At 68.5% G+C, this 105,725-nt stretch carries 89 protein-coding genes, 2 tRNA genes and 1 pseudogene; 52 read left to right on the top strand and 40 right to left on the bottom strand.

The window, feature by feature from the left end:
- From CFB18_RS09870 to CFB18_RS09835, 8 genes and pseudogenes are all read right to left on the bottom strand, one after another.
- Positions 1-377 (bottom strand): annotated as a pseudogene (locus CFB18_RS09870) (hypothetical protein); the annotation flags it as partial.
- Between the two features lie 23 nt (positions 378-400).
- Positions 401-1,408 (bottom strand): formimidoylglutamase, encoded by a 1,008-nt coding sequence (hutG, locus tag CFB18_RS09865; protein WP_159461687.1) that lies wholly within the window; start codon positions 1,406-1,408, stop codon positions 401-403.
- On the bottom strand, positions 1,405-1,821 hold the full coding sequence (acpS, locus tag CFB18_RS09860) for a holo-ACP synthase (protein WP_088571648.1): 417 nt from the start codon (positions 1,819-1,821) through the stop codon (positions 1,405-1,407). Before acpS ends, hutG begins: the two co-directional genes overlap by 4 nt.
- Positions 1,822-1,848: 27 nt before the next feature.
- The gene (locus CFB18_RS09855) at positions 1,849-2,634 is read right to left on the bottom strand and encodes an alpha/beta fold hydrolase (RefSeq protein WP_159461686.1); all 786 of its coding nucleotides are present in this window, start codon (positions 2,632-2,634) and stop codon (positions 1,849-1,851) included.
- 19 nt (positions 2,635-2,653) lie between these two features.
- Positions 2,654-4,894 carry a parallel beta-helix domain-containing protein gene (locus tag CFB18_RS15325; RefSeq protein ID WP_159461685.1) on the bottom strand — a complete coding sequence of 747 codons (2,241 nt, stop codon included), beginning with the start codon at positions 4,892-4,894 and terminating at the stop codon, positions 2,654-2,656.
- Positions 4,895-4,994: 100 nt separating this feature from the next.
- The gene (locus CFB18_RS09845) at positions 4,995-5,198 is read right to left on the bottom strand and encodes a DUF951 domain-containing protein (RefSeq protein WP_088571641.1); all 204 of its coding nucleotides are present in this window, start codon (positions 5,196-5,198) and stop codon (positions 4,995-4,997) included.
- Between the two features lie 41 nt (positions 5,199-5,239).
- On the bottom strand, positions 5,240-5,848 hold the full coding sequence (locus CFB18_RS09840) for an HAD family hydrolase (RefSeq protein ID WP_088571640.1): 609 nt from the start codon (positions 5,846-5,848) through the stop codon (positions 5,240-5,242).
- 108 nt (positions 5,849-5,956) lie between these two features.
- A complete protein-coding gene (locus CFB18_RS09835) occupies positions 5,957-6,373 on the bottom strand; it encodes a VOC family protein (protein WP_088571639.1) in 417 nt (138 codons plus the stop codon).
- Positions 6,374-6,509: 136 nt separating this feature from the next.
- Between CFB18_RS09835 and CFB18_RS09830 the strand changes: the two genes are divergently transcribed.
- From CFB18_RS09830 to CFB18_RS09820, 3 genes are all read left to right on the top strand, one after another.
- Complete coding sequence (locus CFB18_RS09830) at positions 6,510-7,976, top strand: menaquinone biosynthesis decarboxylase (RefSeq protein WP_088571638.1); 1,467 nt, start codon at positions 6,510-6,512, stop codon at positions 7,974-7,976.
- A gap of 98 nt (positions 7,977-8,074) precedes the next feature.
- Positions 8,075-8,332, top strand: coding sequence for a DUF4258 domain-containing protein (locus tag CFB18_RS09825; RefSeq protein WP_088571637.1), 258 nt, complete (start codon positions 8,075-8,077; stop codon positions 8,330-8,332).
- On the top strand, positions 8,316-8,522 hold the full coding sequence (locus CFB18_RS09820) for a DUF2283 domain-containing protein (RefSeq protein ID WP_088571636.1): 207 nt from the start codon (positions 8,316-8,318) through the stop codon (positions 8,520-8,522). Before CFB18_RS09825 ends, CFB18_RS09820 begins: the two co-directional genes overlap by 17 nt.
- A 290-nt stretch (positions 8,523-8,812) precedes the next feature.
- Here the strand turns inward: CFB18_RS09820 and CFB18_RS09815 are convergent, their stop codons facing one another.
- From CFB18_RS09815 to CFB18_RS09805, 3 genes are all read right to left on the bottom strand, one after another.
- A complete protein-coding gene (locus tag CFB18_RS09815) occupies positions 8,813-11,281 on the bottom strand; it encodes an ATP-dependent Clp protease ATP-binding subunit (RefSeq protein ID WP_088571635.1) in 2,469 nt (822 codons plus the stop codon).
- 310 nt (positions 11,282-11,591) lie between these two features.
- Positions 11,592-12,797, bottom strand: coding sequence for a 30S ribosomal protein S1 (locus CFB18_RS09810; RefSeq protein ID WP_088571634.1), 1,206 nt, complete (start codon positions 12,795-12,797; stop codon positions 11,592-11,594).
- Between the two features lie 127 nt (positions 12,798-12,924).
- Positions 12,925-13,725 (bottom strand): biotin--[acetyl-CoA-carboxylase] ligase, encoded by an 801-nt coding sequence (locus CFB18_RS09805; protein WP_159461684.1) that lies wholly within the window; start codon positions 13,723-13,725, stop codon positions 12,925-12,927.
- Between the two features lie 155 nt (positions 13,726-13,880).
- Between CFB18_RS09805 and CFB18_RS09800 the strand changes: the two genes are divergently transcribed.
- The 3 genes from CFB18_RS09800 (at position 13,881) to CFB18_RS09790 (ending at position 14,338) form a co-directional block, all read left to right on the top strand.
- Positions 13,881-13,953: transfer RNA gene (locus tag CFB18_RS09800), tRNA-His, on the top strand.
- A gap of 7 nt (positions 13,954-13,960) precedes the next feature.
- Positions 13,961-14,037, top strand: a tRNA-Arg gene (locus tag CFB18_RS09795).
- A gap of 73 nt (positions 14,038-14,110) precedes the next feature.
- Positions 14,111-14,338 carry a hypothetical protein gene (locus tag CFB18_RS09790; RefSeq protein WP_088571632.1) on the top strand — a complete coding sequence of 76 codons (228 nt, stop codon included), beginning with the start codon at positions 14,111-14,113 and terminating at the stop codon, positions 14,336-14,338.
- A gap of 40 nt (positions 14,339-14,378) precedes the next feature.
- Here the strand turns inward: CFB18_RS09790 and CFB18_RS09785 are convergent, their stop codons facing one another.
- The 5 genes from CFB18_RS09785 to CFB18_RS09765 form a co-directional block, all read right to left on the bottom strand.
- A complete protein-coding gene (locus tag CFB18_RS09785; RefSeq protein WP_088571631.1) occupies positions 14,379-15,227 on the bottom strand; it encodes an ABC transporter permease in 849 nt (282 codons plus the stop codon).
- Positions 15,228-16,046, bottom strand: a complete 819-nt coding sequence (locus tag CFB18_RS09780; protein WP_088571630.1) for an ABC transporter permease — start codon at positions 16,044-16,046, stop codon at positions 15,228-15,230.
- On the bottom strand, positions 16,043-17,056 hold the full coding sequence (locus CFB18_RS09775) for an ABC transporter ATP-binding protein (RefSeq protein WP_088571629.1): 1,014 nt from the start codon (positions 17,054-17,056) through the stop codon (positions 16,043-16,045). The genes CFB18_RS09780 and CFB18_RS09775 overlap by 4 nt, the downstream gene beginning before the upstream one ends.
- Positions 17,057-17,537: 481 nt before the next feature.
- The gene (gene lipA / locus CFB18_RS09770; RefSeq protein ID WP_088571628.1) at positions 17,538-18,467 is read right to left on the bottom strand and encodes a lipoyl synthase; all 930 of its coding nucleotides are present in this window, start codon (positions 18,465-18,467) and stop codon (positions 17,538-17,540) included.
- Between the two features lie 119 nt (positions 18,468-18,586).
- Positions 18,587-19,540, bottom strand: coding sequence for an MBL fold metallo-hydrolase (locus CFB18_RS09765; RefSeq protein ID WP_088571627.1), 954 nt, complete (start codon positions 19,538-19,540; stop codon positions 18,587-18,589).
- Between the two features lie 391 nt (positions 19,541-19,931).
- On the opposite strand from CFB18_RS09765, the gene CFB18_RS09760 reads away from it, so the two are divergent.
- The 13 genes from CFB18_RS09760 to CFB18_RS09695 all read left to right on the top strand — a co-directional run bounded on the left by CFB18_RS09760 (position 19,932) and on the right by CFB18_RS09695 (position 37,504).
- On the top strand, positions 19,932-20,627 hold the full coding sequence (locus CFB18_RS09760; protein ID WP_200808158.1) for a zinc metallopeptidase: 696 nt from the start codon (positions 19,932-19,934) through the stop codon (positions 20,625-20,627).
- Between the two features lie 3 nt (positions 20,628-20,630).
- Complete coding sequence (locus CFB18_RS09755) at positions 20,631-23,321, top strand: calcium-translocating P-type ATPase, SERCA-type (RefSeq protein WP_088571626.1); 2,691 nt, start codon at positions 20,631-20,633, stop codon at positions 23,319-23,321.
- Positions 23,322-23,342: 21 nt separating this feature from the next.
- Positions 23,343-23,993 carry a DedA family protein gene (locus tag CFB18_RS09750; protein WP_088571625.1) on the top strand — a complete coding sequence of 217 codons (651 nt, stop codon included), beginning with the start codon at positions 23,343-23,345 and terminating at the stop codon, positions 23,991-23,993.
- A gap of 303 nt (positions 23,994-24,296) precedes the next feature.
- Complete coding sequence (locus CFB18_RS16280) at positions 24,297-24,617, top strand: DUF4258 domain-containing protein (protein WP_088571623.1); 321 nt, start codon at positions 24,297-24,299, stop codon at positions 24,615-24,617.
- Complete coding sequence (locus CFB18_RS09735) at positions 24,618-24,851, top strand: DUF2283 domain-containing protein (protein ID WP_088571622.1); 234 nt, start codon at positions 24,618-24,620, stop codon at positions 24,849-24,851.
- A gap of 57 nt (positions 24,852-24,908) precedes the next feature.
- Positions 24,909-25,850 (top strand): TerC family protein, encoded by a 942-nt coding sequence (locus tag CFB18_RS09730; RefSeq protein ID WP_088571621.1) that lies wholly within the window; start codon positions 24,909-24,911, stop codon positions 25,848-25,850.
- Between the two features lie 5 nt (positions 25,851-25,855).
- A complete protein-coding gene (locus CFB18_RS09725) occupies positions 25,856-26,764 on the top strand; it encodes a tyrosine-type recombinase/integrase (protein WP_088571620.1) in 909 nt (302 codons plus the stop codon).
- Between the two features lie 5 nt (positions 26,765-26,769).
- A complete protein-coding gene (locus CFB18_RS09720; RefSeq protein ID WP_159461683.1) occupies positions 26,770-30,957 on the top strand; it encodes a S8 family serine peptidase in 4,188 nt (1,395 codons plus the stop codon).
- Positions 30,958-31,087: 130 nt separating this feature from the next.
- On the top strand, positions 31,088-31,927 hold the full coding sequence (gene rsmI, locus CFB18_RS09715) for a 16S rRNA (cytidine(1402)-2'-O)-methyltransferase (protein ID WP_088571618.1): 840 nt from the start codon (positions 31,088-31,090) through the stop codon (positions 31,925-31,927).
- The gene (locus CFB18_RS09710; RefSeq protein ID WP_159461682.1) at positions 31,927-33,120 is read left to right on the top strand and encodes an MFS transporter; all 1,194 of its coding nucleotides are present in this window, start codon (positions 31,927-31,929) and stop codon (positions 33,118-33,120) included. The genes rsmI and CFB18_RS09710 overlap by 1 nt, the downstream gene beginning before the upstream one ends.
- A gap of 119 nt (positions 33,121-33,239) precedes the next feature.
- Positions 33,240-34,712 (top strand): TldD/PmbA family protein, encoded by a 1,473-nt coding sequence (locus tag CFB18_RS09705; RefSeq protein ID WP_088571616.1) that lies wholly within the window; start codon positions 33,240-33,242, stop codon positions 34,710-34,712.
- Between the two features lie 43 nt (positions 34,713-34,755).
- Positions 34,756-36,105 carry a TldD/PmbA family protein gene (locus CFB18_RS09700; protein ID WP_088571615.1) on the top strand — a complete coding sequence of 450 codons (1,350 nt, stop codon included), beginning with the start codon at positions 34,756-34,758 and terminating at the stop codon, positions 36,103-36,105.
- Positions 36,106-36,124: 19 nt separating this feature from the next.
- Complete coding sequence (locus CFB18_RS09695) at positions 36,125-37,504, top strand: DUF3536 domain-containing protein (RefSeq protein WP_088571614.1); 1,380 nt, start codon at positions 36,125-36,127, stop codon at positions 37,502-37,504.
- Between the two features lie 67 nt (positions 37,505-37,571).
- On the opposite strand, the gene CFB18_RS09690 is transcribed toward CFB18_RS09695, so the two are convergent.
- Complete coding sequence (locus tag CFB18_RS09690) at positions 37,572-38,090, bottom strand: DoxX family protein (protein WP_088571613.1); 519 nt, start codon at positions 38,088-38,090, stop codon at positions 37,572-37,574.
- 405 nt (positions 38,091-38,495) lie between these two features.
- Here CFB18_RS09690 and CFB18_RS09685 point away from each other — a divergent pair, with 405 nt between their 5' ends.
- From CFB18_RS09685 to ptsP, 13 genes are all read left to right on the top strand, one after another.
- A complete protein-coding gene (locus CFB18_RS09685; RefSeq protein WP_088571612.1) occupies positions 38,496-39,203 on the top strand; it encodes an MIP/aquaporin family protein in 708 nt (235 codons plus the stop codon).
- A gap of 81 nt (positions 39,204-39,284) precedes the next feature.
- Positions 39,285-40,286: a dihydroxyacetone kinase subunit DhaK gene (gene dhaK, locus CFB18_RS09680; RefSeq protein ID WP_088571611.1), complete on the top strand. Its 1,002-nt coding sequence runs from the start codon at positions 39,285-39,287 to the stop codon at positions 40,284-40,286.
- A gap of 83 nt (positions 40,287-40,369) precedes the next feature.
- Positions 40,370-41,008 (top strand): dihydroxyacetone kinase subunit DhaL, encoded by a 639-nt coding sequence (gene dhaL / locus CFB18_RS09675; RefSeq protein WP_088571610.1) that lies wholly within the window; start codon positions 40,370-40,372, stop codon positions 41,006-41,008.
- A 36-nt stretch (positions 41,009-41,044) separates the two neighbouring features.
- On the top strand, positions 41,045-42,559 hold the full coding sequence (gene glpK, locus CFB18_RS09670; protein WP_088571609.1) for a glycerol kinase GlpK: 1,515 nt from the start codon (positions 41,045-41,047) through the stop codon (positions 42,557-42,559).
- Positions 42,560-42,644: 85 nt separating this feature from the next.
- Complete coding sequence (locus CFB18_RS09665; RefSeq protein WP_088571608.1) at positions 42,645-43,811, top strand: FAD-dependent oxidoreductase; 1,167 nt, start codon at positions 42,645-42,647, stop codon at positions 43,809-43,811.
- Between the two features lie 20 nt (positions 43,812-43,831).
- Complete coding sequence (locus CFB18_RS09660) at positions 43,832-44,551, top strand: succinate dehydrogenase/fumarate reductase iron-sulfur subunit (RefSeq protein WP_088571607.1); 720 nt, start codon at positions 43,832-43,834, stop codon at positions 44,549-44,551.
- Positions 44,548-44,937, top strand: coding sequence for a succinate dehydrogenase, cytochrome b556 subunit (gene sdhC, locus CFB18_RS09655; RefSeq protein WP_088571606.1), 390 nt, complete (start codon positions 44,548-44,550; stop codon positions 44,935-44,937). Before CFB18_RS09660 ends, sdhC begins: the two co-directional genes overlap by 4 nt.
- Positions 44,938-44,963: 26 nt before the next feature.
- A complete protein-coding gene (locus tag CFB18_RS09650) occupies positions 44,964-45,293 on the top strand; it encodes a succinate dehydrogenase/fumarate reductase transmembrane subunit (protein ID WP_088571605.1) in 330 nt (109 codons plus the stop codon).
- Positions 45,266-45,898 carry a class I SAM-dependent methyltransferase gene (locus CFB18_RS09645; RefSeq protein ID WP_088571604.1) on the top strand — a complete coding sequence of 211 codons (633 nt, stop codon included), beginning with the start codon at positions 45,266-45,268 and terminating at the stop codon, positions 45,896-45,898. The genes CFB18_RS09650 and CFB18_RS09645 overlap by 28 nt, the downstream gene beginning before the upstream one ends.
- 49 nt (positions 45,899-45,947) lie before the next feature.
- Positions 45,948-46,493: a type 1 glutamine amidotransferase domain-containing protein gene (locus CFB18_RS09640; protein WP_088571603.1), complete on the top strand. Its 546-nt coding sequence runs from the start codon at positions 45,948-45,950 to the stop codon at positions 46,491-46,493.
- Between the two features lie 10 nt (positions 46,494-46,503).
- Positions 46,504-46,905, top strand: a complete 402-nt coding sequence (gene dhaM, locus CFB18_RS09635) for a dihydroxyacetone kinase phosphoryl donor subunit DhaM (protein ID WP_088571602.1) — start codon at positions 46,504-46,506, stop codon at positions 46,903-46,905.
- Positions 46,906-46,932: 27 nt separating this feature from the next.
- A complete protein-coding gene (locus tag CFB18_RS09630) occupies positions 46,933-47,214 on the top strand; it encodes an HPr family phosphocarrier protein (protein ID WP_088571601.1) in 282 nt (93 codons plus the stop codon).
- Positions 47,211-48,920 (top strand): phosphoenolpyruvate--protein phosphotransferase, encoded by a 1,710-nt coding sequence (gene ptsP, locus CFB18_RS09625; RefSeq protein ID WP_088571600.1) that lies wholly within the window; start codon positions 47,211-47,213, stop codon positions 48,918-48,920. Before CFB18_RS09630 ends, ptsP begins: the two co-directional genes overlap by 4 nt.
- A 28-nt stretch (positions 48,921-48,948) precedes the next feature.
- Here the strand turns inward: ptsP and CFB18_RS09620 are convergent, their stop codons facing one another.
- From CFB18_RS09620 to proS, 3 genes are all read right to left on the bottom strand, one after another.
- Positions 48,949-49,869 (bottom strand): carboxypeptidase-like regulatory domain-containing protein, encoded by a 921-nt coding sequence (locus CFB18_RS09620; protein ID WP_088571599.1) that lies wholly within the window; start codon positions 49,867-49,869, stop codon positions 48,949-48,951.
- Between the two features lie 68 nt (positions 49,870-49,937).
- Positions 49,938-51,041, bottom strand: a complete 1,104-nt coding sequence (locus CFB18_RS09615) for a class II aldolase/adducin family protein (protein WP_088571598.1) — start codon at positions 51,039-51,041, stop codon at positions 49,938-49,940.
- 28 nt (positions 51,042-51,069) lie between these two features.
- Entirely contained in the window at positions 51,070-52,500 is a 1,431-nt protein-coding gene (gene proS, locus CFB18_RS09610) for a proline--tRNA ligase (RefSeq protein WP_088571597.1), read from the bottom strand.
- A gap of 144 nt (positions 52,501-52,644) precedes the next feature.
- Here proS and CFB18_RS09605 point away from each other — a divergent pair, with 144 nt between their 5' ends.
- The 7 genes from CFB18_RS09605 to CFB18_RS09575 all read left to right on the top strand — a co-directional run bounded on the left by CFB18_RS09605 (position 52,645) and on the right by CFB18_RS09575 (position 62,530).
- Positions 52,645-54,912: a tetratricopeptide repeat protein gene (locus CFB18_RS09605; protein WP_159461681.1), complete on the top strand. Its 2,268-nt coding sequence runs from the start codon at positions 52,645-52,647 to the stop codon at positions 54,910-54,912.
- Positions 54,913-54,993: 81 nt separating this feature from the next.
- Complete coding sequence (gene cdaA / locus CFB18_RS09600) at positions 54,994-55,872, top strand: diadenylate cyclase CdaA (RefSeq protein ID WP_088571595.1); 879 nt, start codon at positions 54,994-54,996, stop codon at positions 55,870-55,872.
- On the top strand, positions 55,869-57,101 hold the full coding sequence (locus CFB18_RS09595; RefSeq protein WP_088571594.1) for a CdaR family protein: 1,233 nt from the start codon (positions 55,869-55,871) through the stop codon (positions 57,099-57,101). The genes cdaA and CFB18_RS09595 overlap by 4 nt, the downstream gene beginning before the upstream one ends.
- 51 nt (positions 57,102-57,152) lie before the next feature.
- A complete protein-coding gene (gene gltX / locus CFB18_RS09590; protein WP_088571593.1) occupies positions 57,153-58,640 on the top strand; it encodes a glutamate--tRNA ligase in 1,488 nt (495 codons plus the stop codon).
- 28 nt (positions 58,641-58,668) lie between these two features.
- Complete coding sequence (locus CFB18_RS09585; RefSeq protein WP_088571592.1) at positions 58,669-59,709, top strand: site-2 protease family protein; 1,041 nt, start codon at positions 58,669-58,671, stop codon at positions 59,707-59,709.
- Positions 59,710-59,883: 174 nt separating this feature from the next.
- Complete coding sequence (locus CFB18_RS09580; RefSeq protein WP_088571591.1) at positions 59,884-61,620, top strand: alkaline phosphatase family protein; 1,737 nt, start codon at positions 59,884-59,886, stop codon at positions 61,618-61,620.
- 10 nt (positions 61,621-61,630) lie between these two features.
- Positions 61,631-62,530: a peptidylprolyl isomerase gene (locus CFB18_RS09575; RefSeq protein WP_088571590.1), complete on the top strand. Its 900-nt coding sequence runs from the start codon at positions 61,631-61,633 to the stop codon at positions 62,528-62,530.
- Between the two features lie 10 nt (positions 62,531-62,540).
- On the opposite strand, the gene CFB18_RS09570 is transcribed toward CFB18_RS09575, so the two are convergent.
- Positions 62,541-63,641, bottom strand: a complete 1,101-nt coding sequence (locus CFB18_RS09570) for a M24 family metallopeptidase (RefSeq protein WP_159461680.1) — start codon at positions 63,639-63,641, stop codon at positions 62,541-62,543.
- A 331-nt stretch (positions 63,642-63,972) separates the two neighbouring features.
- Here CFB18_RS09570 and CFB18_RS09565 point away from each other — a divergent pair, with 331 nt between their 5' ends.
- From CFB18_RS09565 to CFB18_RS09540, 6 genes are all read left to right on the top strand, one after another.
- Entirely contained in the window at positions 63,973-65,037 is a 1,065-nt protein-coding gene (locus CFB18_RS09565) for an amidohydrolase family protein (protein WP_088571588.1), read from the top strand.
- A gap of 192 nt (positions 65,038-65,229) precedes the next feature.
- Entirely contained in the window at positions 65,230-66,147 is a 918-nt protein-coding gene (pyrB, locus tag CFB18_RS09560) for an aspartate carbamoyltransferase (RefSeq protein WP_088571646.1), read from the top strand.
- A 14-nt stretch (positions 66,148-66,161) separates the two neighbouring features.
- Positions 66,162-67,562, top strand: coding sequence for an orotidine-5'-phosphate decarboxylase (pyrF, locus tag CFB18_RS09555; RefSeq protein WP_088571587.1), 1,401 nt, complete (start codon positions 66,162-66,164; stop codon positions 67,560-67,562).
- Positions 67,563-67,596: 34 nt separating this feature from the next.
- Positions 67,597-68,553 (top strand): dihydroorotate dehydrogenase, encoded by a 957-nt coding sequence (locus CFB18_RS09550; RefSeq protein WP_088571586.1) that lies wholly within the window; start codon positions 67,597-67,599, stop codon positions 68,551-68,553.
- An 80-nt stretch (positions 68,554-68,633) separates the two neighbouring features.
- The gene (locus CFB18_RS09545; RefSeq protein ID WP_088571585.1) at positions 68,634-69,290 is read left to right on the top strand and encodes an MBL fold metallo-hydrolase; all 657 of its coding nucleotides are present in this window, start codon (positions 68,634-68,636) and stop codon (positions 69,288-69,290) included.
- Positions 69,287-70,045: a tetratricopeptide repeat protein gene (locus tag CFB18_RS09540; protein ID WP_088571584.1), complete on the top strand. Its 759-nt coding sequence runs from the start codon at positions 69,287-69,289 to the stop codon at positions 70,043-70,045. Before CFB18_RS09545 ends, CFB18_RS09540 begins: the two co-directional genes overlap by 4 nt.
- Positions 70,046-70,055: 10 nt before the next feature.
- Here the strand turns inward: CFB18_RS09540 and hemH are convergent, their stop codons facing one another.
- Genes hemH through hemA form a run of 10 tightly spaced genes read right to left on the bottom strand, consistent with a single transcriptional unit; the run spans position 70,056 to position 80,517 of the window.
- Positions 70,056-70,979 carry a ferrochelatase gene (hemH, locus tag CFB18_RS09535; protein ID WP_088571583.1) on the bottom strand — a complete coding sequence of 308 codons (924 nt, stop codon included), beginning with the start codon at positions 70,977-70,979 and terminating at the stop codon, positions 70,056-70,058.
- Positions 70,980-71,000: 21 nt separating this feature from the next.
- A complete protein-coding gene (gene hemG, locus CFB18_RS09530; protein WP_159461679.1) occupies positions 71,001-72,407 on the bottom strand; it encodes a protoporphyrinogen oxidase in 1,407 nt (468 codons plus the stop codon).
- Positions 72,407-73,453: a uroporphyrinogen decarboxylase gene (hemE, locus tag CFB18_RS09525; protein WP_200808156.1), complete on the bottom strand. Its 1,047-nt coding sequence runs from the start codon at positions 73,451-73,453 to the stop codon at positions 72,407-72,409. Before hemE ends, hemG begins: the two co-directional genes overlap by 1 nt.
- Positions 73,440-74,735: a glutamate-1-semialdehyde 2,1-aminomutase gene (gene hemL / locus CFB18_RS09520; protein WP_088571580.1), complete on the bottom strand. Its 1,296-nt coding sequence runs from the start codon at positions 74,733-74,735 to the stop codon at positions 73,440-73,442. The genes hemE and hemL overlap by 14 nt, the downstream gene beginning before the upstream one ends.
- A gap of 10 nt (positions 74,736-74,745) precedes the next feature.
- Positions 74,746-75,774, bottom strand: a complete 1,029-nt coding sequence (locus tag CFB18_RS09515) for a radical SAM protein (protein WP_088571579.1) — start codon at positions 75,772-75,774, stop codon at positions 74,746-74,748.
- 10 nt (positions 75,775-75,784) lie between these two features.
- Complete coding sequence (locus CFB18_RS09510; protein WP_088571578.1) at positions 75,785-76,465, bottom strand: chlorite dismutase family protein; 681 nt, start codon at positions 76,463-76,465, stop codon at positions 75,785-75,787.
- A 34-nt stretch (positions 76,466-76,499) separates the two neighbouring features.
- Positions 76,500-77,498 (bottom strand): porphobilinogen synthase, encoded by a 999-nt coding sequence (hemB, locus tag CFB18_RS09505; protein ID WP_088571577.1) that lies wholly within the window; start codon positions 77,496-77,498, stop codon positions 76,500-76,502.
- Between the two features lie 48 nt (positions 77,499-77,546).
- Positions 77,547-78,341 (bottom strand): uroporphyrinogen-III synthase, encoded by a 795-nt coding sequence (locus CFB18_RS09500; RefSeq protein ID WP_088571576.1) that lies wholly within the window; start codon positions 78,339-78,341, stop codon positions 77,547-77,549.
- Complete coding sequence (gene hemC / locus CFB18_RS09495) at positions 78,338-79,243, bottom strand: hydroxymethylbilane synthase (protein ID WP_088571575.1); 906 nt, start codon at positions 79,241-79,243, stop codon at positions 78,338-78,340. Before hemC ends, CFB18_RS09500 begins: the two co-directional genes overlap by 4 nt.
- Complete coding sequence (hemA, locus tag CFB18_RS09490) at positions 79,240-80,517, bottom strand: glutamyl-tRNA reductase (RefSeq protein WP_088571574.1); 1,278 nt, start codon at positions 80,515-80,517, stop codon at positions 79,240-79,242. Before hemA ends, hemC begins: the two co-directional genes overlap by 4 nt.
- Before the next feature lie 306 nt (positions 80,518-80,823).
- On the opposite strand from hemA, the gene ade reads away from it, so the two are divergent.
- Complete coding sequence (gene ade, locus CFB18_RS09485; RefSeq protein ID WP_200808155.1) at positions 80,824-82,539, top strand: adenine deaminase; 1,716 nt, start codon at positions 80,824-80,826, stop codon at positions 82,537-82,539.
- Between the two features lie 87 nt (positions 82,540-82,626).
- On the opposite strand, the gene ppc is transcribed toward ade, so the two are convergent.
- A complete protein-coding gene (gene ppc / locus CFB18_RS09480) occupies positions 82,627-85,356 on the bottom strand; it encodes a phosphoenolpyruvate carboxylase (RefSeq protein WP_159461678.1) in 2,730 nt (909 codons plus the stop codon).
- 318 nt (positions 85,357-85,674) lie between these two features.
- On the opposite strand from ppc, the gene CFB18_RS09475 reads away from it, so the two are divergent.
- The 4 genes from CFB18_RS09475 to CFB18_RS09460 all read left to right on the top strand — a co-directional run bounded on the left by CFB18_RS09475 (position 85,675) and on the right by CFB18_RS09460 (position 93,898).
- Entirely contained in the window at positions 85,675-87,480 is a 1,806-nt protein-coding gene (locus tag CFB18_RS09475) for a GAF domain-containing sensor histidine kinase (protein ID WP_088571572.1), read from the top strand.
- Complete coding sequence (locus CFB18_RS09470) at positions 87,480-88,175, top strand: hypothetical protein (RefSeq protein ID WP_088571571.1); 696 nt, start codon at positions 87,480-87,482, stop codon at positions 88,173-88,175. The genes CFB18_RS09475 and CFB18_RS09470 overlap by 1 nt, the downstream gene beginning before the upstream one ends.
- 816 nt (positions 88,176-88,991) lie before the next feature.
- Complete coding sequence (locus tag CFB18_RS09465) at positions 88,992-93,014, top strand: S8 family serine peptidase (RefSeq protein ID WP_159461677.1); 4,023 nt, start codon at positions 88,992-88,994, stop codon at positions 93,012-93,014.
- A 404-nt stretch (positions 93,015-93,418) separates the two neighbouring features.
- On the top strand, positions 93,419-93,898 hold the full coding sequence (locus CFB18_RS09460; protein WP_159461676.1) for a Uma2 family endonuclease: 480 nt from the start codon (positions 93,419-93,421) through the stop codon (positions 93,896-93,898).
- Between the two features lie 22 nt (positions 93,899-93,920).
- Here CFB18_RS09460 and CFB18_RS09455 read toward each other — a convergent pair whose 3' ends face one another.
- The 7 genes from CFB18_RS09455 to CFB18_RS09425 are packed head-to-tail and all read right to left on the bottom strand — an operon-like array spanning position 93,921 to position 102,782.
- On the bottom strand, positions 93,921-97,373 hold the full coding sequence (locus CFB18_RS09455; RefSeq protein WP_088571568.1) for an ATP-binding protein: 3,453 nt from the start codon (positions 97,371-97,373) through the stop codon (positions 93,921-93,923).
- Positions 97,374-97,385: 12 nt separating this feature from the next.
- Positions 97,386-98,183, bottom strand: a complete 798-nt coding sequence (locus CFB18_RS09450) for a carotenoid biosynthesis protein (RefSeq protein WP_159461675.1) — start codon at positions 98,181-98,183, stop codon at positions 97,386-97,388.
- Positions 98,165-98,791: an RdgB/HAM1 family non-canonical purine NTP pyrophosphatase gene (gene rdgB / locus CFB18_RS09445; protein ID WP_088571566.1), complete on the bottom strand. Its 627-nt coding sequence runs from the start codon at positions 98,789-98,791 to the stop codon at positions 98,165-98,167. Before rdgB ends, CFB18_RS09450 begins: the two co-directional genes overlap by 19 nt.
- Positions 98,757-99,260, bottom strand: a complete 504-nt coding sequence (locus CFB18_RS09440; protein ID WP_088571565.1) for an ATP synthase subunit B family protein — start codon at positions 99,258-99,260, stop codon at positions 98,757-98,759. The genes rdgB and CFB18_RS09440 overlap by 35 nt, the downstream gene beginning before the upstream one ends.
- A gap of 36 nt (positions 99,261-99,296) precedes the next feature.
- Positions 99,297-99,815 carry a pantetheine-phosphate adenylyltransferase gene (gene coaD / locus CFB18_RS09435; RefSeq protein ID WP_088571564.1) on the bottom strand — a complete coding sequence of 173 codons (519 nt, stop codon included), beginning with the start codon at positions 99,813-99,815 and terminating at the stop codon, positions 99,297-99,299.
- A gap of 23 nt (positions 99,816-99,838) precedes the next feature.
- On the bottom strand, positions 99,839-102,376 hold the full coding sequence (gene recG, locus CFB18_RS09430; RefSeq protein ID WP_088571563.1) for an ATP-dependent DNA helicase RecG: 2,538 nt from the start codon (positions 102,374-102,376) through the stop codon (positions 99,839-99,841).
- Between the two features lie 22 nt (positions 102,377-102,398).
- Entirely contained in the window at positions 102,399-102,782 is a 384-nt protein-coding gene (locus CFB18_RS09425) for a nitroreductase/quinone reductase family protein (RefSeq protein WP_088571562.1), read from the bottom strand.
- An 89-nt stretch (positions 102,783-102,871) separates the two neighbouring features.
- Between CFB18_RS09425 and CFB18_RS09420 the strand changes: the two genes are divergently transcribed.
- A complete protein-coding gene (locus CFB18_RS09420) occupies positions 102,872-104,086 on the top strand; it encodes an alanyl-tRNA editing protein (protein WP_088571561.1) in 1,215 nt (404 codons plus the stop codon).
- Between the two features lie 48 nt (positions 104,087-104,134).
- Positions 104,135-105,364: a glycoside hydrolase 5 family protein gene (locus CFB18_RS09415; RefSeq protein WP_088571560.1), complete on the top strand. Its 1,230-nt coding sequence runs from the start codon at positions 104,135-104,137 to the stop codon at positions 105,362-105,364.
- Between the two features lie 74 nt (positions 105,365-105,438).
- Here the strand turns inward: CFB18_RS09415 and rplL are convergent.
- Positions 105,439-105,725: 50S ribosomal protein L7/L12 (gene rplL, locus CFB18_RS09410; RefSeq protein WP_143597571.1), on the bottom strand; the 287-nt coding region annotated here is incomplete at its 5' end.

Genomic DNA, 105,725 nt, shown 5'->3' with positions numbered 1-105,725 from the left:
AGTTCGGCGAAGCGGCGGTCGGTTTCCTCTCGATAGGCCAGGAACTCCTGGCGGTGGGCGATGAAGAGCTCGCTCAGGCGGCGAACGGTCTCGGTCAGCTCGGTGAGACGAGCGTCCGTGTGGGCCTGTTGAGCCAGGAACTCCTGGCGGTGGGCGATGAAGAGCTCGCTCAGGCGGCGAACGGCTTCCGCCAGCTCCGTGAAGCGGCGTTCGGTCTCCGCCCGGAGCTCGACCAGCTCCTCCCGGAGATCCGCTAGCTCAGTGGGCATGCGGAGGACCTCCTCCGAGGCCAGCAGGGCCCAGAGGACCTTCCGCCACTCGGGGTGAGCCTGCAAGAGGGCCACCAGATCCCGCAGATCTTCCGCCGTCAGCGCCATCGTATGCCTCCCGTCTGGGATGATTATGGCACGGCGGGCGGACCTGCGTCAATTCCGGATTCGGATTTCATCCCGACCATCCCCCGCCCGATCAGAAAGGCCCACGCGACCGCCGCCGCAAGCGCCACGGTCCGTCCGTCGGGGTCCAGAGGTGGAGCGGTTTCCATCAGATCCATCCCCCAGCATGCCGGATGGGCGGCCAACCTCCGCACCAGCGCCAGCGCCGACGCGGGCAGCAATCCCCCCGGGCTGGGCGCGGACACCCCGGGCGCGCAGGCGGCCTCGAACACATCCATGTCAAAGCTGATGAAAAACCCAAGGGTGCCTGCAGTGACCACCTTCAAGACCTGGGCAGTCAGGACTTCTGGATCCTCCCGATGGACGTGGGTCGCCGGGATCATACGGATGCCATGCCAGCGGGCGACTTCATAATAGGCCCGGCTGTTGCGTCCCCCCAGCAGCCCGATTTGCACCAGATGCCGCCCCTCGATCAGCCCTTCCTCCAGCAGGCGGCGGAAAGGGGTTCCGCTGGTGATCTCCCCCTCCAGGGGCTCCCGCAGGTCATGATGGGCGTCAAACTGGATCACCCCCAGAGGCTTCCCCAGCCCTTCGATCACCCCCCGCAGGATGGCATACGAGAGGCTGTGATCTCCGCCCAATACCAGGGAGCGCAGGCCCTGACGGGTCACCTCCCGCAGCACCGCCGTCACCCGCCGGTGGGTCTCGTGGATGTCCGTGTGCACCACGGCCACATCCCCCAGGTCCACCAGCCGGAGGCCCTCCGCCAGATCGACCCCGCTCTCCAGATCGAAGGCCGCCATCCGATAGAGGGCGCGGCGGATGGCCGCAGGGGCCTCCCGGGCACCCCGCCGGCCGATCACCGCGGTGTCAAAGGGGATGCCGATCACCGCCACATGGGCCCCAGCCGGATCCGTTTGCAGCAGATCCGCGATCCGCACGTCCCGGGGATCCGGGGGGACCGGGGAGCGCTCGGGCGGGCGCAGCCAGGGGAGCGGGGGGAAGCTCGTCATGAGCGGTGCTCCGGGGGAAGATCGAGGGAGGAAAGTCCCCCGATGGAGGCTACCACTGCGATGGCGAACCCGCCGTCGTGGGTCATGCTCACCGCCCATTGTTTCAGGCCCAGCACCCGGGCGCGCTCCGCGGCCCATCCCCGCAAGTGCACGTGAGGCTGCCCCCGGTGGTCCGGGAGGATCTCCACGTCGTGAAAGCCGATGCCCTCGCGGGCCATGATCCGAAGGCCCACCCCCAGGGCCTTGGCGACAGCCTCCTTGGCCGCAAAGCGGGCCGCATACTCAGCCACCCGCCCGCGGCACGCCTGCCGTTCGGCCGGCGTGAAAACCCGCCGGAGCAGGCGATCTCCGAAGCGGGCGATGGCCTGCTCCATCCGTCGGATCTCCAGGATGTCCACCCCGATAGCGATCATCCGCGCGCTGTGGCTCCGAGAAGGGATTCAGGCATCCGGACCTGTGCGGGAGGCAATCTCCGTCAGGAAGGACCGGATCGCTTCGGCGACGGCTTCGGGCTGCTCCAGCATCACCATGTGGCCTGCCCCCTCGATCCGCACCAGCCGCGCGCCCGGGATATGAGCCGCCAGGTATTCTGCGTATTTAATGGGCGTCATCCGGTCCGCTGTGCCGCCGATCACCAGGGTGGGGGTCCGGATCTCCCCCAGGCGGCTCATCACGTCGAAGGCGTCGCACGCCCGGTAATCCCCCTCCATCACCCGGGGATCCGCGGAGAGGAGCATGCGGCGTCCTTCCTCCACCAGCCGAACGGGTGGATCCACCCCCCAGCTCCACTCGGTGATGAGCTCGACCGTGCGGTGAAAATCGGACCGCAGGCCTTCAAGGATCTGAGGGCTGACCCGGAGGCGGGCCCCGGTGGCGATCAGGATCAGCCCCGCCACGCGCTCCGGATGGTGGAGGGCCGCCCACTGGGCGATGGCTCCGCCCATCGAGTGACCCACCCAGATGGCTGGCGGCAACCCCAGGGCGGCCATCCACTCCACCACCACCCGGGTGTAGTCCGCGATGGAGGAGCGCCCGCGCCCCCCGGACCGGCCGTGGCCGGGCAGATCCAGCGCGTAGACGGTCGCCCCAGGGAGGTTCCGCAGCGCCCCGGGCCACACCAGATGGGACTCCCCAGCACCGTGGATCAGGAGCAGGGTGTGACGCGCGTGGACATCGGTGTGAACAGCGTAAAAAATACTGTCCTCGCCGACCGGTTGTTCCGGCATCGCGACCTCCGGGATCCGGCTATCCCAAAAGCCGCACCAGCAGCTGGAGCAACCGCCAGTAGGCCCGCCGGACCGGCCATGGCCAGTCCGGCCCGGGCAGGAAAGGTGGGAAGGCTCGAGCCCCCGCTTCCCGCCACAGGTTATCCCATCCGCTGGCGTCCCACAGCAGGTCCGCCCCTGGCAGCCCCGCCGCCCGCACCTTCGGATCCGGGTTGAATCCATTGTGGACCAAAACGTTGTCATGGATCCAGTTGCGCTCCGGGATGGCCCCCACGTCGAACACCGTCCCCCGGGGGAAGACCTGCTGCAAGCCCACCACGGCGATGCCTACCGAGGCGTTGTCCCGGATCTCATTGCCGGTCACCTCGGTCTCATCCGCCGCCATGATCAGGATCCCGGTCCCCGAGGGGACGTTGCCCACAATGGCCCCCGGTTTGGCGAAATTGGGCCCGTTGTTGCGGATGATGCGGTTGCCGATGATCCGGTTGCGGGAGCCTACCTTCGACTCCAGATTGGGCAGGACGAAGACCAGCAACCCGGCCGCGTTGTCATGCGCGTAGTTGTTCACCACCGTGATGTTCACGGAGTTCTCCACCTCGATCCCGCTGACGTTGCCGTAGGCCTCGCTGTCGCGGATCACCCCGTTGCGGGATTGACCGATGTAGATCCCGGTGTCCCAGGCCCCGGTGGCCACCACCCGTTCGATCAGGATGTCCTCGCTGCCCACCGGATACACGCCGTACGCTCCGGTGTCCTCGGTGACCACGTCCCGGATCACGATCCCCCGAGCGCCGGGCACCACGATGCCGTTGTTGGTGTAATGGCGCACAATGAAGTTCTCCACCGTGAACCCGTCCCGGGTGGCGATGATGCCGTCCCCGCGTATGCCTTCCCCGTCCAGGATCGGCCGCTGGCCGTCCCGGACGATCCCCCTCAGGGTGAGGTTTTCCACCTCTACCACCAGAGATTCCCGGTAGATTCCCGGCTCCACCAGGATGGTGTCCCCAGGGCCGGCCTGATCCAGAGCAGCCTGGATGGACTCGCCTGGGCGGACCACCCGGGTCTGCGGAGCGCGGGGAGGTTCCGGCGCAGCGGCGGCCCCCACGTTGTAACGGGCGGCCACCGCGCGAGCGGGGTTCTCCAGGCGGGGCACCACCGGCAGGCCGGAGGGGACGGATTCGGGCACCGGGGGCATGGCCGATTCATCCGTCAGGGCATACAGGAAGGCCACCAGGTCCTCGCGTTCCTCCGGGCTCAGGCGGAAGGGTTGGATCTTGCTGTCTAAGTTCGGCAGATCCATGCCCCGGCCCCGTCCTCCGCCATCTTTGTAGAAGTCCACCACCTCCTCCAGGGTGGCGAAGATCCCGTTGTGCATATACGGCGCGGTGAGGGCCACGTTGCGCAGGGTGGGCACCTTGAAGGCCCGCTCGTCCCGAGGGGAACCGGTGACCTCTGCGCGGCCCCGATCCGCCGGCCCTCCCGGGAGATCCGGCACCCCAATCACCCGGAAGTCCGAGGAGCCGAACAGGGGGAGCGTGTGACACTCGAAGCATCGGGTGCGGCCGGAGCGGAAGAGGTTGAGGCCGCGTCGCTGGGCGGGGGTGAGGGCTGCGGCGTCGCCGGCGGCGAAGCGATCGAAGGGGGAGTTCCGGCTGACCAGGGTGCGCTCGAAAGCGGCGATGGCCTTGGCGATGTTCTCGAACGTCACCGCCGAGCCGTCCCGGCCCCCGAAAGCCCGGTCGAACCGCTCCCGGTATTCCGGGATCGCCTTCAGGGCCTGGACCAGGCGCTCCGGGTCCGCGGCCATCTCCCGAGGATCCGTGAGGGACATACGGGCGGCCTCCTCCAGGGAGGTGGCGCGCCCGTCCCAGAACAGGCGGCGCAGGTAGCCCACGTTCCAGAGGGTAGGGGCGCCCCGTCGCATGGGCCGTCCGTCCGCCCCGATGGATTGCCCCCTTCCATCCGTGAAGCCGAGATCTGGATGATGGCAGGTCGCACATGAACGCGTCCGATCGCCCGAGAGGATCGGGTCGTAAAACAGGAGCCGGCCCAGCTCCGCCTTCTCAGGGGTCTGGGGGTTGTCCGGAGGGATGGGCATCGGGGGGAAGGGGCGGCGGAGGGCCCCGGTTGCGCCGGGCATCCCATCGGACAGACCGCCCGGGGGAAGATCCGGAGGAACCGGCCAGAAGGCCGCGATCAGGAAAAGCGTGATGAGGAGCAGCGCCAGCCCGCCACCGATTCGAATTCCCCAGCGTTTCATGATGGCCCCTCCGAAGATAGGGTGTGCAGTGAGAGGCGATCGGCCCATGCCCTGCCCTCGGAGCCTGCTGGAAAGGAGGGTGGGAGGACAGGCCGGATCGTCAGAGCCGCGTCGGCCGGGAGCAACGGACGATTCGTCGGACCCGGCGCTCGAACTCCTGACGGGGCATCAGGACCCGGCGTCCACAGGTGAGGCAACGGATCCCGATGTCCGCCCCTACGCGGATCACCTGCCACTCCGTGCCGCCACACGGATGTGGCTTTCGTAGCTGCACGACATCGTCCAGATGGATCTCCAGGGGCATGGCCTCCCTCCGCCTGAGAGCCAACGGGGCCCTTGGAAGGCTCAGCGTGTCCCGTTGAGCCATTCCTGGAGCTGCCTGAGGGCCTCCTCTGGATCTCGGAACAGGATCCCATGCATGCCCAGGGCGCGGGCCGCCTGCACGTTTTCAGGGAGGTCATCGAGGAAAGCCGTCGCCTCCGGGGGAAGGCCCAGGCCCTCCAGGGCGCGCCGGTAGATCCGGGGATCCGGCTTCAACAGCCCCACCTCGGCGGAGATCACCACCACGTCGAAGAGCGCCAGCAGACCCAGCCGGCGCAGCACCTCCCGCAATCCGGACCAGGCGTTGCTGATCAGGCCGAGGGGGATGCGGCCTTTCCACCGCCGCAAGGCCTCCACCAGGGGCTCGTTCAGGCGGTCCCCGGCGAAGAAACGCTCCCGCAGCCGATGGAGCGCCTGCGGGTCGGTGATCCCCAGGCGCTCCCCGACGGCCTGCCAGAAGGCCGGCTCCGGGAGCTCTCCCCGCTGGGCGCGCAGGGAGAGATCGCTGGCGAAGAGCAGCGCCTCCAGCGCTTCCCGGCTCATCCCCAGCTCCCGGGCCAGCTGCTCCCGGGGGGAGAGGTCCTCCGTCCGCACCAGCACGCCCCCGAAGTCCACGATCACAGCCCGTCGCATTCCGGAGCTCCCTCCGCCGAGCGTGATTTTAGTCTATCCGATCAACAGGGGCCGGGGAATGGAGAAACCCCCGGCCCCATGTGCCCCACCGAGATGGGATTTCTGGGCTTAGGGCTGGGGTTCAGGAGGCATGACCTCGCCGCCCTCAGAGGCCCGACGGCGTCGCGGGGCCTTCGGGCGCAGCGATTGCACCAGATGATGGGGGTTCCCGTCGGGATCATAGAACGTTCCGATGATCATCATCCCGGGAACCTCCACCAGATCTCCCACCTGAACCCCCAGGCGCTTTAGGCGCCGGAGGGCGCGCTGGGCGTTCCGCACCGGGAACATCGCCCCGCCTCCGGAGCCCGCCGCCCCCTGATAGAGCAGGATCCCCGGGCCCCGGGGAGGGCCAAACTCCACCCATCGCCCTTCTGGATCCTCCTCCCGGAGGGGGAGTCCCAGGGTCTCCCCATAAAAGGCCTTCGCCCGCGCCAGATCCCGCACCGGGCACAGCACCCCCTGCACTTTGCGCACCATCGGCATCGCGACCTCCCGGCATGAAGTTTGCCTCCATTATAGTCCCGCCCTCATCATTGGTCCGCTCTAAATCGGTCAGAGGGCCGGGGAGGGGGAATTTCGATACACTATGGGGGAACGACGCTCCGGGAGGAGGTGGAGGATGGCCTATCGGGACCTGCGGGATTTCCTGCGGCGTCTGGAGGAGGCTGGAGAGCTGATCCGCATCCGCACCCCGGTCTCTTCAGAGCTGGAGATCACAGAGATCGCCGATCGGGTGATGAAGGGCCCGGCGGCGCGTAACAAGGCGCTGTGGTTTGAGAACGTGGATGGGAAGGGGATCCCTGTGGTCATCAATCTCTTCGGTACCCCGCGCCGGATGGCCTGGGCGCTGGGGGTGGAGGATCTGGAGGACCTCCGGCGGCGGCTGGAGGCGTTGCTACGCCCGGAGCTTCCGCAGGGGGTGGGGGAGGCCCTGGAGCGGCTGGGCCAGGTGCTGGGAACGTTGCGGAGCATCGGCCTGGGCCCCCGGCGGGTCTCCCGCGCGCCCTGTCAGGAGGTGGTGGAGACCGAGCAGCCCTCCCTGGATCGGTTGCCGATCCTGAAATGCTGGCCGAAAGATGGGGGGCGTTACATCACCCTGGGCCAGGTGATCACGCGGGATCCTCGCACCGGCAAGCGCAACGTCGGGCTGTATCGCCTGCAGGTTCACGACGAACGCACCCTGGGCGTGCATTGGCAGATCCATAAAGGGGGAGCGGAGCACGAGCGGGCCGCCCGGGAGGTGGGGGCGGAGCGCATCCCCATCGCCGTGGCCTTGGGCGGGGATCCGGCCTGTATCTGGGCGGCCAGCGCGCCTTTGCCGCCGGATATCGACGAATACATGCTGGCCGGCTGGCTTCGGGGCCGGCCCGTCGAGATGGTCCGCTGCGTCACGCAGCCCCTCGAGGTCCCGGCTTCGGCCGAGATCGTCATCGAAGGCTACATCGATCCTCGGGAGCAGCGGCTGGAGGGTCCCTTCGGCGACCACACCGGTTACTACACGCCTCCTGAGCCCTTCCCGGTGATGCACATCACCGCCATCACCCATCGGCGGGATCCCATTTATCCCACCACCATCGTAGGGCGCCCGCCCATGGAGGATTACTGGATGGGCAAGGCCACTGAGCGGCTTTTCCTCCCTCTGGTCCGTCTCTTCCTGCCGGAGGTAGTGGATTACAACATGCCTGCGGAGGGAGTCTTCCACAACCTGGTGATCGTGAGCATCCGCAAGCGGTTCCCGGGTCACGCCCGCAAGGTGATCTTCGGCCTGTGGGGTCTGGGGTTGCTCAGCCTGGCCAAGTGCATCGTGGTGGTGGATGAGTGGGTGGACGTCCATAACCTCTCCGAGGTGGCCTGGCAGGTTCTGGGGAACGTGGACTGGAAGCGGGACGTGGTGATCGTGGAAGGGCCGGTGGATCACTTGGATCATGCCGCGCCCCTGCGGGCCTACGGGGGCAAGATCGGCATCGACGCCACGGCTAAGGGTCCGGAGGAAGGGCATCCCCGAGGCTGGCCGGAGCGCATCGAGATGAGCCCGGAGATCCGGGCCCTGGTGGATCGGCGATGGGAGGAATACGGACTTGCATGAATATGAAAGGGCATAAGCATCTTCGCCCTCTGCGGGATCAGTAGAAGCTCGCCCGGAGTTATAATCCTCGGAGGAAGGCTTAATCCTGGGGGAGAGCAATGGCAATTCGCTATACTATTCACGCCCGCTATAAATTCGATCTCCTTGCTCAGCACGGATTCCCGATTCGCGAAGAACAGGTTGTGGATGTCTTGCTGAGCCCAGATACTGTTATCCCCCAGGGAGATCGGTTTATCGCTCAAAAGCGCATCAGCGAGCGACACGTTTTGCGTGTTGTCTACAGAAAGGAGGAAGAGGACCTCATCGTGATCACCTTTTATCCCGGAAGGAGGGAACGCTATGAAGGTGCGCTATGATCGGGAGGCGGACATCCTGGTGATCGAATGGCTCCCCGGGGGCGTGATCGACCATGCGGAGCATACGGGCTCTCTGATCGCCCATTTCACGGCCGATGGGCGGCTGGTGCTCCTGGAGATCCTCGATGCCCGCCGCTTCCTGGCCCAGGTTCTCCAGGCAGCGCTGCAAGGGGAGGGGGTGTTGACCTAGGGTCCGTCCACGAATGGAGGGGCGAATCCACGAATGGGGCATGCGTGGGAGATCGCGAAGGCCGCATTCGGATATTCGCGCCCGGATGGGGGCCGGCCCCCTGAGCGAGGCTGAACTCGATTCAGGCTGGCATAAAGGGGGGTGAAAGGCTATTCGCGAATGAGAGCGCGTCTGGAGAGGCCGGAGACCGAATTGGTGGATTCGCGTTCGATTCGGGAACGGCTCCCTATCGCGGGGGCGATCCCACGTAAAAACCCGGGGGCGCGTCCTGCGCCCCCGGGTGCCATCCCTTAGCCTTCTACGACCAGGGCGGGCGGCGGGGTCAGCTCCTCGATCCCCTTCGCCCGGAAAGTCAGCTGGTCCCCTTCCACATCGATCACCACCGTGTCGCCGGGGCCGAAGCGGCCGGCCAGCATCCCTTCCGAGAGGGCGTCCTCCACCAGGTTCTGGATCACCCGGCGCAACGGCCGCGCCCCATATTCGGGGTCGTAGCCCTTGTCGGCCAGGAAGGCCTTGGCGGCCGGCGTGGCCTCGATGCTCAGGCGATGCTCCTTCAGGCGGGCCGCCATCTTGCCCAGCTCCAGGTCCACGATCTTCAAGATGTCCTCCCGGCTCAGCGGCCGGAAGACCACTACCTGGTCCACCCGGTTGAGGAACTCCGGCCGGAAGACCTTGCGCAGCTCATTGAGGAGCTTCTCCCGCATCTCGCGGTAGCGCCGCTCCAGATCGACCTCCTCCTGCTTCTGGGTGGGGAAACCCAGGTGGGCCTTGCGGATGGTCTCGGCGCCGATGTTGGAGGTCATAATGATGATCGTGTTGCGGAAGTCCACCTTGCGGCCCCGGGCATCCGTCAGCCGGCCCTCCTCCATGATCTGGAGGAGCATGTTGAACACGTCCGGATGGGCCTTCTCGATCTCGTCGAAAACCACGATGCAGTAAGGCCGGCGGCGGACGTATTCCGTGAGCTGGCCGGCGTCCTCGTAGCCCACGTAGCCGGGAGGCGCGCCCACCAGGCGGGAGACGTTGTGCCGCTCCATGAACTCGGACATGTCCAACTGGAGCAGGGCGTCCTCGGAGCCGAAGAGGAACTCGGCCAGGGCCTTCGTGAGCTCCGTCTTGCCCACCCCGGTCGGCCCGAGGAAGATGAAGGAGCCGATGGGCCGGCGGGGATCCTTGAGGCCGGCGCGGGCCCGTCGCACCGCCCGGGAGATCACGCTGATGGCCTCATCCTGCCCCACGATGCGCTTCTTCAGCTCCTCTTCCATCTGGAGCAGGCGTTGGGATTCGTCCCCGGCGATACGGCTGACCGGGATGCCGGTCCACATCGAGACCACTTCGGCGATGTCCTCGGCGGTCACCTTCGGCCCTTCATCGGTCTCGCTGCGCATGCGCAGCTGCTGCAGCTGGGCCTGAAGCTCCTCCTCCCGGGCTTTCAGGTCGGCCACGTCCTCGTAGCGGCGCTCGGCCAGGGCCTCCTCCCGCTCCCGCTGCACCGTCCGCAGCTCGTTGTAGACCTTCTGGAGGCTGGGCCAGCGGGCGGCTTTATACATCCGCACCCGGGCAGCAGCCTCGTCGATCAGATCGATGGCTTTATCCGGGAGATAACGCTCGGGGATGTAGCGCGCGGAGAGGCGCGCGGCGGCCTCGATGGCCTCGTCGGTGATGGTCAGTTTGTGGTGCTCCTCGTAACGGTGGCGGATGCCCCGCAGGATCTCGATGGTCTCCTCGATGGTGGGCTCCTCCACCACCACCGGCTGGAACCGGCGTTCCAGGGCCGCGTCGCTCTCGATGTATTTGCGATACTCGTCGAAGGTGGTGGCCCCGATGCACTGGATCTCACCCCGGGCCAGGGCCGGCTTGAGGATGTTGGCGGCGTCCACCGCGCTGCCGGCCGCCCCGGCGCCCACCAGCATATGCATCTCGTCGATGAACAGGATGCAGTCAGCGCTCTTGAGTTCCTCCAGCACCCGCTTCAGCCGCTCCTCGAACTGGCCCCGATACATCGTCCCCGCCACCAGGGAGGCCACGTCCAGCTGGAGGACCCGCTTGCTGAGGAGAGGTTCGGGGACCTCGCCGGCCACGATGCGCTGGGCCAGCCCCTCGACGATGGCGGTCTTGCCCACCCCGGGCTCCCCGATCAGAGCAGGGTTGTTCTTGGTCCGACGGGAGAGGATCTGGATCACCCGCTCGATCTCCTGCTCCCGCCCGATCACCGGATCCAGCTTCCCCTCCTCCGCCAGGGCGGTCAGATCGATGGCCAGCTGGTCCAGCAGCGGGGTCTTCGGGCGCTCCCGCCGGGGTCGGGCGGCCGCGGTCGTCTCCTGGATCATCCGGTTGGTCTCCCGGCGGATCTGCTCCAGGGAGAGCCCGAGGCTCTTCAGGATGTCCACCGCCATCCCATCCCCCAGGCGGACCAGCCCGAGGAGGAGGTGCTCGGTGCCGATGTAGTGATGCCCCATCCGCCGGGCTTCGTCGACGGCCAGCTCGATCACCCGGCGGATCCGGGGGGTTAAATCGGGTTTGCTGTGAGGGGTGCGGCGGCCGGGCCCCGACATGCGAAGGACCATCTCCTCCACCTTCTGGGGGGTCACCCCCAGACGTCGGAGCACCTGGCCGGCGATGCCGTTCTCTTCCTTCACCAGGCCCAGGAGCAGATGCTCGGTGCCGATGTAGGTGTGGTTCAGGCGTTCGGCCTCTTCCTGGGCCAGCGCCAGCACCCGCCTGGCCCGCTGGGTGAACCGATCCAGCTTGCTCGACACTGCGTCCTCCTTCCGGCTGACCGCTGAATGTGCCCGGCGAACCTGCAACCGGTTTCACTCTTAGTATAACACGCCATCCCTTTCGCCGGTTAGTTTCAGAAAACGGATCGCCGCTACTCTAAGCGGTTTCGATCCCCGCGTTGCCATACAACACAATCGCAGGAAGTTGTCTTCGTTAATCCGTCCGCAACGCCTTAGCCGATCCGATGGGTGTGGAAGGGTGATGCCAAACCCTGCTGCGATGGGCGAAGCGAGGGAGATGGGGCGCCGGCGGTTCAGGTCGTGTTCTTCCTCCGGCCGGGTAGGGCCTTCAGGAACCTTCCTCCGGTCCCGTCTGCTCGCTGGCCCGGAGGCGCGCCTGAGCCATCTCCCAGTCCAGCATGGCGTATTCGGGGGAAGCGACCCGACGCAGGCTGAGCGCCAGCCGCCGGTTCTCCGCGTCGATCCGGATCAACCGCACCACCAGCTCCTCACCTTCTCGCACCACTTCCTTGGGATGGTTCACCCGATGCTCGGCCAGCTCCGAGATATGGATCAGGCCTTCCACCTCCGGGAACTCTTTCAGGGCGGCGAAGGCGCCGAAGTTCATCAGGCGGGTGATCACCACCTCGACCAGCTGCCCCTCTCGCAGGTGGGAGATCGCCTCCTGCCAGGGATCGGGCTCCACCCGTTTGCGGCTCAGGGCGACGCGCTTACGCTCTCGATCCACCCCGATGACTTCCACCTCGACTTCCTGGCCTACCGAGAGCACATCCCGGGGATGTCGCACTCGACGCCAGGAGAGCTCGCTGATGTGGATCAGGCCGTCCACCCCGCCCAGGTCCACGAAGGCGCCGAAGTCGGTCAGGCTGATGACCCGGCCCTTCACCCGCATCCCAGGCTCCAGGCGCGCCAGGAGCTCCTCCTTTTGCCGCTTCTGGAGCTCCTTCTGAGCCTCCCGCTCCGAGAGAATCAGCCGGTTGGCCTCCGGGTTTACCTCGATGATGCGAGCCCAGATCTTCTGGCCCACCCGGCGTTTGAGGCGCTGCTCCACCGGCAGCTTCTCCTCGCCGGGCTCCTGAGGGAGGACCTGGGAAGCCGGGATGAACCCTCGCAGCCGTCCGACCTTCACCACCAGCCCCCCCTTGTTGAAACCACTGACCGTGAGCTCCAGGATCTCCCCAGCCTCCATCAGCTGCCGGGCACGCTGCCAGTCCTCCTCCATCAGCGCCCGCTGGAGGGAGAGGAGGATGTTCCCGCTGCGATCCTCCGGGTTCACCACCTGGACCTGGATCACATCCCCCTCACGGAGCACCTCGCGGATCTCTTTCGGCATCCGCTCCAGCTCGCGGCCGGTGATCAACCCCTCGGCCTTCATGCCGATGTCCACCAGGATCTCCGTCGGGGTGATCCGGACGATGGTGCCGCGCACGATGTCGCCGCGTCGGAGCGAGGGGGGAGACAGCTCCAGCCACTCGCCCATCTCGGCCATGGCGTTGGCGTTTTCGGGGCGATCCTGCCGGATCTCTTCGCTCATCCCACATAACTCCTGACGCAGGGTCAGATCCCATAAGGCCCGGGAAAGGCTTGCCCCAATTATAGCGAGGAGGGTGGGAATCGGCAAAGGTTCTTTCAGAAGGCAAGGCCTTGCCGCTGCCGGCCGGTCATCCGCGCAGGGAGACCTCGCCGGCGTGGAAGCGCTGCTCGCGCCCATCCGGGAGGCGCACCCGCAGCCCGCCCCCCTCATCTACGCCTTCGGCGATCCCTTCGCAGGCTCCCTCCGGGGTCAGGACCCGCACCGGGCGCCCCAGCATGATCAGCGCTGCGGCCCAGCGCTCCACGAGCCGAGCCCCGGCGTTCCATTCCAGATACAGGGAGGCGAAGGCACGCAGCAGGCCTTTGAGGACGGCGAGCCGGGGGATCGGAAGGCCGAGGGTCTGGGACAGGCTTCCCAGGATCTCCCGCAGGTCCGGAGGGATCTCCTCCGGCCAGATGTTGACGTTGATCCCGATCCCGATCACCGCGAAGGCCGGGGGGAACGATTCGACCAAGATGCCGCCGGCCTTCCGCCAGGCCGCTAAGGAAGGAACCTCGCCGATGACGGGGGGGATCATCAGGTCGTTGGGCCATTTGAGGCCGGCCGGGCAGCCGATCCCCCGCACGGCCTCCACCGCCGCCAGCCCGGCGACCATCCCCAGCTGGGGCCAGTCCGCCACGGGCCGGCGCGGGCGAACCAGGAGCGAGAGGGCGATGGCGTGCCCCGGAGGGGTCCACCAGGACCGGCCGGCCCGTCCCCGGCCTCGGGTCTGGGCGTCTGCCAGGACGGCCACCCCTTCCGGCGCGCCCATATCCCCCAGGTCTCGGGCCACATCGTTGGTGGACCCGACCTCGGGATACAGGTAGATCTCCCGGATCCAGGGGATCTCCTCGGTGAGCCGTCGCACTTCCTCCGGATCCCAGTCCAAGGCTCCTCCTGCCGGCGGACTTTCCGAATGCGCCAGGAGATCCCTCGCCGCTTCGGATTCTCCTCTCTTCCGGAGGCGAAGGCAAAGCCGGAGCGGGGGATGGGAGATCGGGGATTGCCATGCGGGGTGAAGCACGGTAGAATATAAAAGGCGTGGAGGGCGTAGCTCAGCGGTTAGAGCGCCTGACTGTGGATCAGGAGGTCGCGGGTTCGATCCCCGTCGCCCTCCCTGGAGGGCCCCCGTAGCTCAACTGGATAGAGCGCTGGACTTCGGATCCAGTGGTTGCGCGTTCGAGTCGCGCCGGGGGCGCCATCCGGTCGGTGTGGGGGCTTCCCTCCCCACGCCGTTTTTGTTTTCGCTTCGCTGTGAAGCGGGATTCATCCCGATGGCACGCGCGCCGGAACCGGTTTCGGATTCCTTTCGCAGGCGCTGGGCTCGACCGGTCCTGGTCCTCAGCGGGGCCGTGCTGGGCCTGGTGGTGGCATGGTTGTTCTCCTTGGTATCCGGTATTCCCCTGCCCCTGTGGGAGGCTCTGGCCGCCCTCCTTCTGGGAGCCCTCCTGGGTTTCTCCGCCAGTCTCCCCACGCCGCCCCGCCCATACGCGCGGCCGTGATCCGGGAGGAGCCCGCCGGCCCTGACCGGGCTCTGCTTCCTTAGTAGCCGGTCTCCCGATCGATGGCCCCGTGCTGCCGGGCCCGGCCCTCCGCGAAGCGGTAGAAGCCGAAGCCGAGGATCAGCGACAGGAGGGCCATCCCGCTCAGCGCGCCCAGCAGCTGGGCGTCCGACCATCCGGCGAAAGTGGGAAAACGGAAGGCGGAGGGGCCCAGCAGCGCCCGGCGGACGCTCTCCAGCCAGTAGGTGAGGGGAAGGCCGTAGCCCAGCGGCCGCAGGAACGGCGGGAGGACCTCCAGGGGGAACACCGCGCCGCAGAAGAGATACAGCGCTCCGGCCACCGCCTCGCCGATCACCCAGACGTGACGGGCGGCCAGCAGGGTCGCCCCGGCCAGACCCACCCCCATCCCGATCATCGCCAGCATCCCCAGGGCCATCGCGAGGAGGAAAACCCCCGCGCCCGCGGCCGAGGGCCGGAGGGGAAGCCCAAAGGCTAAAACCCCGAACAGCAGGGTGATGGCCACGGCGATGGTCCCGGTGGCCATCCGCGCCATCCCCCGACCCACCAGATACACCTCCGGCGGGATCGGGGCGATGTAGAAGTATTTGAGAACCCCATATTCCTCCCGATCGATGATCAGGACCTGGCTGATCCCCGTGAGGACCGCTCCCACATAGATGTAAAAGGCGTTCCCGAGATAGAGATAAGCGAACATCGGGTGCCCGAAATCCGCCCGGGCCACCACCTTATACATCAGGATCAGGATGAGGACGCTGGCGATGGGCTTGGCGATGGAGTAAACCGTGAACAGAAAGGGATCCGTCCAGTTGGACTCGATCTGCCAGCCCAGCCACGCCGCTGTACGGAGGGTTCGCCAGATGGTCTGCATTCAGCGCCTCCGTTCGGTGAGCCGGCCCTCGCGGCGGGCCAGCTGTTCCATGGTGTTCAGGGCCTGGTGAGCGGCGAGGAGGAAGATCCCACTGAGGGCCACCAGGCCAGCGATCTCGACGCCGACGGGGAACAGGCCGCTGGCAGCCTGCGGGAAGAGCAGCTGGCGCATGGCATCCAGGCCCAGGGTGAGGGGGATGAGGGAGGCCAGAGCGCCCACCCAGAATCCCAGGGCCCGGATGGGAAAGTAGAACCCAGAGAGCAGGTAGATGGGCTCCTGAAGCAGGTTGGAGAGATGCCAGGCCTCTCGACCCCACATCAGGAAGAGAGATGCCAGCAGCATCCCCAGCCCATAGAGCGCCAGGAGGGTGAGCAGGAAGGTCCCGATCAGCGCCAGGGGGTCCGCCGGCGCGTAGCGCACGCCAAAGAGGAGGGAGCCTGCCAGCACGATCACCAAAGCCCGGAGGGTGGTGGCGAGCATCCCCCCCAGGGCCATGCCCGCCAGGATCCCCATCATCGGGCCCGGCGCGATGATGAAGAGGGGGAGGTTCCCGGATTCTTTCTCCCAGTAGAGCTGGCTGGACATGGACCATAGCACGTTGAGCCAGAAGGCGGTCATGGCCCCGCCCAGGATCACGAACCCGATATAGGCCTCAGGGGCCTGAAGAGCCCGGTAGATGAACACATAGGCGGAGGTGCCCAGGAGCGGCAACCCCACGTCGATGAGCACCCAGCTGGGCTCCCGGTTCTGGCCGACGATGCGCGGATACGCCCGCGCGATCATCGTCCGCAGGAAGAGGATGGCGGCCTCCCGGCTCATTCGGGCTCCTCCTCGGCCTCGGAGAGCCCGCGGCCCACTAGGCTGACGAACACATCCTCCAGGGTGGGTTCACGCTTGCGCAGAGACAGGATGTGGGCGCCGTGGGCGGTCAACGCGGAGATGACCGGCCCGATCACCCCTTCCTCCTCCAGGATGAGATCCACCTCCGCCCGCCCGTCCCGAGGCCGGTAATATGCCTGTCGCACGCCCGGGATCCCGCGAAGAGAAGGGATGGGCCCCACGAGGCTATCAATCTCCAGGGAGAAGACCGCGTCGCGCTGGAGCCGACGCTTCAGGTTCCCGGGGGAGTCACATGCTAAGATGCGCCCCCGGTCGATGATGGCCACCCGGTCACAGAGCTCATCAGCCTCCAGCATATAGTGAGTGGTCAGCAGGATCGTCCGCCCCGGCCGCTCCCGGATCCACTCCCGGATGAAGGATCGGATCTGTCGGGCCGCGTTGACGTCCAGCCCCAGGGTCGGTTCGTCCAGGAACAGGATCTCCGGGTCGGTCAGGAACCCCCGGATGATGTTGACCTTCTGCCGCAGCCCGGTGGAGAGATCCGACATCTTGGAGTCCCCCCGATCCCGCAGGCCGAACCGCTCCAGGAGCTCCTCGATGCGCCGGCGGGCGGTCCGGTTGTCCAGGCCGTAGAACTGGGAGAACATCCACAGGTTCTCCCGCACGGTGAGCAGCCCGTAGCCGCAGGACTCCCCGCCGGCCACCATGTTGATGCGGCGGCGGATCGCCTCGGGCTGGGTCACGACGTCGTAGCCGGCGACCCACGCCCGCCCGGAGGTGGGCAGGAGCAGCGTGGTGAGGATCTTGATCAGCGTGGTCTTCCCGGCCCCGTTGGGACCCAGCAGCCCGAACAGTTCCCCGGGATGGATCTCCAGGTCGACCTCATGCAGCGCCACCCGCTCCTGGGGAGGCTGCCCCCGCTTGCGGGCGACCCGGTAAACCCGGGTCAGGCGCTCGGTGCGCACCGCTGGAACGGACCGATTTTCCATCCGCATCTCCTCGGTTCAAACTACCGGCTCTCAGAGGCGGTCCCCTTTCACCCCCCGGTTCAGTTTATCTCGAACCTCTGAGCGGATCCTCTTCCGGTGGGGTATCCCGGCGGAGGCCCTTCCCCGCTGGGTGCTTCGTCCATTAGGCCTCCTTGCTTTTGATGCAACGGGGAGGGCGCCTTCTTGCGCCAGTGCGAGAGCTCTTACCCTTTTTGCGGATGTTTGGACTCATTTCTGAGAGCCCATAGAGGTCCGGGTGAAGAGTGGGAAACGAGAGTAGACCCCTGGAGCCCTCCCGTAGCGGGGAGGGGCTCTGTCCGGCGTTGGGTAAGCGTCAGGCAAACGTTGGGTAAGCGTCCAGATTGAGGGCCGGGAACTTGATATGCTGTAAGTGAGCAGCGGGCGGAACCTCTTCTCCTCCTTTTAGCCGAGCGCCGGGGATGGCGGCCCCCGGCGCTTCGCTTTTATTCCGCCATGCTTCTCAGGGTCGGGGGACCCGGGAAAGGGCCCGGGCCTGGGCCTCCGCCCGATAGCTGCTGCGGACCAGAGGGCCGCTCTCCACCCAGCGGAACCCCAGCTCATATCCGATCCGTTTGAGGGCCTCGAACTCCTCCGGCCGGTAGAACCGCTCCACCGGGAGGTGGTTCCGGGAGGGCTGGAGATACTGGCCGATGGTGAGGATGTCCACCCCCACCGCCCGCAGGTCCTTCATCACCTCGATGATCTCCTCCCAGGTCTCGCCCAGCCCGACCATGATGCCGGACTTGGTGACGCACTCCGGCCACAGCTTCTTGGCGTTCGAGAGGGTCGCCATGGCCCACTCATAGCGATCCTGGGGCTGCACCTTCTTGAAGAGACGCGGCACGGTCTCCACGTTGTGGTTGAAGATGTCCGGCCGCGCCTCGATGACGATGCGCAGGGCCTCGATGGACCCTTTGAAGTCCGGGGTGAGGACCTCCACGGTGCAGCCGGGGACCCGCTCCCGGATGCGGCGGATGGTCATGGCGAAGAGGGTGGCCCCGCCGTCGGGCAGCTCGTCCCGGTTCACCGAAGTGATCACCACATGGGAGAGGCCCATCGCCCGCACGGCCTCGGCCACACGGTTAGGCTCGTCCCAGTCGATGGAGAGGGGGCGGCCGGTCCGGACGGCGCAGAAGCGGCAGGAGCGGGTGCACACATCTCCGAGGATCATGAAGGTGGCGGTGCCATGTCCCCAGCACTCCCCGATATTGGGGCAACGGGCTTCCTCGCAGACCGTGTGAAGTCGCTTGCTCCGCATCAACCGAAGCACGAACTCATAGGTCTCGCCTTGAGGGGCCCGGACTTTCAACCATTCGGGGCGCCGCGCCGGGCGGACGGGCGTGTCCGGCATCGCCTCCACGGGGAGGGATTCACGGGTCGGAGAGGCCATCCGCTCACCTCGTGATGAGGTTGCTGTTCCCGTTCATCCTAACACATCGAAGGGGGGACCCGCAACAACGCGCGCCCTTTCGCCCGGGATAGGCGGGCGCGCGGGGAGCCCGCCGGATTTTACCGGGGGGCGCCGCCTTTTTTGCGAGATTTGGCCGCCCCCGTCTTCTCCTTGGGCTTCTCTTTCGGGGCTTTCTTGCCGGCAGCGTAAAGCTCCAGCAGCCGCTCCAGGGCGGAGCGGATCCGGCGCTGGACCCGCTCCCGCTCGTATTCGGGGACCGGGAAGTAGGCCATGAACTCGGCGATCAGAGCGCCGAGCTCGGGTTTGCGCGAGGAGGCCGCCAGGGCTCGGACCCGTCGCATCAACGCCTTCAGGTAATCCAGAAGGGGGGAGATGTCCGAGGGCGAAGCGAGGGGGCCCCGCCCGGGCACGATGTGACGGGCCACCCGGCCGGCGCGCAGCTGCTCCAGCTGCTCCAGCCACCGCTCCAGGTCTGCCTCCCCCAGGTTGGGATGGGTGCTCAGCGTCACGGTGTCTCCCACAAACACCACGTTATGTTCGGGGATGCGCACCCAGATTTGCCCGGGGGACGCCCCGTCCACGTGCTCTAGGATCACCGCCGGCGCGCCGAACTTCAGGACCAGACGGTCGGAGAAGGTCAGATTGGGCAGCATAAGGGGGGCATGGGCCAATCGCTCCGCCGACTCGGTCTGGCCGAGGCTGATGAGGAGGTCGATCAGCTGCTGGCGTCCCATCTCCCCATGGCCTCGGAGCCGATCGAACACGTGATGATGGGCGATGATCAGGGCGGGCTTCCCCTCCAGAAGGAAGGGGGTGCCCATGACCCGATCCCGGGTGGCATCCGTGTAGATGACGGCGAGGATGGGCATGGGGGCGATGGACTGCAGGGCCTGCCGCCACCAGGCGGCGTGCAGCGGGTCCGCCGGGGTGTCGATGCAGATCCATCCCTGCTCCGTCCGCACCGCCCCCACCGTGGCGAAGTGGAGGCGGTCCTCCACGAAGATGCGGGAATCCAGCGAAAAGGGACGCGTCTCTTCCATCCGATAGTCCATCCCTCCGCCAGGTTGGGGGATCCCGGCAACAGATCGATCCACGTGTGCCGGTGACCCATCATAGCGCAAAGGGGGCATGGCTTCAAGGCCGGCGCGCCGGCCTTCCGAATTTGACAGCGGCATCCCTTCCGGATAAACATAGGCATGGCCGGAAGGGGAGTAGCCCCCGGGTCCACCGGGCCCGGTGATGGGATCGTCAGCACGGGATGCTCCAGATCCCGATCCCCGGTCCCATCGCCCGCTCCGGGTGCGGCGAGACCTTCGGCCGATGCCGGAAAGCGTCCTTGCCGGATGCGTTCGGGCGTCGGTCGAAGGTCTTTTTCTTTAGCAGAATGAGGGGGCGCGGAACGTCCGCCCGACCTATTTCAGGGAACCGAAAGGAGGTGCAGCGATGCTGTTCTGGTGGGATCCTCTTTACTTCCTGTTCGCCATGCCGGCGCTGTTGTTGGGCCTGTATGCTCAGGCGAAGGTCCAGGCGGCCTATAACCGGTGGCTGCGGGCGCCGGCTCGACTGACCGGGCTGGAGGCGGCCCAGCGCCTGCTGCAGGCGGCCGGTCTATATGCGGTGCGCATCGAGGGAACCCCCGGGCACCTGACGGACCATTACGATCCTTCGAGCAAGGTGCTCCGGCTCTCCCCCAGCGTGGCGGGCGTGCCCTCGGTGGCCTCCCTGGCGGTAGCGGCCCATGAGATCGGGCACGCGCTCCAGGACGCGGAGGGTTACTGGGGGCTGCGGGCCCGGGCGGCCCTGGTGCCCGCGGTGAACTTCGGCTCCTGGCTCGGCCCGATCCTCTTCCTGATCGGCTTCCTGATGCAGAGCCCGACGCTGGTCTGGGCGGGGGTGCTGTTCTTCTCCGCTGCCGCTCTCTTCGCCCTGGTCACGCTGCCCGTGGAGCTGGACGCCAGCCGCCGGGCCCTGGCCCTGCTGGAGTCGAGCGGGCTGCTGTGGACCCCCGAGGAGCGGGCGGGGGCCCGGGAGGTACTGCGGGCGGCCGCGCTGACCTACGTGGCAGCCCTGGCCCAGGCCCTCTCCACCTTGGCCTACTACGCCTTCCTGGCCATGGGCATGCGGCGCTCGGAGGAATAGTCGATGGAGCAGCCCTCCGAGCCCCGGATCCCCTGGCATACCCTATCGGTCGAGGAGTGTTTCCAGCGGCTGCGCGCGGGGCCGGCGGGGTTGAGCCGGGAGGAGGCAGCCCGCCGGCTCCGGGAATGGGGCCCCAACGAGCTGGAGCCCCCCCGGCGTATCTCGCCCCTGGCTATCCTCTTGGCCCAGTTCCAGAACATCCTGGTGCTGATCCTCCTGGCCGCCACTGCCCTCTCCATCGTCCTGGGCCATGGGACGGAGGCAGTGGTCATCATGATCATCGTCTTTTTGTCCGTCCTGCTCGGCTTCGTCCAGGAATACCGCGCGGAGCGGGCCCTGGAGGCGCTGCGCCGGATGGCCGCGCCGATGGCCACCGTCCTCCGGGAGGGGGTGGAGGAGCGGATCCCCGCGCGGGAGCTGGTGCCGGGGGACGTGGTGGTCCTCCACGCCGGGGATCGGGTGCCGGCGGACCTGCGGCTGATCGAGGCGGTCAACCTCCAGATCGATGAGGCCGTCCTGACCGGCGAGTCGGTGCCGGTGGAGAAACACACGGCGGCGATCCCGGATCCTGCGCTCCCGATCGGGGATCGGCGGAACATGGCCTATGCGGGGACGGTGGTGACGTATGGGCGGGGCCAGGGGCTCGTGGTCGCCACCGGGATGCGGACGGAGTTCGGGGCCATCGCCCGGATGTTGCAGACGATCCAGGAGGAGCGGACGCCGCTGCAGGAGAACCTGGATCGAGTGGGAAAGGCGCTGGCCCGGGCCGCCCTGGGGGTGGTGGCCCTCATCGTGGCCCTGGGTCTGCTGCGGGGCCAGCCGTGGCTGGAGATGCTGATCTTCGGCCTGGCCCTGGCCGTGGCCGTGGTCCCGGAGGCCCTGCCGGCGGTGGTGACCATCTCCCTGGCCCTGGGGGTGCAGCGGATGGTCCGGCGCAACGCCCTGATCCGGCGGCTGCCGGCGGTGGAGACCCTGGGGAGCACCGATGTTATCTGCACGGACAAAACCGGCACCCTCACCCGGAACGAGATGACGGTGCGGCGCCTCTTCGTCTGCGGGCGGTTCTGGGAGGTCACCGGAAGCGGATACGAGCCGGCGGGGGAGTTTCGGGTGGACGGGCAACCCGTGGCGCCTTCCGAGGCGGTGCGCCGGCTTCTTCGGGCGGCGGCGCTGGCCTCCGATGCCCGCCTCCGTCGGGGCGCGGATGGCACCTGGCAGGGACAGGGGGATCCCACGGAGCGGGCTCTCTTGGTCGCGGCGATGAAGGCCGGGCTGGACCCGGAGGAGCTGAACCGCCGTTATCCTCGTGTCCACGAGATCCCCTTCACCTCGGAGCGCAAGCGGATGACCACCCTGAACCGGGGCTCGGAGGATCTGTTCGCAGCTTCCAAGGGAGCCCCCGAGGTGATCCTGGAGAGCTGCCGCTTTCTGCTCACGGAGAAAGGCGAACGGCCCCTCACCCCTTCGGATCGGGAGCAAATCCTGGAGGCCGCCCGGGCGATGGCCGGGGAGGCGCTCCGGGTGCTGGGGGTGGCGGACAAGCCCCAGGCCCTTCCGGAGGACGCTGAGGAGGGGATGGTCTTCCTGGGCCTGGTGGGGATGATCGACCCGCCGCGTCCCGAGGCGAAGCAGGCCATCCAGGTGTGCCGGGAGGCCGGCATCCGGGTGGTGATGATCACCGGGGATCACCCGCTGACGGCCCAGGCCATCGCGCGAGAGCTCGGCCTCCTCCGGGACGGCCGGGTCGTCACCGGGGCGGAGCTGGATCGCATGAGCGATGAGGAGTTCGAGAGGCAGTTAGAGGGGATCGACGTCTACGCCCGGGTGTCGCCGGCCCATAAGTTCCGGGTGGTCACCGCCCTCCAGAAGAAAGGCCACATCGTGGCAATGACTGGGGATGGGGTCAACGATGCCCCTGCTCTGAAGAGAGCCGACATCGGCATCGCCATGGGGATCACCGGCACGGATGTCTCCAAAGAGGCCGCGGCGATGGTGCTGCTGGATGACAACTTCGCTTCCATCGTGGCGGCCGTGGAGGAGGGCCGGGCGATCTTCTCCAACATCAAGAAATACCTGATGTATCTGCTCTCCTCGAACGTGGGGGAGATCCTCCTGATGGCTCTGGCCTCCCTGGCCGGGCTCCCCCCACCCCTCAGCGCGGCCCAGATCCTGTATGTGAACCTGGCCACCGACGGCCTGCCCGCGCTGGCCCTCTCGGTGGACCCGCCGGAGCCGGATTTGATGCGTCGGCCGCCCCGCAACCCCCGCAGCGGCCTCTTCACCCGGCCCGTGGTGCTGTTGATGCTGGCCGGAGGCCTCTGGTCCGCCCTGGTCAACCTCTCCCTGTTCGCCTGGGCCCTCTCCTCCGGCCGGAGCCTGCAGGAGGCCATGACCATGGCCTTCGTCTCCCTGGTCCTGATCCAGTTCTTCAAGGCCTACAACTTCCGTTCGGACCGACACTCGATCCTGCGACAGCCCTTCGCGAACCGCTGGCTGAACCGGGCGATCCTCTGGGAGACGACGATGCTGTTGATGTTGATCTACGTGCCCTTCCTGCGGGATCTGTTCGGGATCTACAGCCTCCCGCCGATCGATTGGGCCATCGTCCTGATGGCGGCAGCCACGGTGGTGCCGGTGCTGGAGCTGGTGAAGTGGGTCGAGCGCCGGGGGCTGCTGGGATCCCTGGACGGCTGATCCAGAACGGAGGCGGACCGGATGCTGGGAGAGGGGACAAGTCGGGTTCGGGCGCTGATCGAATTGGTGATGGCGGAGCTGGGGTATGGAGGGATCTTCCTGGCTGCGGTGGTGGAGGTGGTCTTCCCGCCCCTGCCTTCGGATCTTCTGGTGCCGGCGGCGGGGGTGGCGGCCGCCGGCGGCGTCCTGAGACCGGAAGGGGTCATCCTCGCCGCCACCGCCGGCACCGTGGTCGGCGCCCTGATCCTCTACGCCTTCGGGCGACGGGGCGAGCCTGTGGTCCGCCGCGCGGTTCGCCGCTATGGGCGCTGGCTGGGGATCCGGGAGGCGGAGGTCGACCGCGCTCTTCTGCTGTTCCGGCGCTACGGGGCTCCTATCCTGCTCGCCGCCCATCTGATCCCCGGGTTGCGCAGCGGGATCGCCATCCCCGCCGGGATGAGCGGGATGCCCGTCCTCCCCTTCAGCGGGTTGACCGCGCTGGGCGCGGCCATGCGGGCCATGTTGCAGACCACAGCGGGCATGCTCCTTGCCTCACACCCGCTCCTTTTCTTTTCGACCCTTTTCCTCATCGGGGCGATAATCCTTATGGGGTGGGCCGTAAGGGCGCTGGCCCGCTTAATTTTCGACAAAGGAAGGAGCCGGAAGCGGACATTCTGGATAGCCCGTCGGTGAAGACAACGGAAAAAGAGGGCCTCGAGGTTGTGATGCCGGCAAGCAGGTGAAAGGACGAAAGGGGCCTTTGCGGGTCAACCCCCTGGGCCTGGTCCTGGCCGTGGAGGTGCATATGGCGGATATCCCGGATCGGGAGGGAGCCCGATCGGTTCTGGAGAAGGCCCAGGAGGGACAACCCCGATGGCGCCGGATATGGGCCGATGGGGGCGACGCGGGCGGGTGGGGTAGGCTCAGCCGCAGAGATATAGAGTTATCACTCCTTGGGGGCGATCGGCTCGCCCCCTCAAAGGAGGCGACTCTGCTGTGAGCGGGGGCGAGGCGCAAGGTGAACGGAGGCTCCGAATTACCGAGGCGCACCTTCATCCCCACTTGCGGACGCGCATGCATCAACGGGGCCTCACCCTGGAGGAGATCGAGCGTGTTATGAATGAAGGATGGGAGGCTCCCGATGCGAAACCAGGGACATGGGGAAGGGTGCTGGTGTTCCCTTACGGGAGGGAATGGGAAGGCCAATACTTTGAGGAAAAGGAGGTCAGGGTATACTACAAGTTAACCCCGGAGGGCATTGTGCTTCTGACGGCGATCGCCAGATATGGAAAGGGCTTCCTGAGGAGGGAGGAATAAATGAAGATTGAATACGATCCGGCTCGAGATTTGCTTTACATCTGGTTTGGCGATCCTGGGGAGAAGGCAGCCCGGACAGAGATCGTGGTTCCGGGTGTGTATGCTGATTTCAGCCGCGATGGAAAATTGATAGGGATCGAGGTATTGGATGCTTCGGAGATGTTGGGAGATAAGGTCCAATTTGAGGTGGTCCTAACAACACCATCTGTTGAAGCAACTACCGAACCCTCTTGATCGGTGAAGCGGTGACGTGATACGTAACATCTGAACCTGAATGGATGAGGCGAGCCGATGGAGTTCCCGCTCTGGGCGTGGATCTTCTTTCACTTGATCGTAGCGGTCATGCTGGCTCTGGACCTCGGGGTGTTTCACCGGAACGCCCACGAGGTGAGGTTAAAAGAAGCGATGATCTGGAGCGTGGTCTGGATCGCTGTGGCCCTGGCCTTCAACGCCCTGATCCTGCTGGCCTGGGGCCACGAACCCGCTCTCCACTTCCTCACCGCCTACCTGGTGGAGAAATCCCTCAGCGCCGACAACCTCTTCGTCTTCGCCGTGATCTTCGCCTACTTTGGCGTCCCGCCGGCCTATCAGCACCGCGTGCTCTTCTGGGGGATCCTGGGCGCTGTTCTGATGCGGGCCGCTTTCATCTTCGCCGGCGTTCAGCTGCTCAAGGCCTTCCATCCGGCCGTCTATCTCTTCGGCGCCTTTCTGATCTACACGGGGATCCGGCTGGCCCTGCGCAGTGAAGAGGAAGAAGTGCGCCCGGAGCGCAACCCCGTCCTCCGCTTCGCCCGTCGCTTCCTGCCCATCACCCCGACCTTCCATGGACAGCGTTTCTTTATCCGGGAGGGGCGCCGGTGGATGGCTACGCCGTTGCTGCTGACCCTGCTGGTGGTGGAGAGCACCGACCTGATGTTCGCCGTGGACTCCGTGCCGGCGGTGCTGGCCATCACTCCCGAGCTGTTCATCGCCTACACCTCGAATATCTTCGCCATCCTGGGGCTGCGGGCCCTTTACTTTGTCCTGTCCGGCCTGATCCAGCGCCTGCGTTATCTCCACTACGGCCTCTCTGTGATCCTGACCTATATCGGGCTCAAGATGCTGCTTTCGGATTACGTCCACATCCCGCCTGCCCTCTCGCTGGCCATCGTGCTTCTGACCCTCTTGGTCAGCGGGCTGGCCTCGTGGGTCGTGGAGCGGCGGGAGAAGGTTCATTCCCTCAGCCACCGGTGAGGCCAATGGCGCATCAGCCCAGCTTGTTTGAGTTCAGAGCCCGTTCCGAGCTGACGCCGGAGACCCCCCTCGCCCGGGCCCGACAGGCCTTCGCGGATCACCTGAAGGGCGGGGATTACTCCCGGCACACGGTGTATTTCTTCACCCACGATCTCCGCCTGCTGGGGCAATGCCTGGGCGAAGACCGCCCCGTGGGGACCATCGGGCTGCGGGATCTGCAGGATTTCGTGGACTGGCTTCGCCATCGGCGCGGGGTCCCGTGCACGCCCAAGTCCCTGCGGCGGCGCATCACCGCGGTGAAGGCCTTCTTCCGCTGGCTCCATGAGGATCTCGGCGTCCTGCCAGCCAACCCCGCCGAGGCCCTGGTTTACCCCGAGGCTGTCGAATCCCTCCCGGAAGTGCTGACCCCGGAGCAGGTCCGGGCCGTCCAGGAGGCGGCGGAGGGATTCCGTCGGGAAGGGGATGCTCGTCCCCTCACGCTGCTCACCCTGCTCCTCCACACCGGCCTGAAGAAAAGCGAGGTGGTTGCCCTGCGCCTGGAGCATTTCGATCTCCGCGAGCCGGCGGTCTGGATCCGTTACGCCCATCCTCGCTATCGCCATAAGGAGCGCCGGCTCCCGCTCCCGCCGGAGTGGCCGGAGCTGTTCCGGGAGTATCTCCGGCAATATCGCATCGAAGGTCGGGTTTTCCCGTGGACGCCCCGGAACTTAGAATACGTGCTGGACGATGTGGCCCGTCGGGCCGGGATGGCGCACCTCTCCTTTGAGACCCTGCGGTGGACATGCGCGTTGCAGGATTTCATCCGGGGGATGGATCCGGAAGACCTGCGCCGGAAGCTGGGTCTCTCCGAGATCCAGTGGCGGGACACGCTCCGGCGCCTGCAGGCGCTGGCCGGTCGCTTCGCAGGCTTCTGAGCGCGTTGGGGATCCTCTCCCTCGCGCTGGCGCTGCTCCCCTCCCCACATCCCCTCGCCGCCCATCGTCCTCCGCCTTCGTCCCTCATCCCGGGAATCCCGACCTTGCATCCCGCTCTGGCGAGGCGGCTGCTCCGGGCCCGTCCCGAAGAGAAGATCCCTGTCCTGATCCAGCTGGAGGGGGCCTCGCCCGGCGAGGCGGCGGCCGCGGAGGCCAGTGCAGATCGGCCGGCTGTGGAGCGACGCGCACGCCTGGTCGCCCGCCTGCGCGCCCGGGCGGAAGCGGCCGGAGCCCCGCTTCTCCGGCGCCTCCGAGAGGCTGAGGGGGCCGGCGAGGTGGAGGGGGTCCGCCTGCTCTGGCTCCCGAATCAGATCGCCGCCCGGATCTCTCCCCGCATGCTGCTCGCCCTTGCCCGGGAGCCCGGCGTCCGGCAGATCCGCGAGGATCGCTTCCGGCGCTGGATTGTCACCGCTCCCCTCCGGGAGACCCCCGATCCGCTTTCAACGCCGTGGAATCTGGACATGGTGCGCGCGCCGGAGGCGTGGGCGGCCTTCGCCATCACCGGCACCGGCGTGGTGGTGGCGAACATCGACACCGGGGTGGACTGGCTGCATCCGGCCCTGCATCGGGCGTATCGGGGTTACGACGCCCGGGGCCTCCATCGTCATGCGGGGAACTGGTTCGACGCCACCGGAGCCGGCGCGCTCTATCCGGTGGACGCCAACGGCCACGGCACGCACACCATGGGCCTGATGGTGGGCGAGGGGACCGGCGTCGCCCCCGGCGCCCGCTGGATCGCCGCGCGGGCTTTCGACGCCCAGGGTTACGCCTACGACTCGTGGATCCACGCCGCCTTCCAGTGGATCCTGGCGCCGGAGGGGGATCCGGCTCTGGCTCCCGACATCGTGAACAACTCGTGGGGGAACCCCGACGGCTGGGATACCACCTTCATGGAGGATCTGGCGGCCCTGCAGGCGGCCGGGATCTTTGCGGTCTTCAGCGCCGGCAATCAGGGCCCCGGGCTCGGCTCCATCGCCTCCCCCGCCAGCCTCCCGGGGGCCTTCGCGGTGGGCGCGGTGGACGCCGAGGGCCAGGTCGCCCTGTTCTCCAGCCGGGGCCCCTCCCCCTGGGGGGAGGTCCGTCCCCACGTCGTAGCCCCCGGGGTCCGGGTTCGCTCCGCCCTCCCCGGCGGGACCTATGGGGAGCTCAGCGGGACCTCGATGGCCGCGCCCCACGCTGCCGGCGTGGCCGCCTTGCTCAAGGCCGCCCGGCCGGAGCTCTCCCCTCTGCAGATCGCGGAGATCCTGACCCGCACCGCGACGCCCCTCACCACCACCGTCCCGAATTTCGATAGCGGGTGGGGATTGGTGAACGCGATGGAGGCCCTCAGTGTGGTGGTGGAGAGCGGCCTTCTGGAGGGCACCGTTCAGGATCCCGAGGGCCGCCCGATCGCCGGGGCTGCGGTGACCGCCCGCGCCCGGGACGGGCGGTTCCAGGTCTCCCGGGAGAGCGATTCGGCGGGGCGTTACCGGCTCTTCCTCCGGGCCTCCACCTACGATGTCACCGCCTCCGCCTTCGGCTACGCCCCGGCCCAGGTCTTCGGGATCCAGATCCTTCAGGGGATCACCCGCTCCCTGGATTTCCGGCTGGATCCTCTCCCCCGGGGCTCCCTGATCGTCCACGCCGTCGATGAGCACGGCGTCCCGGTTCGGGACCCTTCTCTCTCCCTGGTAGGGACTCCCGTTTCCCTTACCCAGTCTGCTTCCCCGTTCACCCTCTCCATGCCCATCGGCGCTTATCTCCTGCGCCTGCGGGCGCTGGGCCATCGGGTGGTGACGGACACGGTGGAGATCGCGGCCGGGATCACCACCACCCGCATCCTCACCATGCCGCGCATGCCCCGCGTCCTGCTGGTGGACTCCGGGGCCTGGTATAACGAGTCCGTCCTCTTCTTTTACCGGCAGGCCCTCGATGCCCAGGCGTGGTCCTACGATGAATATCGGGTGACCTACCCACCGATCCCGCCGCCCACCGCCACCCTCACGGCTTACGAGGTGGTGGTCTGGTCCTCGCCTTTCGACTCCCCCGGTTACATCGGCGCGGACCGCGCGCTGACTTTCTTCCTGGGCCAGGGCGGCCGCCTGCTGGTGAGCGGCCAGGACGTGGCCTTCTGGGACGATGGGGGGAACGGGTTCTTCTACGCGCCGTATCTGCGAAGGATGCTGGGGACCCGATATGTGCGGGACTCCAGCGGGATCTTCACGGTGACCGGAGCGCTGGGAGGGCCGTTCGACGGGCTGGTGGTGGACATTCGCGGGGAAGGCGGCGCCCAAAACCAGCGCTTCCCGGATGAGATCGCCCCCACTGACCCGCTGACCGATCAGCCGATGCGCTACCTGGACGACGGGGGGGCCGTGACCGCCGTGGGCCTGTGCCGCCCCCATCGCGGGCTGGTCTTCGCCTTCGGCCTGGAGGGGATCCCGGATCCGGGAATGCGGGGGGAGATCCTGGAGCGCTCGCTCCGGGCTCTCACCGCCCCACCGTCTCCCGCCGGCCTGCGGTGGGATCCGGCCTATACCGAGCGCGTGGTACCCACCGCCACCCAGGTCCTCTTCACCGCCACCCTCCAGAACCTGAGCGAGGTGGCCACCGATACCATACGGTTGGAGGTAGAAGGGACCGGCTGGCCGGTGACGCTCACGCCCGAGACGATGACCCTGGCCCCCTGCGCCGCAGGGGTTCTCACGCTGACCGTGGACGTCCCCGCCGGGCTCCCCCGGGATGCAGAGGCCCGGATCACGGTCACCGCCCATTCCACGCTCTCCCCCACCCTCTCCGCCTCCGGCGTGTGGCAACTCAAAACGCCTGCCCGGCTGCTGCTGGTGGAGGACGATCGTTGGTATGAGGTGGGGGAGGCTTATCGCCGGGCCCTGACGGCGGCCGGCATCTCCTTTGATCGCTGGCGGGTCACCGGCTTCTTCGGACAGGGATCCCCATCGGAGGGGGATCTGGCGCGCTACGAGGGGGTGATCTGGTTCACCGGCTACGACTGGTATGATCCTCTCTCGCCGACGGAGGAAGCGCGGCTGCTAACGTATGTGCAAAGGGGCGGGCGCTTAGCCTTCTTCTCGCAGGACTACCTGTATTCGCTGCTCGACGGCGGGCGATCCTGGGCGTTCGCCCGTGCCCTGGGGGTGAGGGCTCATGACGAGGGGCTCACCACAACGGTGGCCCTCCCCAGCCCCCTCTCTCCCATCGGCCAGGGGCTCCCCCGCTGGGAGATCGCGCTCCCCTACCCCAACTGGACCGACGCCCTGGAGCCGGCCCCCGATGCCCGACCGCTCTGGCGTGGCGCGCACGGCCGGCCGATCGCCCTGACCCGCTCAGAGGGGGCGGGGCATCTGGTTTTCTCCACCCTCGGCCTGGAGGGAGCGCCCGAGCCGTTGCAGGCAGCCGTGATGCGCCATGTGCTCTCCGGGCTGGGGCCCATGGGGGAGACGAGGCTGGAGGTCGTCCCTCGGATCGCGCCCGCTGAGGCCCGGCGGCAGATCGCCGTCTTCGTGACCCATACCGAAGGGCTTTCGATCGCCCTCCGCCTGCAGGTGCCTCCACCATGGACTATCCGGGATCCAGAGCAATCGCCCGGGTGGACCTTAGACCCAGCGCTTCCCGGATGGCAGGGCCGGGTCCTTCCTCCAGCGGTGCTCACCGCCTCGATGATCCTAGAGGGGCCCTCCGGGTGGGCGCCTTTGACGCTGGAGGGCACCGACGGGCACTGGCCCCTGCGGCAGATCCTCCCGGTTGGCGTAGGGGCCTCGGATCTCTCTATCGCTTTTGCAGGAGGTCCCATTGCTCCTTCGGGACAGGCCTACGCCGGATCCTGGACGCTCCAGCCATCCGGAGATCTCTCCCTGGCGCTCACGCTCACCCTGCCCATAGGCTGGAAGGATCCGCGCTTCTGGACGGATGGAAGCGATCTGCCTCAGCCTTCCCCGGGCAGCGGCGTGTGGTCCGGGACGCTGGGCACCGGGGAGCTGCTGCGGGTTATCGCCCTCGGGGCGCCTCTGACGCTGGAGCCGGATCCCCGGCGTCTCGTCCTGCGGGCCGAGGATGCGTGGGGAGGCGTGTGGGAGCGCGAGGTGGTCATCACGGCGGTCCCCTGGCGGGTGTTTCTTCCGACCATCGCCCGTTAAATCCCATCCTGAGGGTTCCCCCGTCGCCGCACCCCATGTGTGGTTCTCCGGGGCGGATGCCTGCCCGATGTAACATGAAGCGGGCATCGATCCATCGGGTTTCGGATAAGGATCCTGGCATGGAGATGCGATGGGCACGTTGTATGTGGTGGGCACTCCCATCGGGAACCTGGAGGACATCACCCTGCGGGCGTTGCGGGTGTTGCGGGAGTGCGCCCTGATCGCCGCCGAAGACACCCGCAAGACCCGTATCCTCCTGAGCCGCTACGGCATCGAGAAGCCGATGATCAGTTACTTCGAGCACAACGAGGCGGCCCGCATCCCCCAGATCCTGGAGGCCCTGGCCCAGGGGGATGTGGCCTTGGTCTCCGAGGCGGGGATGCCCGGCCTCTCGGACCCCGGCTACGTCCTGATCCGGGCCGCTCTGGAGCGCGGGTTCCCGGTGGTGCCGATCCCCGGGCCCTCCGCCCCGGTGACCGCCCTGGTGGTCTCCGGGCTGCCGGCGGATCGTTTCCTCTTCTTGGGCTTTTTGCCCCGCAAGCCCGGCGAACGTCGCCGGCTGCTGGCCCAGGTGGCTGCCCTCCCGTGGACCCTGGTGGCCTTTGAGACGCCCCATCGCCTCCGCGAGGCCCTCCGGGACATCCTGGAGATCTTGGGCGACCGCCCGATGGCCGTTGCCCGGGAGCTCACCAAGATCCACGAGGAGGTCCGCCGTGGGACGGCGCGGGAGCTCCTGGCGCATTTCACCGAAGTGGAGCCTCGGGGGGAGTTCACCCTGGTCATCGCCGGGGCACCGGAGGAGGTTTCCCAATGGGAGGAGGAAGAGGTGCGCGCCCGGCTGGAGGCGCTGTTGCGCAGCGGCCGCACCCCCGCCCAGGCGGCCCGGGAGGTGGCCCGGGCCTCCGGATGGCCCCGGGACGCGGTCTACCGGATGGCCCTGCGGATCCGATCAGAGAGCGAGCCGCGCTGATGACGATGCCATCCATCGAAGAGGTCGCCTTCCATCCCCGCTCGATGATCCGCCTGATGTTGCTTTCGGAGATCCTCTGGGCGGTGGGGGAGGGGTTGTTCTTCTATCTGCTCCCAGTCTACGTGCAGGAGCTGGGGGCCACTCCCGCTCAGGTCGGGCTGGCCTTCGGCGTCGGGGAGCTGGCCCTGACCCTTACCTATTTGCCGGTGGGATGGCTGGCGGATCGAACCCGGCGCAAGCCGCTGATGTTGGGCGGGTGGTTCGCCGGGCTGATCGGGATCCTCCTGATGGCCGGGGCGACCACCTGGTGGGCCCTGTTTCCCGGCCTGACCCTCTATCTGATGTCCGGCTATTGCCTGCCGGTGATCCATGCGTATGTGGCGCGCATGGCCGGCCCGATCCCGCTGGAGCGGGCCTTCCCCCTCCTGAGCGCCGGTTATGCCGTAGGAGGGTTGCTGACGCCCGCCCTGGGCGGATGGCTGGCCCAGCGAGTCGGGATGCGCCCGGTTTTGCTCCTCAGCGCCGGCCTCTTTGCCCTCTCCACCGTCGCAGCGCTGCTCCTCCCCATGGACCCCCCACCGGATCCTCATGGGCAGGGCCGCCGCTTGGGATCCTGGCGGCGGATCCCCTGGCGTTTCGGGCTGGCGCTGCTCGCGTTGTTCACCGTGGGGCAGGTGGGCCTGATCCTGCTGCCGAACTTCTTGCAACAGGCGGGGGGATGGTCCAAGTCCCATTTGGGGCTGTTCGCTTCCCTGCAGGCCCTGGGGACCATCCTGCTGGGCCCGGCGTTGGGGCGGTGGGATCAGGGCCGGGCGCGGCCACTGGGACTGGCAGCCGCATGGGGGCTGGCTGGGATCGGAATGGGGCTGCTCCTCGTGGGATTCCATGCCTTCCCCCTCGTGGGTGCGGCAATGATCTTGGTGGGGGGTGCATATGCCGCTTACTCCCTGGCCGCCGCGCGGATCCTGCGTCTGACCCCTTCGGAGACCCAGGCGACCGCCGCGGCCCTTCTTCACACCGCTCGTAGCCTGGCGCTGGCGCTGGCTGCCCCCCTCGCCGGGCTCCTGTTCTCCTTTCATCCGGCTCGCCCCCTGCAGGTCGCCGGTCTGCTCCTCCCCCTGGCCCTGTTCGGCGTCCTCCGAGCGGGGAGGCTGATCCAAATCCCGGCCGAGGAGGTTCCCCAGTCTCCATAGAACCGCGCCGTGCGCCCCCCTGCCGGGTATAATGGGAGCGCAATTCTGTTCCAGAGGGCGCGACAAGGGTGGGCCGTCGCGCACTTCCCAGCCGGGCAAGATCCATTCAGGAGGCAGCCGTGAAGGAGATCCTGGAGCGTGCGTTGAACGTGGCCCAGCTGCGCGGCGCGACCTATGCGGACGTCCGCCTGGTCCACCGCATCGAGCAATCCCTCCTGGTCCGCAACGGCGTCGTGCAGGGCATCAGCCAGATCGAGGATATGGGCTTCGGGGTGCGGGTGATCGCCGACGGCGCGTGGGGCTTCGCCTCCAGCGCCCGTCTCACCCTGGAGGAGGCGGAGCGCGTGGCCGACCGGGCCGTTCAGATCGCCCGGGCCAGCGCCCTCTTCAAGAAAGAGGACGTGGACATCGGCCCGCCGGTGGTCCAGCGCGGGACCTATCGGACCCCGGTGCAGATCGATCCCTTCACCGTCCCCCTGGAGAAGAAGCTGGAGATCCTGCTCGCCGCTGACGCAGCCATGCGGGCCGTCCGAGGGATCGCCGCCACCGAAGCGGAGATGGTGTTCATCCGCGAGCGCAAGACCTTTGCCAGCACCGAAGGCTCCTGGATCGAACAGGAGATCATTGAGTCGGGCTGCGGCATCGAGGCGACCGCCGTGGGTCCCGATGAAGTGCAGCGCCGCTCCTACCCCAACTCGGTGGGGCGCCACCAGATGACCCGGGGCTGGGAGTTCATCGAAGAGTGTAACCTGCCCGGGAACGCCCCGCGCATCGCGGAGGAGGCGGTGGCCCTCCTCACCGCCGACCCGTGTCCGGAGACGGTGACCACGGTGATCCTGGGCGGCTCCCAGGTGGCCCTTCAGATCCACGAATCGTGTGGCCATCCCATCGAGCTGGACCGGGTGTTCGGGACCGAGGCCGCCTATGCGGGCACTTCCTTCCTCACTCCGGAGAAGCTGGGGACGTTCCGCTACGGCTCCGAGGTGGTGAACATCACCGCCGACGCCACCCTCCCCGGGGGCCTGGGCACTTTCGGGTGGGACGATGAGGGGGTGCCCGCGCAGCGGGTGGATATCGTGAAGGAGGGCCTTTTCATCGGCTACATGACCTCCCGGGAGACGGCCCGTCAGCTGCTCAAGCTCCTGGGCCCCTCCCCTTACGTCACCGGCCTCTCCAATGGCACCATGCGGGCCTCGGGCTGGAACCGCATCCCCCTGATCCGGATGACCAACGTGAACCTGCTCCCGGGAGCTTGGCGGCTGGAGGATCTGATCGCCGACACCGATGAAGGGATCTTCATGGACACCAACCGCTCCTGGAGCATCGACGACAAGCGGCTCAACTTCCAGTTCGGCTGCGAGATCGCCTGGGAGATCAAAGGAGGGAAGCTCACCCGCATGCTCAAGAACCCGATCTACACTGGGATCACGCCGGAGTTCTGGCGCTCCTGTGATGCGGTGTGCAACGCGGACCACTGGGTGATCTGGGGGACGCCGAACTGTGGCAAGGGGCAACCCTCCCAGCTGGCCCACACCGGCCACGGGGCCGCCCCCGCCCGCTTCCGGAACGTGCGGGTGTTCAGTCGGAAATGAACGGCTGCGCAGTCTCCCATTTTCCCCTTTGAGGAGCCGAACGATGCTGGGCGAATCGGTCATCCGGGAGATCCTGGGGAAGGCGTTGCGAGCCTCCCCGGCCGACGAGACGGAGATCGTGCTGGAGGCCCACGACAGCGCCCTCACCCGTTTCGCCAACAACGTCATCCACCAGAACGTGGCCGAGGTCAACACGGAGATCGCCGTGCGGGTAGTCCTCGGGAAGCGGGTGGGCGCCGCGGTCACCAACCGCCTGACGGAGGAGGCCCTGGGGCAGGCCATCGAAGAGGCCGTGGCCCTCGCCCGGCTGCAACCGGAGAACCCGGAGTTCCCGGGCCTGCCGGAGCCCCAGCCCATCGAGCCGGTGGCCGCCTTCGACGAGGCGGTGGCGGAGGCCACGCCCGAGTGGCGGGCGCGGGCCGTTGGCGTCGTCTGCCGGCTGGCGGAATCCATGGGCGTGAACGCGGCGGGGGCCCTCTCCACCGGGGTGTATGAGCTGGCGGTGGCCAACTCCAAAGGGGTGTTCGCCTATCACGCCGGCACCGAGACCCACTTCAGCACGGTAGTGATGAGCGAGGATGGATCCGGCTACGCCCACCGCGCCGCCTGGCGCCTCGCCGATCTCGATGTGGAAGCGCTGGGCCGTTCGGCCATTGAGCGGGCCCTGCGGAGCCGGAACCCTCGACCCATCGAACCCGGGGTGTATCCCGTGGTCCTGGAGCCCTACGCTGTGGAGGACATCCTCTCCTGGCTGGGCTACGCGGGCGCCGGCGCCCTGGCCGTCCAGGAGGGCCGCTCGTGGATGAACGATCGCATCGGCCGCCCGGTGATGTCTCCCCAGATCACCATCTGGGATGACGGCCGGGATCCGACGGGGCTGCCCCTGCCTTTCGACTTCGAAGGGGTGCCCCGGCAGCGGGTGATCATCGTCGAGCGCGGGGTCCCTCAGGGGCCGGTGTATGACACGGTCACCGCCGCTCGAGAAGGCCGACGGTCCACCGGCCACGCCCTGCCCCGCGCCCGTCTGCAGACCGCCAGCCTGGGCCCCATCCCGCTCCACTTGTTCATGGCCCCCGGCGAGGCCACCCTCGAGGAGATGGTCCGGCAGGTGGATCGAGGCCTTTACATCACCCGGTTCTGGTATACCCGGCTGGTGCACCCGCGGGACTGCGTGCTGACCGGCATGACGCGGGACGGCGTGTTCTGGATCGAGAAGGGGGAGATCGCCTATCCGGTCCGCAACCTGCGGTTCACCCAGGGGTATGTGCCTGCCCTGGCCGGGGTGCGCGCGGTGGGGAAGGAGCGCTGGTTGCTCTCGGAGGGCTTCGGCTTCACCTGTGTGCCCGCCTTGCTGCTGGAGGCCTTCACCTTCACCGGCGTGACCGAGTTCTGAACGCCCGAGGAGGTGACCGTTGGGGGAATCCCGTCCCGCGCTGGCCGTGCACGGGCATTTCTATCAGCCCCCCCGGGAGGATCCGTGGACCGGGGAGGTGCCGCCCGAGCCCGGCGCCGCGCCGTATCACGATTTCAACGAGAAGATCACGGCGGAATGCTATCGCCCCCTGGCGGAGCGCTGCCTGTTCGAGCGGATCAGCTTCAACGTCGGGCCGACCCTCATCGGCTGGCTGGCCCGCCATGCCCCGGAGACTTACCGTCGGATCCTGGAGGCGGACCGCGTGAACGTGGCCCGGGGGGTGGGCAACGCCATCGCCCAGTCCGCGCATCACACCATTCTCCCCCTGGCCCGGCGCCGCGATAAGGTCACCCAGGTCTACTGGGGGATCCAATCCTTCCAGCACCGTTTCGGCCGGCATCCCCGGGGGATGTGGCTGCCCGAGATGGCCGTGGACCTGGCCACCCTGGAGGTGCTGGCGGAGGCCGGGTTGACCTTCACCATACTCTCCTCCGAGCAGGTGCGCGGACCCCTCCCACGCGGGGCGGGACCCTATCGGATCCGCCTGGAGGCGAACGCCTATTTCACCGTGTTCGTCCGCGATCGGGATCTCTCCAACCAGGTCTCCTTCGCCATGCCCTCCCTGGGGCCGGCGGAGCGCTGGGCGGCGGAGGCCCTGCGGGGGCGGACGGCGCTCACGTTGCTGGCCACCGATGGGGAGACCTTTGGCCATCATCACCGAGAGGGTATCGATTTCTTGGACCGCCTGCTCCGGCCGCCGGCGGGGGCTTACGAGGTGGTGACCCTTACCGAATACCTGCGGGCCCATCCGCCGATGGAGGAGATAGAGATCCTGCAGAACACGGCATGGAGCTGCGCCCACGGGCTGGCGCGCTGGAGCACAGGGTGCGCCTGCACCCCGGGGGATTCCCGCTGGAAGGCGATTCTGCGGGCGGCCATGGATCTTTTGGCGGAGGAGATCGACGCGGCCTATCTGGATCTGGCCCACGGCTGGATCCGCGATCCGTGGCGGCTGCGGGACGAATACATCCACGTGGTGCTGGGGGCGATGGAGGCGCCGGCCCTGTTACGGGAGTTCGCCGATCGCCCCCTCCCTTCAGACGTGGAGCGGCGGCTGCTCCTGGCCCTTCAGGCCCAGGTCCACCGCCAGCGGATGTTCGCCAGCTGTGGATGGTTCTTCGAGGACCTGGATGGGCTGGAGCCCCGTCTGGTGATCCGACAGGCGGCCCGGGCCATCGAGTTGATCGAGCAGGCCACCGGGGTGGATCTGGCCGCAGGGTATCGGCGGGCGCTGGCTCTGGCGCGCAGCGGCCGCACGGGCAAGACCGGGGCACAGATCTTCGACGAGATCTGGGCCGCTCGCCCTCGCCTGGGATGATCGCCCGAGAACAACAACGGGCGGCCGCGTCCTGCGGCCGCCCGGAAGGTGAAAGCCGCAAGGCCCTTCAGGCCGCCTGCCGGAAGAGTCGCGGCGCCCAGCCCGGAGCGGTCAGGGCGATGAGCGCGATGAGGACCGCGAGGATCAGAGTCACCCCGAAGGCCAGGGGCTGTGGCCAGGTCAGGCCCAGCGCCGCGTCCAGGCTATAGCGGCCCGGCCCATAGAGCCCGAAGAAGCCGCTCAGGGCCACCAGGACCAGGTTATACTCAAACCCGCCGCGATCGATCCACAGCCCCTTCGGCGCATGCACACGGACGATGGCCACCAGCTGGGAGGCGATCAGCGGCAGGACCGCCCACGGCGTCGCCAGGCCCAAAGCCAGCAGCAGCCCGCCGATGAACTCCCCCAATCCCAGCAGCCACGCCCACAGACGGCCCGGCCGGATGTTCCAGCTCTCCAGCCAGCCTGCCGTCCCGCTGAGGCCGTGGCCACCGAACCACCCGAACAGCTTCTGGGCCCCGTGGCCCGCGAAGAGCAAACCGATCAGGACGCGCAAGATCGCCCACCCGAGATCCGGCCGCAACATAGACCCTCACCTCCTTCCTGCACCCGGATTCCCAGGGTCAGCGTCCACGCATAAATATATCTCTCCTCCCTGAGAATTCCGTAAGCGCCCCGCGGGCCGTCACCCCACCCTTGCCTCCGATCCCGACCGTCTGTTTCATTTTGAGACATTTTTGATAGTAGATTGTTTCAGTTTGAAACAAATCGGCTCCAGCGCTTGCCCATGTGCGGGGAGTCTGGGAAGATAGAAATCGCACAAATGGGTCTGAATTCCGATGCGAGGAGGTGCGCCGGGGAGCGGGGTGAGGGGAGTGCGTGAGGAGACGCGGTGGGTTTTCGCGGACGGCCCGTCCGTCCTGCCGGATCGGTGCGTTTCCGCTCAGCGGCAGCGTCCGCATGCCCCTGACATAACGAAAGGAGTGCGACCATGGCACCCTGGGTGGCAGAGATCATCGGCACCATGATCCTCATCCTGCTGGGCGACGGCGTGGTGGCCAACGTCGTCCTGGGCCGGACCAAGGGCCAGGCCTCGGGGTGGATCGTGATCACCACGGGGTGGGCCTTGGCGGTGGCCATGGCCGTGTATGCCGTGGGCCGCATCAGCGGCGCCCACATCAACCCGGCCGTGACCATCGCCCTTGCCGCGGTCGGAAAGTTCCCCTGGTCGGACGTCCCGCTCTACATCGTTGGGCAGTTCATCGGCGCCTTCATCGGCGCGGTGCTGGTGTGGCTGGCTTACTACCCCCACTGGGCGGAGACGCCCGATCCTGACCTCAAGCGCGCAGTGTTCAGCACCGCCCCGAACATCCGCAATTACCCCCTGAACTTCATCACCGAGGTCATCGGGACTTTCATGCTGGTCTTCGGGGTCTTGGCCATTGTGGCGAACGACCTCCCTGCGGGCTGGACGCCCCTCCTCGTGGGCTTCCTGGTGTGGGCCATCGGCCTCTCCCTGGGCGGGCCCACGGGCTACGCCATCAACCCGGCCCGTGATCTCGGGCCGCGGATCGCCCACGCGGTGTTGCCCATTCCGGGCAAGGGCGACTCCGACTGGGGCTACGCCTGGGTGCCGGTGGTCGGCCCCATCGTGGGTGGCCTGATCGGTGCTTTCCTCTTTGTCGCCTTGGGGATGTGAGCCGGCATCGCCGGGTGGGGGAGGGGATTGAAACCCTCCTCCACCCCGATCTCTCGTTCCCCTATACGTCAGGAGGTTGCCATGAAGAAGCTGATCAATGATCCGATGAATGTGGTCCCGGAGGCGCTGGAGGGGATGGCCAAGGCCCATCCCGACCTGATCAAGGTGCACTTCAACCCCAACTACGTCTATCGCGCCGACGCGCCCCGGCCGGGGAAGGTGGCGGTGATCTCCGGCGGCGGCAGCGGCCACGAGCCGATGCACGTGGGGTTCGTCGGCTATGGGATGCTGGACGCCGCCTGCCCCGGCGCGGTGTTCACCTCCCCCACCCCTGACCAGATGTATGAGGCGGCCAAGACCGTCCACGGGGGCGCCGGGATCCTGATGATCGTCAAGAACTACGCCGGGGACGTGATGAACTTCGACATGGCGGCGGATCTGCTGCGGGGCGAGGGCTACCAGGTGGAGAGCGTGCTGATCGCCGACGACGTGGCGGTGGAGAGCAGCCTCTACTCCCAGGGCCGGCGGGGCACCGGCACCACCGTGCTGGCGGAGAAGATCCTGGGGGCCGCCGCCGAGCGCGGCTACGACCTCCAGCGCCTGGCTGCCCTGGGCCGCCGGGTGGCGGAGAACGGTCGCTCGATGGGGATGGCCCTGACCTCGTGCACGGTGCCCCATGTGGGCAAGCCGACCTTTGAGCTGGGCGAGGATGAGATGGAGATCGGCATCGGCATCCACGGGGAGCCCGGCCGTTATCGTGAGCCCCTGAAGAAGGCCGATGAGATCGTGGAGCGGTTGATGGAGCCCATCCTCAACGATCTCCCCTTCAAGGCCGGCGACCGGGTGATCTGCATGGTGAACTCCATGGGCGGCACCCCCCTGAGCGAGCTCTACATCGTCTACCGCAAGGTCGCGGAGATCTGCGAGAAGTCCGGCATCCAGATCGTCCGCAACCTGGTGGGGGCCTACATCACCTCCCTGGAGATGGCCGGGACCTCCATCACCCTGCTCCGGGCCGACGACGAGATGCTGGAGCTGTGGGATCATCCGGTCAAGACCCCGGCGCTGCGCTGGGGGATGTAAAATGCAAAGAATCCGGGGGGTGGGCGGAGCGGTTCCGCGCTCCCCCATCCCTCACTCGATCTTGAAACGGAGGGTCGTCGAAAATGCCGGTGATGCGGGACGATGTGGTGGCTTGGCTGGAGCGTTGTGCGGCGGTGCTGGAGGAGAACCGGGATTACCTCACACAGCTGGACGCAGCGATCGGGGACGCCGACCACGGCGCCAACATGGACCGCGGGTTCAAGGCTTTCATGGCCAAGCTTCCCTCGGTCGCCGATAAGGATATCGGGACGATCCTCAAGACCCTGGGGATGACCCTGGTGGCCACGGTGGGCGGGGCCGGCGGGCCGCTTTACGGCACGTTCTTCCTGCAGATGGGCGTGAAGACCGCCAACAAGCTCATGCTCACTCCGGAGGATTGGGCCGAGGCGCTGGAGGCGGGCATCAATGGGGTGATTGCCCGCGGCCAGGCCCGGCCGGGCGACAAAACGATGGTCGACGCCCTGCTGCCGGCCCTGGAGGCCTTCAAGGAGGCCATCCGTAACAGCGACTCCTTTGGAAAGGCCCTGCAGCGGATGGCCGAGGCCGCCGAGCAGGGGATGAAGGCTACCATCCCCATGGTGGCCCGTAAAGGGCGGGCCAGCTACCTCGGGGAGCGCTCTGCTGGCCACCAGGACCCCGGCGCCACCTCCTCTTACCTGATCCTGAAGGCGGCCGCGGACACCTGGGGCCACGTCACGTAGGGCACATCCCATCCATCTGCCACAAGGAGGTTTGCCATGGCGAAATATGTGATGGCCATCGACCAGGGGACGACCAGCACGCGGGCCATGATCTTCGACCACGAGAGCAACGTGGTGGCATGGGACCAGAAGGAGCATGAGCAGATCTACCCCCAGCCCGGCTGGGTCGAGCACAACCCGATGGAGATCTGGGAGCGCACCCAGGAGGTGGTCCAGAACGCCCTGGCCAAGGCCGGGATCAGCGGGGCGGACATCGCCGCCATCGGGGTGACCAACCAGCGGGAGACCACCATCGTCTGGAACAAGCGCACCGGGAAGCCGTATTACAACGCCATCGTCTGGCAGGACACCCGCACGGCCCCCATCTGCGCCCAGCTCCAGCGCGAGGGCTACGAGGCCATGTATCGGGAGAAGACCGGCCTCCCCATCGCCACCTACTTCTCCGGCCCCAAGCTCCAGTGGATCCTGGACAACGTCCCCGGGGTGCGGGAGGACGCGGAGAAGGGGGAGGCCCTCTTCGGCAACATCGATACCTGGCTGATCTGGTGGCTGACCGGCGGGCCGGACGGGGGCGCCCACGTCACCGATGTCTCCAACGCCAGCCGGACGATGTTGATGAACCTGCGCACCCTGGACTGGGACGATGACCTCCTGAAGATCCATCGGATCCCGCGCCAGATGCTCCCCCAGATCCGCCCGTCCTCGGACCCCCGCCTCTACGGGAAGACGCCGAAGAGCGGGCTGTTCGGGGCGGAGGTGCCGGTGTGCGGGGACCTGGGGGATCAGCAGGCGGCTCTGGTCGGCCAGGCCGGCCTGGATGTCGGGATGGCCAAGAACACTTACGGCACCGGCTGTTTCCTCCTTCTCAACACCGGCACGAACATCGTCCCTTCCAAGAGCGGCCTGCTGACCACCGTGGCCTATCAATTCGGGGACGGCCCCTGCATCTACGCCCTGGAAGGCTCCATCGCCATCACCGGCGCTCTGGTCCAGTGGCTGCGGGACAACCTGGGCCTGATCAAGACCTCCGCGGAGGTGGAGGACCTGGCCCGCACGGTGGAGGACAACGGGGGCATCTACTTCGTGCCCTTCTTCTCCGGCGCCTTCGCCCCCTACTGGCGGTTGGACGCCCGGGGCGTGATCGTGGGGCTCACCCGCTACATCAACAAGGGCCACCTGGCCCGCGCCGTCCTGGAGGCCACGGCTTACCAGACCCGGGACGTGTTCGACGCCATGTATGCGGACTCCGGGATCCATCTGGCCGAGCTGCGCGTGGACGGGGGGATGGTGCGCAACGAGCTGCTGATGCAGTTCCAGGCTGACATCCTGGGGGTGCCGGTGGTGCGGCCGGTGATCCAGGAAACCACCTCCCTGGGCGCGGCCTACGCCGCCGGGATGGCCGTGGGCTTCTGGAGCGGCCCGGAGCAGATCCGTCAATACTGGAAGGAGGATAAGCGCTGGTTGCCGAAGATGGATCCGGAGACCCGGGAGAAGCTCTACGCTGGATGGAAGAAGGCGGTGGAGCGCTCCTTCGGATGGGTGGAGTTCTAAGGAGCCCGGACTCCGGTGAACCCAGGGGGCCGGGCGAGGCCGGGGATGCCTGCCCGGCCCCTTTTCGCCAAGGGAGGAACACCGGATGGCTTATCACGTGGTGGTGATCGGCGCCGGATCCACCGGGGCGGCCACCGCCCACGACCTGGCCCTCCGGGGCTTCCGGGTGACGGTGGTGGAGCGCGGGGAAGTGGCCTCCGGGACCTCGGGGCGGAATCACTGTCTGCTCCACTCCGGGGGGCGTTACGCCATGAAAGACCCCGAGTCCGCCCGGGAGTGCATCGCGGAGAACATGATCCTGCGCCGGATCATGCCGGACGCCCTGGAGCTCAACGATGGACTCTTTGTCGCCCTGGACGAAGGGGACCTCTCCTTCAAGGAGCGGTTCCTCGCCGCCTGTGAGGAGTGCGGCATCCCGGCCCGGGAGATCCCGGTGCGGCAGGCCCTGGCCCTGGAGCCCCATCTCAACCCCGGCATCCGCGCCGCCATCCAGGTCCCCGATGGGGTGTTCGAGCCGTTGCGCTTCTGCCTCTCCTTCCTGGCCACCGCTCGGCGCAACGGGGCGACCGTCCTCACCTATACCGAGGTGGTGGACATGGTCTTCCAGGGTCGGACGGTGGCCGGCGTGAAGGTGCGGGATCGCCGGACCGGCCAGCAGCGAACCATCGGCGCGGACGTGGTGATCAACGCCGCTGGGCCGTGGGCCGGGAGGATCGCGGCGATGGCCGGGGTGGACGTGCCCGTGGTCCCCACCGCGGGGGTGATGATCTCCGTCGGCCGGCGCTGGAACCGTATGGTGATCAACCGCTTGAACCTCCCGGGGGACGGGGACATCATCGTCCCCCAGCGGCGCACGGCCATCATCGGAACCACCTCCTGGAAGGTGGAAGACCCTGATTTCATCCCGATCCCGGAGGACCACGTCCGCCTGCTCCTGGCAAGCGCCGAACGGTTCATCCCCGGCTACACCCAAGGAGGGATCCGGGGGGTCTTCGCGGTGGCCCGGCCCTTGGTGGGGCGGCGGGGGGTGGCCGCCGACGGCCGCGAGCTCTCCCGAACCTTCGAGTGCTTCGACCACGCGGCCGACGGCGTGGAGGGCTTTGTGACCATCACCGGGGGGAAGATGACCACCGCCCGGGCGATGGCTGAGAAGGTCGTCGACGTCGTGTGCGCCAAGCTGGGTCTCTCCATCCCATGCCGGACCCATGAGGTGCCGCTGCTCCCCTATCGGGCCTTCTATGAGTTGACCTGATCGCACCGGAGGATACCGGCATGCCCACATGGCAGCTGCGCCTGCTGCGGGGCCGCCCGGGAAACCCGCCCCGCCTGCAAACGTATCAGGTGGAGCTCCCGGCCGAGGCCTACCTCATCGACGCGGTGGAGAAGATCTGGGCGGAGCAGGACCGCGACCTGCTCTTCCGCCATGCCTGTCACCACGCCTCGTGCGGGGCGTGCGGGGTCCGGGTGAACGGACGGGAGCGGCTGATGTGCATCACACCGCTCCGGGAGTTCGCTCCCGATCGCCCGATTGTCGTGGAGCCGTTGCGGCATTTCCCCTGGCTCGGCGACCTGCTGGTGGACGTGTCACCGATGATGCGCCGGATGTCGGCCGTGGGCTTCGCTGTCATCCGGCGGGACGAGCTCACGGCCGACCGCCCGCTGCCGGAAGGGGTGGAAAAGGCCACGCGGTTTGAGGATTGCATCGAGTGCGGCCTGTGTCTTTCGGCGTGCCCGGTGATGGCCGCCGACGAGGCCTATCTGGGGCCGGCGACCCTAGCCGCCATCGAGCGCATGCTGGCCGAGCCCCGAGGGGCGGACCGTGGACGGCTCCTCGCTCTGGCGGATGATCCCCACGGGGTTTGGCGCTGCCACTCCGCGATGGAGTGCACGGCCGTCTGCCCCTCGAACGTAGATCCGGCTGCGGCCATCGGACGGCTGCGTCGCTACCTGTTGGCGGAGAAGTTGCGGCGCTGGCTGGGAGGTGGACGATGACGACGGAACCGCGCTGGAAGCGAGCCCGGGGATGGGCGGATCTCCGGGGGAGGCGGGAAGGAGGGCTCGCCTTCTTGCTGATGCGGCTGACCGGCATCGGCCTGGTGATCTACCTGTTCCTCCACCTGTACGTCCTTCGCCTGCTGGCCCAGGGGCCGGAGGCCTGGGACGCCTTCATCGCCACCGCCAAATCCCCCCTGTTCCTGACGCTGGACGGGATCCTGATCCTGGGCCTGCTCTATCACGCCCTCAACGGCGTCCGGGTGACGTTGCTGGGGCTGGGGATCGGGGTGCCCCTCCAGGCCCGTTTGTTCTGGGGGGTGATGGCGTTGACCCTGCTGCTCACCGGGGTGGCGGTCTACGCCATCTTCGCGCTGACAGGATGATTTAAGATTGCGGAAAGAGGCGCGCCATGTGGATCTGGCAGGCGTTCACCGGATTGCTTCTTCTGGTCCTGCTGGCCCTGCATATGATCTTCAATCACTTCGTGGTGGAGGGCGGTCTGCGCACTTACCGCGATGTGGTGGCCTACCTCTCTCATCCCCTGGTTTTCGCCTGGGAGATCGCGCTGCTGATTGTGGTCACCGCCCACGCGCTGATGGGGGTGCGGGCCATCCTCCTGGATCTGGGCATCCGCCCGGCGACGGACCGCTGGCTGAAGCGGGGCCTGACGTTGCTGGCGCTGGGGATCATTGGCTATGGGATGTGGCTCTCATGGCTGATCCGCTCCCGAGGCTTATAGCGCTGGACTGGGAAACTCTGTGGGCGCCCTATGAGGAGGAGGCCTACCGCAGGATCCTGGAGCGCCTCCGGCCCGGGGAGTGCATCTTAGAAATCGGCGCCGGGGATCTGCGGCTGGCCCTGCGGATGGTCGAGGCGGGGGCCCGGGTGATCGCGGTGGAGCGCCAGTGGGCGGTGCTGGCCCGAGGGCTGCAGGCCCTGGGCCTCTCCCCGGGCATCTTGCGCTGGGAGCGGCCGATCCCGCTCCGGGAGGGGCGCCTGCTCGTGGTCTGGGCCGACGCGCGGACCTGGCCCTTTCCCCCGGTGGACACCGCGGTGCTGTTGATGCGACACTGCGCCTCGTTCCCGCTCTACATCCGCAAGCTCCGGGCTGTGGGTTGCCGTCGGCTGTTCACCAATGCCCGCTGGCGCATAGGCGTGGAGGAGATCGATCTGGGACCCGCCCGATCTTTTGAGGAGATCCCCCCGGGTTGGTATGCTTGCCGGTGCGGCGCCGTCGGCTTCCGGGAGGGACCCCCCGAGGCCATCGACGCGGCGGCCCTGGAGCGGGTATGGGAGGTGGAAACGTGCCCGGCCTGTCAGCCGCTCACTGTTGAAGGGGCCTGATCGGGGCACCCATGACGGCGGGAAGATCATGGGGTGGAGGTGAAAGGCGATGCGCTTAAGCGGCAAGAAGGTGGCCATCCTGGTGGAGGAAGGTTTCGAGGACCTGGAGTTCTGGGTCCCGCTGATGCGCCTGCAGGAAGAAGGGGCCTCGGTGACCGTGGTCGGCCTGGAGGCCGGGAAAGTGGTCCGCAGCAAGAGCGGTGGGTTGACGGCGAAGGCGGATGTGGCCGCCGATCAGGTCTCCGCAACGGACTTCGACGCCGTGGTGGTTCCCGGCGGCTGGGCCCCCGACAAGCTCCGCCGTTACGAGGCGGTCCTCCGCCTGGTCCGCGACGCCTACCGCCAGGGCAAGATCGTGGCCATGATCTGCCACGGCGGCCAGGTGGGGATCTCCGCCGGGATCGTGCGGGGTCATCGGGCCACCGGCAGTTTGGGGATCAAAGATGACCTGATCAACGCCGGGGCGATCTGGGTCGACGAGCCGGCCTTCCGGGACGGCAATCTGGTCTGGGGTCGGGTGGTTCCGGATATCCCGGCCTTCTGCCGGGAGCTGGTGGCCGCCCTGGTGGGCGAGCCTGTCTCTCAGCCTCGATAAGGGAGCCTCCATGGTTGCCCTGGTGATCGTGGCCCACAGCGCCAAGCTGGCGGAGGGGGTGAAGGAATTGGCGGACCAGATGGCCCAGGGCCGTGTCCCCATTTTCGCCGCGGGCGGCCTGGACGCTCAGACCCTGGGCACCAACGTCGAGCGGATCCGCGAGGCCCTGGAGGCTGCCCTCTCCCAGGCGGATGAGGTGCTGGTCCTGATGGATCTGGGGAGCGCGGTGATAGGAACGCAGATGGCCATGGAGATGCTTCCCCCCGAGGTCCGCCCGCGTATCCTCCTCAGCCAGGCGCCCCTGGTCGAGGGGGCCATCGTCGCCGCCGTGGAGGCCGCCATTGGGAAGGGGGCGACGGAGGTGGAAGCCTCGGCGGTGGAGGCTTGTCGGATGCCTAAGGTGATCCGTTGAGGAGATCCCACGGAGGTCCGGAGGCGGATGCGGCAGGTGAGGCTCACGCTCACCAACGCGGTCGGGTTACACGCGCGGCCGGCAGCGGTGTTCGTCCAGACGGCCGCGCGCTTTCGTTCGAACATCACGGTGCGGAACCTCACCCGGGGAACCCCACCGGTGAACGCCAAGGCGATCCTGGCGGTGCTCACCCTGGGGGCGGAGCACGGCCACGAGATCGAGATCGTCGCCGAAGGGCCGGATGAGGAGGAGGCCATCGCCACCCTCCAGGCCCTGGTGGAGTCGCGGTTCGGGGAGGATGGGGGATGAGCCGCCGCCTGCAGGGTCTCCCGGCTTCCCCGGGGATCGCCCTCGGCCCGGCCTGGTGGTTCCGGCGGGCCGAGCGGGGCCCGCTGCGGGCACGAGGGGAGGATCCCGCGGTGGAGCGGGCGCGGCTGGAGGCTGCCCGGCAGCAAGCCGCCGCCGAGCTGGCGGCGCTGCAGGAAGCGAACCGCGATCACCTGCCCCCGGAGGAGCTGGCCATCTTCGAGGCCCAGACCCTGATGCTCCAGGATCCGGAGCTCTTGGCTCAGGTGGAGGCGGCGCTGGCCGAAGGGGCTTCCGCTGAGGCCGCATGGAGCCAGGCGGTGGAAGCTTTTGTCGCCCAGCTGGCGGCGTTGCCGGACCCCTATTTCCAGGCCCGGGCAGCGGATGTGCGGGATGTGGGGAACCGGGTGCTCCGTCATTTGATGGGCGCTCCGGAGGAGCCGGCCATGCCGGCCCATCCGGTGATCGTTGTCGCCGACGACCTGCTGCCTTCCGAAACGGTTCGTCTGGATCCCCAGCGGGTGCTGGCGTTCGTGACTGAGGGGGGCGGGCCGACGGCCCACGCCGCCATCCTCGCCCGCCGGCTCGGAGTGCCCGCCGTGGTGGCGGTGGGATCGGCGCTCCGAGCTGTCCCCGACGGCGCGACGCTCCTGGTGGATGGCGAGGCGGGCTGGGTGGAGATCGAGCCCGCCCCGGAAGTGATCCGCCAGGCCCGGGCGCGACAGGCCCGCTGGCAGGCGGAGCGGGCGCAGGCGGAGGCCGTCGCCCACGAGCCGGCGCTCACCCGCGACGGAGTCCGGATTGAGGTGGCGGCCAACGTCGGGAGCCTGGAGGACGCCCAGGAGGCTTTCCGAAGGGGAGCGGATGCCATCGGCCTGCTGCGCACGGAGTTCCTCTATCTCGAGCGGACGGCCGCTCCTACCGAGGAGGAAGAGGTCGCCGCCTACCGGGCGCTCCTGGAAGCCATGGGGGGGAAGCCGGTGGTGGTGCGCACCCTGGACGTCGGGGGGGACAAGCCGCTGCCTTACCTCCCGATGCCCTCCGAGCCCAATCCCTTCCTGGGAGTGCGAGGCGTGCGGCTTTCGCGCCAGCATCCGGATTTGCTTCGCCAGCAGCTCCGGGCGCTGCTGCGGGCCGGCGCGGGCTTTCCCCTTCGCATCATGTTCCCGATGGTTAGCACCGTGGAGGAGATCCGCTGGCTCCGGGCGCTTCTGGACGAGGTGCGTGCCGCTCTGGCGCGGGAGGGAGTCCCTTTGCCGGAGGACCTGCAGGTGGGGATGATGGTGGAGGTGCCCGCGGCGGCGTTGCTGGCGGAGCACTTCCGACCCTGGGTGGATTTCTTCAGCATCGGGACCAACGATCTCACCCAGTATGTGCTGGCGGCGGATCGGACCAACCCGGCGGTGGCCGGGATGGCGGACGGCCTGCATCCGGCGGTGCTGCGCTTGATCCGTCAGGTGACGGCCGCCGTGGAGGGGACCGGGAAGTGGGTAGGGGTGTGCGGGGAGCTGGCGGGGGACCTCCAGGCGGTGCCCGTGCTGATCGGCCTGGGGGTCCGGGAGCTCAGCGTGAACCCTGTGCGCGTGCCGGAGGTCAAAGCCGCTGTCCGCCGCTGGTCCTTGCAGGAGGCTCAGGCCCTGGCCGAGGCCGCCCTGGCACAGGAGGACGCCCCTGCGGTCCGCCGTCTGGTCCAGGAGGCCTCCGCCTAAGAAGCCTGCTGAGTGAGAGGGGCCGTCCTCACGGCCAGACTCGAAAGGCCGCGAAGGTCTCCGCCTGACGGACGCCATCCGAGGCGACCGCCCGGACCTCCACCAGTGTCCCGCTGGGGAAGGCTCCGACTCCGAAGGCCCCCTCCGCCTTCCCCTGCTCATCCGTGATCCGCTCCTGTGGATCCATCCCGGGCACTTCCAGGCGCACCCGGGCCTGAGGCACCGGCCGGCCGGTCTCGTCGGTGACCAGCACGGTGACCCGCTGGATTTCCCCGGCGGCCACGATGGGGCGGTGCAGGAGGAGCTGAACCCGGAGGGCGAGCATGGGCCCGGCGATGCGGGCGGGGACCCGGGGACTCATCCCGCGGGCCTGGGCGTAAAGCTCCCCCAGGGGCAGCGGCCGCACCTGCTGATCCACCGGATCCCATCCCACCTTCATCCGCTGGAACACCTGGACGATACGGCCGTTCTCCAGGAAAGGCTCTGTGATGGGATTCCCCAGGACCTTCGCGCCGCCGTGGCGGAGCCAGAAGGCCAGAAACATCGCGCTTACCGTGTGCCCGGTCTCCGGGATATATCGGCGGAACGGGCGACCCAGGGGGATGCGTTCGGGCGGCAGCGGCGGCGCACCCAGCCCCATGGCCTCAGCGATGGGGAGGAGCTGGACGGCCTCCTCCGGCGGCGCCAGGGGTTCCCAGCGCAGGCAGGCATACTGGAAGCACTGGATCTGATCCGGGGGCTCCGGGACCGCCGGGGTGATCGGATAGCCCAGGAAGTCCACCCCACCGTGCGTCTCGAAGAAGCGCAGGAAGGGCTCCCGAACGGTGTGGCCGGTCTCCGGGAAGAACCGCTCCCCGGGCCCCTGGGCCCGCGGGCTCAGCAGAAGCCCCAGCGCCAGCAACAGCCCGGCGGCCGGGATAGACAGCCGGAATCGGAAAGGCTCCCCCATCGCATCCGCCTATCCGCCTAGTGGGAGGGGCGCAGCGCCGCTGCGATGGGCGTAGCAGCGCTGGGCCTCTACTCCATGGGCACCTGGGGGATGACGCGTCCGCGCAGGCGCTCCATGATATCCTCCAGGCTGCGGCCGGTGACGGTGATCCCATGGTTGCGCAGCCCGATCACCGCTCGGGCGGGATCGGGGGCCTGGCGCACCAGCTCGGCCACCTCCGCCGCCAGCTCCCACGTCCCGCATGGATAGTTCACCGTGGTCACCGGGATCCCCTCCATCCAGGCGTGGACGTGGATGATCGCCCCCACCTCAGGATGCTCTCGGTAGATCATCCAGTGCTCGATGGCATCCACGGAGACGCGTCGGGGTTCGATATGGGGCGGGACGCTGAGGAGGATCACGTTGCGCGCTGCATCGTAGCCCTTCACCAGCAGGATGTCCCGCCCGATCACCTGCAGGTTGCCTTTGTCCACGCCGCTGGCGCTCATCCAGAAGCGCTGGGCGTCCTCCCGCACGCTCAGGTTGCCGTAGCTCAGACCGCCCAGCCCGTAAAGCCGCTTGACGTGCTGGAAATCCCGGGGCGGAAGGATCTCCTCCAGGGGGAAGGGGGCAGGCAGCAGGTTCAGGGAGGCCAGGAACCGCCCTGCTTCCTTCAACTTCTCCGTCCGCTCGTTGCCGTTCCAGAGCTCGGGAGGGAGATCCGGGTGGAACTCGTTGTTGATGACCAGCCGGGCCTGGGCCAGGGGGGCAAGGCGCCGGTAGATCCGCTCGAAGAAGTCCGCCTCATCCTCCCCGCAGGCCTCCACGTAATGGCCCAGCTCCAGGGTGATGAAGTGCGCTTCCCAGCGCGTCCCGTTGACAGAGGAGGACCGGCCGCCTGGGACCAGGGCGATGAGGAGGTTGGAGAGGGCGCGGACCAGGATGGGATAGCAGGTCTTCAGGAAGTCCGCAGGGGCCTCGGGCAGCTCGACGATGGAGGTCACGAAGGTGCCCTGGGATTTGCGTCGGAAGGGGCGCGGGCGCTCCGAGCGGGTGAAGTTCAGCACCAGGCGGACAGTGGGCGTGGGTTCCTCCAGGAACGTGTGCCCGTGGGCCCGCAGGGCCTGCCATAATCCCTGGCGGAACCATCGCAGCCCCGGCGTCTCCGCCGCTCCGACGATCACGAAATCCATCGGCTCCCTCCTCCGTTCGCAGGTTCGATCAGTAGGCGCGGGCGAAGACGGCCATCTCCCGGGCCGGCGCGCCGCAGACGATGCACCGTCCCTGGCCGCCGGGCTGCTCCAGCGGGATGCACCGGTTGGTGGCCGTGGTATCGGCCTTGATCCGGCCCTCGCACTCCGCGCTCCCGCACCACCAGGCCCAGGCGAAGCCGTCCGCGACGGCCTCCCGCAGCTGCTCGTAGGTCTCCGGATAATGCGTGTGCGCTTTCTGGAAGGCCAGGGCCCGCTGGTAGAGGTCGGCCTGGATGGCGCTCAGGGTCTCCTGGACCGCCTCCCGCAGGCCGTCCATCGGGACCGTCCGCTTGCCCTGGGGGCCGGGCTGGTCCCGCCGGGCCAGCACGGCCTGACGCTCGGTCACATCCCGGGGGCCGATCTCGATGCGCAGCGGCACCCCGCGCAGCTCCCACTCGTTGAACTTCCACCCCGGCGTGTATTCCTCCCGGGCGTCCACCTCCACCCGGATCTCGGGCTGCAGCATACGGCGTGCCTGCTCGCAGGCCTCCAGCACCCGGGAGCGCTCCTCCTCTCCCTTCCAGATGGGCACGATGATGACCTGGATGGGGGCCAGGCGCGGCGGCAGGATCAGCCCGCGGTCGTCCCCGTGCACCATGATCACAGCTCCCACCACCCGCGTGGAAAGGCCGTGGGAGGTGGTCCAGGCGTATTGCATCTGGTTCTGGGCGTCCAGGTAGCGGATCTCGAAGGCGCGGGAGAAGTTCTGGCCCAGGTTGTGGGAGGTGGCGGATTGCAAGGCGCGGCCGTCCCCCATCATGGCCTCGATGGTGTAGCTGCGCAGCGCGCCGGCGAACTTCTCCGACTCGCTCTTGCGGCCCTGGATCACCGGGATGGCGGCGTCTTCCACGGCGAAATCGGTGTAGAGATCCAGCACCCGCAGCGCTTCCTCCTCCGCCTCCTCATACGTGGCGAAGACCGAGTGGGCCTCCTGCCAGAGGAACTCCAGCGTCCGCAGGAACGGACGGGTGCGCTTCTCCCAGCGCACCACGTTGCACCACTGGTTGATCCGCAGCGGCAGATCCCGATAGGATTGGATCCACTGGGCATACATGTAGCCGATGATGGTCTCAGAGGTGGGGCGCACCACCAGCGGCTCCTCCAGCGTCTCCCCGCCTCCGATGGTCACCACCGCCAGCTCCGGCGAGAAGCCGCTCACGTGTTCCTTTTCTTTCTGGATGAATGAATAAGGGATGAACAGAGGGAAATAGGCGTTTCGGTAGCCATGGGCCTTGAACCGTCGGTCCACGGCCGCCTGGATGTTCTCCCAGATCGCGTAGCCGTAAGGCCGGAAGACGATGCATCCACGGACCGGGGCGTAATCAGCCAGCTGCGCCTCCCGGATGACATCCAGATACCACTGGCTGTAATCTTCATGGCGAGGGGTGATCCGACCCATCGTCCGGCCTCCTTACGCCGCGAAAGATCTCCTGCCTTCCCCAGGATCTAAGGCCTATTGTAGCGGCCCCGAAGGGCCCTTTCAAGCCACCTTCTCCGCTGGTATACTTGGACTTTGATGGATCCAACAGGCGGGGGACCCGCGGTGGGGGAAGAGCGCCTGCGGTATGAACAGGCGTTGCAGCGCGGCCATGCCGCGCTCTGGCAGAAACAGTGGGCGGCCGCCATCGCGGCTTATCGGGAGGCCCTGACGGTGGCCCCGGAGGAGCCGGAGGCCCTGACCGGGCTGGGCCTGGCCTGTATGGAGGCCGGGCGCTATGAAGAGGCTCTGGAGGCCTTCCGGCAGCTGGAGCGCCTCCGCCCTGAGGATCCCGCGCCGGTGTGGCGCCTCGCCGAAGTGCATCAGCGCGCCGGCCGGGCGGCGGAGGCGGCAGCCCATTACCACCGGGCCGGCCGGATGTTCGCCGATCGCGGCGATCTTCGACGCGCCATCCAGGCATGGGCCCAGGCCATCCGCCTGGATCCCGGCCGGATCGAGACGCTGGAGGCCCTGGCCCAGGCGTATCGCCAGCTGGATCAGCGGGAGGCGGCGATTCGGGTGGATCTGGCCCTCGCCCGCGCCTGGATCCAGCAAGGGGACCTGCAGCGGGCCCTCGAGGCCATCGACGCCGCCCTCGCCCTGGATCCGGATCATCCGCAGGCCTTGCAGGCCCGGGACTGGCTGCGCGTCCAGCTGGCCCGGCGGACCGGCACCGGTCCGTTGCCCCGGCCGACGTCCAGGGCCGAAGGCGCCGAGGCGGAGCAGGCCCGGGCTGAGGCCCTCTGGATGCTGGCCCCGGAGGAGGCCGAAGCCCCTGCGGATCCGATCCGCCGCGCCCTCTCCCAGGCGCTCCGGGAGCTGGCGGATCTCGTGTTCTCGGAGGAGCCGGGTTCGTTCTCTGAATCAGAGTGGTTCCGGATCCATGCCCTCCTGGGCCGGGCGGTGGACGCCCACGCTCAGGGCCAGCTGCGGGAGGCGCTGGCCTTCTACGAGCAGGTGCGCGCCGCCGGGCTGGAGCACCCGGCCCTGCCCTTCGCCATCGGCGCCGCGCTGGCTGAGCTCCGGCGTTGCGAGGAAGCCGCCTCGTATCTCCGGCGCGCCACAGATGTCCCCACCTACGCCTTCGCCGGTCTTCTCCTGCTGGCCCGCTGTGAGGAACGGCAGGGCGCGGCGGCGTCCGCCGCCCTGCGCTACCTGGAGGCCCTGGAATCCCTGGATCAGGAGCTGGCCCGGGAGGAAAGCCGGGAGGTCCTCCGGGAGCGTTATCGCTTCCTACGCTCCTGGCTCCCCCGGCATCCGGAGCGTCAGGCGGCTCTCCTGGAGGGGGCCCGTCAGATCCTGGAGAGTCCGACCTGGGAGGATCGGATCCTCTGGATCCGCCAGGCGCTGGATCAATGGACCGCCGGCACGCCGTTCCGGCTCACCCTGGCCGACGTCCTGCTCTCTCCCCAGGGGGAGCGGGTGCTCCTGGATCTGGGGCAAACCTATACGTGGGCCCAGCTAGGCCTGTTCTACAGCGCGCTGGAGGAGGCGTTGCGGATCCTGGCCGGCGCCCCCTTCGCCCCGCTGCCCCATCTCATCCTCGGGCAGCTGCTGGCCTGGGGCCGTCACATCCCGGCGGCGGCGAACAAATTCCGGGCCTTGGGGACCTATTTTCTGTATCTGGAGGATCCCTCTATGGCCCTCGCTGCCTTCGAGCAGGTCACCCGGCTGGCTCCCATGGATCTGCCGGCTCTGGAGCGGCTGCTGCAGCTCGCCCAGACCCTGGGCGATGCGCCGCGGGCGCTGCAGGCCTTCTGCGGCTTGGTGGACGCGCATATGCAGATGGCGGATCTGGAACAGGCGGAGCGGATCGGCCGGGAGGGGCTGGCGTGGGCTTCCCGCCATGGGCTCCCCGGCTCGGCGCTGTCGCCCCTCCTCCGCCGGCTGGTGGAGATCGCCGTCCAGCGCCTGGACTGGAGCGGGGCGATCGAACACCTGGAGCGGTTGCGCGCCCTCGCCCCGGAGGACCTGGAGGCCCGCTGGGGCCTGGTGGAGGCCTATCTGCGGGCGAACCGCAAGGATGCGGCGGTGCAGGAGCTGCAACAGCTGGTGGAGCGGGCGCGGGCCGCTGGGCGGCTGGCGGAGGCGGCCCGGAACCTGGAGGAGCTCATCCTGCTCTTCCCCGAGGAGCTCGCCCTGCGCCAGCAAGCGGCTCAGCTGTATCTGGAGCTGGAACAGCCCGAGGCAGCGGTGGCCCATCTGGAACGGATGGGGGAGCAATACCTGCAGGCCGGTCGTCTCTCCGAGGCCCAGGCGGTGTATCGCTCCTTGATGCGCCTGAACCCTGCCCAGGCCGAGCGCTACCGGGCCCTACTGAGCTCCGGCGGATGAGGGCGGGAGGAACGCCGCAGCCCGGCGCGATCCGAAAAGAAGAGATGGCGGATCCACGTTCGATTGAACAGGTGATGGCGCGTGCGGGATCTGCTCTACCTGCTGGACCAGCTGAGCTGGATCAGTTTGATCGATATCGGGCTGGTGGCCCTTCTCTTTTTCGGGATCCTGTATTCCCTGAAAGGGACGCCGGCGGTCACCCTCGTTCGGGGCCTGTTCATCCTCATCCTGCTCGTGCTCATCCTGAGCGGCCCCCTCCGCTCCCTGCGGGCGATGCGCTGGCTTCTGGAGCGGGCGCTCCCGGCGTTGCTCATCGCCATCCCGATCATCTTCCAGCCGGAGCTCCGGCGGGCTCTGGAGCGGCTGGGGCGGGTGGGGCTCTGGCTTCAGCGGGATCCAAGGGGGGCGCCTGTCGATGAGGTGATCGAGGCGCTGGTCCAGGCATGCCCCCGGCTGGCGGAGCGTCGCCACGGCGCCCTCATCGTGCTGGAGCGCACCACCGGCCTCCAGACCTACATCGACACCGGGATCCGCCTGGACGCCCGGGTGACCCCCGAGCTGCTGATGACCATCTTCGCGCCCAACACGGTCCTGCACGACGGGGCGGTGATCATTCGGGACGGGCGGGTGGTGGCGGCGGGCTGCATCCTTCCCCTCACCACCGGATGGCTGGGGGATCCCCAGCTGGGCCTGCGCCATCGGGCGGCCATCGGGATCACGGAGGTGAGCGACGCCCTGGCCATCGTGATCTCTGAGGAACGCGGGACGATCTCCGTGGCCCTGAACGGCCGGATGGTGCGCCGGCTGGACGCGCGGCGCCTGGAGCTGGTGCTGCGGAACTTCTACAGCCCGCCGCCGGAGGTCGCGCAAACCTACCGCTGGCTGCAAGAGCTGCGGGAGCTGGGCCGGCGGGCATGGGTGATCCTCTTCACCATCCGGGGAGCTGGGGGTAAGCAATGAGGTGGGCCCGAGAGAACATGGGGCTGGCGCTGCTGGCCTTCGGGCTGGCCTTCGCCCTCTGGGCCGCCGCCGTCTGGGAGGAGAACCCGCCCGTGGAGCGGTCCTTGACCGATGTCCCGCTGGCCTTTCAAGGCCTGGCGTCCGATCACGTGGTCTTCGAACGCTCCGCCGAGCGGGTCCGCCTCCGCCTGCGGGTGCCCCGGGCGATGGAGGGCACCATCGTCCCTCAGGATGTGGAGGCCTTTGTGAACGTGTCCGGCCTGGGCGAGGGGGCCTATGAGCGGCCGGTGCAGATCCGCGTCCACCGGCGGAGCATCCAGATCCTCGAAGTGGATCCCCCGGCGGTGCGCTTCCGTCTGGAGCGCGTGGAGAGCCGGGAAGTCCCGGTCTCCATTCAGATTCTGGGTCAACCGGCCATCGGCTACCAGGCCGGGACACCGCTTCCCGCCCTCCCCCAGGTCCGGGTGACCGGCCCCCGCTCCCGGATCGCCGTTGCGGCCATGGCCGTGGGGCGGATCCGCGTCGAGGGGGCGCGTCAAAGCGTGGAGACAGAGGTCGCCCTGGAAGCGGTGGACTCCGAGGGGAGGGTGCTGACAGAGGTGCAGGTGGAGCCGGCCCGGATCACGGTCACGGTCCCCATCGAACAGCGCCTCGGCTTCCGCGAGCTGCCGGTGCGGGTCAACCTGCGCGGGCGCCCGGCGCGGGGCTATCAGCTGACGGAGATCGCCGTGGATCCCCCTACGGTCACCCTGACCGGGGATCCCCGGCGGCTGGAGGAGGTCGGCAGCTATCTCTCCACCGAGCCCATCGATCTCTCCGAGGCCCGGGGCGAGCTGATCGCGGAGGTCCCTCTGGTGTTGCCGCCCGGGGTCGCCCTGGTCGGTGCCCCCAACCAGGTGGAGGTCCGCCTCCGGGTGGAGCCCATCCTCAGCACCCAGGTCTTCCAGCAGGTCCCGGTGGTGGTGGAGGGATTGCGCCCGGGGATGATCGCCCGCCTCTCGCCGGAGACGGTGGACGTGATCGTGCGGGGCCCCCTTCTTTACGTGGAGAGCCTCCAGCCGGATCAGCTGCGGGTGTGGGTGGAGGTGAGGGATCTGGAGCGGGGGACCTATACCTTGACGCCCACGGTGATCCTCAGCGCCACGGTGACCAACCTCTCCTGGACGCTGATCCCCCCCAGCCTCCAGGTGACGCTGATGCCGGCCCCCACGCCGACCCGGACGCGCTGAGCCGCTTGAGTTACAATACCCGGTGATCACGGGATTGGGAGGGGATCCCGGATGAGTGTTCGCGTTCGGTTTGCGCCCAGCCCGACCGGGTTCCTGCATGTCGGGGGGGCCCGCACGGCCCTCTTCAACTGGCTCTTCGCCCGCCATCACGGGGGCCAGTTCGTCCTGCGCATTGAGGACACCGACCGCAAGCGCCTGATCCCTGGCGCCCTGGAGGATATCCTGGACTCCCTCCGATGGCTGGGCCTGGATTGGGACGAAGGCCCGGACGTCGGAGGACCCTACGGGCCTTACATCCAGTCCCAGCGGCTGGAGATCTACCGGGAGCACGCCCACCGCCTGGTCGACCTGGGTCATGCCTATTATTGCTTCTGCTCGGAGGAGCGGCTGGAGCGCCTGCGTCGGGAGCAGGAGGCCCGCAAGCAGCCCACCGGTTACGACCGCTACTGCCGCTACAACGTCTCGCTTGAGGAGGCCCGGCGTCGCATCGCCGCCGGGGAGCCCTACGTGATCCGCCTCAAGGTTCCCCTGGAGGGAGCCACGTCCTTTCACGACTTGGTGCACGGGGAGATCTCCGTGCAGAACCGGACCCAGGATGATTTCGTGCTGTTGAAATCCGACGGCTACCCTACGTATCACCTGGCCAACGTGGTGGACGATCATTTGATGCGCATCACCCACGTGATGCGGGCGGATGAATGGATCCCCAGCACGCCCCGGCACATCCTGCTCTACCAGGCCTTTGGGTGGGAGCCGCCTCAGTTCGCCCATCTGCCCATCATCTTGAGCCCGACGGGCAAGGGGAAGATGAGCAAGCGGGTGCTGCAGGAGCAAGGGCGATGGGAGACGGCTGTCTTCGTGCGGGATTTCCGGGAGGAAGGATACCTGCCGGAGGCCCTGATCAACTTCCTGGCGCTGACCGGATGGGCTTATGACGATAAGACCGAGCTCTTCACGGTGGAGGAGCTGATCGAGAAGTTTGACATCTCCGGCATCAACCCCAAGCCGGCGGCCTTCAACTACGACAAGCTGGAGTGGATGAACGGCGTCTACATCCGGCGCCTGAGCCCGGAGGCCCTGGCGGAGCGGCTGCGGCCTTATGTGGAGGCCCTCGGCCTGCGGCCGGATCCAGAGACCCTGCGCCGGGCGATCCCCCTGATCCAGGAGCGGATCAAGACGCTGCGGGAAGGGGCGGAGATGCTGGAATTCCTGTGGAGGGAGGAGGTGTCGCCGGCATTGGAGGATCTGGTGCCCTCGGGCGCCTCCCCCGAGGCGGTGCGGACCTGGCTGACGGAAGCCCAGCGCGCTCTGGAGGCGCTCCCCGCGTTCACCCACGAAGCCATTGAGGCGGCGCTGCGGGGCCTCGCGGATCGCCTGGGTGTGAAGGCGGGGACGTTGTTCATGGCCGTCCGCGTGGCGGTCACCGGCCGGCGGGTCACCCCCCCTCTGTTTGAGTCCCTCGCCCTCCTGGGCCGGGAGCGGACGTTGCGACGCCTGGAGGCGGCCGTCCGGCTTCTGGAGGGCGTCCCCGCCCGTTGAGAGCTCCTGCGAGGTGGAGAGGTGCACGATGTCCCGCTTCCGCCTCCCCGCCATCCGGCTGTTCACCCTCGCCGGGGTTCCGGTGCAGGTGCACGGGAGCCTGGTGGCGTTGCTGATGGCGGCCGTGCTGGGAGCCGGCCTGCTGGCCGGATGGCGGGAAGCCCTGCGGCAGGGCCTCTGGTGGCTTCTGTTGTTCGGGGCGGTTCTGTTGCACGAGCTGGGGCATCTTGCCGCCGCGCGCCTGCTGCGTGTCCCGGTGACCGCGGTGGTTCTCTGGCCCTTGGGCGGCTTCACCGCGGTCCGGCTGTCCCCCGGCCGCTTCCGAGCGGAGCTGGGGATCGCCCTGGCTGGGCCCAGCGTCAACCTCCTCCTCGCCCTCCTCATCGCCGGGCTGGGCGGCTGGGAAGGCCCGGGAGCGCGATGGCGCCCGGAGGTGGTGTTCGGATGGTTGAACCTCCTGCTGGGCCTCTTCAACCTGCTCCCCGTGTTCCCGATGGATGGTGGGCGGATCCTGCGCAGCGCTCTGGCCATGGCCCTCGGGGAGGGCTGGGGGACCTGGCTGGCGTTGCGGGTGGGGCAGGCAGGGGCCCTGGGGATCGGCGGGCTGGCGATCTGGCAGTTCCGGCATCAGGACGCCGGCGGGCTGGTTACAATGCTGATCGCCATGTGGCTGCTCGGCCAGACCCTCCAGGAAACCCAGCAGCTGCGCCGCCGGGAGCGGTTGCAGCAGATCCCCCTCGTCCCGCATCTCCAGCCCCTTCCCCTGGCGGTGAACGATCGGATCCCGGAGCCCGCTGCCCGGCGCTTGCTTCAGCACAGCGGACAACCGATCCTGCCGGTGGAGGAGGCCGGGCGGTGGCCGGGAGGCCTGGTGCGCATGAGGGACGGCCTGCGGCGCCTGGATCTCCCCAGCCTAGATGCGACGGCTTCCCTGGGCGCCGCATGGTTATGCCTGGCCCAGGGCGAAAGCCCCGGGGTCCTGGTCCTGCGGGCTGGCCGGCCGGCCGGCTGGATCCCCCGGGAGCGGGTGGAAGCTCTGGCGCGAGAGCTCCCCGCCGGATGGCCGTGAACGGATGGAGCGGTCGGGGAAGGGCGCTGGAACAGGCCGCCACGATGTAAGGCGGAATTCCGTTGGGCTTACGCGGAAGTCCGGACAGGCGGTTGCAGGCGGACGGCTGTTCCGGCTTTCGAAGGGGCGAAGGATATCTCCGTGCAGCGCCCCCGCTCTCCTGTGAGGTGGAGGATGGTCTCGGTCCTCCGGGAGTTTTATCGGGCGAAGTTCCGAATCCTGGGCCGACGGATGAGGCGGCCAGAGGCTCCGCCGACGCCGGAGCGGGGGCTGGTGCTGATCCAGATCGATGGCCTCTCCTTCCCGCATCTGCAGCGAGCCCTGGAGGCGGGCCGCATGCCCTATCTGGCCCGCCAGATCCAGAAAGGGCGGTTCCGGCTGGCGCCCTGGTTCGCCGGCTTCCCCACCACCACCCCGGTGGTGACCGCCGCGCTGCTCTACGGGCGGCGGGATGCCATCCCGGGGTTCCGGTGGTATGAGAAGGCCCGCCGCGAGCCCATCGGGATGAAGCGACCGCGCCATGTGCGGGAGGTCGTCGCGCGGCTGCAGGCGGAGGGCGCCGGAGGGCTGTTGCGCGGCGGCGCCTGTTACGCCAGCCTGTTCGACGGGGGGGCCGAGCGGGCCGTCTTCACCCTCAGCGCCATGGGCCCGCCCGGGCTCCTCGATGGGGTCCGGGGCGTGGGGCTCCTTCTGATCGTCCTCCTCAACCCGGGGCGCATCTGGCGGATCCTCCGCATGGTGGTGCGCGACATCCTGGACGAGCTGTGGTATGGGATCCGCTCCTGGGGGGCCGGGTGGCGCTTCCTGCGGGATCCGGCGGGGTTGCTCCGCACCGCCCTTCTGGCGCTGGGCAACGCGCTGCTCCACGAGCTGGTGACCTTCAGCCTCAGCATGGATCTCCATCGGGGGATCTCCCCTCTGTATGGGATCTACGTGCTGTATGATGAGGCGGCCCATCGCTACGGGCCGGAGCATCCGGTCGCCCTGCGGGCCCTCCGCCGGCTGGACGCTTACCTGCGGGAGATCGATCGGATGGCCCGCTTCGCCCGGCGGCCGTATGATCTCTACATCTTTTCGGATCACGGGATGACCCCGGCGGTCCCTTTCGCCCGGCGTTTCCGTGAAAGCCTGGGGGATTTCGTCCGGCGCTGCATGGCCCGGTCGGTGACCCTGGACGAGGCGGTGGAGCCGGATGACCGCCGCTGGCGTTCGTGGCAATACCTGATGGCGGAGATGCGCGAGCTGGAACGGACCCTCTCCCCGCGTGGAGCCCGGGTGGTGCGGGCGGCCCGAGCCTATGTGCAGCGGCGCGCATCCCTCCTGCGAGGGGAACCCTCCGCCCCCGCCGTGCCGTCCGCCGATGTGATCATCCGGGCCTCCGGTCCGCTGGCCCATCTTTACATCGCCGCCGTGCCGGAGCCCCTCCCCCTTAGCGAGATCGTCATCCGCTGGCCCCAGCTCCTGGACGCCCTGATCGAGCACCCGGGGATCGGGCTGGTGATCGGCCGGGAAGGGGAGGTCGTCTTCCTGATGGGACAGGGAGGCGCGCGCGTCGTCCGCGCCGACGGCCGTTCCTCGATCTACGGCCAGGACCCCTTGGCCGATCCGGAGCGCATGGCGCCGGAGGGGCGGTGGCTGGATCCCGAGCGGACGGCTCAGGAGCTAGCCCGCCTGGCCCGGCTGCCCGGGAGTGGCGATCTCATCCTGCTGGGCGCCTGGGACGGTCGAACGGTAGTGAGTTTTGAGGATCAACGGGGGACCCACGGGGGGCTGGGCGGGCCTCAGGAGATCGCCTTCCTGATCTTCCCGGCGGAGCGCTCATTGCGCCCCCAGGCCTGGCAGGACGCCCGGGATTTCCACGCCTTCCTGAGCCGGGCTTACGCGCGCGTGCCGGAAGCTCACCCCCTTTGAGGAGGCACCGATGTGGAAGCGAGGGCTGATCGTCCTGATGCTCGGCGTGGCCGCATGCCAATCGTCCCCCGCGCCGACGCCGGCCGCGCCCACCGCCCCGCCCTCCCCGACGCCCATGGCCCTCGCGGCTCGGGTGAACGGGGAGCCGATCCCCCTCGCGGAGTTCGAGAGACGGCTGGCCGCTTATGAGCAGGAGTGGCGCCGCAACGGCCTGGACCCCCAGTCCGCGGAGGGGCGTCAGCGCCTGGCTGCGCTCCCTCGTCAGATCCTGGAGGGGATGATCGAGGAGGTCCTGATCGAGCAGCAGGCCGCGAGGATGGGGATCACGGTGTCTCCGGAGGAGGTGGAGGTCGCCCTGACCCAGCTGATCCAGGAGAGCGGCGGGATAGAGGCCTTCCGCCAGCGCCTCGCCACCCTGGGGATGACGGAGGAGGAGTTCCGGCGCAACCAGCGCGCGGCCATGCTGGCCCAGAAGGTGTTCCAGCAGCTGACAGCGGACCTGCCGGAGGTTGCCGAGCAGGTCCACGCGCGGCATATCCAGGTGTCCGGGGAGGATTTGGCACAGCAGCTGCTGGCCCGCTTGCAGCGGGGGGAGGATTTCATCGAGCTGGCCCGCCAGTATTCGGAGGACGCCGCCACCCGGGAGCTGGGGGGCGACCTGGGATGGTTCGCCCGAGGCACCCTGGCCGTGCCGGAGCTGGAGGAAGCAGCCTTCGCCACCCCGCCAGGTCAGGTGGTGCTGGTGATGACCTCGCGGGGCTATCACCTGCTGTGGGTGGTGGAGAAGGATCCTGCCCGTCCCCTTTCCGAGGACCAGCGGGAGCTGCTCCGGCAGCGGCGGATCCAGGCCCAGTTGCAGGCCTGGCGGGCGGAGGCCCAGGTGGAGATCCTGATCCCCCTGGGGCCATAGGGGCGCCTCTTCAGAGGGAGCGGAGCTCCCGGGGGAAGGTCGTGAGGGACTCCCCGCCGGTTTCAGTGACGACCACCACATCCTCGATGCGGACGCCGCCCCGACCGGGCAGGTAGATCCCGGGCTCCACCGTGAAGACCATGCCAGGCGTGAGGAGGGTGCGGTCTCCCTGCACCAGATAGGGCGGCTCGTGGATCTCCAAGCCCAGGCCATGGCCGGTCCGGTGGGGGAAATAGGGGCCGTAGCCGGCGGCCTCGATGACCGCGCGGGCCGCCCGATCGACCGCCTCCGCGGGGATCCCCGGGCGCACGGCGGCGCGCCCCGCCGCGTTCGCCTCCCGGACCACCTCATAGATCCGGGCTGTCTCGGGATCCGGCTCCCCAAGGACGAAGGTGCGGGTGAGATCCGAGACGTATCCGTCCATGATCACCCCGAAGTCGACGATCATCATCTCCCCCGGCCCCATGGGGCGCTCCGAAGGGGTGGCGTGGGGGAGGGCGGCGTTGGGTCCGGCCACCACGATGGGTTCGAAGGCCAGCGCATCCGCTCCGGCCGCAAAACAGGCCTGGATCAGCCGCCGGGTGGCCTCCCGCTCCGTCATCCCCGGCCGGACCTCGGGGAGCCACTGTTGTAGCGCGGCTTCGGCGGCGGCGATGGCCCGGCGGATGGCGGCGATCTCCTCCGGCCCCTTCACCATCCGCAGCCGGGCCAGCAGGGGCTCCGCCGGGAGGGGGGTGGGGCTTTCGAAGGCCTCCGCGAGCAGGGACCACTCCAGCACGCGCATCCCTAAGGTCTCCACGGCAATGGTGTGCCCGCGCCCGCCCAGTGCTGCGGCAGCGGCGTGGAAGGCGGAGGCGGGCCCCTCGGCATCGGTATAGGGAAACAGGCGCCAGGGGATGGGCGCCCGCTGGGCCTTCTCGACCTCAAAGGCGGGGAGGATGAGGGCGGGTTCCCCTTCCCGAGGCAGCAGGGCGACGATCGGTCGCTCCATGCGGTGGAAGTGGAGGCCGGTCAGATAGAACAGGTTCGCGCCGGGGACCAGGGCCAGGAGCTCCACCCCTTCCCGGGCCATCTCCTCCCGAAGACGATCCCATCGCACCGCACGTTCCATAGGATCCATCCTCCCGGGGATCCCTGAGGCTTCTGTCTTTTGAATTCTCCTCCTGCCGGGAGGGCCTGACAACGGTCCGGCCTCCACCATCCGAGGGGGGCGATGGATTCTTTACGCCAGGGTCCAGGCTGTTCCGTTTGACAGGTGGCCGCGGCTGTGGCAACATAGAATCCCGGCATGGGCCGGGAACGATTGGGATCCCCTCCTCATATCCGAACGCGAGCGCCCCGGCGGGGAAGCGCACCCCGCAGGGGCCTTCTGGATGTTTTTCAGGCACCGGGCTGGCGCTTCCGCCCCCGGTGCCTGATTTTTTCCGCGTCGGAGGAGGAAGATGGCGACCCTGCGCCTGCCGGGAGCGGCGGATATCCACGTGCACCTGCGGGATCTGGGCGAAACCCATAAGGAGGACTTCGCCAGCGGGACGGCGGCAGCCCTGGCCGGCGGGGTGGTCACCGTGCTGGCCATGCCCAACACCCGCCCGCCCCTCATCGACGCGGCCGCGTTCCGGGAGGCGGTCCGTCGGGCCCGGGCCCTGGCCCGCTGCGAGGTGGGCCTCTTCCTCGGCGGCACCGCGGACAACGCGGCGGAGGCCGCCGCCCTGGCCCGCCAAGCCCCCGGCCTCAAGCTCTACCTGGATGCGACCTACGGCCCTCTCCGCCTGGAGGGCTTGGCGGCCCTCCTGCGCCACTTCGAGGCCTGGCCGAGCCACCGCCCCATCGCCGTCCACGCCGAGGGACGGACGGTGGCGATGGTCATCGGGCTCGTCGCTTTGTTCCGCCAGCCGGTGCATTTCTGCCATATCAGCCGGCGGGAGGAGATCCTCCTCATCCGCCGGGCGAAGGAGCGGGGCCTCCCGATCACCTGCGAGGTCACGCCGCATCATCTCTTCCTGACCGAAGAGGACCTCCCCCGCCTGGGCCCTTTCGGGCAGATGCGCCCGCCCCTGGCCTCGCGGGCGGATCAGGAGGCGTTGTGGGCGAACCTCGCCATCGTCGACGCCGTGGCCACCGACCACGCGCCGCACACGATCGCGGAGAAGCAGGGGGAGAACCCACCCCCAGGCGTGCCGGGCCTGGAGACCATGCTGCCGTTGCTGCTCACCGCCGTCGCCGAAGGACGGCTGGAGCTGGCCGATGTGGTCCGCCTGACCGCCACCGGGCCCCGGCGGATCTACGGCTTGCTGGAGCCCCCGGAGACGTGGGTGGAGATCGAATGGGGTGGGCCCTGGGTGATCTCCCGGGAGGGCCTTTTCACGAAATGCGGGTGGACCCCTTTCGAGGGGATGACGGTGCGGGCCCGGGTGCGGCGCACCGTCCTGGAGGGACGGGTGGCCTTTGAAGACGGAGAGGTCCGCGCGCCCCCGGGCTCCGGGCGGGTGCTCTTCGCGGATCTGTGAACGGAAGCGAGCGCACCGGCATGAAACGGCTCTGTTCGCTGCCGCGCGGAACGATGTCGCATCCGCAGGTATCCAAACGCATTCCCGGGAAATCCATTTGAAAGGAGGTGGATGATGGTGACCCGACCTCGCCTGTTCCAGTTCGACGGCGCGGTTTCGCGCGAGCCGGTGAACCCGAACAACGGCTTCTACATGCAGGACATCCTCTCGGTCTCCCAATTCAATCGGGAGAACCTGGCCTATCTCTTCGATGTAGCGGAGGAGATGCGGGAGCTGGTCCGCCGCGTGGGCGCCTGCGATCTCCTCAAGGGCTACGTGATGGCCTGCGTCTTCTACGAGCCCAGCACCCGCACCAGCTCCTCCTTCATCGCTGCCATGGAGCGCCTGGGCGGGGCCGTCATCCCCATCACCCAGGGCGTCCAGTTCTCCTCAGTGGCCAAGGGCGAGTCCCTGCCTGACACCATCAAGACCCTGGAGCAATATTCCGACGTCATCGTCCTGCGCCACCCCGAGGTGGGCGCGGCGAAGATCGCCGCCGATGTGGCGGAGGTCCCAGTGATCAACGCCGGCGATGGCATCGGGGAACATCCCACCCAGGCCTTGCTGGATCTCTTCACCATCCAGGAGGAGCTGGGCCGCATCGACGGCCTCCACATCGCCATGGTGGGGGACCTCCGCTTCGGGCGCACGGTCCATTCCCTGACCAAGCTGCTCACGATGTATGACGTGCGCCTGTCCTTCGTCTCGCCGGAGATCCTGCGCCTGCCTCTGGACCTGATGAACGAGGTGCGGGCGAAGGGAATCCCGGTCTATGAGACCTACGACGTGGCCGACGTGATCGAGGATGTGGATGTGCTCTATGTGACCCGGGTGCAGAAGGAGCGCTTCACGGATCTCAACGCCTACGAGCAGGTGAAGAACTATTACGTGATCACTCCGGAGCTGATGAAGCGGGCTAAGGAGCGGATGATCGTCATGCATCCGCTGCCCCGGGTGGGGGAGATCGACCCGGCGGTGGACCGGGATCCGCGGGCGGCCTATTTCCGCCAGGTGGCCAACGGCCTCTACATCCGGATGGCCCTGCTGGCCGCTGTGCTGGGCAAGGCTTAAGAGGGGGCGTCGCTATGGCATTCTTCGACCGGTTGCGGGAGCGAACCGGCCCCTCGGGGCTGGGCCTGTGCATCGGGCTGGATCCGGTGCCGGAGCGCCTCCCCGCATGGGCGCGCCGGCATCCGGATCCGATCGTGGCCTTCGTGCGCTGGGTGGTGGAGGCCACCGCGGAGTTCGCCGCCGCCTACAAGCCCAACCTGGCCTTCTACCTCGCCCTGGGGACCTCCGGGTTGGAGACCCTGCGGGCGATCCGGGCGGTGATCCCACCAGAGATCCCGGTGATCCTGGATGGGAAGTTCGGCGACATCGGGTGGACTGCGGAGGCCTACGCGCGGTTCGCCTTCGAGGTCCTGCGGGCGGACGCCGTGACGCTGAGCCCGTTCCTGGGCCCCGACTCCTTACAGCCCTTCCTGGATCGGGTGGACCGTGGGGTTTTCCTCCTGATTCGAACCTCGAATCCGGGCGCCGAGGCCGTGCAGGAGCTACCGGTCCGGGGCGAGCCTCTCTATCAGGTCCTGGCCCGTCAGGCGGAGGGATGGGCCGGGCGCGAGCGGATCGGCTTCGTGGTGGGGGCGACGGTCCCCGCGGCGCTGGCCGCCCTGCGCCGCCTGGCTCCCGATCGCTGGCTCCTGATCCCCGGGATCGGCCCCCAGGGGGGCGACATTGAGACCGTGAAGACCCTGGCCGGTCCCCCCGCCCTGATCGCCGCCTCCCGGGAGATCCTGGAGGCGTCGGATCCGGGGGCGGCTGCCCGGGCGCTGGGGGAGGCGCTGCGGGGCCGTGACGCCGTCCTGGGTGCGGGGGCCATCCGCGCCCTGGCCCGCGGGCTATATGAGGCCGGATGCATCCGCTTCGGGGACTTCGTCCTCAAATCCGGCCAGCGCTCCCCCATCTACCTGGATCTGCGGCGGCTGGTGGCCTTCCCGGCATTGCTGGAGATAGTAGCAGGGTTATATGCTGCGGTGCTGGAGCGGCTGACCTTCGATCGCCTGGCCGCCATCCCCTACGCCGCGCTGCCCATCGGGACAGCGGTGGCCCTGCGGATGCGGCGTCCGCTGCTGTATCCGCGGCGGGAGGCCAAGGCCTACGGCACTGGCCAGCGGATTGAGGGAGAGTTTCACCCCGGAGAGGCCGTAGCGGTGCTGGATGATGTATTGACGACCGGTGCCAGCAAATGGGAGGCGATTCAGGTGTTAGAGGAGGCCGGGTTGCGGGTGACCGACATCGTGGTCCTGGTGGATCGGGAGCAGGGCGGTCGGCAGGAGCTGGAGGCCGCTGGCTATCGGGTCCATGCCGTCACCACCCTCACCGCCCTGCTGGACGCCCTGGTCGCGGAGGGGAAGCTCCTCCCGAGCGAGCGGGATCGGATCCGGGAGGCGCTGCGGCGCAGCCCGGCTGCCGCATCCTCTGGATGAACTCGGAGATCAAAGGCCGAGACGGAGGCTCTGCATGAGGAGGCATTCCGACGAAACCCCGTCGGCGCCGGACCTCTCCTGTGAGATCGCAGGGGTGCGTCTGTCGAACCCGCTGGTGCTCGCCTCAGGGATCCTGGGGACCAGCGCGGCGTTGATGGTCCGGATGGCCCGTCTGGGGGCCGGGGCCATCACCGCCAAGTCGGCCACCCGGCTCCCCCGGGCGGGGCATCCCAGCCCCATCCTCTTCGATTGGGGCCACGGGCTGATCAACGCCGTGGGCCTGACCAACCCGGGTGCCGAGGGGATGGCCGCTATCCTCCACGAGGCCCGCAAAGAGCTGGCCCCCATGGGCGTCCCCCTCATCGCCAGCGTCTTCGCCGCCCGCGTGGAAGAGTTCGTGGAGGTGGCCCGCATCCTGGCGGCGGCGGGGCCGGACCTGATCGAGCTCAACCTCTCGTGCCCCAACGTGGCGGCGGAATACGGGGAGATGTTCGCCGCCAGCCCCCAGGCCACGGCCGAGGCCGTGGCGGCGGTGAAGGCAGCGGTGCCCTGCCCGGTTATCGCCAAGCTGTCCCCCAACGTGCCGGACATCGCCCGCATCGCCCGGGCGGCGGAGGAGGCCGGTGCGGACGCCATCACCGCCGTCAACACGATGCCGGGGATGGTGATCGACATCGAGGCGGGGCGGCCGATCCTCACCAACCGCGAAGGCGGCCTCTCCGGGCCCGCCCTCAAGCCCATCGCCATCCGGTGCGTTTACGAGATCGCCCGGGTCGTGCGCATCCCGATCATCGGCACCGGTGGGGTCCTCACCGGGGAGGACGCCATCGAGATGCTCATGGCCGGGGCGACCGCGGTGGGGGTCGGCTCGGCAGTGGCCTACCGGGGCCTGGGGGCCTTCCGGGCGATCCGTCAGGAGATGGAGGCGTGGATGCGCGCCCACGGCGTCCGGTGCCTGGCGGAGATCCGCGGCCGGGCCCACCGGGTGTAGGACAACCCCCTATCGCGTGGTAGAATTCCCCGGCGGCAGGGATCGAGATCCCTGATCCTGGACAACGAGGCGTTCCGGCGATGGAGATCACCTGGTTTGGGTTGAGCTGCTTTCGGATTCGCAGTCGGACAGCGACGATCGTGACGGATCCGTATGATAAGAGCGTGGGGCTGAATCTGCCCCGCCTGAAGGCGGACATCGTCACCATCAGCCACGATGCGCCGGGCCACAATGCGATCCGCGCCATCAAGGGCGAGCCCCATGTCCTGAGCGGACCCGGGGAGTATGAGATCAGCGGGGTGTTTATCACCGGCCTGGATATCCGCCTCGAGAACCGGCGCAAGCGGGATCGGGAGCGACGCAACACGGTCTTCCTCTTCGAGCTGGAGGATCTGCGGGTGTGTCACTTGGGCGACCTTCAGCATGTCCCCTCTCAGGCCGAGGTCGAGGAGGCCCTGGGGGAGGTGGATGTGTTGCTGGTCCCCGTCGGCGGGGGCGGGGCCCTGAACGCCGCCCAGGCGGCCGAGGTCGTCAGCCTCCTGGAGCCCCGGGTGGTGATCCCCATGCACTATCGGGTGCCCGGGCTGACCCTCAAGCTGGACCCCGTCCAGAAGTTCCTCAAGGAGATGGGCAGCGAGAAGGCCCCGACGCTGGACTCTCTGAAGATCTCCCGGAGCGAGCTGCCGGAGGAGACCCAGGTCATCGTGCTCAACCTCCAGGCCCAGGAGGAGGGATGAAACGGGCGCTGGCCCTCCTGGCCCTGCTGAGCGTGGGCCTGGCCTGCCGCGCGGCTCCGCCTCCCTCCCCGACTCCCACGCGGGATCCCCGCCTCGCCTCCGCGCGGGAGGCCCTCCGGCAGGGGGATCCCCTGAAGGCCCTTTCCTTTCTGGAAGATTTCCTCCGGGAGCACCCGGAGGCGGTGGAGGCCCGCGTTCTGCTGGGGGAGGCCTACGCCCAGGCCGGCCGCCTGGGTGAAGCGGAGGCCGCCTACCGGGAGGCATTGCGGCGGGCACCCGCGGATCGATCCGCCCGCCTGGGGTTGAGCATGGCGCTTTACCGGAGCGGCCGGCTGAGCGAGGCCGCGGCCGAGCTCCAGACGCTCCTGGCTCAGGATCCCCGGGAGGCCCGCGGACATTATCTGCTGGGCGCGGTGCGGCTCCAGCAGGGTCGCCTGGAGGAGGCAGAGCGGGCCTTCGAGGCGGCTCTCCGGTTGCGGGAGAATTTCGCGGAGGCTTACGTGGGGCGAGGGGCCGTCCGTTTCCTCCACGGGGATCTCGCGGGCGCGGAGGCGGATCTGCGGCAAGCTCTGGCCATCGCCCCGGATATGCCGGAGGCCCACTACTGGCTCGGGCGGCTGCTGGCCCAGATCGGGCAGGTGGAGGAGGCCCAGCGGCACCTGCGCGCCTTCCTGGAGCGCCCCGCGCCCTCCCCGTTCCGCGAGGAGACGGAGGCCTTGCTTCAGATGCTCCAGGGGGCCTCCCCCGCCCGCTGAGGAGAGCGCCCTATCCCCGGGCGACGGCCTCGCAGACCAGCGCGGCCAGGGCCTCGATCAGGAGCGGATCGTCGTTGAGGGAGCGGGTGCGCCGGAAATCCAGCCCCCACCGCGCCGCCGCCTCCCGGGCTTCCACGTCCAGGTCATAGAGGATCTCCAAGTGGTCCGCCACGAAGCCGATGGGGCAGACCACCACGTGCTGGGCCTCCCTTTTGCGGGCGATGTCCTCCAGGACCTCCAGGAGATCCGGCCCCAGCCACGGCTCGCCGGTGGCGCTGGCGCTCTGGTAGGCGAAGCGCCATCGTGTCCACCCCACCATCCGGGCCACCCGCCGCGCCGAGTCCAGCAGCTCGACCTCATAGGGGTCCCCTTCCGCGCGTAGCCGGGCCGGGAGGCTGTGGGCGGTGAAGATCACCTCGGTCGCGTCAGGGGGCAGATCCGCCAGGGCCTCCCGCAGGCCCTCCGCCATGGCCATGAGGAACAGCGGATGGTCGCCCCAGCCCCCGATCTCCACTACGGGGAGGGCAGCGGCATGGGCCGCGAGGGCCCGGCGCATCGCGGCGTGGTAGGCGCCCACGCTCATGCGGGAGAAATGCGGCGCCAGCGCCAGGGCGATCAGGCGATCGATGCCTTCCCTCACCAACTCGGAGACGGCTTCTTCGATAAAAGGAGGCGCATGGCGCATGCCGACCCGAACGTGGAAGGAGTGGCCGAGGGCGATCCGGGCCAGCCGGGCCGCCAGGGCCTCGGCCTGCCGGAGCGTGATCTCCAGGAGCGGGGAACGCCCGCCGATGCGCCGGTAGCGCGCTTGCAGGTCCTCCACCTGCTCCGGCGACGGCGGACGTCCTCCCCGGATGTGGGTGTAGTAAGCCTCCACCTCCTCCAGCGAGGAGGGCGTCCCATAGGCCATCAACAACACGCCGATGCGGGCCATCTCCGCCTCCGAACGTGAGGTTCAGCGCGGGGGTCCCGAAGGGTCCGTTTCCTCCCCCAGGAGAAGCCGGGCTGCCTCTCGGGCCTGCCGGATGAGATCGGGGATGCCCACCCCACGATACGAAGCGCCGATGAGGCACAGGCGGGGGAAGGGACGCAACGCCACCTCGATGGCGGCCAGGCGCTCCAGGTGCCCCACGGTATACTGGGGCATCCCCTCCGGCCAGCGGTGCACCCAAGCGCGGAGCGGACTCCCCTGCAGGCCCAGGAGCGGGCGCAGGGCCTCCACCGCCATCCGGATCAGCTCAGGGTCCTCCCGCGCGAGGGCATCGGCATCCCCCGCCCGACCGACGAAGGCGCGCAGCAGGACGCGGCCTTCCGACGCCCGCCCCGGCCACTTGGAAGAAGTCCACGTGCATCCGGTCAGCGGGAAGGCCTCCGCCCGGGGCACCAGGAAGCCGCTTCCATTCAGGGGATGGGCCACCTGCTCCCGCCGGAAGGCCAGGGTGATCACCGCGGTGGAGACGAAGGGGATCTCCCGCAGCCGCGCGGCGGCCTCGGGGGCGAAGGGGGCCAGCCACCGCGCCGCCTCGAAGGCCGGGACGGCCAGCATCACCCCGTCGGCCTCCAGCGTCTCTCCGTCCGCCATCGCCACCAGATAGCGGAAAGCGCGGCCTTCGCGGCGCGGGGCCAGGCCGATGACCGCGCGCCCGGCGAGGATGCGGGTTCGCCGAAGAGAAGCGGACAGCCGGTCCACCAGCGCCTCCATGCCCGCGCGCAGGGAGACAAACGCCGGGCCGGAGGGTGCAGCGGGGCGAGCGGCCCGCAGCCCCCGGGCCAGGCTGCCGAAGCGCCGCTCCAGGGCGAGGAGATGGGGATAAAGCGCCTGCGCGCTCAGGCGCTCGGGATCCCCCGCATGGACCCCTGCTGTCAGCGGCTCCGCGATGGCCTCGGCGAAGGCGCGGCCGAAACGGCGGCGCAGGAAGGCCGCCAGGGGCTCGTCGCCGTCCTCCCGGCGCGGCGGCACCCACGGCTCCAGCAGCGCCCGAAGCCGCCCTCGCCACGAAAGGCCCCCCGCTCGCAGCACCGCCTGGGGATCCGGGCGCAGGGCCAGCAACGCCTCGGGGATCGGGTGGAGCCGGCCCCGGCGCAGCACATACACGGCGCGTGCCCGGGGGGCCACCGCCTCGCTTTCCAGCCCCAGCGCGCGCAGCAACGCCATCCCCTCGGGCTTCGCCCGGAGGAACGAATCCGGCCCTCCCTCGACGATGAATCCTTCCTCCCGCAGCGTGAGGATCTTCCCGCCCAGGCGCGAAGCCCGTTCGACCAGGAAGATCTCGACCGGCCCGCCTCCCGGGGCCATCGCGCGCTCCAGGAAATACGCCGCGCTCAGCCCGGCGATCCCCCCGCCGACGATCACCACGCGCATCATGGCCCTCCTTGGAGATCCCCTCGATAGGCATGCACCCAATCCACCAGGCGGGCCACGGTGTCCGGCGGGGTCTCCGGCAGCAGCCCGTGGCCGGTGTTGAAGATATGGCCGGGCCGGCCACCGGCCTGCCGCAGGATCCGCTCCGCATGGGCGGCCACCACCTCGAAGGGCGCCAGCAGCACCGCCGGATCCAGGTTTCCTTGGAGAGCCACCCGATCCCCCAGGCGCGCCCAGGCCGCGTCCAGCGGCACCCGCCAGTCGAGCCCGATCACGGACGCCCCGGCCTCCGCCAGATCCTCCAACAGGGCCGCCGTCCCAGTCCCGAAGAGGATCAGGGGGATCCCGGACGGCTGCAGGGCTTCCATCAGGCGGCACAGGTAAGGCCGGACGAAGGCCCGGTAGTCCAGAGGGTGGAGGAGGCCGATCCAGCTCTCGAAGATCTGGAGGGCGTGGACGCCGGCGGCGATCTGGGAGCGGGCGTAGCGGATCAGGCTTTCCGTCAGGCGCTCCATTAGAGCATGCCAGGTGGCCGGCGCGGCGAACATCAGGGCCCGCGCCCGGGCGAAATCCCGCGCCGCCCGACCCTCCACCAGGTAGCAGGCCAGGGTGAAGGGCCCTCCCAGGAATCCGATGAGCGGCACGGGGAGCTCCGCCCGCAGCATGCGGATGGCCTCCAGGACAAAGGGGACGTCGGCCTCGGGCTCCAGGGTCCGCAGGCGGACCACATCCGCATCCCGACGGAGGGGGGATTCGATCACCGGGCCGGAGCCCTCCTCCAGGGCGAGGGGGATACCCATGCCCAGGAGGGGGATGGTCAGGTCGGAGAACAGGATAGCCGCGTCGACGGCAAAGCGCCGCAGGGGCATGCAAGTGATCTCCACGGCCAGCTCCGGCTGGCGACAGAGGTCCAGGAAGGCATATCGCGCCCGCAGGGCGCGGTATTCCGGGAGATAGCGGCCGGCCTGCCGCATGAACCAGACCGGGGTAACGTCTACCGGCTCCCGGCGGCAGGCCCGCAGGAAGCGGTCGTTAAACGCCGCCACGGGCCACCTCCCGGAACGCCTCCCGCGCCGCCCGCAGGGTGCGCGCGATGTGGTCATCGGTGTGGGCGGCGGAGACGAACCACGCCTCCAGGGGGGAGGGAGGCAGGTAGACCCCGCGAGTCAGCATCGCGTGGAAGAAGCGGGCGTAGCGGGCGCGGTCGGTGGCGGAGGCCGTTGCGAAATCCACCACCTCGGCCTCCGTGAAGAAGACGCTGAGCATGGAGCCCACCCGGTGGATGCGGACCGGCACGCCCGCCTCCTCGGCGGCGGCCCGCAGGCCCTCCGCCAGCTGCGCGGCGCGCTCCTCCAGCTGCTGGTAAAGGACCGGGGTGAGCTGCTCCAGGGTGGCCCGCCCGGCGGCCATCGAGAGGGGATTGCCCGAGAGGGTGCCGGCCTGATACACCGGGCCCACCGGCGCCACCAGGTCCATCAGGTCCGCCCGTCCCCCGTAGGCCCCGATGGGCAGCCCCCCGCCGATGATCTTCCCCAGGCAGGTGAGGTCCGGCTTTATCTCGTAAAGCCCCTGGGCACCGCCCGGGCCGACCCGGAAGCCGGTGATCACCTCATCGAAAACGAGCAGCGCCCCGTGGCGGCGGGTGAGGTCCCGCAGTCCCTCCAGGAAGCCGGGCTTCGGCGGGACCACCCCCATGTTCCCCGCCACCGGCTCCACGATCACCGCGGCGATCTGGTCGGGGAACCGCTCAAAGAGGGCGGCCACAGCCTCCAGATCGTTGTAGGGCGCCACCAGGGTGTCCTGGACCCAGGCGGAGGGGACGCCGGCGCTGGCGGGGAGCCCGAAGGTGGCCAGCCCCGAGCCCGCCCGGGCCAACAGGAAATCCGCATGCCCGTGGTAGGCCCCCTCGAACTGGAGGATCTTCGAGCGGCCGGTCGCCGCTCGGGCCACCCGCAGCGCGCTCATCGTCGCCTCGGTCCCCGAGTTCACAAATCGAATTTTTTCGATGGAAGGGAAGGCCTCCCGGATGCGGAGGGCCAGCGCCAGCTCGGCCTCGGTGGGGGCGCCGAAGCTGGTTCCGCGTCGGATCGCCTCCCGCAGGGCGCGGACCACCGCCGGATGCGCATGGCCCAGGATCAGCGCACCCCACGAGCCCACGTAGTCGATGTAGCGGTTGCCGTCCACATCGTAGAGGTAAGCCCCCTTCCCGCGGGCGATGAAGCGGGGCGTGCCCCCCACCGCCCGGAAAGCCCGCACCGGGCTCGAGACCCCTCCGGGCATCACGGTTTGGGCCAGCGCGAAAAGCTGCTCCGAACGCTCGGCCTGCATCGCCGCCTCCTTATGCCGGGAGATACGGGCACAGGGGATCGCTCTCCAGGGGATCCCCGGTGACGGCATAAGCCCGGGCCCGGGATCCGCCGCAGATGGCCCGGAAAGGACAGCGCCCGCATTTCCCCTTCAGCGCGTCCGGATCCCGCAGGGCGACGAAGAGGGGATGCTCCCGATAGATGGCCACCGGGTCCTCCCGGCGCACGTTCCCCAGCGGGATGGGCAGGAAGCCCGAGGGATAGATCTCCCCGATGTGGGAGATGAACATGATGCCGTTGCCATCCCGAACCCCAAACCCGCGGCGCGCGGCGGGAGGCAGATGACCGTTCGCCCGCTGCACCAGGACCCGACGGTAGTGATGGGCCTCGGTGGTCTTGATCTCGAAGGGCACCTGGGGGGCCAGGTCGATGAGCCAGTGCATCAGGCGTTCGCTCTCCTCTGGCGAGATCTCGCGGAGGAGCCGGCCGCGGCCGGTGGGGATCAGGAAGAAGAGGCTCCAGCGGCGGGCCCCCAGCTCCCTCACCCGCTCCACTATGGCCGGGAGATCCTCCAGGGTCTCGGCGCATACCAGGGTGTTGATCTGGAAGGGCAACCCGGCCGCCGCTGCCCAGCGGGCTGCCCGCACGGTCTGGGCGAAGCTCCCCGGCACCCCCCGCAGGGCGTCGTGCCGCGCCGCCGTGGACCCATCCAGGCTCAGGGCCAGCATCCAGATCCCTGCGGCCTTCAGCCGGTCGATCGCCGCCTCCGTGAGGGCGTAGGTGCCGCTGGGGGTCAGCGCCACCAGAAAGCCCAGGCGTCGGGCCTCCGCGATCAGATCGAAGAGATCCGGGCGCTTCAGAGGATCCCCTCCTGTTAACACGAGGTGGGGCCGGGGATCTCCGAAGGCCGTCAGGCGCTCCAGCAGGGCGAAGCCTTCCTCCGTGGAGAGCTCCCGCGGATCCCGCTGGGGGATGGCCTCCGCCCGGCAATGCCGGCAGGCCAGATCGCACGCGCGGGTCAGCTCCCAGTAGATGAGCAACGGGCGCTCCGCGTAGCGCATGGGGCCCTCCTCATCCGAGCAAATCCAGGGCTGCCTCCAGCGGCCGGTAGAGCGCGGTGAAGATGGGGGTGTCCCGCAGGGTGTAGCGGCGAGCCTCCGTGCCCCGCAGGGCCTGAACCAGGTCGGAGAACAGGACCAGGTCCTCGGCCTCATAGACCACCACGAACTCTTGGTCCTGGAGGCCAAAGGCGTAAAGCAACCACTGACGGATCGCCGGGTATTGTTTCCCCACCCGGATGTGCTCGTTCATCATCCCCTGGCGGGCGTCCTTGCTCATGAGATACCAGTCCGTCGTCTTGACGAAGGGATACACGATCAGGTAAGGACGGCGGTCCTCCTCGAAGGGGTCGATCTCCTGGGGGGAGCGCCCGGCGGCGTAGATGGAGGGGCGGGTGAAGCCCCACAGGGTGAGGACAGGCTGGACGAGCGTGCGGCAGCCGTGAACGGCCCGGGCGAACCGCTCGAAGAACCGAGCCGGGGTCTCCGACGCCTCCACGGGCTCCGCGCTCCAGACCAGGAGATCGGCCTCGACGCGAGTGGGGAAGACCTGATACAGGTAGGCCCGGACCGCGGCCCGGGAGATCCCCTCCCACCAGGCGGCGGCCTGCGCCCGCCGCTGGGCAGGGGGCAGCGCCCAGAAGGCCTCGGTCAGACGGAAGAAGGCGAAGTGCCCGAGCACGGTTTTCTCCATCGCAGGCTCTCCTCCGAGGGGGTATGGGGTTCCCTCAACGGCGCAGCCAGCGGGCGGCCTCCTTGGCGAAATAGGTGATGATCCGGTCGGCCCCCGCCCGTTTGATGGCGATGAGGATCTCCATCACCGCCCGCTCCTCGTCCAGCCAGCCCATCTGCGCCGCCGCCTTCACCATGCTGTATTCCCCGCTCACGTTGTAAGCCGCGAGGGGGTGATCAAAGCGCTCCCGGGCCCGACGGATCACATCCAGATACGCCAGGGCCGGCTTGACCATGATGATGTCTGCCCCCTGGGCGATATCCCGCTCGATCTCCCGCAGGGCCTCCCGGGCGTTCGGCGGGTCCATCTGGTAGCTCCGCCGGTCGCCGAAACGCGGCGCCGAGTCCGCTGCTTCGCGGAACGGCCCGTAGAAGGCGGAGGCGAACTTCGCGGAGTAGGCCATGATCCCCACGTCGACGAAGCTGGCTTCGTCGAGGGCCTCCCGGATCGCCCGGACCTGGCCGTCCATCATGGCGCTGGGGGCCACCAGGTCCGCCCCCGCCGCCGCATGGGCCAGGGCCATCCGGGCCAGCAGGGCCAGCGTGGCGTCGTTATCCACCTGGCCGTCCCGCACGATGCCGCAGTGCCCGTGGTCGGTGTAAGCGCACACGCAGACGTCGGTGATCACCACCAGCTCCGGGGCGATGGCCTTGATGCGCCGGACCGCCTGGGGCACCAGGCCGTTCTCCTCCCAGGCCTCCCGGGCCTCCGGATCCTTTCGCTCCGCCAGCCCGAAGAGCAGCACAGCGCGGATGCCCAGGCGGACGATCTCCTCGACCTCCGCCTCCAGGCGGTCGACGGTGAGGCGGAACTGGCCCGGCATCGAGGAGATGGGCTCCCGGACGTTTCGCCCGGGTCGGACGAAGAGGGGATAGATGAAGTCCTCCGGCGTCAGCGAGATCTCCCGGGCCAGCGCCCGCAGCCCCTCCGTCCGGCGCAGCCGTCGCAAGCGATCAATGGGCTCCACCCGGATGGAAGAAAGCACCTGCGCCATCTCTCACCTCCTATGGGGTTCAAGCGATCGCCGGAGGGCCGGCCCTCTTCAGCCCTCCGGGCTCGAAGATGGGTTCCGACTCCAGCTCTCGATCAGGGCCCGGATCAGGCCCTCCTGGGTGTGCTCCCGGGCCACCGCCGCAATCGGGAAGCCCAGGGCCACGGCCTCGGCGGCGGTCACCGGCCCGATGCACACGGCGGGCAGGTCGGCCGGGCGGATCTCCTCCCGTTGCTCCAGCAGCCCGGCCAGGGCCCGCACGGTCGAGGGGCTGGTGAAGGTCACCCGGTGAGGCCGCGGATCGAGCGCCGTGCGCAGCGCCTCCGCATCCCCGGCGGCGGCCACCCGGTAGGCGGCCACCTCCACCACCTCCGCCCCGCGGGCCCGCAGGCGCTCCGCCAGCTCCCGGCGGGCGATGTCGGCGCGGGGCAGCAACACGCGGCGGCCGGCGACTTCCCCCAGCCCCTCCGCCATGGCCTCCGAGAGATAGACCGTCGGCTGGTAAGCCGCCTGCAGTCCGTAGCGTTGAAGGGCGCGGGCCGTCGCCGGGCCGATGGCCCCCAGGCGGACCCGGGCCAGCTCCGCCGGCGATCGGCCGGCGGCGATCCAGCGCTCGAGGAAAGCGTGGACCCCGTTGGCGCTGGTGAAGAGGATCCAGTCGAAGGTGAGGGCCTGCCGCACTGCCTCCTCCAGGGGGCGGGGATCCTCCGGCGGCCGGATCTCGATGGCGGGAAGCAACACCGGGATGGCGCCCAGGGCCGTCAGCCGCGCCGCCAGCTCCTCCGCCGCCGGACGGGGTCGGGTGATCAGCACCCGGCATCCCTGCAACGGCGGCGTCCGGCTCATCCCGCCTCCTCCAGGATCCGAATCGCCCCTTGGCTCCGGAGCCGTTCGGCCAGGGCGCGGCCCAGCTCCTCCGCGGCCTCCGCGGGTCCTTCGATCTGATCCCGGATCGCCTGCCTCCCATCCGGGGAGATCACCAAGCCGTCCAGCCATAGGCGATCGCCGCGCACCTCGCCATAGGCGGCGATGGGGACCCGACAGCCTCCGCCCAGGGCGCGCAGGAAGGCGCGCTCAGCGGTCACCGCCCACCACGTGGGCGGATGGTTGAGGCGCTCCGCGAGGACCTGGGCCCGCGCATCGTCCGCCCGGATTTCCACGGCGATGGCTCCTTGCCCCGGGGCCGGGAGCACCTGATCCAGGGGGAAGATCTCCGTGATGGCCTCGCTGCGCCCCAGGCGGATCAGCCCGGCCACGGCCAGCACGATGGCCTCGTAGCGCCCCTCCTCCAGGCGCCGCAAGCGCGTGTCCACGTTCCCGATGAGCGGGAGATAGGCCAGATCCGGCCGGAGCGCCCGCAGCTGGGCGGCCCGGCGGGGGCTGCCGGTCCCCACCCGGGCGCCAGCGGGCAGCGTCGCCCAGGTCCATCCGTCGCAGGCGATCAAGGCCTCCCGGGGATCTTCCCGTTCCAGCACGGCCGCCAGCCGCAGCCCGGGCACCGAATCCGTGGGCAGATCCTTCAAGCTGTGCACCGCCAGGTCGATCCGTCCCTCCAGAAGGGCGTGCTGGAGCTCCTTGACGAAGGCACCCCGCACCTCCCGCTGCCCGCGGTCGCCACTGGTGTGGACGATCACGGTCTCCACCGGGATCTCCGGATGCATGGCGCGGAGCCGGCGGATCACCTGCTCGGTTTGTGCCCGGGCCAAAGCGCTGCCCCGGGTGCCCACTCGCAACGGGCGGTCGCTCACGGCGAGGCCCCTCCGTCCGAAGAGAAGGAATCGTCCTCCAGCTGCCACAAGGCCTGGAACAGCGCCAGGGCTTGCGGATCCCCGGCCGCCTGCTTCAGGCCGATGAGGGGAGCGTGCAGCAGCTTGCGGACCAGCCGGTGGGCGAACTGCTCGATGCGGGCGCGCTGGGCGGGGGTGAGCTCTCCCAGCTTCGGCCACAGCCACGCCAGCTCCTGCTGGCGGATCGCCTCCGCCCGGCGTTCCAGGCGGGCGATGAGCGGGCCGACGGCCCGGCTCCGTTGCGCGGCCTCCCACTCCCGCACCGCTGCCTCCACCATCGCCTCGGCCTGCGCGATCGCGGCCTCCAGCCGCTGCCGGCGCGCGTTCCCACGGGCCTGCAGATCCTCCAGGCCGATCCGACAGATGGAAGGCGGGAGCTCGGCCTGCGGGTCCACGTTCGGCGGGGCTCCCAGATCCACCAGCCACAGGGGATCCGTCGACGCCGCGCCCCGTCCGTGCGCCACCGCGTGGAGCTCCGGGCCGGAGAGGATCGGCTGAGGGATGGCCAGGGCCATGAAGGCCACATCCGCTTCGATCAGACTGGAGATCAGATCCGTCAGGGTCCCGGCCTCCCCGCCCGCGGGTTCGGCCAGCTGGCGCGCCCGTTCCAGGGTGCGGCTGAGCACCCGAAGACGAAGCGGCCGGTCCCGCCCCACCGCCCGCACCACAGCGCTCCCCATCGCCCCAGCCCCCACCACCAGGATCCGTTTGCCGGCCAGCCCCACACGTTCCCGGATCTCCTGGACGGCCAGGGCGGCCAGGGAGGAAGGGAAGCGCCCCAGGTCCGTGCGGGAACGCACCGCCCGGCCCAGGGCGATGGCCCGGTCGAACAGCGGGCCCAGGATCGCACCGACCGTCCCGGCCTCCCGAGCGAGGGTCAGGGCTTCCCGCACCTGTCCGAGGATCTCCGGCTCGCCCACCGCGGTGGAATCCAGGCCGGCGGCCACCCGGAACAGATGACGGACGGCCGTCGATCCGGCCCATCGGGTCAAGGGGAGGGGGGATCCCATGCCCAGGGCCTGCTGCAGGAACGCGGCCGCGACGTCCGCCGTGCCGACCCCGTAGATCTCCAACCGTTCGCAGGTGCTCAGGACCACGGCTTCGGGCAATCCGCCCGCGCGCAACGCCGAAAGCCACGCCCGCACCTGCTCCGGGGGAAACCCGAATCCCCCGGCTGAAACGCTCGCCCGCCGGTGGGTCCCCACGCCGAAGATCTCCCCGCCAGGCCCCGACATCCCCCATCCACCCCCTCTGTCGGGATCAGGCGAAATTCTATATTTATGTCGCTAATTAAGCAAATTTGCTTAATTTTTTGTGGACCGTAGGCTCGGCAATCGAAGCCGGTGGGAGGAGTCGGGCCGGGATCCATCGCGGGGTGGGGACCCGCGGGGGATAGCCGGTTTCGGCGATCCGCCGGGTCGCCTGGACCTTGTCGCCTGTGGTCTCGGGGGACCGGAAGGTCCTGACGATAGGGAGGATCGGGTTCGCAGAAGGCCGGTGGAGCGCATATAATCGGAAAAAATTGGGGGAAGGAGGAGCGTATGATGGAGCTGGCCCATCGGATCCGCCTGGCGCGCGGTCAGGAGCCGGCTGACCTGCTCCTCAAGGGAGGGCGTCTGGTCAACGTGTTCACGGGTGAGGTCTATGAGGCGGACATCGCGATCCATGGGGGATACATCGTGGGCATCGGGGAGGGTTACACCGCCCGGGAGGTGATCGATCTCAAAGGCCGCTTCGTGGCCCCCGGCTTCATCGACGCCCACGTCCACATCGAGAGCAGCATGGTCCCCCCGCCGGAGTTCGCCCGCGCCGTCGTCCCCCACGGCACCACCACGGTGATCATTGACCCCCACGAGATCGCCAACGTCCTGGGCCTGGATGGCATCCGCTACATGCTGAACGCCGCCAAATACAATCCGCTGAGCGTCTTCGTGATGCTCCCCTCCTGCGTCCCCGCCTCCCCTCTGGAGACCTCCGGTGCCGCCCTCTACTGGTATGATCTGCAGCCGATGCTCTCCAGCCCCTGGGTGCTGGGGCTGGCGGAGATGATGAACTACCCCGGCGTGATCCAGGGCGATCCCGTCGTGCTGGATAAGCTCCGGGCCTTCGCCCACGTGGTCCGTGACGGCCACGCGCCGCAGCTCACCGGACGGGATCTGGTGGCCTATGCGGCCGCAGGGATCACTTCCGACCATGAATGCACCACGGCGGAGGAGGCCCGGGAGAAGGCCCGCCTGGGGATGTATGTCTTCGTCCGGGAGTCCTCAGTGGCCCGCAATCTGGCGGATCTCCTCCCGGCCATCACCCCGGCCAACAGCCGTCGCTTCTGCTTCTGCACGGACGACCGTCACCCGGCGGATCTGCTGGACGAAGGCCACATCGACTTCCTGATCCGCAAAGCGGTCCGCCTGGGGCTGGATCCGGTGATCGCTATCCAGATGGCCACCCTCAACCCGGCCGAGCATTTCCGGCTCCACGACCGGGGGGCCATCGCCCCGGGGCGCGTGGCGGACCTGGTGGTGTTCTCGGACCTCTACGATCTCCGGCCGGAGATGGTCTTCCGCCACGGGGTGCAAGTGGCCGAGAACGGCCGCCCCCTCTGGGAACCCGTCAACCGGAAGGTGGCCCTCCGGGGCACCATGAACGTCGCCTGGGACCGCGTGAGCTTCCGCATTCCGGCCCAGGGGCGGCGGATCCACGTGATTGGGGTCATCCCAGACCAGTTGATCACCCGCCACTTGATCGAGGAGGCACGGATCCTGGACGGGGAGGCGGTGGCGGACCCGGCGCGCGATCTGCTGAAGATCGCGGTGATCGAGCGCCACCGGGCGACCGGGCAGATGGGCCTGGGGTTCGTGAAGGGGATGGGGCTGCGCCGGGGCGCCCTGGCCTCCTCCGTGGCCCACGATCACCACAACCTGGTGGTGGTAGGGGCGGACGACGTCTCCATGTTGACGGCGGCCCGCGCTGTGGCCGGGGCCGGCGGAGGCATGGCCGCAGCCGAGGGCGAACGGGTGCTGGCCCTCGTGCCTTTGCCCATCGCCGGGCTGATGTCTGACCAGTCCATCGAGACGGTGCGGCGGCAGATGGATGAGGTGTTGCAGGCGGCCCGGGCCCTGGGGAGCGAGCTGCCCAACCCCCTGATGACCCTGAGCTTCCTGGCCCTGGAGGTGATCCCCGAGCTCAAGATCACGGACATCGGGCTGGTGGACGTCAACCGCTTCGAGCGGATCCCCCTCTTCCTGGAAGAGTCGTGAAGGCACGGAGGGGCCAGGGAGCGTGAGGTCCTGGCCCCTCTCGCTTTGTAGGCCGACATTCATTGCTGAGCGGGATGGGGACACGCTCTACCCGGTGGTGCGCAGGCCCGCGGCGACGCCTTGGATGGTGAGCCACAGGGCCTCCCGGAGCTCCTCCGCCTCCGGTTGCTCCCGCCAGCGCCGAAGCAGGAGGATCTGGATGAAATTCAACGGATCCACGTAAGGGTTCCGAACCTGGATGGAGCGCTTCAGCCAGGGGATGTCCTCCAGCAGGTCCGGCAGGCCGGTGATGCGCAGGATCGCTCGGCGGGTCCGGTAATATTCTCCCTCAATCCGGGACCAGATGGCCTCCCGCGCGGCCGGGTCCGGGACCAGCTCGGCGTAGGCCCGGGCGATCCCGAGATCGGTCTTCGCCAGCGCCAGGGCGGCGTCCGCCAGGACCGCCCGGAAGAACGGCCAGCGCTGGTGCATCTCCTCCAGGCGTTGCCATCCGGCGGGGCCTGCCTGCCGGACGAAGGCTTCCACTCCGGACCCCAGCCCGAACCATCCGGGGAGCAGGTGACGGTTCTGGGTCCAGGAGAACACCCAGGGGATGGCCCGCAACTCCTCGAGTCGCCGCTCCGGTCGCCGGCGAGGCGGACGGGAGGCGATGGGCAGTTGCTCGATGCCGTCGATGGGAGTGGCGTGTTCGAAGTAGGTGAGGAACCCCGGAGCTTCCAGCAGCTCCCGGTAGGCGCGATAGGCGGCCTCGCTCATCTGTTCCATCGCCTCCATCCAGGCTTCCTGAGGCTCTGGGGAGGGGAGCGCGGAGACCAGCAGGGTGGCCCCGATCACCTGCTCTAAGTGCCGATGGGCGATGTGGGGGTCGTCGTAGCGCTCCGCCAGGACCTCCCCCTGTTCCGTCATGCGAAGCCGTCCCGCCACCGCGTCCGGCGGGAGGCCGAGGATGCTCCGGGCGGCCGGGCCGCCACCCCGCCCCAGCGCCCCTCCCCGGCCGTGGAAGAAGGTGAGGGTGACCCCATAGGCCCGGGCCACCCGGACGATCTCCGCCTGGGCCCGGTAGAGGGCCCAGGCCGCCGCCAGATACCCACCGTCCTTGGTGCTGTCGGAATAGCCGACCATCACGATCTGATGATCCCCCTGGCGCTTCAGGTGCGCTCGGTAGAGCGGCCAGGCGAGGATGCGCGCCAGGATGCGCGGGGCCTCCCGCAGGGTGCCGATGCTCTCGAACAACGGCGCCACCCGGAGGAAGGCCGGTGGCTCGGAGAGGTCGTTCGCGGCGCTCATCAGCCACAGCACCGCCAGCACATCCGCCGCCCCCCGGGCCATGCTGATGATATAGGGTCCCAGGGACTCCGGACCGTAGGCCGCTGCGGCCCGGCGCAGCAGACGGAACACCGCGAGGACCTCGGCGGTCTCCGGGGAGGCGTTCGCCTGGGCCGCAATGGATCCCGCCCGGGGCAAGGTCTCCGTCAGCAGCGCGAGCTGCTCCTCCTCGGGGAGGCGGGTGAAATCCACGCCGATCCCTGCGGCGGCCAGCAGCTCGGCGATCGCCTCCGCGTGGCGGCGGGCCTCCTGCCGGACATCCAGCCGGGCGATGTGGAACCCGAACACCTGCGCCTGGATCCGCCAGTCCCAGAGGAGCCCCTCGGCGATCCGGGCCCCACGGTGGGCCATCAGGCTCTCCCACATTCGGTCCAGGTCCTCGACCAGCTCCCGGGCCGATCGATAGGCGCCCTCCGGGGGCGGTTCGCTCATCGGGTCCCAGGCCAGGGTTTGCTCCAGGCGCCAGGCGATCACCGAGATCCACCGCCGGTAAACCTCATAAGGGGAGAGGGCCGAGAGGCGCTCCCGGATCGCCGGCCAGCGGGCCTCGGCGTCCGCCAGGGCCTGGGCCAGGGCCGGGGAAACGGGAGCCTGGCGGGTGGAGACCCCGAGGGCGACGAACAGCTCCCGGGCCTGCTGGAGGTGCAGGGAGAGGGCGACCTGGCGGTGGCGTCGCAGGGTTTGGGCGGTCACCTCCGCCGTGACCCGGGGGTTGCCGTCCCGATCCCCACCGATCCACGAGCCGAACCGCAGAAACAGGGGAGGCGGATCCGGGATCTCCGGGTAGCTGGCCTGCAGGGCTGCCTGGAACTCCCGATACAGCCGCGGGGTCAGCGACCACAGGGTGCGGACGAAGAACGAGAGGCCGTTCTCCACCTCGTCCATCACCGAGGGACGACGCACCCGGGTGAGGTCGGTCTGCCAGAGCGTGGTGAGCTCCGCCCGCAGCCGCCGGAGCAGCTCCTCCCGCTCCCGGGGCAGCCGATCCGGGGCGTCCAGCTCGGCCAGGATCGCCCGGATCCGCCCCAGGATCCCCCGCACCGTCCGCCGTTTCGCCTCCGTCGGATGGGCGGTGAACACCGGCTCGATGGCGAACGCTTGGAGAAGCCGTCGCACCGCCTCGGGGGAGACGCCTGCCGCACGGATCCGCTGGAAGGCCTCGACCAGGGATTCGGGGCGCGGCCCCGGATGGGCCGCCTGTTCCCGCGCCCGCAACACCCGCACCCGGTGACGGTCCTCCGCCAGGTTGGCCAGGTCGAAGAAGATGGTGAAAGCCCGGGCGATCACCCGCAGCTCCGACGGCCCCAGGCCTTCCAGCAAGGTGCGGAGCTTCCCTTCCGCGGTCGCATCCCCTGCGCGCCGGGTGCGGGAGAGCCGGCGGACCTCCTCCTCCAGCTCGAAGCCCTCCACCCCGGCCTGCTCTCGGATCACCTCCCCCAGCAGATCCCCCAGCAGGTGGATGTCGCGTCGCAAAGGCTGATCGCCGAGCATGGTCTGTTCCGTCCTCCCGACCTCTGGATGCCGTTCGGGGATCAACCCCCGCTTTCCCCCAATCATACCAGGGGAGGGCGCTCTCGCTCAGGACCAGAGCGCTTCGGTTTCGGGGAAGGCGTGCGGGTTGCCGCTCCGATGGAGGATCGCTCGCTTCGTCCTGGGGCCGGGCCGGAACGCCGCGGTCCGGGATCGGCCCTATAGCCGATTTCCGGGCTTTCGATTAGGATGGAGTTACACGCCAGGCTTTGGGGAAGTGGTCCGCAGCGGTTTCCCTGAAGCGACCAGGGATCTCGGAGAGCCTGCGGGTGGATCCGGATGCGCATGCGCGTGACGCCGGCGGAGTCCGTGGAGATCGCGGCGACCGGGATGGAGGACCGGAGGCCTTCCTCGAAGGATCTGGATTGGATCCTGGGGAACCTGCGCTGGCTCCTCATCGTTGCCATGGCCCTGGGCGCCGTCCTGAACCAGAGCTCGTGGCGGGCCTCGGAGATGGCCTTCGTGGCGCTGCTCGCCCTCACCGGGATCTATAATTTCTTGGTGCTGCTGGCCCTGCTTTTCGTGCGCTCCCCGCTGCCCTTGCCTTCCATCACCCTGGCGGGGGATACGCTGGTGACGCTCTCCTTCATCGCCCTCACAGGCGGACTGCGGAGCCCGTTGTTGTTCTTCGCGTTCCTGCCCATTGTGACCGCCGCGTTGCGGATGGGCTGGTGGGCGGGAGAGCTGGTGACCCTCGGCCTGTTCGGGGGCCTGGCCCTCTGGGAGGGCCTTCGGGGCGGGGAAGGGCTGAGCCTGTCCACCCTCCTGATCGCAGGCAGCGTGCTGGGGTTAGGGGCATTGCTCACCGGGATCGTCGGCGACCGCCTGAAGCGGGAGATCCTGCGGGAGCTCCGGGCGCGGGAGGTGAGCCAGCGCCGGCAGCTGGCTCAGATCCGCCAGCAGCTCCAGGGCATCTTCGAGCTGGCCGCGGCCCTGGGGCAGATGCGGCGGGCCGAGGAAATCCTCCACGCCGCCCTCGAGGCCAGCGAGAGCCTGTTCCGGGGCACCGGGCATCCGGTCCCGCCGATGTTCATCGCCCTGCTGGAGCCGGAGGGGATGCGTATCGCCGCCGCCCGTCGCTTGCCCCCTCGGGATGAGCGCATGCAGCTTCTCGGCCTAGAGGGGGGGCTTCGGGAGGCCCTGGAGCGGGGGGAGCCGGTTCTTCTCTCTCAACCCGCCCAGGACCCTGAGCTCGGTCGTCTGGTGGTCATGCGCATCGCCCGGGCCGCGCTGATCCTTCCCCTGGGGATCGGGCCGGAGCGCTATGGGGCGCTCGTGATCGGGAGCCCGGATCCCCAGGCGTTCACAGGGGAACGACAGGATCTATTGCGGATCATCGCCACCCATGCCTCGATCGCGTTGCAGAACGCCCTGCTGTATCACACCCTTCAGCGGGAGAAGGAGCGCCTGGTGGAGGTGGAGGAGGAGGCCCGGCGGCGGCTCGCTCGGGAGCTCCACGACGGCCCGACCCAGAGCGTGGCGGCCCTGGCCATGCGGTTGAACTTCCTGCAGCGGTTTCTCCAGCATGATCCGGCTCAGCTGCCGGCGGAGCTGGAGAAAGCCGAGCAGATGGCCCGCCAGGCAGTGCAGGAGCTGCGCCACTTCCTCTTCCGCCTGCGCCCGCTGATCCTGGAATCCCAGGGGCTGATGGCCGCCCTCACCCATCTCGCGGAGAAGCTCCAGGAGACGGAGCCCTTCGCCATCCACCTGGAGGTGGATCCGGAGGTGGATCGGCTCCTGGATCCCAACGCAAAGGGGTTGGTCTTTTCGATCATCGAGGAAGCCATCAACAACGCCCGCAAGCACGCCGAGCCGCGGAACGTCTGGGTACGGGTGCGGGTGGAAGGGGACCGGCTACAGGTGGGAGTAGAGGATGACGGCCAGGGTTTCGACCCTCAGGCGCTGCGGGCGGACTACGCCCGTCGGGGCAGCATGGGGATGCTCAACATGCTCGAGCGGGCGGAGCTGCTGAACGGCGTGCTGGAGGTGGAGTCCGCCCCGGGCCAAGGCACCCGGGTGCGGCTGGAGGTGCCCCTCGCCCGGGCAGCCCTCAGCTCGGAGCCCTCGCCCCCGGATACGCCATGATGTCGGCCGGGATCCTGTCGGGGCTGGCGGCGGTTCTGGCCTTGGTTCTGGAGCGTGTCTCCCCCCTCGTCGTCCGCCGGGCACCGGGTTGGGGGCGGCTGCTTCTGGAGGGGATCGCGCCCTTTCTCTATGGGCTGTTGCCCTTGCTCATTGTCCTGCAGCAGGGCTGGCTCAGCCTGCGGGAGGTCGGGCTGATCGGCCCCGTGCCCCTGGCCCCCGGTGCCTTCCTGGGCTGGTCCGTCGCTGACTGGGCGCGCGGCCTGGGCCTGACCGCGCTGTATAGTGGGATCACGGTCCTCGTCCTTCGCCTGGCCGGGTTGCACCGGCCGGCTTCCTCCCGGAGGTCGGCGCTTCGAGCTTTCGAGGCTCTCCCCATGGGGCTGGGGCGGGAGGCCATGCTGGGACTGTGGCGGGGGGTTCTATGGGCGGCAGGGGTCTCGGATCCCCTTCCGGTTGCCTGGATGGCCTTTGGGATCTGGTGGGGGGCGGCTCGAGGCCTAAGGGTGCGGGGAGGGGATCCGCCCGGGCCTTGCGTCTGGGGCGGTGTCCTGGCCGCTACCGTCCTCTTCAGCCTCACCGGCAACCTCTGGCTCAGCGCCTTGGCCCATCTGCTGGTCCTCGGGCTTCTGGAGCATAGCGAAGCCTCTCCTTCTCCCAAGCGCGAAGCCGATGAAATGCCCTTCTCTGAAGATTGACCACGGGAGCGAGGCTCAGGCGGGAGCGAGAAAGCCAATTCCCATCCATCTCTCTCACATCTGAACGATAGGGTGGGTGTGTCCCAGATTTGTCGGGCATGGCTGCTGGGTAGGACGGGCTTCTTCCCCCGATCGGAGATTTGGATGCCGGTCAACGGCCTGCGGTGGCCCTGTGTGAACCGATGGCGCAACGGGAGGGGAGAAAGACCGATGCGGGAGGCGCGGCTTCCCCCACGATCTCCGGCCGCCTCGAAGACGGGAGGCTCGGGGCCGGAGCCCTTCCGGTTGTAAGCCGAAATTCATTTCGGCATCCACATGCTTGTTGTAGGAGCAGCTTCCGCCGCGACCTTGCAGGATCGAGACGACGAGGGTTGCCTCTTGTCCCTTTCCGATTATTTAGGGGAGTTGTCTTGCGATTTTGGGACACATCCTCTGGCTTGGCAGACTTGACATAGGCCTGCCTTTTGTATATACTTTGAAATGCAGTGAGGTCTGGCCCCATGAAACCGCATCCGGAGGCGCCTATGATCCTGAGAACTCTCTGGCGTGCGGTGCTCCTCCTGTCTGTGGTGGGTTTAATTGCAGGCCCGACGAGCCTTCCGGTCGGTGTCCAAGCTTCTGTATTCAGCATCCGAACCGATCTCTGCACGTGCCTCCACTCCTCAGCCTCCTTCCCCTGGTCCCCGCGTTGAGACCGCCTCAGACCCCGCGTTACGCAAGCTGGCTCCGGAGCTTCGGGCTTCGGCGCTGCGACCGACTCAGCGCTCGGTGCTGGTCAGCGTCCTAATGGCCCGGGATACAGACCTCAATGGCCTGATGCGGCGAGTGATTTACAGCAAACCTCTCAACGGCATCCGCTGGGCCATCGGCGAGGTCCTGGATACGAATCTCCGCAAGCTCGCGGGCATCCCCGGCGTGATCTCGGTGATCTCCCCGGACTCCTATCAGCCGGTGGAGGCCCCTTGGGATGACGGGGCGAAGCCGCAGCGGGAGCGGCTGACCTCGAAGGAGATCCGGTCGTTGCTACAACAGGGCGGAAAGGAAGCTCTCCTCCGCAAGCTCCAGGAGCTCCGCTCCCGAAGCACTCCACGGCCGCAGCCAGAGAGGCCCGATCGTATTCGATCCCAGGGAGCCCTTCCGTCCGCCGCCCCTGAATCCGGGATCCAGCCTGCTACCGTGCAAGTGAAGGACATCCACGGCGCCTCCGCGGCATGGGCCAAGGGCTACACCGGCGCCGGGGTGACGGTCGCCGTTGTGGACACGGGGGTGGACTTCGGACATCCGGATCTTCAGGGGACGCAGGCTCGCATCCCCAGCGGCCCCTATGCCGGCTGGCCCTTCGCCTACAACACGCTATCCGGGGCCTTTTATGCCCTGGACCCCACCATGACCATCGGGCCGGATAATTACTGGGACCTGGTCACCCTGACCTGGTTCGCCCACACCCTGCCGGTCACGGGAGCCGCATGCAACGGCGTCACATGCACCGCAGCCCTGACGTTGGACTTCACTAATGCTTCCGCCTCCACACTTTCCTTCGTCTGGCCCGACTGCTCCCGCAGCGGCCAGTATTACTACACGGTGCATCCAGACATCAATCATCTGATCGCAGGCTTGTATCTCAGCCTGGGTTACGCGGCAACGGTTGTGGCCCCTGCGGTCGTCATCGTGGCCGACGAGGCCGCACCCGGCGTTTACGACACTGTGTATGTAGATGTGGATTTCGACCAGAATCTCGCCGATGAGAAGCCGATGCGCAAGGGCAGCGAGCTGGCGGGGGCGGACCTCTATGACGCGGCCGGCAACCCTGGGGCGGATGGCATCTGGGATCTCTCCGCGGGGATGCTGAGCTGGATCGCGGACGGAGTGAACCCACCGCCAGGCGTCTCGGCCCTCTACCCCGGCGTGGCTGTCCCCGCGGCCGGGCGCCTCATCTCCTTCATCGGGGATGAGGACGGACACGGGACGAACTGCGCCGGCGACATCGCCGCCCAGGGAGTGATCACCGACCCCGAATGGGTTGGGCCCATCAATCCGCTTTTCGCCGGCGCGGCGAACATCGGCGGCGCCGGCGGGCCGGTGCTGGCCGGGATGGCCCCGCAGGCCAAGGTGGCCGCCTTCCAGAACGGCTTCAACCTCCCCTTTGACTCCTGGGTCCTGGCCGCCCTGGGCTTTGACGGCGTCCCCAACAGCGGGGACGAAGCTCAGATCATCAGCAACTCCTGGGGCGCCAGCGGCACCCTCAACGACGGCTGGGACGCCACCTCTCGCTTCGCCCACTGGCTGAACAATTACTTCGCCCCCAACGCGGCCTTCTTGGTGGCTACCGGGAACGGCGGCCACGGCTACGGCACGGTGACGGAGCCCGACGGCAGCTCCATCATTGACGTAGGCGCCAGCACCTCCTACGGCTCGCTGGTTTATTTCGAGCTCGTCACCCCTGACCAGTTCACCTACGGCGACGTGCAGCCCTGGTCCAACCGCGGCCCCACCACCCTGGGGGATGTCTCGCCGGATGTGGTGGCGGTGGGCGCCTGGGGCACCGGTGCGAATCCATTGAATCTTAACCCGATGTTCTATGTATATGGCCTTCCTTGGACTGGCCAGGCCGCCTACGATATCTTCGGCGGGACCTCCATGGCCACGCCCATCGCCGCGGGGAACCTGGCCCTGGTCTATCACGCTTTCCGCGCCAAACACGGCCGCTGGCCGACGTGGCAGGAGGCGAAGGCGATCTTCCTCAACGGCGCCCACGATCTAAGCTATGATGTGCTGACCCAGGGCTCGGGCAATGTGGACGCCAACCGGGCCACGGATATTGCGGCGGGGATGAACTACGGCTACTGGGTAGAGCCGGCCCAGTGGGTCGCTGGCAGCTACCGGGGCGTCGAATACGCCGCCTTCCCGGCGATCGTGCTCCCGGGCCAGACCGTCACCAAGACCTTTACCGTTCACAACCCCACGGGCGTGCCGTTCTCGGTCAGCCTGCAGGACGTAACGCTCCAGAAGGTCGCCGAGATCACCTTCACCCTCTCCTTCCCGTCCTTCAGCCCGCCGCCCTTCACCCGCCCCACCTGGATCACGGACATCACCCCTCTTATTGAAGCCTACGATCCAGATCTGGTGCGGGCCCAGGTGATCTTCCCTTATAGCGTGTTCGATACCGATGGCAACTACGCATTCGATGACCGCTGGCGGGTCCTCTTCTACGACTGGACCGATCTAAACGGGGACGGGAACCTGTGGACGGACACCAACGGCAACGGCCAGGTGGATGCGGGGGAGATTGATGTCGTCAGCGGAATATACGAATATAACCGCTTCACATACGGTTATCCCAGCGGCACTTACCTAGAGGCCAGCCTGGGCCGCGACAGCCTGTCCCGCCGCCACGACGGCGTTTTCTTCGGCGTCCAGCGGCGCACCGGCTCTGATGCGGTTACGATGCAAGTGCGCATTACTTTCTACAAGAAAGCCGACTGGGGCTGGCTGAGCCTCTCGGCTTCCAGCGTGAGCCTGCCGGCGAGTGGGAGCGCCACCTTTAACGCCACTCTTGCAGTGCCCGCCACGGCGCGGCCGGGCGTCTACGAAGGCGCCATCGAGGTGCACCACGGCCCCCATAAGCACGTGATCCCGGTGGTGGCGCATGTGGCGGCCAGCGGGCCCACTTTCGACTTCGGAGCTGCCTCCCTGACCGAGCCCATCGGCAACCAGCCCTACGACAACGGCCATCTCTTCGGCGGCTTTGACTGGGGCTGGCGCTACGAGTCCGGGGACTGGAAGCTCTACTACTTCGACATTCCGGACGGCACCGCCGCCCCGGGCAAGGCGATGGTTGTGGACACCCGCTGGGTCACGGTGCCCACCGATGTGGACACCTGGATCTTCGGCCGCGCCGCTGACTTCTACTCCACCCTGGATCCCACTTTCTTCGGCCCCCAGAGCGTGGAGCTAGTGGGCGGAAGCAACGATACCTACATCGGCAGCGGCCGGTTCGTCTTCAACACCGCCACCGGTGGACCGCGGGAGATCGTGGCCGGCGAGATCCGGGATGGCCTGGGCTTCCTGGCGCTGCACAATGTCCTCTACGCCGGGACGCAGTTCGGCGAGCCCCTCGTGGGGGCCGCCTATGCGGTCCAGGCCCTTCCGTTCCCGGTGGTGATCACCACGCCGGTCACCTTCGGGAGTTGGACACAGGTCTTCTCCACCACCCGCACGATCCCGGAGGGCATCCAGGTCCTGGCCTTCGGCCTGAGCCAGCCGACGGTCCTCCTGAACCAGATCGCCTACCAAGATGATCCCAATGATCCATGCACCGCCAGCTGGGTGATTTCCCAGACCATCAGCAGCGGCGGGCTGCTGGAGGCGACCACGGCCAGCGCGGCGCCTGGGCTCGACATCGACCTCTACGTCTACCAGGACGACGGCGACGGCGTCTTCGAATGCGGGACCCAGGATGCCCTGCTTGCATCGTCCACCACACCCACGGCCTTTGAGCGGGTCCGCATCACCCTGCCGCCGGATGGCCGCTACTGGATCACGGTCCACGGCTGGAACGTGCCCGGCGGAAGCCAGCCGTTTGACATTACGATCCACGCCATCCAGGGGACGGACCTGATGGTCGGCGGGGTGCCGTCGGGCCCGGTGGTGGCAGGGACCCCGGTGAGCTTCCAGGTTTCGTTCTCCAAGGCGGTCACTCCGCCGGCTACCTACTACGGCCTGCTGTTCATCGGCCCGGCTCCGGCCCCCACGGCCCTTCAGGTCCCGGTCACCATCCACTTCGTGCCCACGGCGGCCACCCTCTACTTACCGCTGGTGATGAAGAACGCCGGGCCGTAACCCGTCGCTCTCCTCCTCGATCACCGGGCGGCGCACCCTTTGGGGTGCGCCGCCTGTTTTTTGAAGGATCCATAGGGGCCTCCTTATGAACCGGCCCTCCGTCCTCCCCTAATCCGTGGCTTGGGGGAAGAGAGAAGCCGCGCTAGAGAAGGCTGGATGGAGGGTCTGGGGGATGGAGTCCCATGAGGAGCAGGTGTTGGCGCTGCTTCGAGCGCCCGGGGTGCTGACGGAGGAGCTCCGCCGTCGCCTGCTGGAGCTATTGCTGGAAACCTCTTCCCGTCCCATTCCTTATGAGGAGTTCCTGGCCCTGGCCGAGTGGGTCCAGGGCGAAATCCGCCCCTACAGCCCCGCCTCCCGAAGCCACCAGGATATCGCCGGTTTCCTCTGCACTTCTGCGCACCTACGTGGAGCGCCACCGCCTGGGGGTGGTGCTGCCCGCCCTCTTCCAGATGAAGCTCCCCCGCTCCGGCCGCGAACCCGACCTCCTCTTCGTCGCCCCGGAGCACCTCTACCGTCTCCACCCCACCCACTTAGAAGGCCCCGCTGACCTGGTGGTCGAAATCGTCTTCCCCGGAAGCGATCCCCGCGACCGCGGCGAAAAATTCTACGAATACCAGGAAGCCGGCATCCCCGAATACTGGCTCCTCGACCCCCAAAGCCAGTGGGCCGAGTTCTATCAACGGGACGAGCGGGGCCGCTTTCAGCACGCGCCCCCGGACCCCCAGGGGATCTATCGCTCCCGAGTCATCCCCGGATTCTGGTTGCGGGTGGACTGGCTCTGGCAGGACCCGTTGCCGTCCGTGGATATGATCCTGTTGGAGATCGGCGGTGAAGCCTATGCGCGCCGCCTGATCGAACGTCTCCGGGAGCGGGGATGGCTCTGATCCGCGCCCGGCGCGCGGATGCTCACATGCTTTCCACAGCCCGGCGCGGGATCAAATAGCGCTCCGCGGGCTCGCCCGCGGGAAGCTGCGCGGCCAGGGCCAGCCAGAGGCGTTGCGCTTCCTCCCGGATCTCCTCCAGGGACGGGGCCTCCCCCATCGCCCGCAGCACTTTCCCCAGGGCGATGCGGGCCGTGAGGGCGGCGGGACGGAACCCGGCCGCGTCCGCCCAGCGGATGGCCTCCTCCAGCACCGGCCGGGCTTCCTCGGGTCGGCCCACCGCCCGGGCCCAGCGCCCCATCTCTACCGCCGCGTGCACGAACTCCGCCACCAGCCCGCGACGCCCGGTGTAGCGCAGCGCCTGACCCAGCATGGTCCGGGCCTCATCGGGGCGGCCCCGCAGGCGCGCCAGCCGGGCTTCCCCCACCAGCCCCACACTGCGGGCCACGGCATCCACGGCCCGCCCCTGGGCCAGGGCCTCATCGAGCAAGGCCGTCGCTCGCTCCAGATCTCCCTGGGCGAGGACAGCCATCCCCAGCCCGATTTGGGCGCTCAGCCGATGGGCCCGCAACGCGGAGCGGCCCTTGAGCAACGTGAGCACGCTCTGGAACTGCGCCTGGGCCTCCTCCAGCCGGCGGGCTCGCAGGGCCAGATAGCCCTGAAAGATCCGCGCCCAGATGGTGCTCCAGTCCATCTCCGGCACCCGGCGGGCCAGCTGCAGGCCCCTGCTCAGCCAGGCTTGAATCCCGGGGAAGTCCCCCCGCAGGTCCTGCAGATAAGCCATCAGGTTGCAGCCCATTACGACATGGGGCCACTGGGCGGTGGCCTCCGCGATGGTCAGCGCCTGGCCCAGACACGCCTCCGCCGCCTCCGGCATCCCCTGCAGGGTGAGGATCCAGCCATAGAGGTTCAGCAACAGCGGCGCCTGTTCCGGGGCCAGGGCCTCCGCCAGCTCCTTCCACGGCCGTCCCCAGAGCGGCGGAGCCGGCTGGAAGAGCGGCTCCCGAAGCGGAGACCCCGCCGGCTCCTCCCCGAAGACCAGCTCCACCCGGTCCAGCAGGTCGGCTTCCGCCGGGCTCAGCACATCCGCGAACTGCCCGCGGATCTCCCCAGCAAGCCCGCCGGCTTCCTCCAGACGGCCCAGCATCGTCAGCGTGGTCATCAGCCGGCGGGCGGCGTTCAGCGCGTGCAGGCGATCCCCCTGGGCCTCCGCCCACTCCCGGAACCGCGTGTACGTCTCCACAATCCCTTCCCAGTCTCCCAGGGCCTCCAGGGCCATCCCGCGCCCCAGATAGGCCCGCCGGATCCACTCCGCCATCCCCTCGCCCCCCGCGCCCCGGGCAGCGTGGAGCGCCTCATCGTAATGGCGGACCGCCTGGCGGAACCCATAGGTCCGGCGGGCGTGATCGCCGGCCTCCACCGCATATCGGACCATCGCCGGCAGGGCGGAGCGGCCAGCCCGTTGGAAGTGATAGGCGATCTCCGCGCTGTAGGGGCCCGGATGCGGGCCGTAGAGGGCGGCCAGGGCCTCGGCCAGCCGGCGATGCTGCCGCCGCCGCACCACCGGCGGGATGGCCTCGTAGATCACCCGGCGCACCACCTCGTGCACGAAGGAGAGACGCTCCTCCGCCTCCTCCCGCAGGAAATGGCGCTCCAGGAGGATCCGCAGATGGGGCGTGGGGTCCGGCGGGCCGACCAGCTCCAGCCACTGGAGGGGAAAGGCGCGGCCGATCACCGCCGCGATCTCCAGGATCTCCCGGGCGCCCTCCGGCAGGCGAGCCACCCGCTCCAAAACCAGGGAACGCAGGGAGGAGACCGCCGCCGGCCCCTCCAGGTAGCGCTCCAGGAGCTCCCGGCGGAAGCCTCCCTCCGCCGCGCGGACGGCTCGCAGCAGCTCCGCGGTGAACAGGGCATTCCCCTCCGTCAGACTGTAGAGCCGGCGCGCCAGCTCGCGGAGGTCCTCCAGAGGTTCCCCGGACAGAGAAGCCAGCCAGTGGACGATGGCCTCCAGGGGAAGGCGCCCGACCCGGATCCAGGAACCGATCCCCTCCCGGCGCAGCCCTTCCAGCAGATAAGCAGCCTCCTGCCCTTCAGGGGCTTCCCCCGGGGTATAGGCCAGCAGCAGCACCAGGGGATGGCGAGCCGCGCGGCGGGCCAGCCGTCCGATCACTGTCAGAGTGGCCTCATCCGCCCAGTGCAGATCGTCCACGAACACCACCAGGGGGCGCTGATCCGCCAGGGCGATGAGGAGATTGGCGAAACCGTCGATCAAGCGATGGCGGTTCTCCTCTGGGGTGGTCTCTGGAACAGCCGGGAGGTTGGGGAACAGGAGATGGAGAGAGGGGACCAGGCGGGCCACCTGGGCCAGGGCTGGGGCAGGCAGATAGGCGCGCCGATCGGGGGGCAACTGGCTCAGGAAGCGCCGCAGGCTCTCCGCCAGGGCGGCGAACGGGAGGGTGCGTTCGATGAAGATCCCCCGAACGTAGAGAACATCCGCCTCAGGGGCGAAACGGCGGATCGCCTCGGCCGCCAGCCGGGTCTTCCCGGCCCCCGGCTCCCCGCTCAGGATCCCGACGCCGCCGGATCCATACGACCACCCGGCGAAAATCCCCCGCATCCGTTCCAGCTCGGCCTCCCGCCCGACGAATATCTCCTCGGGCCCTCCCTCCCCCTCCGGAAGGTCCCGGAGAGGCTGGACGGAGGCGATGGGGCGCGGCAGGGCCAGCTCTCCCCGCCGCAACGCCTCGTAAAGGGCCTGGGTGGCCGGCGAGGGTTCCACCCCAAAGGCCTCTCGCAGAGCCTGCCGACACCGCTCGTAGGTGCTGAGGGCCCCCGCGTGGTCTCCGATGGCGATCTGGTAGCGCATCAGCGCCCGGTAAGCTGGCTCCCGGAACTCGTCCAGGGTGATCACCCGCCGGCAGAGGGAGATGGCTTTCTCCGGCACGCCGGCCTCCGCCAGCAGCTCCGCCAGCTCCAGCGCGGCCTCCAGATAGCGCTCCCGCAGCCGTTCCCGTTCGGCAAGGGTCCACTCCGCGTAAGGCTCCTCGATCAGGAGGTCGTCCCGATACAATGCCAGCGCCTCCATCAGCCGCTCCCGGCGCTCCTCCGGGGAGACGGACCGCCCGGCTGCCTCCAGCAAGTCGTCAAAGGCCCAGACGTCCACCCACAGCGGAGCCTCCGGGACCACGGCATAGCCCGGCGGCTGGGCGCGGATATACCGCGAGGCCCGAGGCGGCCGATCCGGCTCCAGGGCCCGGCGCAGGGCGTGGACCGTGCTGCGCAGGGTGATGGCCGCCCGTTGGGGATCCGCCCGTGGCCAGAGCCAGTCCAGGAGCTGATCAGCCGGCACCGGCCTCCCTCGGGCCAGGAGCAGGATCTGGAACAGCTGCTTTGCCCGCCGGGTGAACCAGTCGGCCTCTGGGATCGGCGTTTCCCCCCGCCACACTTCGAAACGGCCGAACATCCGCACACGCAACATCTCCCACCTCGCTCACGCACCCAGGACACGCCTCCCGGCTCGAAGCGCTCGGAGACGGAGGAAGGCGATCCAGACCGGGGGGCCCATGGTGAAGAACGCCACGATCCCCAGGGCCTGCATCAGCGGATCCGCCCGGGGGTTCAGGAGGGGATAGAAGACAAAGGCGGCACCGGCGATGGCATACGCCACGACCGCCTCTCCCATAGGGGCCGGAACGGAGGCGGGGGACGGCCACCGACGGGAGATCCCGAGGTAGAGACCGTAGATCAGCAGCATCGTGACCATCCAGCCGATGAAATTCCGGACGGGGACCCCAAAGTAAGGGCCGGCCTCCTGCCATACCCAGAAGCCCCGCCGGGCCATCGCCGGATCCATCGCCAGGTCCCATCCCGTCATCCACATGGCCGCCAGCACCGCAACACCCCATCCCCGGGGGGATGCCGGAGGCTCATCCAGGGCGATGCAGGCCAGCAGGAACGCCGGGTAGGCCATCATGAACCAGGCGAGGGGGATCAACACGGGGACGCTCAGGAGGCGCGGGCCCAGGCGCTCGGTGTAGGCGTAAGGGCCGTAGATCCAGCCGGTCGCCACCCCCACGGCCTCCAGCGTCAGGCTGATCCCGAAGGTCAGGCCCAGGAGGAGCAGCGCCCGGTGCCGGCCCAGGGTGGGGAGCGCATGGGCGAGGGCGAACCCCCACTGCAGCAAGGTGTTCAGCGGCATCAGCCAGAAGGGATTCGGCCATCCCCATGCCAGGGCGATCAGATGGTAAAAGGTCACCGCGCCGAAAGCGATCAGCAGGAGCCTTCGCATGCCTCCTCCCGTAGCCATCGCTCAAGGATCTCCCGCGCCTTCCGGGCAGCGCGGGCCCGATGGCTGATCCGGTTTTTGACCTCCATGGGGAGCTCAGCCATGGTCTTCCCGAGCTCCGGGATGTAAAAAATCGGGTCGTAGCCGAAGCCGGAGGACCCCCGGGGCTCGAAGGCGATGTAGCCCTCGACACGGCCCTCCACCAGCACCGGCGCCTCCCCCGGCCGGGCCAGGGCGATCACACAACGGAACCGCGCGGTCCGCCGGGGCCACGGGACATCCGCCAACCTCGTCAGGACCTCGCGGATGCGGTCCGCATCCGTGGCCGCGGGCCCGGCGAATCGAGCGGAGCGGGCGCCCGGCGCGCCCCCCAGGGCGTCGATCTCCAGCCCCGAATCGTCGGCCAAGGTCCACAGCCCGCTGCGGGCCGCATAGTGGGCCGCCTTCCAGCGGGCGTTCTCCTCCAGGCTGTCGTGGGGTTCCTCGGCGACCTCCTCGATCCCCAGCTCCACAGGATCCGTCAGCCGGAGGGGGAGATCGCCGAGGAGCGCCATCAGCTCCCGGCGCTTCCCGGGGTTATGCGTGGCGATCAGGAGGACGCGCTGTGGCATCGGGGGAACGAGAGGGCTCATCCGCGCGCTCGTTCTGCAGCTTCTCGATCCCGTTGCGGACCACCTGCAGGAGGCGAGAGAGGGTTTCCTCCAGCTCCAGGAGACGGGTAAGGGCGTAATCGTCCGCGTCCGCTTTCAGGCGCTCGGCCTCCCGCTGGGCCCGCTCGATGATCAGGGCGGCCCGCTGCTCCGCAGCCTGGACCACCTGATGCTGGGCGATGAGCTCGCTGGCCTGCTCCTGGGCCAGGGCGACGATGCGCTCTGCCTCCTCCTTAGCCTGGGCGATGATCCGCTCCCGCTCCTGGGCGATCCGGCGGGCCTGCTTCAGCTCCTGTGGGACGGCCACCCGCATCTGATCGATCAGATCCAGCAGCTGACGTTCCTCCACCACCACCCACCTGAGGAAGGGAAGGAGGCGGCTGCGCAGGACCAGCTGCTCCAGCTGATCGATCAGATGGAGGATGTCCATCCCAGCCCTCCTTCGTTTCGGGCGCCTCGACGGCGCCTATTCGCGGATCGAGACGATGGGCACCGCCTCGCCAGCCCGCTCGGCGGCTTTGGCAGCCAGGGCCCGGGCCACGTGCGGCGGGACCATGGCGGAGACGTCGCCGCCGAGAAGGGCGACCTCGCGGACGATGCTGGAGCTGATGAAGGCATAGTCGCGGCTGGTCATCAGGCAGACCACTTCAATCTCCGGGGCCAGCTGCTTGTTGGTCAGGGCCATCTGCAGCTCCAGCTCGAAATCCGAAATCACGCGCAGCCCCCGCACGATCACCCGGGCGCCGATGCGTCGGGCGAAATCCACCGTCAGCCCGCTGTAAGCCATCACCGTGACGTTAGGGAGATGCTGAAGAGCCTCCCGGGCCAGCGCCAGCCGCTCCTCCAGCGAGAAGAGGAGGCTCTTGCTGGGCCGATCGTAAACCCCCACCACCAGCTCGTCGAAGATCGCCGCCGCCCGGGTGGCGATATCGATATGTCCGTAGTGGATCGGATCAAAGGACGCCGGATACAGGGCTCGGGTCATTCGGCGCTCCTCGCGATCAGATCTCAGCTCGGCTCCACCGGGCCCTGCCAGAAACGGGTCACCGCCTCCGCCAGACGGCGGTGCTCCGGGGCCTGCAGCTCTGGATCCCGCTCCGCCAGGCGCTCTGCGGCCTCCCGGGCGAGCTCCAGCAGGCGCAGGTCGGTGAGGTCCGCCAAACGCAACTCGGGGAACCCGCTCTGGCGGGTGCCCAGGAAATCCCCTGGCCCACGCATCTCCAGATCCTTCTGGGCCAGCTGGAAGCCGTCGTAGATGGTCTCGATGGCCCGAAGGCGTTCGATGGCCGCTTCCGAGGGGGACTCCGCCAGCAGGAGACAGTAAGAAGGATAGGTGCTGCGGCCGACCCGCCCGCGGAACTGATGCAGCTGGGCCAACCCGAAGCGGTCCGCCCCTTCGATCAGGATCACCGTGGCGTTAGGCACGTCCACGCCGACCTCGACCACCGGGGTGGCCACCAGGACCTGGATCTCCCCGCGGGCGAAGGCGTTCATCACCGCTTCTTTCTCTTCGGATTTCATGCGTCCGTGGATCAGCCCCAGCCGCAGGTCGGGGAAGACCTCGCGCTGCAGCCGTTCATACTCCTCGACGGCTGCCCTGGCCTCGATTTTATCGGAGCCTTCCACCAGCGGACAAATGATATAAGCCTGATGGCCCTGCGCCACCTGCCGGCGGATGAAGGCGTAGGCCCGCTCCCGCTCCTCGGGCATCAGCCAGCGGGTGAGCACCGGCCGCCGGCCAGGGGGCATCTCGTCCAGCACCGAGAGGTCCAGATCCCCATACAGAGTGAGGGCCAGGGTGCGGGGGATGGGTGTGGCGGTCATGACCAGGACGTGGGGGTTATAGCCCTTGCCCCGCAGGGCTGCCCGCTGCAGCACCCCGAAACGCTGCTGCTCGTCGATGACCACGAAGGCCAGATCCCGGAACGCGACCTCCTCCTGGATCAAGGCGTGGGTGCCCACCACCAGCTGGCAGCTCCCCTCGGCCAGCTCGGCGTAGATCTGCGCCCGCTCCACCCCGGTGACCCCGGCGGTCAGCAACCGGATAGTGGGGGTGGGCAGGCCGGCAGCTGCCCAGCGCTCGGCCAGGGCGAGCAGGTTGCGGTGATGCTGCTCCGCCAGGATCTCCGTCGGCGCCATGATCGCGCTCTGGACCCCCGCCAAGAAGACCGCGTAGGCCGCCAGGGCCGCCACCACCGTCTTGCCGGAGCCCACCTCCCCCTGGAGCAGGCGGTTCATCGGCACCCCGGATCGCAGGTCCTCCAGGATCTGGGAGAGGGCCCGTCGCTGGGCGTTCGTGAGGGTGAAGGGAAGGGCCTCGATGGCCCGCTCCAGAAGGGCTTCGTCGAAGGCCAGCGCCCGGCCCGGCGCGCTGCGCCACCGTCGTCGGGCCTCCAGCAGGCCGATCTGCAGGTAGAAGACCTCATCGAAGGCCAGCCGCCGCCGGGCCTTCTCCAGGGGCTCCCAATCGTCGGGGAAGTGAACCTGCCTCAGGGCAGCGGGGAGATCCGGGAACCCATAGGCTTCCCGGATCCACGCCGGGAGGGGATCCTCCACCCGCTCCGCCCAGTAATCCACCACCCGCTTCATCAGCGAACGCATGAAGCGCTGGGTGAGGCCCTCCGTCAGCGGGTAGATGGGGACGATGCGAGCGGTGTGCAGCAGCTCGCGATCCGCCGGCTCCCATTCCGGGGAGCGGAACACCGGTCGTCCCAGGAACTCATCGACGCGCCCGCTCACCACGATGAACGCGCCCGGCTTGATGCGATCCAGCAAATAGGGCTGGTTGAACCACGTGCACTCGACGACCCCAGAGCCGTCCGTGATCAGCGCCTTGATCACCGTGAGGCCGTTCCCGGTCTGCCTGCTCCCGATGTCCATCACTTCCCCAATGACCGTCACCTCCTCCCCGACCCGCAGGCGGTGGATAGGCTTGAGGGCCCGGAAATCCACATACCGGCGGGGGAGCAGGTAAAGGAGGTCCCGGATCGTCTGGACCCCCAAGCGCCCCAGGCGCTGGGCTCGCTCCCGCCCCAGGCCGTGGATGACATGGACCGGAGCCTCCAGGCCCAGGGACTCGACCTGGGCGGCCCGGCGTGGGGAAACCGGTGGGGCCGGTCGGGCCCGGGGCTTTTCGGGAGGCTCCGCTTCCGGCTTGCGGAGGGCAGGAGGTTCCGGCGGAGCTGCAGGGTGAGGCGACGGCGGCGATGGTTGCGGGCGACCCACCGGCTCGGGTGGGGCCGGAGCGGCGCTGCGGCTGCTCCGGAGATGGCGCTCCCGCTGAAGGGCCTCCTGGATGCGGGCTTCCAGTCCTTCGACCAAGCGTCGGCGCTCCTCCGGGTCGGCGGCCTCATAGCGCCGCAGGTCCGCATAGATCGCCTCCAGGGCGAGGAGGAGCTCCGGATCCCCCCCCTGGAGCGCGGCCCGGGCCTGTCGATACCAGTGATCGGCGAAGCGGCCCATCCCGCCGATCACAATGCGGTTTCGATAGCCGTCCTGGGCTTCGTGCTTGAGGATCTTCTGGAGCTGCTGGAACGGCGAAGCCATGGAGGTTCTTTCCTCGAAGGCTTCAGGATGCGCCCTCGCCGGGCCGGCCCTCCTCGAGGAGCCGGATACGGACCGGCCGGCGCGGCGTTCCTTCATACCAGATGCGAACCGCCTGATCCCCGTATTTGGATCGAAACCACTCGGTGATCCGAGGCAGCTCCTCCAGCGGCAACGGCTCTGCGATCCCTGTCCACTGCCGCCCGGCGCCCTCCACGATCCCCTGCGGGTTCACCAACAGGTTTTGATACCAGTCGGTGCCCCGGCCGTGGGCCCTGGTGTGCGCCATCAGGTAGATCGCGTCCTCCCGATAAACGAAGCACAGCTCCACCCGATGCGGCCGGCCGCTCCGCCGGCCCCGGGTGATGGGCTCCAGCGCCTCCGCCGCCTCCAGCGGATGTCGGACCATCCGGTTCAGCCTCACAGGGATCCACCGGGATCTAAGTATAATCCAGAGCAACGATCCCGCGCAGCCGCGAACGAATCGGGGAGGACTGGATGACGCTTCGGCTCTACTGGGAGGATCCTTATCTCTGGCGATTCACCGCCCGGGTGGTGGAGGAAACCACCTATCAGGGCCAGCCGGCCGTGATCCTGGATCGCACCGCGTTCTACCCGGCCGGAGGCGGGCAGCCGTCCGATCGCGGGACCCTGAACGGGATCCCGGTGCGGGAGGTGATGGAACGAGAGGAGGATGGGGTGATCCTGCATCTCCTCGAGCGCCCGCTGGGGATGCAGGAGGTGGAAGGGATCGTCGATGGGGAGCGCCGCTTCGATCACATGCAGCAGCACACCGGGCAACACATCCTCTCGCAGGCCTTCCTTCGGGTCGCGGGTGCGCAGACCGTTTCCTTTCACATCGGCCATGAGGTGGTCACCATCGACCTGGAGACGACGGATCTCCCGGAGGCGGTCGCCGAGGCGGCGGAGGAGCTGGCCAACCGGGTGGTCCTGGAGAACCGGGAGGTGCGGACCTGGTGGGTGAATGGAGGGGAAGTGGAGGCCTTGGGGTTGCGCCGGAGCCCTTCTGTGGAGGGGCCGATCCGCATCGTGGAGGTGGCGGATTTCGATCGCAGTCCGTGCGGAGGCACCCACGTCCGGCGCACGGGGGAAGTGGGGCCGATCAAGATCCTGAAGTGGGAGCGTCGCGGCGGGGGAGTGCGGGTGAGCTTCCTCTGTGGCTGGCGGGCCCTGCGGGATTATCAGGGGAAATACCGGCGGCTCCTCCAGGTCGCCCGCCTGCTGAGCGCAGGGGAGGCGGATCTGATGGAGGCCGTGCAGGCATTGCAGCGCGAACTGAAGGAAGCCCGGCGCAGCTTGTCCCTCCTGCAGGAGCTCTACATAGAGGAAGTGCTTCCGACACTGGAACGAAAGGCATGTCCGGTGCCGTTTGGGGAGCTCGTGATCCACGTATGGGCGCAGCTGCCTCCCGGGCTGTTGCCCCGCCTGGCGCGGCGGCTCAGCGCCTCGGGGCCCCGCCTGGTGATCCTGGCGGCCGGAGGGAGCGCCGGTCTCCTCGCCGTGGCGTGCGGCCCGGGGATCCCCGTCTCGGCCCAGCAGATCCTGGAGCGGATCCGGAGCCGTCTCGGCTTCTCCGGAGGCGGGGGTCGTTCGGATTACGCCCAGGCCCCGTTGCCGCCCACGATTTCTATGGCAGATCTCCGGAAGATCCTTGAGGAAGCAAGTGGGGAGTTGACACGGAGCGCGGGCTGAACTTCCCAGCGTCGACCCGGCATTCTACTCACCTAAGGAGGGACGGCGGTGAGCGGATGGGGAGATCACTTCCTGGTTGGCGTCAACTACTGGCCGCGCACCAAGGCGATGTTCTGGTGGAAGGAATTCGACCTGGAGGAGGTCCGGTCAGACATGGCCGAGATCGCCGCCCTCAACCTGGAAGGGGTTCGCATCTTCCTGCTCTGGGAAGACTTCATGCCCACCCCCGAGAGGGTCGATCCCCGCATGCTGGAACGCCTCCGCCAGGTGCTAGACCTGGCCGCGGCGAACGGGCTGCGGGTGATCGTCACTCTCTTCACCGGGCACATGAGCGGCGTGAACTGGCTGCCGCCGTGGCTGCTGGACGGCGAACGAGAAAGCGATCCCCGTTTCCGCTTGATCGCCGGCGGGCGCGTCGTGAAAAGCCGCATCCGGGACCTCTACGAGGATCCTTTCGCCCTCGCGGCGCAGGTCCGGATGCTGGAGGCTGCCGCTGAGGCGGTGGGGGATCATCCGGCGCTGCTCGCATGGGATCTGGGGAACGAACCGGACCTGGTCCTGCAGCCCCGAACCCCTGAGGCCGCCGCCCGGTGGCTGGACACCCTCACCCGGGCTCTGCGCGCCATCGACCCCGCCCATCCCATCACCATCGGCTTCCACAGCCCCGTGCTGGAAGAGGACCTGGGGTTCCGGGTGCGGGCCCTCGCCCCTATGCTGGATTTCCTCTGCATGCATGGCTACCCGGTCTATGCGGCATGGGCTCGCCATCCGCTGGATGAGCAGGTTCTCCCTTTCCTGGCTCGGCTCACCGCCGACCTGGGAGGGAAGCCGGTGCTGCTGGAGGAGTTCGGATTGCCCACCGCGCCGCCCGGGCAGCCCACCCAATGGATCCCAATCCAGCTGGAGGATCGCTCGTTCGAGGTGACGCTGATCTCCGAGCACGAGGCGGCGGATTTCTATGAACGGGCGCTGGAGGCGCTGGTTCAGGAAGGCGCCCTGGGGGCCTTCATCTGGTGTTACACGGACTATCATCCGGATCTGTGGACACGGCCGCCGTGCGATCGCCTGATCCACGAGCGCCATTTCGGGCTGCTGCGGCCCGACGGATCCCGCAAGCCAGCAGCGGACGTCATCGCCCGTTTCGCCGCGCGCCGACGCCCGCTGGCCGCCCCTCCCTCCCCCTTGCCCGTCCCCGCGGACTACGAGGACCGGCCGGGGCAGGCGTTGCGGTCGCTTTACGCCCTGTTCCTGCAGGCCCGGGGCCGTTCTGGATCGTAGGCCCTCTGGGACGGCGTCCGGCGGGGGCCAGCGGGAGGGATCGCCCCCGCCGGACGCCTGTCTCGGCAGCAGACTTACTTGATCTCCACTACCGCGCCCACCGCCTCCAGCTTGGCCTTGGCGTCCTGGGCCACCTCTTTGCTGACGCCCTCCAGGACCGGCCGGGGGGCCGCCTCGACCAGATCCTTGGCCTCCTTGAGGCCCAGGTTGGTCAGCTGGCGCACCACCTTGATCACCTCAATCTTCTTCGGCCCGACCTCCTTGAGGATCACGTCGAACTCGGTCTTCTCCTCCACGGCCGGGGCCGCTGCGGGGGCGCCCGGCGCGGCCGCAGGGACGGCGGCGGCCACCGCGACGGGCG

The sequence above is a fragment of the Thermoflexus hugenholtzii JAD2 genome (assembly GCF_900187885.1).
Taxonomy (GTDB): domain Bacteria; phylum Chloroflexota; class Anaerolineae; order Thermoflexales; family Thermoflexaceae; genus Thermoflexus; species Thermoflexus hugenholtzii.
The sequence above is the reverse complement of the archived record's forward strand: the minus strand, read 5'-3'. Positions and strand labels throughout refer to the sequence as shown.

Coding starts and splice junctions, on each gene's coding strand:
- CFB18_RS15325 (WP_159461685.1), bottom strand. CDS start 4,894: ATGAAACGCTGGGGAATTCGAATCGGTGGCGGGCTGGCGCTGCTCCTC.
- CFB18_RS09750 (WP_088571625.1), top strand. CDS start 23,343: ATGCTGGGAGAGGGGACAAGTCGGGTTCGGGCGCTGATCGAATTGGTG.
- CFB18_RS09855 (WP_159461686.1), bottom strand. CDS start 2,634: ATGCCGGAACAACCGGTCGGCGAGGACAGTATTTTTTACGCTGTTCAC.
- proS (WP_088571597.1), bottom strand. CDS start 52,500: ATGGGTCGGATCACCCCTCGCCATGAAGATTACAGCCAGTGGTATCTG.
- CFB18_RS09700 (WP_088571615.1), top strand. CDS start 34,756: ATGCTGGGCGAATCGGTCATCCGGGAGATCCTGGGGAAGGCGTTGCGA.
- CFB18_RS09840 (WP_088571640.1), bottom strand. CDS start 5,848: ATGCGACGGGCTGTGATCGTGGACTTCGGGGGCGTGCTGGTGCGGACG.
- dhaK (WP_088571611.1), top strand. CDS start 39,285: ATGAAGAAGCTGATCAATGATCCGATGAATGTGGTCCCGGAGGCGCTG.
- CFB18_RS09735 (WP_088571622.1), top strand. CDS start 24,618: ATGAAGATTGAATACGATCCGGCTCGAGATTTGCTTTACATCTGGTTT.
- ade (WP_200808155.1), top strand. CDS start 80,824: ATGATGGAGCTGGCCCATCGGATCCGCCTGGCGCGCGGTCAGGAGCCG.
- hemH (WP_088571583.1), bottom strand. CDS start 70,979: ATGGCCCGCATCGGCGTGTTGTTGATGGCCTATGGGACGCCCTCCTCG.
- CFB18_RS09580 (WP_088571591.1), top strand. CDS start 59,884: ATGGTCTCGGTCCTCCGGGAGTTTTATCGGGCGAAGTTCCGAATCCTG.
- glpK (WP_088571609.1), top strand. CDS start 41,045: ATGGCGAAATATGTGATGGCCATCGACCAGGGGACGACCAGCACGCGG.
- CFB18_RS09845 (WP_088571641.1), bottom strand. CDS start 5,198: ATGCCCCTGGAGATCCATCTGGACGATGTCGTGCAGCTACGAAAGCCA.
- CFB18_RS09425 (WP_088571562.1), bottom strand. CDS start 102,782: ATGGTCCGACATCCGCTGGAGGCGGCGGAGGCGCTGGAGCCCATCACC.
- CFB18_RS09630 (WP_088571601.1), top strand. CDS start 46,933: ATGCGGCAGGTGAGGCTCACGCTCACCAACGCGGTCGGGTTACACGCG.
- CFB18_RS09475 (WP_088571572.1), top strand. CDS start 85,675: ATGCGCATGCGCGTGACGCCGGCGGAGTCCGTGGAGATCGCGGCGACC.
- CFB18_RS09450 (WP_159461675.1), bottom strand. CDS start 98,183: ATGCGAAGGCTCCTGCTGATCGCTTTCGGCGCGGTGACCTTTTACCAT.
- CFB18_RS09575 (WP_088571590.1), top strand. CDS start 61,631: ATGTGGAAGCGAGGGCTGATCGTCCTGATGCTCGGCGTGGCCGCATGC.
- CFB18_RS09710 (WP_159461682.1), top strand. CDS start 31,927: ATGACGATGCCATCCATCGAAGAGGTCGCCTTCCATCCCCGCTCGATG.
- hemL (WP_088571580.1), bottom strand. CDS start 74,735: ATGCAGGCCGAGCGTTCGGAGCAGCTTTTCGCGCTGGCCCAAACCGTG.
- CFB18_RS09785 (WP_088571631.1), bottom strand. CDS start 15,227: ATGCAGACCATCTGGCGAACCCTCCGTACAGCGGCGTGGCTGGGCTGG.
- hutG (WP_159461687.1), bottom strand. CDS start 1,408: ATGACGAGCTTCCCCCCGCTCCCCTGGCTGCGCCCGCCCGAGCGCTCC.
- CFB18_RS09810 (WP_088571634.1), bottom strand. CDS start 12,797: ATGAGCGAAGAGATCCGGCAGGATCGCCCCGAAAACGCCAACGCCATG.
- CFB18_RS09725 (WP_088571620.1), top strand. CDS start 25,856: ATGGCGCATCAGCCCAGCTTGTTTGAGTTCAGAGCCCGTTCCGAGCTG.
- pyrF (WP_088571587.1), top strand. CDS start 66,162: ATGGCATTCTTCGACCGGTTGCGGGAGCGAACCGGCCCCTCGGGGCTG.
- CFB18_RS09820 (WP_088571636.1), top strand. CDS start 8,316: ATGAAGGTGCGCTATGATCGGGAGGCGGACATCCTGGTGATCGAATGG.
- CFB18_RS09550 (WP_088571586.1), top strand. CDS start 67,597: ATGAGGAGGCATTCCGACGAAACCCCGTCGGCGCCGGACCTCTCCTGT.
- CFB18_RS09470 (WP_088571571.1), top strand. CDS start 87,480: ATGTCGGCCGGGATCCTGTCGGGGCTGGCGGCGGTTCTGGCCTTGGTT.
- recG (WP_088571563.1), bottom strand. CDS start 102,376: ATGGCTTCGCCGTTCCAGCAGCTCCAGAAGATCCTCAAGCACGAAGCC.
- CFB18_RS09500 (WP_088571576.1), bottom strand. CDS start 78,341: ATGAGCCGGACGCCGCCGTTGCAGGGATGCCGGGTGCTGATCACCCGA.
- CFB18_RS09585 (WP_088571592.1), top strand. CDS start 58,669: ATGTCCCGCTTCCGCCTCCCCGCCATCCGGCTGTTCACCCTCGCCGGG.
- CFB18_RS09690 (WP_088571613.1), bottom strand. CDS start 38,090: ATGTTGCGGCCGGATCTCGGGTGGGCGATCTTGCGCGTCCTGATCGGT.
- CFB18_RS09455 (WP_088571568.1), bottom strand. CDS start 97,373: ATGTTGCGTGTGCGGATGTTCGGCCGTTTCGAAGTGTGGCGGGGGGAA.
- CFB18_RS09620 (WP_088571599.1), bottom strand. CDS start 49,869: ATGGGGGAGCCTTTCCGATTCCGGCTGTCTATCCCGGCCGCCGGGCTG.
- ppc (WP_159461678.1), bottom strand. CDS start 85,356: ATGCTCGGCGATCAGCCTTTGCGACGCGACATCCACCTGCTGGGGGAT.
- CFB18_RS09830 (WP_088571638.1), top strand. CDS start 6,510: ATGGCCTATCGGGACCTGCGGGATTTCCTGCGGCGTCTGGAGGAGGCT.
- hemB (WP_088571577.1), bottom strand. CDS start 77,498: ATGGCGCAGGTGCTTTCTTCCATCCGGGTGGAGCCCATTGATCGCTTG.
- CFB18_RS09775 (WP_088571629.1), bottom strand. CDS start 17,056: ATGGAAAATCGGTCCGTTCCAGCGGTGCGCACCGAGCGCCTGACCCGG.
- hemG (WP_159461679.1), bottom strand. CDS start 72,407: ATGCGCGTGGTGATCGTCGGCGGGGGGATCGCCGGGCTGAGCGCGGCG.
- CFB18_RS09570 (WP_159461680.1), bottom strand. CDS start 63,641: ATGGAACGTGCGGTGCGATGGGATCGTCTTCGGGAGGAGATGGCCCGG.
- CFB18_RS09515 (WP_088571579.1), bottom strand. CDS start 75,774: ATGCGCTACGCGGAGCGCCCGTTGCTCATCTACTGGGAGCTGACCCGC.
- coaD (WP_088571564.1), bottom strand. CDS start 99,815: ATGACCCGAGCCCTGTATCCGGCGTCCTTTGATCCGATCCACTACGGA.
- CFB18_RS09565 (WP_088571588.1), top strand. CDS start 63,973: ATGGCGACCCTGCGCCTGCCGGGAGCGGCGGATATCCACGTGCACCTG.
- ptsP (WP_088571600.1), top strand. CDS start 47,211: ATGAGCCGCCGCCTGCAGGGTCTCCCGGCTTCCCCGGGGATCGCCCTC.
- CFB18_RS09825 (WP_088571637.1), top strand. CDS start 8,075: ATGGCAATTCGCTATACTATTCACGCCCGCTATAAATTCGATCTCCTT.
- CFB18_RS09640 (WP_088571603.1), top strand. CDS start 45,948: ATGCGCTTAAGCGGCAAGAAGGTGGCCATCCTGGTGGAGGAAGGTTTC.
- rsmI (WP_088571618.1), top strand. CDS start 31,088: ATGGGCACGTTGTATGTGGTGGGCACTCCCATCGGGAACCTGGAGGAC.
- CFB18_RS09545 (WP_088571585.1), top strand. CDS start 68,634: ATGGAGATCACCTGGTTTGGGTTGAGCTGCTTTCGGATTCGCAGTCGG.
- CFB18_RS09765 (WP_088571627.1), bottom strand. CDS start 19,540: ATGGACTATCGGATGGAAGAGACGCGTCCCTTTTCGCTGGATTCCCGC.
- pyrB (WP_088571646.1), top strand. CDS start 65,230: ATGCAGGACATCCTCTCGGTCTCCCAATTCAATCGGGAGAACCTGGCC.
- CFB18_RS09755 (WP_088571626.1), top strand. CDS start 20,631: ATGGAGCAGCCCTCCGAGCCCCGGATCCCCTGGCATACCCTATCGGTC.
- CFB18_RS09420 (WP_088571561.1), top strand. CDS start 102,872: ATGACGCTTCGGCTCTACTGGGAGGATCCTTATCTCTGGCGATTCACC.
- CFB18_RS09835 (WP_088571639.1), bottom strand. CDS start 6,373: ATGCCGATGGTGCGCAAAGTGCAGGGGGTGCTGTGCCCGGTGCGGGAT.
- CFB18_RS09645 (WP_088571604.1), top strand. CDS start 45,266: ATGGCTGATCCGCTCCCGAGGCTTATAGCGCTGGACTGGGAAACTCTG.
- hemA (WP_088571574.1), bottom strand. CDS start 80,517: ATGTCGGGGCCTGGCGGGGAGATCTTCGGCGTGGGGACCCACCGGCGG.
- CFB18_RS09540 (WP_088571584.1), top strand. CDS start 69,287: ATGAAACGGGCGCTGGCCCTCCTGGCCCTGCTGAGCGTGGGCCTGGCC.
- CFB18_RS09665 (WP_088571608.1), top strand. CDS start 42,645: ATGGCTTATCACGTGGTGGTGATCGGCGCCGGATCCACCGGGGCGGCC.
- gltX (WP_088571593.1), top strand. CDS start 57,153: ATGAGTGTTCGCGTTCGGTTTGCGCCCAGCCCGACCGGGTTCCTGCAT.
- rdgB (WP_088571566.1), bottom strand. CDS start 98,791: ATGCCACAGCGCGTCCTCCTGATCGCCACGCATAACCCCGGGAAGCGC.
- lipA (WP_088571628.1), bottom strand. CDS start 18,467: ATGGCCTCTCCGACCCGTGAATCCCTCCCCGTGGAGGCGATGCCGGAC.
- CFB18_RS09650 (WP_088571605.1), top strand. CDS start 44,964: ATGTGGATCTGGCAGGCGTTCACCGGATTGCTTCTTCTGGTCCTGCTG.
- CFB18_RS09730 (WP_088571621.1), top strand. CDS start 24,909: ATGGAGTTCCCGCTCTGGGCGTGGATCTTCTTTCACTTGATCGTAGCG.
- CFB18_RS09465 (WP_159461677.1), top strand. CDS start 88,992: ATGCGGCGAGTGATTTACAGCAAACCTCTCAACGGCATCCGCTGGGCC.
- CFB18_RS09760 (WP_200808158.1), top strand. CDS start 19,932: ATGCTGTTCTGGTGGGATCCTCTTTACTTCCTGTTCGCCATGCCGGCG.
- CFB18_RS09790 (WP_088571632.1), top strand. CDS start 14,111: ATGGCACGCGCGCCGGAACCGGTTTCGGATTCCTTTCGCAGGCGCTGG.
- CFB18_RS09660 (WP_088571607.1), top strand. CDS start 43,832: ATGCCCACATGGCAGCTGCGCCTGCTGCGGGGCCGCCCGGGAAACCCG.
- acpS (WP_088571648.1), bottom strand. CDS start 1,821: ATGATCGCTATCGGGGTGGACATCCTGGAGATCCGACGGATGGAGCAG.
- dhaM (WP_088571602.1), top strand. CDS start 46,504: ATGGTTGCCCTGGTGATCGTGGCCCACAGCGCCAAGCTGGCGGAGGGG.
- CFB18_RS09440 (WP_088571565.1), bottom strand. CDS start 99,260: ATGGACATCCTCCATCTGATCGATCAGCTGGAGCAGCTGGTCCTGCGC.
- CFB18_RS09510 (WP_088571578.1), bottom strand. CDS start 76,465: ATGGAGAAAACCGTGCTCGGGCACTTCGCCTTCTTCCGTCTGACCGAG.
- CFB18_RS09595 (WP_088571594.1), top strand. CDS start 55,869: ATGAGGTGGGCCCGAGAGAACATGGGGCTGGCGCTGCTGGCCTTCGGG.
- dhaL (WP_088571610.1), top strand. CDS start 40,370: ATGCCGGTGATGCGGGACGATGTGGTGGCTTGGCTGGAGCGTTGTGCG.
- sdhC (WP_088571606.1), top strand. CDS start 44,548: ATGACGACGGAACCGCGCTGGAAGCGAGCCCGGGGATGGGCGGATCTC.
- CFB18_RS09685 (WP_088571612.1), top strand. CDS start 38,496: ATGGCACCCTGGGTGGCAGAGATCATCGGCACCATGATCCTCATCCTG.
- CFB18_RS09780 (WP_088571630.1), bottom strand. CDS start 16,046: ATGAGCCGGGAGGCCGCCATCCTCTTCCTGCGGACGATGATCGCGCGG.
- CFB18_RS09615 (WP_088571598.1), bottom strand. CDS start 51,041: ATGGATTTCGTGATCGTCGGAGCGGCGGAGACGCCGGGGCTGCGATGG.